Below are 113,732 nucleotides of genomic sequence, written 5' to 3'. Positions count from 1 at the left end.
CGCTGTGCTGCCACACCTGATCGCCCTTCGGCACCCGGGGCAGGCTCAGACCGTGCGGCAGGATCTGCGTGATGAATGGCTTGTGGGGCAGCCCGTAAGCGAAGCTGACCACGACGGTGGTGCCCTCCTCCGGAAAGCCAAACATGCCCGCTTCTTGCCCACCCATCGGCGCCGGCAATGGCAGCCCTTCGAGGATCGGCAGATCCGGATCAGGCTCGCCATCGGCCAGCAGCACTTCGACGTCGACGCCAAAGCGCGGCCGGAAATCGTCACATAGCCCGGGCGTCGCCGGCGCATCCGGAACCGCAACTACGCGGCCAAAGCGCGGCAAGTGATAACCGCCGCTCAATTCGGGAAATTGGCGCTCTACAGCGCGGCGGATTGCGTCTTCCATCGGATGGCCATCTGGTCATTGGCGAGCGCCACACTGGTGACGCGCTCGCCGGCGTTGATCGTTGCACCTGGTCGTAGCCCCGGAACGGCCGCGACCATTGCGCTCTGGTTGCCCTGGTAGCCGTCGAACAGCTCCGTGGGGATTTGCAGCGGCGCTCGGGCGCCATAAAAACTGTCGGCCCAACTGCCGGCGAACACTTCACCGTTAGCCAGTTGGTGCCAGGTAAAGTCGGGAATGCTGAATACCCGGGCGAGACTGTCCATCGCCTGGTAACCGGCGGCGAGGCTGTAGAAGTACGGCGTCTTCACGCCGGCGTAAGGCCGATCGGGAACGCGAAAGCGCAGGCCCGTCTGCTCGCTGATGGCAGCCAGCACAGCGCGCAGATCGACATGACGCAGGTTCAACGGCAACGGGTTGGCCAGGACAGCAGCCAGCTCACGGCAGAACAGCACCTGCTCTTTGGCATTGGCGGCGGTGCAACGCTCGACGTAGCCAATGAAGTGGCGCTGCAGCGTGCGGTCGTTGTAGCCGATGTCCAGTGTCACCAACCCTTTCAGCGGTTCAGCAGATTGAACGGTGAAGTTCGCCCGGCCTGGACTGGTGGCGTCCAGCCGAACGTCCTCCTTGACCAGGCGAACAGGTGCGCCATTGATGGTCAGCTTCTTGTGCAGCTTCACTTCTGCTCACTCCCACCCAGCCACTTATCCACACGTCCCAGCACTTTTTCAAAGCCGCTCAACTCGGGCTTGTCCCCTGCCCCGTCGCCACCCTCTCCCACTGCGCCACCCGGGGCGCCTTGCGCGTTAACCTTGTTGCCGGCGCGCCGCTCTTCGACTTTTTCCGGGTTCGATTCACGCTCGCTCAGCGTGAATTGCACCAGCCAGGCTTTCAGGCTGTCCGCTTCCCTAGCGCTGACGCCGTCGGAAAACTCGACCTGACGCACGCCGAAGGCCTCGGCCGTGTCGTTGACGATCCGGTACAGGTGCAGCTGCCCACCGCTGGCCGTGGTTTCGGCCATGCGTAGCAGATCCGTCAGCTGGGTTTTATCCACAAAGGGAATCATCAGCGACACGGTCAGCGTCTTGGGCTTGAATCCCTTATGTGCCTTGTCGGTGTTGCTAGTTTGGCCGGACATATCGCCGCTTTCGATCCGCAGGTTGGCGGTCACCTTAAGGTTCTTCCCCTGTACTTTTTGCCCATCAAGCAACAGCGTCATAGGCCCACCAGTTCCTGGACAAAGCTCAGCCCTTCTTTGCTGCCGACCAGCAGCAGGCCGGCACACTGAACCCACTCGTGGCCAGGGGCATCGCCGGCCAGTAGCTCGCGGCGCAATTCTCCGGCGTTACCTGGACCGATCAGCCGCGCCCGCATGCTGACGTCAGGGCTTCCCCCCGCCAGCAGCGCCTTCAGGGCGTCCAGCTGTTGGTCGCGGGCTTGCTTTTGTGCAATCTTGCGAGCGGCCAGCGCGCCCAGATCGCCCAACGGTGAACTGTCGGCGGCGTAGCCCTCCAACACGGCCAGTTGGCCGGCCATTGACTGCTTGGCAGCCTTGACCACCGTGCAGCGTTCCAGCGGTAGGCCTTGCCAGCGTGGCAGTGGCCCGGCGGCGGGGATCTCCCACTTTTCGCTGTCCAGTTTCATCAGGTGCTGTGCCCGGCGTTCGGTTCGGACCAGGTCGGGAATCGGCAGTAGCGCGTTGAACCGCGACAGAGCGCTGGCCAGCTGTTCCAAGCGCGTGCCCAGGAACAGAATCGACAGGGCGTATTGCGGACCGAAGGGGCGTCCCGAGTCGGTGGCGTCCTCCAGCTTGCTGGCCAGGTGCTCGAGCGCGTTGGGTGCGGACAGAAAGCGCTGATACCCCTTTCCCTGGCCAATGCCGCTTTGAAATGGCGTCACCACCAGGCACGCCGGCACTTGGCCCAGTTGTTCGGCCAAGGCATCCCGTCCCGCTGCGATCGCACCTTTTGCCGCATCACCGACCGGCCCCGGGTTGGTGCTAACCAAGCCATTCAACCCGGCCAGACGTTGGGCGGTGCTGGTCAGCTCGCCGCCGGCCAGATCCTTGGCGGCTGACAGTGCTCCCATCCATTGCGTGGCCTGCTCCGGCCAGCGCATCGTCACTGGTGCCCAGGTCATGCGGGCGGCGTCCAGTTGATTGCGTCCATCGCCTTGCTGTCTTGCTCGTTGAAAGCCTTGGCCAGCGCCTGGCGCAGGGTTTCAGCGTGCAATTGGGCCGTTTGCTTGAAATGGAACAAGTCTTGGCCGACGTCACGCAACTGGTCGGGGGTATGGGTCCTGAAAGCCTTGTGCTGCTCCATATCTGTGCAAGCGATATCAGCGGCCAGTCCCGACAGAATGGAACCGGTCAAATTGATTTGATCGACCAGCTCACTGTCATAACGAAACGGCCAGCCCAGCGCTTGGGAGATGAACCCGGATTCGGTGTACTGGGCGCACGCCTGGTTTATTTCCCGTCTTTTCTGCTCGTGCAGCGCTGCTAATATCGCGGCAGTGTCGTCGGTCCAGTGGTCTTCTTTCCAGACCTGGTGAGGCTGTGGCTGCTTGAGCGTGTAACCGCTGGGCATCGGCGCGAAGCCGTCCAGCGTCAGTGGTTCCCCGGTCTTGATGTTGTACGCGGTCACTCCCTGGAAAAAGTCCAGCAGTTGCCACTTTCCATCGATCCAGCATGCAGCCTTGTGTTCAGGTTCTTCCGGCGGCGGGATTTCAACGCAGCCTGCTGGGATCAGAAAAACGTCAGGTTCCAGCTGGCAGGCTTCGGCCACGGTCGTGCCGACGTAGCGGCCGAAGGAATTGGTTTGATAGACGACTTTTCGGTTCATACAGGCGCTCAGTATTTGATGCAGACGAGATATGCCACGTTGTCCGGACGGGACTCATTGCCCCCGTCTGCGGCGACCGTGACGCCGTGGATGTGGTTACCGGCGGGATAGATGTTCAGGCCGTGTGTGTGAACACCGTCACCGTTGATGCCAACGGCGTGGGTGTGTGCAGCGTGAGCGCTTCCGAACTCTCGCCAGAAGGCTCCGCCGGAGCTGGAACCCATTACCGACCCCGCGACGTTCCCGCCGACGTTGATGCCTTGGTTGCCCATCAGAATTTGAGTGTTTCCTTCGCCAGCGGCTGCTGTCCAGGCCGAGTGTCCGTGCCAGCCGGCAGCATCGATATGTCCGCCGTGTTGGTGTTCACCTGCTGCCGAGGTTGACGCCGCGTGAGCATGCGCGCGGTTTTGGTTAGCCTGGTCACTGCCCAGCACGCGGCCGGCATCGTAGGCGGCGCCGTCAGACCAGGCGCGAATGAATTTGCCTCGCAGGTCGCTCAAGTTGAAGGTGTTCACGCCATCGCCGGCGCCATAGCGGGTACCGATAATCGCGAAAAGCTTGGCGTAGGTGGTTCGCGAGATGGCGGCACCGTTGCACTTCAGCCAGCCCGGGGGGGCGCTGGTCATATCGAACGCGGCGACCATTCCGGTCATCGAGTTGTCGACCAACTGTTGCAGTTTGTTCAGCGCGGCCGTGGTGGCAAGAATGTCGCTGCTGTTGGTTTTCGGGTCATCGCTCTTGGCGTTGGGCAGATTGCCCAGTTCAACGTCCTCTTTGGTCGTACCCCGGGCGCGCAAGCTCGCGTAATCGCCATCACGCGCTGCAAAGTGCTCGATCAGTGGCCCGGCGATAGATTCGGGTTTACGTGCGTCCGAAAAGTCCGTGGGAGACATGTAAAGGGCGATCGGCACGCAGTAATGGCGAACGCCGGCCGCGTCCGTGTAATCGGACGTTTCTCCATAGACGACTTTCCAAGTCGCCACCTGATCGTTCAACTGACGTTCCAGGCAGACGTCGAGCGTGATTACTCCTTCGGGAATCGCACCGGTGAATGCCCACGGCTTTGACATGAACACTCGAATGCCTTCGATGTAGGCCGTACCGGCATTCAGTTGGAACCCGTTTTCGCTCTTTGCGAATGCCAGAGCTTTACCGAAAAAACAGGCGCGGCCGTACATCTCGCGATTGCTCAGGCGCTCGCGCTCATCAATGCCGGCAAGGCGTACCGTGAAGTCATGCTGCCAGGTGCTGGCGTCGATCTTCACGCCCGTCAGTTGCATGGCACCGTCAAAGGCCACCAGAAAGTTGCGGGTGACGTTGTTGCCGATCTGCTGCGGCGGAATGTTCTTGCGCTTCTGTTGCAGTGGCACATAGGACACGGCGAACAGCACGCCTTCAGCGTCCTCAAGACCGACCCAGTTAAAGTCCCAGTCGCCGATGTCCGACCCGAGTTGGCAGCTGTACACCACCTGGTTGGGGTTCACGAAGCCGGCGTTTTGCTCGGGGATGTCATAGACCTGAACGATCTGGCCTGCAGGTGGTTTGCCGGCGGCGCGGTCTACTGGCGTTTCCGGGTTTAGCCCGGGCACGTTGGCAAAAATGAACCGCGTGACGGTCAGCGGCTTTTTCTGGCTTTGCTTCAAGGCAATCTGGCTTTCGCCGGCCAAGGTAATACTGGCGCTCACGGTGCGCTCCTACAGGCTGGCAACCAGCGTTTGCTGGTCGTCGTTGAAGTCGATCAGGGCGATTTGCAGCCCCACGGGGGTGATGGTCACGAAGTCGTAGCGCCGGCAGGTGCGGCCGTATTGCTGGATCAGCACGCGCAGCAGCTCGGGGTTCAGCGACAGCTGGGCGTTGCTGAACTTGAGCAACACCACGTCCCAATCCCGATCGGGCTGGCGCTCCTCGATCTCGACGTAACCCACGCCGAGGCGTTCGAAAATGCGCTTCATACCGGCGGTGCTGCCGGCGTCCACGGAGTTGACGAAGGCGTGTTTCACTCGCAGCCGGAACAGCGACTCCGGCTCGCCCTGAAAGCGCGTGACGTCACGCTGCCAAGCCCACAGCTCAAGGACGCTCATGTGGCAGGTGTCGGGATCGATCTGCGAGTAAGGCCAGCGCAGCCAGCCGGTGACGGTTTCCCACCACGACTGGGCAGCGGCGACCAATTTCGAAAGCTCGGTACCGCCAAGCCAGAACAGCAGTTTGAGTTTGGTCATTGCAGATTCACCTTCACCGAGGACAGGCGCGGGATGTTCAGGCCGCTGATGATGTCCACCCCCGGGGCAAATCGAAGCGATGCGATATCGTCAAAGTGTTGGTGAAGCTCTTCCGCCAACCGGCTGAAGCTGAAACGCGACTGGGGATAAGTCAGCGTGGGCTGATAATCACGCGGGGTGCTTTCCCGAAATGCTGCCCGGATGAACAACTCGACCTCACTTTTCAGCGTATTGATCTGTTCCGTACTCAGGTTCGGTTGGAGCCAAAGGGACATAATCACACTCACCGGCACCTCCGGCATGACCATGGCCAGCAGGTCATCGCCGTGGCCGTGGTTGCCCTGGTCGCGGATGTGCGAATTGATTTGCTCCAGGTAAGTCGCCGCCGGCACGCCCGCGTCAAACAGCACATAGGCGTTGGCACTGCCCGGGCCACGTGGTGCGCCATGCTCAAAGTAAACGCCGTCCGGACGCACGCCGGGAAACGCGGAAATCATGGCGCGATATACCGCATCTGTGTGCCACTGGTTTACCGCCGAGAACTGGTTGCGCACGCGCAAACGCAGTTGCTCGTTAGGCTCAGGATCCGCACCGGGTGATTCCAGCCAGCCGTCTTTGTTCACCACCTGGACAATGCCGGGAATCGGTACCGGCAGGATCGCGTAGTAACCCGGGGCGAGGTTGAAGCCGCTGCCGGCCTCGATCGCTTCCACCGGAACGTCTCGCTGGAGCTGGCCTTGTTGAAACGTCGCCGGCGTCGTGGTGACCAGTTGATAGACATTGCCGTTGATTGCGGCCGACTGCACCACAATGCCCTTTTCCAGCTCCAGCACACCGTCCGGCACCGCTCGGGTGAATAGCAACTTACCGCGGGCTTTGGTGGCGCCCTTGCGCTCGACGTTGACCGCCCACGCGAGCATGTCCAGCCAAGCGTCTACCGCTGTTTTCACAAAGAAGTTCGGCAGCACGGTCAGACACAGAAAGTCCAACAGCCACAACACCGGTTTGGTCACCAGCGCGGTCATCACCCGCCAGAACGGCGAATAGCTGCTGGTGTTGGCCACCTTGGCGCCCTGGGCTTCCACTTCCTTTTCCCACGCGGCCTTCAGCCCCGCTTCGGTGGTCGGAATGCCGGCGTCAGCGATCACCTTTTTAAAATCGACCTGACTCACAGACTTACCTCAATCGATCCGAATTTGATGGTTTTGGCAGTCACCAGGTAAACGCCTGGTTCCTGTTGAGTGATGCGCGCAGTCCCCGGTACCAGGCGTTTGTCGTTCTCCACCAACAGTTCCAGCTGCTGGATGCAGTCTCGTTGCCGCAGGCGGTCGCGCTCGGCCACCAGCACGACCAGCAGCCCGCTGTCGCGGATCATGTGGGCGATGTCCTGGGCGATGCAGGCGCGGTCATCGATCAGCAGCGGCTGGTGCGACGGATCCAGCACCAGGTCGTTGTCGACGATCCACAGATCTACGTACTCGCTCACCCGCCCACCGCCATGGCGACCATGTTTTCCATCTCCAGCGGTGTCATCGTTTTACCGGTATGGATGTTCACGTTTTCCACGTGCGTGCCCTTGTTCTGGCTGCTGTTGTTGTTCTGGATGCTGGTCAGCAAGCCACCGGGCGGTACCGCTGAAGGGCGCGCCGGCGAAAGGCTGGGGATTGCCGCGTTGATGGTCTGCTGGGCTTTCTGCGCGGCGTTGGCGGTGTCGGCGGCGTTGGTCGCAGCATCGACGCCGGGCACTTCGGGCATACCGCCGAAACGCGCCTCGATGTTCACGCCCGGGATGCTGTTCAGCAGCTCGATCACGCCGTTAACGGCCTTGGTGAAAATGCCGACGATGCTGTCCCAAGCGGCCTTGGCCATGCTCGACCAGCCCCCCATGGAGTTGAACCAGTCGGACAGTTTCTGCAGCTTGTCGGCGACGAACTGGAACGCGGCGGTGTTCATCAGTGCCGCCGTCCATTCGTCCCAGTAGTAGACGGCCGCGACAATGATCGCGATCAGGGCGACGATCCCGACCACGATCCACACCACCGGGTTGGCCAACAGCGCCGTGTTGACCAGCCAGATCGCGCCCTGCCACAGCAACATGGCGCCGCGAATGAGCGCCAGGCCCGCGCTCAGCGTGTAGATCACAGCCACGTAAGCCAGGATTGCCAGTTTCTGCAGGATGAACATCGCGACAGTGCGCAGGCCCATCAATTGGAAGAGTTTCCAGACGGTCAGCATGCCCAGCCAGGTCATCCGCGCAATGCCCACCACCATGGTCAAGGCGGACATGGCGGCAACGATGCCCATGATCGACAGCGCAGTTATGCCGATCACGCGGGTGATGTTCGGGAACAGCTGCGACCAGCGCACGAGGGTTTTACCGATATCCACCATCTTGGCCATGAACGGCGACAACACCGGGATCAGCACCTGACCGAACACCGTGCGCATCACCTCGACCAGGGACGCCCACTGCTGCCAGGGATCGACCATCGCCCGGGCCATCTGCTCGGCGTTCTCCAGTCCGCGCACCTTTCCCAACTGCTCGATGCCATTGCGCAGCCGATCGGTGTCCTTGGCCAGCGCGCCGATCACCTGGGCGCCTTCGCCGCCGAAGGCCTCCATCAGCTTGGCCCCGGCCGACGCGCTGGTCAGGTCGCCGAACTTGCCCTGGAGCTTGTCCAGGATGGCCATCATCGGCAGCACCTTGCCCTGTTGGTCGGTGAACTTCATGCCAAGCTTTTCCGAGGCGGCGCCGATGTTCTCGAAAAACGCCTTGTAGCGTCCGCCGGCGTCGCCGCCTTCCATGGTGCTGCTCAGTGTGCCGATCACCGCCATCTGCTCAGCCAAATCGACGCCGGAGGTGGTAGCGATCGCACCGGCCTCCTTGAAAGCGTCTTTCATGGCCGCGCCGCTGGTACGGAACAACTGAACAGCCAGCGCCGTCTGACCGCCGAGCTTTTCCACCCATGCGCCTTTGCCCATGGCATCGGCTTGGGACTTCTGCAGGTTGTAGAGCGTGCCGACGTATTCGCCCATGGTTTCGGCGTCGGTCTTGGTGGCCTTGGCCAGCAGGTTGCTGGTGTTGGTGAAGACCGCGAGCTGGTTGCCGGCAAGTCCCTTGATGGCGCCCTCGATCAGATACGCTGAGGCTACAAAGTCCTTGGCGTTCTCACCGTAGTTCACCGCGAACTCCAGTGATTTACTGTTCAGCGCCGCCAGCGCGTCTTCGGCCACGCCCAGCGATCGGACATCGCCCAGGGCGCGGTTGACCTCCAGCGCCGGTTCCATGGATTCGCGAATCGCGACCACGCCCGCTGTCAGACCTCCAAAGCCTAAGCCGATCGTCTTGATGTGCTTTTCGCTTTGATCGGCAAGCTCGGAAAAGCCCATTTTCACCTTGCCCAAGGGCGCGGTGACCTTGTCCTGCAAGCTGAGAATGAAAGCCAGGCTGGCGCTACGGTCTGCCAATGTCGTTACCCGTTCAGCGCAAGGGCGATGCCGTTAGCCACGGCAAACTCCATGCGTCTCCAGTATTCGTCTTCAAGCCACCTGGCCGTCCCCATCACCTCGGGCGTTGGTTCGGCACCAGGTAGCCAGCGGTTCGTCAGGGCCATTAACTGGCTCAGGCCGTTTTCGCTCAGGCGCTCAGCGTGCTCGAGCGCTTTTTTACGATCACTTCAACGTTCGGCGCGTACTCCTCCAGCAGCGCGCCGGCGATCTGCATCACCATCACCGGGTTGACCAGCAGCGGTTTAAGGCCTGCTTTCTGTTCCTGCAGCACGGTGGTCATCAGCAGGTTGTTGCCCGGGGCGACCTTGTTGGTTTGGGTCAGGGCGTTGAAATACTTGGTGACGTCAGCCGGGGTCAGGTTGAAAGTGAATTCCGCTTCGCCGACTTCCAGGGTGATTTCAGCGTTCTGTTGGCTCATGGTTTTTTTCTCTCGTTGAGGTTGGGAAAAGTGGTGCCCTGGTGCGCCGACGATCGTTGGCACACGCCAAGGGCGTATTGCTGCAGTCCGAGAACCATTTGCCGGGTCAGGGCAAGTTCATCTCGGAGGCTGAAATAATCCGGTCGAGCGTCTGCTGCGAGTTCGGCGGTGCCTGCATCAGCCACGCGGGCGGTGCCGGGCGTGGCGGACACAGATCCGAAGGCGGGACAGGTGGCGCGGACGTGCAACCGGCCAGTGCCATCGCCAACAGCGCGGCGCAGGCGTTCGTTTTCAGTGCGTGCATCGGTCAATTCCTCGGTGTTCCGTTGGTCGATCGCGTCCCGCTCGGCAAGCATCTCGCCGCTGATGCGGGCCGCTTGGCGCAGGCCGACCACCTCAGCGTTCAGGCCTCGCACGTCTTCCAGCGCCTCGTCGCGTTGATCCACCACGCGGATAAACCAATACATGGGCACCAGTGCGGTAATCAGGATCGCGATCAGCGCGGCCTTGAAAGGTGAAATGGTCACTTCAGACAGGCTCCCATCTCGGCCAGCCGGCGGTTGTGCAGCCCTGGAACAAAGCGTTTCTGGCCCTTGGCGTCAGTCACAAAGGCCCACACTGGCGTCTTGCCATCCGGCGCCCATGCCAAGGCTTTACACCCATCGGCAATGCGATCGGCGTTGATCAGCGCGACCGCTCGACTGGCACAGGTGCTGGTCACGCCGAAGTTGTGGGCGTGACTGGTCAGTGCGTCGAAGGGGTTCTGGCCCACGTTCGGGTTGGTGATGCAATCGGCCAGCTCCAACTGCGTTTTGCGGATCACCAACTGCTCCACCTCGGCGCACTTGGCGGGCGGCCAGTAGTCGCCGACCACGACCGGGTACGGGCTGGTAAACCCGGTGATGCCTTTGCAAACCGTAGGCAGGCCACCGGCGAGCTTGTCCGCGTAAACGGTGTTCTGGCCGTTGCCTTCCCAGGTGCCCAAAAAGACCACCAGCGGAGCGCTGGCCAGCGCGATCAAGCCGGCCTGAATCCGATCGCGCAGGCTCATGGAAACCACACTCGCAGCAGCGCCGGCACCACCATCTGCAGCACGGCGCCAACCAGCGTCAGGATGGTCAGCAAGCGGCCGACTTTGGCGCCGATGTCGTTCACCGCGACCGTCAGGGTTTGCTGCCCGGCGTTGAGTTCCGACAGCTGGCCCGCCATGTGTTCGAAACCCTGCTCCAGCTTGGTGACGCGGGTCGGGACGGTTTCGTGGCGGTCTTCCAGCTCGCCCAGCCGGTGTTCGAAGACAGCGAACTTTTGCTCCAGCACTCCAAGGCGCACGGCGTCAGTGGTCATCAGCGTTTACTCTTCTCAAAGTCCGTCTGGCACGGGACGCACCGCGTCTTGCCGCCCAGCGCCTGGCGCGCCGGCGGGATCTCTTTGTCGCAGTCCAGGCAATGGGTCAGGCTTGGCCCCACCGGCACAGGCTTGAGCAACTGGGCCTCGATCGCCTGGTCACGTTGGCGCTGCTCCAGCTCCTGGGCGCGGTCGAACCAGTCCACCATCAGCGAATACCTTCAATCTCAGCGGCGGCGAGGTACGGCACACCGTTGATGTGGATGAAATCCGGACTGGTGACGTCGAACGGCACCTTGTGCTTGGTCTTTTCGCCGCCCTTCGGATCGATTGCCAGCAGGCTGGAGACCTTCACCTTGCAGCCGAAAGCTTCTACGCGCAGTTCCTCATCACCGCCTGCTTTGGCGAAGAACACCGCATCAAACGGCTTCAGTTCGCGAAAGCTACCGGCCGAGCGTGCCGCGTCGATCAGCAGTTGAAAGTTGGTGCTGTCCAGTTCCAGTTCGCCGGCGGCGGCGACGTCGCCTTCCACATAGCCGTCCGGCACGCCCCGGGTTTGGGCCACGGCCGAGTTGTCGGTGATGTCCAGGGTGCAGTTCTCGACGTGCAGCGCGATGTCGCCCAGGCTCACGTCGAAGTTCTTGCCGCCAATTTTTGCCATGGGGCGTTACTCCGTTTTGTCGGTGGAAAGATCCAGGGCGATGTTCGCCGTCAGGTCTTTCGGGCAGTTGAGGGGTTTGAGCTTGAAGTAGGCGACCACCTTGGTTTTGCTCAGCCAGGTCAGCACCAGGTCGCCGTCTTTCGGCGGCTCGATGTCGCCGGGGAATACCTGGCCAGCGAACGTGACGGACTTGGCCATGGCGCGCAGCGGCGCCATCAATTGGTTGGTGTTCACCGCCATGCTGTTGGGCGTGTTGTTCAAGCGGCGATCGGCCACGCGGCGGATCAGCAGCGCCCGGATCTGGCGAGCGGCCTTGTCGGTGATGCGCAGGTATTCCACGACCTGAAAGTCACTGCCGGGGGTGTCCAGCATGTTGCCGTCACCCCAGTACACGCCCTGATAATCGGGATAGGTCTGCGAAACCGAATAGCGCGCTCGATCCAGTTCGGAACGCACGGCCGAGGGCAGCGGGATCTTGTCGCCGTCCACCGGCACCGGGCCAAGGCCTTGCAAAGCACCGGTGGCCACACGCATGGGACTGTCGGCGATGCTGACGGAAGCGTTTGCCAAGCGACCAGCGAGAACGCCCAGGTCATTGCCGTGTAGTTGTGGAACGACCAGGACACGCGGCGCCGCCAAGTTGGCCAGCAGCGCTTTACGCTCACTCACGTACTGCGCCCAGGTCTGGTCGGCCGTGATGCCGGCAGCGCATGCCATCACGAAGACGCGACGGCCATAGGTGTTACTCAGCGAGATTGCGGCGTCATGCATCGCCGACAATTCGGCCGGTGCGGTGACAGGTTTGGTGATAACCACAGCCTCGACGGAAAATCCCTGTTGCTGGGCCTTTTCCAGTGCGCTGGACCAGTCGCCCTCGGCGGCGATCGGAGCCGCCACGCACGCCCAGCGCTGACCGCCGTTGAGGCGGGCGGCGGTGATTTGGGTTTTCAAGTCGCTGGCCGGCACGCCCAGGGTGGCGTCCAGATCGCTGTCAGTGTTCAAGGGGACGAACTGGCCGACGTTCTTGCCGGCCGGGCCGATGAAAAGAAAGTAACGCTCAATCTCAGTCACCGGCCCCTGGCCCAGATTGAGATTGTCGACGGTGACTTGACCGAGTGCCATGCAGTGCCTCGTTAGCGGGGTGAAGTTAGGATTTGTTGCATCACCTGGTTAATCAGGAGATTGGTTTCGCGTTCAGTTTCGGCGCCGATGAACTGGCGTTTCGGCAATGTGATTTCCCAGCTCTGCGCGCCGGAGGTCTCCTCGCGCTGGTCGTCCAGAATGCGAATCAGCAGGCCGGCCTGGGCGTAGTTCACATGGTCTTGAATCCACGCCACAGACGGCCGGGTCAGCGTCTTTTTCCCCGCCTGGCGCACACGGAAGCCCAACCGGCGCAGACGCTTTGCCTGTTTGTCGGTCGCAGCCAGGCCCGGCGGGGTTTTGTTCCAGCGGCGCATCTGCGCGGCCGTGCGGCGTTCGCTGGCACCGTTGTGTTGCTGGGCGGCGACCCATCGGGTCAGGGCGTTTTTCCAGCCCAGTTCCGCTTCGTCAGGGGTCACGCGGGTGACCACCATCAACTTGGCCAGGCCGGCTTCCATCTTCTTTTTGCCTTTGCCGTCGCCCTTGCGCGGGGCGAACGGCGAGCCGTCCAGGTTCCGCTGTTCGCGCACACGCTTGCGGCTCATCGTCCGCACGCGCTTGGTGACCTGGTTCAACAGCCGGCGGCGCAGTTGCGGAGGCAGGCTCAACAAGGCCAGTTGCTCGCGCACGCCCAAACGCCCGCGAACGTCGAGTTCGAAAGTGCTACGGCCGGCCATCGGTGGCCACCTCGCCGAGCTCGGCTATCCACAGATCAAAGGGAACAAACGCCCAGGTCTTGCCGAAGGCCTCGATCTCGCCTGCAGGGTCTTCGGACAGGTACTGCGGCTCGACGAATTCCAGCGTGACTTCCACGTCGAACAGGTCGTTGTCCAACGGCTCCACGGCGAATTCCGGTGCCGGGAGTTCGTGGCGGTCGCGATCGCCGTCGTGGTTTTCCAGCCAACTGCCGACCAGGGCCATGAGACGTGCCGGATGGTCGGCGAAGCGCTCCAGCACAATCGCGGCGCGATAGTGCATATCGGCGAAGTGCATGCCGCCGACGTCGGGCTTCCAGATCAGCGAAAGCTTTACCTGCTCGGTGAAGCTGTCGAGCTGCTCAGGCGCGACCAGGCGGCGCTGCATCAGGTAGGCGGTCAATGCCTGCAGCTTGGTCATAGCAACTTCGCCGTGATGCGGCCACGGCCCTGCAGGGCGCGCACAGCCTGCTGACTGAATGCCAGAAACGTGTCTTCACGCTCCGGCGCTTCCTTGCCGGTGTTCTCGGCACTCTCACGCCGGGTCACGGTGGCGAACTGCTGCAGGGCGCTGGCTTTGGCGCGGCAATACACGGCGCGTTTGTACAGCTTGGCTTTGAATGCACGTTCGGGCAGCAGCATCGGATCGGCTGTTTCCACGGCGTTGATACCCGCCGCCAGCCAACTGGTTTTGAGCTTGGCCAGGTCGTCGTTGACCTCGGCCATGGCGATGCTCAGCGCGTCGGTCAGCAGGTCGCCCAGGAACTCCGCCGGCAGGCGGTAGCCCTTCTGGAATTCGGACACGGAGAGGTCTGGCCAGAAACCGTCGTTCTCGATGATCTGTTCCACAAAGGTGGTGGGTTTCCCGGAAAAGCTCATTGCTGACCGCTCGAATTAGGGCGGGGAGACTGTTTTTCGTGGGGCTGGCCATAAATGGCAGACACACGTCCACAGTTCCCCGCTGGGGGGGTAGTCGGTTATTGGGCGCCGTCGTTGGCGGGTGTTTGTTTGGCGATCGCCTTGCGGCATTTCGCAATGCGCGTTTCGTTGCCGGCTTTGGCGTACAGCTCAGTGGAGCGCTCCAGGTGCGTAAGAGCGGTTTCCCACTGCTCGGCCTCCATGGCGCGCATGCCGATCAACTTGTGGTACTTGCTCGGGATCTGCTCGATCAGATCCCATTCACCGTCGACACGCGGTAGCAGGTTGGACAGGTACGGTTCCGGGCTGCGCTGGGCGTTGTACTCGGCGTAAGCCCAGTCGATCACTGCATCCGCGACAAAGGTCTGCACGTCGCGCCGCTTGAAGCGCTCCGGCATTTCCTGACCTTGCTCGATCGCGAAGTCCGCCAGCACCAGACCGTCTTCGAACTGCTCGGTGTCGAACAGCCAGACCATCACCTGCACCAGGACGGGGTTCGGCATGACAAGGCCCGAATCCATGTAGCGCTGAATGAAGTCCTGGTACTTGGGCAGCAGTTCCTCACGCTTGAGTGCCTGACGTCCGGCCAGCCCCTTGATCGCGCTCAGGCGTTCCAGGTCTTGAGCCAGCGCCGCTTCCTGCAGGAGCAGGTGTTTTTTGGCATTGGCCGGACTGCTCAGGGCTTCCGCCGGCGAATACGCCAGCGGTGCCGCTGCGGCAGCGATCACTGCAGCGCTTCCCAGGGCCAACGTGCGGCGCTTGTGTGCGAGAGCCAGGCTCACTTCACCAGCTCCACGTTTTCGGTCAGCGCGATCTTTTCCAACTGCTCGATCACGTAACCTTCGTTGCGGCTGTTGTAATCCTCGACGCGGGAGCGTTTTGGGTTGTCCACGGTTTGCTTGCGCCAGCTGGAGTCCTGGAAATAGATCGACAGGTTGTCCCAACTGGTGACCAGCACGCCGTTGACCGGAAAGAACGGAACGCTGAAGCTCGGCAGACCGCCGTAGGTGGCGATGACCTGAGCGTCCTCAATGCGCTCTTTTTCGGTAGGTGTATCACCCTGCTTGGCGTACAGCTTGGCCTTGTCGGCCGCCAACAGGTCCGTGCCGATAATGGCGATCAGGTCGCCGCCATCGCGCAGACGTTCGTCCACCATTTGTTTGGTGTCATGCACCAGGGCGTCCAGATTGGCGTAATCGCCGTCCGGCCCCAGAGTGACTTTGCCGGCGGCTTTGCCTTCCTTGAGTACCTGCTGCGGTGCTTGCTCGCGCAGTTGCTGCAACCAGCCTTTGTTCACGTCCTGCAGCATTGGGTAAGCGGCAATATCGGTCTGCGCAGCGGCTTTCAGGCCGTGGAAACCGACCATGATGCGGTCCAGAGCGATCTGTTTCTGCACAGCAGCCGAGTAACGTTGATGGAAGTCCGGGAACTTGGCCCAGGCATCGATCTTCGCGTAGGGCAGACCCACGTCCGATTCGGTCGACGACAGTTCGTAGGTGCTGTTTTCCAGCGCCGAAGCATCTTTCGCCACGCGATCGGTGGTCTTGGTGTTGGTGCGGCCAGTGACCGGGCCGGACACGCCAATGAACACCTTCTCGCCCTTGATCTCGGTCACCGGAATGACGTTGATGCGCTGCAGGAAGTCCGCTTTGGCGGTAATGGCGTCGTTCAGCTCCTGGGCGATCGACGGTTCAACGGAGAACATCTTGCTGGCCAGCTCGACACCGTAGGTCTCGGCGATCGCCAGCTGCATTTCGGCGTACATCTTGGCGCCGTAAGCACTCAGGGAACGGGCCATGGTCAGAGCACCCGCGCTTTGGATTTGTCAGTCGGGCCGGAATTGCGCGGCAACTGACGTCCGGTCGGTGTGTTCTGCAGCGCAGTGAATTGCTTCTGCAGGCCGGCCAACGCAGCCAACACAGACTTATTGCCGCCACCGTTACGCTTGAATTCGCGCTCCTCTTCGGCAGTGGTGACGATCTCGTCTACTGCGGCACTGACGTCATCGATCGGGGCTTGATCGGGTTCCGGTGCGTCTTCGGCGGCAGGCTCGATCACGGCCTGAATGCCGGCAGCGACGACCAGCAGCTGGGCCAGCAGGGCTTTCAAGGCCGTTGCGGTAGCTTCATCCATTGGGGGTTTGCTCTCGGTTGGGGTTTGCGGGGTGGTTTCGGTGGACGTGTCTTCAATACCGAAACGCTTAAACAGGCGGGTGAACATGGCGGCAAGGCGCCCGATCTCGCCCTGCGGCTCGGTTTCGCGTAGCGGGCCGAGTTCTTGCGAAGCGGCGTAGTAAGCGGCGCGGCTGGTTCGATTGGAGAAATACAGCTCTTGAGTGCCAAGACTCGCCGGCGAATCAGTCACCGCCAAGCCGGTCAGATAGGCCTTGCCGCTGCCGGCGAAATTCGGGGTGATCTCGATGCTGCTGAACAGCTTCTGGCCTTGGTCGTTGAGGTACAGAAGGCGGTCGTTCGGCTTCAGCTGCGCTTCCAGCGCGATTTGACCAGGCTCCAGATCCTCGCCCTCTTCCACCAAACGCACAGCGAATACGGTGCCGTGCGAGCCTGTCCAGCGTTCGTGGTCACACCAGATCACCGCCGTGTACTTGGCAGGTGTGTAGGTCTCGGCGATGTCGCGCAGTTCCTGGGGCAGGATCTCGCGGCCATCGACGGTCGGGCCGCTAGTGGCAACACGTTTCCAGTAGGAGACAAGGGAACGGGGCATGGTGGGTAACTGCGCTCAATCACTGAATGAGCCGCCACGATAGGGAGCCGATTTGCCCCAAACAAACGGTTGGTTTTCGGCGATCTCCTATTTTCCGGATATAGGCGAATGATGGGATTTAACCCCGCGTTTCCGGCGTTTTCGCCGCATAGACTGCGGCCCATGAACTACCCGACCGAAGTCAAAGAAGCCGCAAAACGCCTCTACCTGCGCCGCTGTTCGGTGAAGGAAATCCAGGCGCATTTGAAGCTGCCAAATATCCGTATCGTCTACTACTGGATCCGCCAAGGCGGGTGGGACGAGATGCTTACGGATGAAGAACCGTTGAGCGCCGTCAACCGACGAATCACCTTGATTCTGGAGAAGATCGAGCCGCTGACGAAAGCCGAACTGGACGAACTGGAGCGGCTGACAAGCCTGCTTGAGCGACTGAAAAAGCTAGCGGCCAAACCTGCGCCGGCGGCGGCAACAGATCGTCCGGACGAGCCTCGCGAACGTCAGCCTGGCCAACGCCGTGAGCGTGGCGAAGGCGGCGGCAAGAAGCGCGAAAAGAAGGCAAAGAACGACATCAGCGGCCTGACCGAAGTGGACTTCCTGGATAAGTTCATCTCGAAAATGTACGGCTACCAGAAAGAACTGTTCGAGGCGAAACAGAACCCGCTGACCCGCCGTGTCCGGAACATCCTCAAAAGCCGTCAGGTCGGCCTGACCTACTACTTCGCCGGCGAAGCGTTCATGGACGCCGTGTTGAGCGGTGATAACCAGGTGTTCCTGTCGGCCAGCCGATCGCAGTCCGAGATCTTCCGCAGCTACATCATCCAGTTCGCCAAGCAATGGTTTGATATTGAGCTGACCGGTAACCCGATCACCCTGAGCAACGGCGCCGAGCTGCGTTTTCTCAGCACCAACAGCAGCACCGCCCAGGGCTACCACGGCCACGTCTACGTGGACGAATATTTCTGGATTCGCGACTTCGAAAAACTCAGCACCGTGGCCAGCGCCATGGGCACCCACAAGAAGTGGCGCAAAACCTATTTCTCGACGCCCAGCGCCGTGTCGCACCAGGCGTATCCGTTCTGGTCGGGCGAAGAGTTCCGCAACAGCAAGCGCGGCAAGAAGGCCGGCGGTGTGTGGCCGAGCGAAACGGCCTACACACAGGGCGCGCTGTGTCCGGACGGCCAGTGGCGCAAAACGATTACTCTGGACGATGCGATCGCCGGCGGCTGCGATTTGTTCGACCTGGAACAACTGCAGTTGGAGTACGACGAGGACAAGTTTCAACAGCTGTTCTACTGCAAGTTCATCGACAGCACTCAAAGCGCTTTCAGCCTCAAGGATCTGGAGCGCTGCTACTCGGATCTGTCGCTGTGGGAGGACTACAACCCGGATCTGGATCGCCCGTTCGGCAACAGCCCGGTCTGGCTGGGGTACGACCCGAGTCGCACCCGCGACGACGCCACCTGTGTGGTCATCGCGCCGCCACTCGAACCCGGGGCGAAGTTCCGGATCCTGGAGAAGCACAGCTGGCGGGGCCATTCGTTCACCTACCAGGCCGCGCAGGTCAAGAAGCTGACCGAGCGCTTCAACGTGCAGCACATCGGCATCGATGTCACCGGCGTGGGTTACGGCGTTTTCGACCTGGTGCGCGACTTCTACGCCAAGGCGACACCGATTCACTACAGCCTGGAAGCGAAAAACGCCCTGGTACTGAAAGCCCAGGACACGATCCAAGGCAGTCGCATCGAGTGGGACGCGGGATGGACGGATATCGCCCAGGCATTCCTGACCATCAAGCGCGGCGCCACCAACAGCGGTCAGATCACCTACAGCGCATCCCGTACCGAAGCCACCGGTCACGCCGACATTGCCTGGGCGGTGATGCACGCCCTGTCAAACGAACCTTTGAACACCAACAAGCGGCGTCGTAGCCGCTACGTCACGAGTAACCAGAGCAGCCATGGCCAACCGCAAACGCAGAAAGCACCACGTAGTCCAACCACAGCAGCAGCCGATGCGTTCGTTTACATTCGGGGAACCGGAGCAGGTGCTGTCCGGCAACATCGGCGAATACGTGGGCGTGTTCCCCAGCGACGACGGCAAGATCTACAAGCCGCCGGTATCACGGGCCGGCCTGGCGAAGCTGTTGCGCGCCAACGCTCACCACGGCGCCATTCCGAAGTTCAAGCGCAACCTGTTGCTGCGTGAGTTCATCGCCTCGGCCGGCTGCAGCACAGAGACAATGGGCCGCGCCGGACTGGACTACATGGTGTTTGGCGAAGCGTACTTCTACAACGACACCAACGCATTCGGCCAGGTGCTGGAGCTTCAGCACCTGCCGGCGATCAACATGCGCGTAAAGGTCGACGGCGGTTTCGTGATGCTGCTGCCCGACAACAAGGAAATGGAGTTCGAGGCGCACGAGATCTCCCACGTCCTGGACTACGACGTGGAACAGAACATTTACGGGATTCCAGATTACTTGGGAGGTCTGCAGGCGTTGCTGCTGAATGAGGCCGCTACCCTCTTCCGCCGGCGCTACTACAGCAACGGTGCGCACGCCGGCTACATCTTCTACACCAACGACCCCGACCTGACCGAAGAGGACGAAGACGAGCTGCGCGCCCAAATCAGCGCGAGCAAGGGTGTGGGCAACTTCCGATCGATGTTCGTCAACATCCCCAACGGTAAGGAAAACGCCATCCAGATCATCCCGGTGGGCGACTTCCAGGCGAAAGACGAGCTGGAGAAAGTGAAGAACATCACTCGAAACGATGTCATCGCGGCCTGGCGGATGAACCCGGCGCTGGCAGGCATCATCCCGGAAAACACCGGTGGATTCGGCGACATCGAAAAGATCGATCGCGTGTACACCAGCAACGAGATCCGGCCGATCTGCCAGTTGTTCGACCAGCTTAATAACAAGTTACGAGAAGACAGGCGCTTTAGCTGGAAGCCTGCTCATGAAGCAGTGGATACCACTACATGAATAAGCAAGTGGAGAGAAAGCCACTGCATATTATGGCAATATGGTAGCGATCAGCTGCCCTTGGGGAGGGACACAATGAGAGTTGTATGCAAGTGCGGCCACAAGGGCCGAATTGCTTCACGGGAAGAGGTAACAACGGAGTTCGTGAAGCTGTATTGCCAATGCCTGGACGCCAGGTGCGGGCATACATGGGTGTCGAACCTGACGTTCTCACACACGCTCAGCCCGTGTTCGCAGACCTTCGAACGCATGTTGATCGATCGGTTTCGCGAGTTGCCCAGGGCGAAGCAGCGGGAGCTGTTCGAGCAGTTGGGGTCGCAGGCGGTGGCGTAGGTACAAACCGCCAACGCTACAGCGTCGGCGATCGGGATCATTCAAAGAATGACGTTCAGCCCCCTACTTTCTCCTTTGGGTTGATTGCCAGTATCTCAGCCACGCGACGAACCTGCTGCTGTTCAACGCGACTCAGCCGACGATACAGATCGATCAGTCGACGCTCGATGTCAGTGAGTACGGTAGTTTCCGACCCGACGTGCTCGAGGTTGATTTGATCGTTCTTCTTGCGATCCAACATGCTAACTACTCCATAAAGTGCATTGCTGAACGGACTTTATGGGGCGTGGCAAAAATCATTGGAATGGGAGCTTTCCCAATGATGTATGGCTTTTCGTGAATTAAGACCGACGCCTGGCGGCGTCGTCAGCCATGGCCTCAAGGAAACGACGGATCGCTTTTTGATCCTCATCCGAAATGGTTCTGAACTGGTTTATCAACTCTTCTTCTGCTGCGCTAAAAAGTTGCCCCAGAGGAGTGGATCGCCGGCCGGTCAGCACATAAGCAGCATCAACGCCACGTTCTTCAAGAGCCGTGACGTATCGGAGATCGAGAGAGTTCGCTCCCAATTCGTAGTTCTTTTGTGTGCCCCGGCTGACGCCTAGCAGCACACCAAAATCCGTTTGATTTAACCCCAAGCGCTCGCGCTCTTCCCTGAGGCGTTCACCCACTCGATCCGCTATGAGCATTTTTTTATTCACCACCATTGACTTGATCATTTTTTTGACCAAGAATCACCACAGACAAACGCAAACAAACAGAAACAAACAAGGGGAGCACTATGCCCGCCACCGTTACGCACGAGCAAGCCCGGGCGGCGCTTGATCGAAAAGGAGTCAGCATTGCGGAGTTCAGTCGCAAACACGGACTGAACAAAAATTTAGTCAGCGACCTATTGAACGGTCGGATCAAAGGTCGCCGGGGGGAGGCACATCGCGCCGCTGTGTTGCTAGGGATTAAAGACGGCGTGATCGAACAGTAATAGCGGCGCTCAACAGGGAAAAGTAGAAGATGAAAAGCCCGATCCTAGACACTCGCAAAGAAGTCATGAGCGAGATCATCCGCAGCTATACCGGAGGACGTGAGGCCGCTGCCGCACGCTTGGGACTGAAGCTTAAAAAGTTCGACAACCATGCCTACGAAAACGCTGGCTGTAGCCCGCTTAGTGACACGCAAGTTTTCATGCTGGAGCAAGATTGCGGCACACACCATTTACCCAACTACGTCGCGTCGATGTATGGCGGGCTGTTTGTGCCGGTTGCTGATCCTGAGACCTTGGACAACGTCGAGCTTTACGCTCGGTCGGTGCAGGTAGCAGCAAAGCGCGGTTGTGTTGACCAGGCGATCGCCAAGGCGCTTGAAGACGGTTCGATCAGCGAAGAAGAAGCCGAGCTGATCCTAGACGCCCACAACCTCCATGTTGCTGCACGACACTCCGAAGTGCTTGCAGCCATCGCTCTATACCGTGCGGGGAAAGCCCAATGAACAATCTGTCTGCAGCACAGGAATATCAGGACATGCTCAAAGCCGCGGCGTCGCTGTTCCTCGAACGGCATCGGTGCGAACACTTGAGCGACGATCAGCAATTGGTCAAACGCGCCGTTCAACATTTGGTGTCCGACTTCGACGTACGGACTCCGACAGCCGAAAAAATGGTTCACCTGGCATACAGCGATTTATCTGCCGCAAGCGATCGGCAGTGCCTGGACGTACTGACCAGCACGGCGACACATACAGTTATCGCTGACACAGGCACCGGTGAGGTTTGGGCCGTCCCCGTCAGCCTGATCTATGAACGCATTCTGAACGCGCCGGACAACGGGCGTTTCCGCGTTACCACTCCTTAACACCCAACCAACAAATTCCCGATCCCCCCATATCCGTGGGTTTGGGTGAGCTGCGCCCGAAATTGAGGTTTGACGATGGAAAACACCCTGAACATCAACGCAAAACTGCCGCCAGCGCAGGCCGAAGCGCTCTTGGCAAACCTGCGTGAACAGTACCGTCTCAGCCTCAATGACCTTTGGTATGCAGATCAATTCCGCTTTATCCCCGAAGGCCTGCGTCACGGATCGATCCTCGCTAACTGTCCTGTGATGGCCGCACAGAAACACCTGATCGGCGCCCTCTCCCTCTGCCTTAAGAAAGTGAAGTAACCATGAAAGAGCAACTGCGTAGCGACGTGATCGAACGCTTGAAATTCGATTACGGCCTCAAGCACAGGACAAACACCGACTACATGCGTGGGGGTACTTGCCCGAAGTGCAGGCAGAAGACGCTTTACACCCGCTTTGATGCTCCGTGGTTAGTGATCTGCGGCAGACCTGAAAAATGCGCCCACACGATGCATGTGAAGGAGCTATACGACGACCTGTTTGAAGACTGGAGCAAACGCGCGCCAGCGACCGATCAACACCCTAACGCGACCGCCCGCGCCTATCTGGAATTTGCCCGAGGTTTTCGCTTAGAGCTGATCCAGGGATGGTTCACCCAGGAAAGCTATTACTCGGCCGAACACAACGCCGGCAGCGCTACCGTTCGCTTTGCCCTGGAGAAAGGCGGCTGGTGGGAAAGGTTGATCGACCGCCCACACCGCTTTGGAAAGATGAAAGCGCGCTTCAAATCGAAGGACAGCTACCGCGGCGTCTGGTGGTGCCCGCCTTGCGTGGATCTGCTGGAAGCCAAAGAAATCTGGATTGTGGAAGGAATCTTCGATGCGATCGCCTTGGTGCACAACGACATCGCAGCAGTGTCGGCTATGTCTTCGAACGCGTTCCCGGAGGAATCACTGCGGGCGCTTGCTCGAAACCGCGAAGGAAAGCTACCGAAGCTGGTGTGGGCCTTGGACAACGAACCAGGTGCACACACCTACACCAAACGCTGGGCAAAGCAGGCGCGAGCGCTGGGATTCGTCTGTGAGGCTGCACAGATTCCGCTCCGCGACGGCCGAAAGACCGACTGGAACGACCTGCATCAACGATGGGGCTTCATCGATGACGAAAGCCAACGAGCTGATCAGATTGCCGCTGACCTGAAACAGGTTCGTCACCAGGGTTCCCTGCTGCTGGCCGAGAGCGCGGCCGAGAAAGCGTTGCTCATGTACGACTGGAACAAGCGCGGGGAATTCCACCTTGGATTCGGCAACCGCCTCTACTGGTTCAAGTTGGACATGGAGAAATTCAACCGGGCGATGCAGGACATCGAGGACAGCGAGAACCACGACGACCAGTTGCTCAATCAATCGCAGCAGCGTGAGAAGGCCCTGCAACAGTCAGGTAGCGTCGTCGAGATCGCGAACTGCTACCCGCAGGCGCTGTACTTTCAACGCAACGAAGTCACCGACGAATCCTGGTACTACGTGCGTGTGGACTTCCCTCACGACTCAGAAAGCGTGAAAAACACCTTCACCAGCGGTCAGCTATCAGCCGCCAGCGAATTCAAAAAACGTCTGCTCGGGATGGCTGCCGGTGCCATGTACACCGGCAGCGGGCAGCAGCTCGACAAGTTGATGAAGGATCAACTGTTCGGCATCAAAACCGTGTCCACGATCGACTACGTGGGCTACAGCAAGGAATACGGCTGCTACGTTTTTGGGGATCTCGCCATCAAGGATGGCACGATCTACAAAATCAACAGCGAGGACTATTTCGAGTTCGGAAAACTGCGGCTGAAATCACTGCAGAAAGGCGTCCCGATCAAGCTGCAGCGTGACGGGAAGGATTTTAACGAGCAGTGGCTGCAGCTGCTGTGGACATGCTTCGGCGCCCAAGGTTTGGTCGCACTGGTGTTCTTTTTCGGTTCGCTGTTCTGCGAGCAGATCCGGGCGCGCTATCAGTCCTTCCCTTTTCTGGAAGCCACCGGTGAGGCCGGCGCCGGCAAAACCACCCTGCTCAACCTGCTGTGGAAACTGCTCGGCCGCGAGGGGTACGAAGGCTTCGACCCTATGAAGTCGACGAAAGCCGGCCGTTCGCGGTTGATGGGTCAGGTATCCGGAATGCCTGTGGTGTTTCTTGAGGCGGATCGCCACGGTGACGATCGATCTCACGCCAAGACTTTCGAATGGGACGAGCTGAAAGACTTTTTTGGCGGCGGCACTTTGGCCACCAAAGGTGTGAAGACTGCCGGCAACGAAACCTACGAACCACCGTTTCGCGGCACGATCGCCATCAGCCAGAACGCGGCCGTGGTCGCCCATGAAGCGATCATGACCCGGATCGTGAAGCTGCACTTCATCCGGCCGACAGTAACGCCGCAAAGCCGCGCTGCAGCGGACAAGCTGAACGCCCTGGACGGCGGAACGCTCAGCCACTTCCTGATTCGGGCCGTCGGTAAAGAGTCGGCCGTCCTCAAGTTTTTCGCCCAGCGCATGCCCGAACACGAAGCCAAGCTGCGCCGGCTGCACACCCACTGCTTCGACTGCGGAACCGAGTTCCCAAGCGAACAAGGTAACTGCCGCAGCTGCGGATCCGACCTGCGCGGATACATCCGTGTGGAGCGGATCAGCAAGAACCACGCGCAGTTGCTTTCGCTACTCGATGCCCTGCGCCTGGTTCTGAAACTGGACGAGCCTCAGGTAGCCGCGACCCAGCGGCAGATCGTCCGAATGGCGATCGAGCGCCAAGCCTCAATCAGCTCCGACCACCCGGCCGTTGCCGAATTCTGGGAAGTCTACGACTACCTCGAATCGCTCAATGATGACCCCTTGGTCGATCACAGCAGCGACCCGAGCGTCATTGCGATCAACCTCAACGAATTCAGCGAACGAGCCGCCGAACACAAACAGAAGCTGGCCGACGTGGCCACCCTGCGCGACCTACTCAAAGAGTCACGCTCGCACAAGTTTCTGGAAGCAAATAAAGCCGTACACAGCGCAGTCCGCGCAGCGATGAACAGCAGAACACCCTTGGCGCCGGGCCGTCCCACAACGGTCAAGTGCTGGATCTTCAAAGCGTGAAAAGGAGGCTACACCGATGCAAATCCAAGTCTTTATGGGTAATGCCGGCGACGGCAACACGAACAAGCTGCAGGAGATCATCGATGGCCTGAATGCGCTGGGGAAGACCCAGCCGGTGATTCAAGCCGGGGCTTACGGCGAGGACGGGCTGCTGCAGATTCTTGAAGTTCGTGCTGCAGGTGGCCAGCGCGAAATCCTGGTGGAGTCGTGCAGCCCACAGCAGATTTTGAGCGTACTGGAATGGCAATCCTGTAGCGAGGAAGACCCGAATTACGCTGACCTGGTTATTCACCTGGCCCGTCGAGACTGACGGATGAGAAGCGATGTCGAGGAGTTGCAGCTCCCCGACATCAACCACCACTGAGGGCAACATCATGGAAGCAAGGCACCAAAGCAGCAGTGATTCAAAGACTAACACACTCAACAACAGTGACCCGCAGGCTCGGCATCTGATGGCTATCAGAATCGTAGGTACAGCGCTGTTTGATTATCGAGTACGGAAAACTGAAGCAGCACGGATCCGGCTTGAATGCCTTACCACTTTCGCTAAGGAGCTGGGCGACATTAATGCGGCAGAGTTCGCTGTTGTCGCTCAACTACTGGCAGGCAAATCAACAGCAGACCGCCCCCCAATTGATCGAACTTACTCACTCGAAGGTATCGCACTATGAAAACGCTGTTTGTACTTATGGCCCAATACAATGGCCAAGTGGTAATTCCCCTGGATCGAGTGTGCCAGGATTATTTCACGCACCTGACAACGGATATGTTTCAACGCAAAGTGGGTGCCGGGCAGATAAAGCTCCCGATTACTCGCATGGAGCCGAGCCAGAAAAGTGCGAAAGGTGTTCATATTGCAGACCTGTCGGCCTACCTGGATGAACAGCGCGCTGCAGCAGTCAAAGAAAGTAATCAACTGAATAGCGCGCCGCGCAGTAGCTAATTCACTTCAACGTTTTGGCGCCCAGTTTTACGGGCGCCTGCAGGATGCGCTCGAACCATTCCCAAGTTGCATAAACATCCCCTCGCCCGCGCAAGTGGGTATAACGGCGCATTGAGTTCCAGTCTCGATGGCCCGACACGCTCGCCACTCGCGGAATATCCCAATCCATTTCAAAAAGACGACTGACGCCTTCGTGGCGCAGATCGTGAAAGTGCAGATCTTCAATGCCGAGGATTTTGCAGGCCCTTGTCCAGGACGTGGACACTGATTCAGCGCTGTAAGGAAAAATCTCAGGCAACACTTTAGGCATGGTCTGAAGGATCTCCCATGCTTCTGGAGGCAAATGACACCAGACGTCGTTACCGATTTTTTGCCCAGGGTTCTTCATGTCACGAACCAGAACCCGTTGGCCAGCCTCGTCCAAATCATCCCAGCGGATCCGGGTAATCTCTTCCTGCCTACGCGTGGAGAACAACGCGAAGCCAGCCAACTTAAGCATGTTGATAGAAGTTGGACGACGGGTTTGGATACTCCGAAAGTGCGTCAGCAGTTTGTCGAGTTCTTCCAAGGTGGGCCGGCGATCGCGCTCGCGGCTTTTCATGTTGTAACCGAGCTTTTTCAACACTCGGCGGGCGTCCGCCATTGCGTGCGGATCCACCTCATATCCCCAAGCGGGCCGAGCGATCGAGAGAACCGCGCCAAGGTGTGCAAGATCGTTGCCGGCGGTTTGAGGCTGAACGCCCCCGCCCTCCTTGCCCATGCGCCATAACGCATATTCGACCAGGTGCTGGCTGCTTACATCCCTGTCGTTCAACTTCCCAAGGTAGGATTCGCTGATCGCCTTCAACGTGCCGAGCTTCGTCTTCCCGAGAGGGCGCGCCTTGGTCATCTCGACCAAGTACCGATCGATCATTTCCTTGATCGTCGCACCAGGTCGGTTTGCCCGCTCGATCGCACCTGGTTCGTCCAGTTCGGTTTCTCTTTTACGCACCCAAGCCTGTGCGGCCTGTTTTCGGGCGAAGGTCTGACTCTCTTGGTAAACTTGCGTCCCATCGCGAAACAGGCGTATCTGTGCCGTGTAACTGGTGCTGCCGTCGGTGCGTTTCCGTGCTCTGATCGTGGCCATAGTCAACTGGTACAATTTGAAAAGTGGTTGGTACATTGTACCAACCGACCTCAGAAAACGCCTATTTACCCCCTGAAACCGGCTTAGAACACGTAGAGCAAAATGGTACAGAATTCAGCTACATACCCAACAAACACCGGCTCTACGCTGTCTAGAAGGTTCTCCGTTGCGCCCATGATGGATTGGACCGACCGCCACTGCCGTTTCTTCCTACGCCTCCTGTCGAAGAACGCCCTGCTCTACACCGAAATGGTCACCACCGGCGCCCTCCTCAATGGCGATCACGAACGTTTCCTCCGTCACAACGAAGCCGAGCACCCGCTGGCGTTGCAACTGGGCGGCAGCGTCCCGCTGGATCTGGCCGCTTGCGCGCGCATGGCGCAGGCGCATGGTTACGACGAGGTGAACCTTAATGTTGGCTGCCCGAGTGATCGGGTGCAGAACAATATGATCGGTGCATGCCTGATGGGGCATCCGCAGTTGGTGGCGGATTGTGTGAAGGCGATGCGTGATGCGGTGTCGATTCCGGTGACGGTGAAGCATCGGATCGGGATCAATGGGCGGGACAGTTACGCCGAGTTGTGTGATTTCGTCGGTACGGTGCGGGATGCCGGGTGTACCAGTTTTACTGTGCATGCGCGGATTGCGATTCTGGAGGGGTTGTCGCCGAAGGAGAATCGCGACATTCCGCCGTTGCGGTATGACGTGGCGGCGCAGTTGAAGGCGGATTTTCCGGAGCTGGAGATTGTGCTGAACGGCGGGATCAAGACGATGGAGGCCTGCCATGAGCATTTGCAGACCTTTGACGGTGTGATGCTGGGGCGTGAGGCTTATCACAATCCGTATCTGCTGGCGGAGGTGGATCAGCAGTTGTTCGGCAGCACCGCGCCGGTAATCAGCCGTGCCGAGGCGCTGGCGCAGTTGCGGCCTTATATTGCCGAGCATTTGCAGGCCGGTGGTGCGATGCATCACATCACCCGGCATGTGCTGGGGTTGGGGACCGGGTTCCCGGGGGCACGTAAATTCCGTCAGTTGTTGTCGGTGGATATTCACAAGGCCAAGGATCCGCTGGCGTTGCTGGATCAGGCCGGCGAGTTGCTGCAAGGGCGTTGAGCCCTCCCCTTCGTAAAACGCGCCAGGCGGGTTGATCCGCCTGGCGTGCGCATCACCCCGCCGCCGCTTCCGTCCAGTTCACCCAGCCAAACACCCACGTCGCCAGAATCAACAAGCCAAACGCGATCCGATACCAGGCGAACGCCGCATAGCTGTGGTTGGCGATGAATTTGAGCAGGCCGCGCACGGCGATCATGGCAAAGATGAAGGCGATGACGAAACCGAGGGCGAACACTGGCAGGTCACTGGCCTGGAACAGGTCGCGGTATTTGTAGCCGGAGTACACCGCGGCGCCGACCATGGTCGGCATAGCGAGGAAGAACGAGAACTCTGTGGCGGCTTTCCGGGACAAGCCGAACAATAAACCGCCGATGATGGTCGAGCCGGAACGCGACGTGCCGGGGATCATCGCCAGGCATTGCACGAAGCCGATTTTCAACGCGTCTGACCAGCGCATGTCGTCGACGTGATCGACGTTCACCACATGGCTGCGCTGTTCGGCCCACAACATGATGATGCCGCCCACCACCAAGGCCATGGCCACGGTGATCGGGTTAAACAGGTATTGATGGATTTTGTCGGCAAATAGCACGCCGAGGACCACCGCCGGCAGGAAGGCGATCAGCAGGTTGAGAGTGAAACGTTGCGCATTGCTCTGGCTGGGCAAGCCTTTGATGATGTCGAAGATCTTCGGGCGAAACTCCCAGACCACGGCCAGAATCGCCCCCAGCTGGATAATGATGTTGAACGCCATGGCGCGTTCGCCACCGAAGTCCAGCAGGTCGGCGACGATGATCTGGTGGCCGGTACTGGAGATCGGCAAGAACTCGGTCAGGCCTTCTACTGCGCCTAAAATCAACACCTGGATAAAGGTCCAGAAATCCATTAATCCTCCGTCAGAGCGCTCTTGATGAGCGACCGGTCAACTGCATTCAGGAATTGAGTATCTGAAGTTAAACAATCGGTATAACGCGACACCCATTGCCTGATCAGGCGACGGAGAATATGTCTTATCAAAAGACACACTCAAGCCATGTTAATAAACGTCCGCCTACGAACTACTCGAAAAATATTTAGGCCTTTAGTAGCAAAAAGTTTGATCCATCAATAAAGTGTGATCCATCTCACATTATCTCTCGCCAGCAGACAGTGGCAATTGGACATGAATAAAGCCGTGGCCATAGATTCAAAATAGTGGCACAATTCCATATTGCCACCATGTAACGACTAGTTCACAGCCCCGAGAAAATCAACTAAAAGCTTGAAATGCTTAATTATTGTTAGAAAACTCGGGAGCCACGTCTAAAAATCGCGTGAATGTTACCAATTGTCAGTCACAGATGAGAACCGGTGCTTTAACATCCCGATGTCAGCACCTAATTCGAGTCAATGCATGATGCTCTCAGGGAACTTGGCGACTAGAAGTCCGCGCCCGACAAACGACGATCCCGGTGTACTCACTCTGGGCCGTACCCGTGGCGTGGCCGAACATTTTAGAGCGCTGATCGCAAAGCACGTAAGCACTGATATGGCACTTGATGTCAGCTCCTACACTAGTTCATCCAGGCACAATGAACTTTCTGGTTCGTATCGCGCCATCTTCATCGTTATCGACAGTCCGCAAGCGCTGGAAGACAATCTTGCGCTGATCGAGAACCTGCGCACCGACAACTTGAAGCCGATCATTTGCGCGGTCATCACCGGGCGCGGCGCCTTCAACAAGATCAAGTATTTTCTGGCGGGTGCCGACTTCTGTATCAAACTCAATACCCTTTCCGACGAAGGCGCGGAGTTGCTCGGTGAGTTCTTCAACAGCGAAGAATGGCAGCGAGATATCAATCTGACGCTGGACCCGACGCGTATCTGCCTGCTCGGCGGCACCAGCCAGAAACTCGACATCTCGTTTGCCGAGATGAAGATCCTGGAAGCCTTTGCGCAGACCAGCAACCACATTCTCAGCCATGATGAAATCGCCAGCATCATGGGGCTCAATACCCATTTCTACGATCCGAGAGCGCTGGAAAAATCGATCAGCCGCTTGCGTGGAAAAATCAAGGACATGTATGGTACCAACGCGATTCAGAGCATCCGCGGCTACGGCTATCGCCTGATGCGGGGTCTGATATCGACTGCCTGAGTCTCGGGCAGCCATTCTCTTTGCATAATCACGAAGGATCGTCATATGCAACCATACAGCTCAAGTTGTACTTCAAATCTACTAATAATCAAGCAATTGAATGAGCGCGGCTACACCGAACCATAACAATAAACTTCACAACATAGCAGCAGAACGAGTGGAACTTATCGAGGGCCATTTTGGGCCCAGACCCTGCCTGTCGATTACTTCCAAGGAAGTCATTGCTCGCCTGCCGATTTATCTTTTCGCCCATTTTGGTGCACATTTTAGGAGAGAGACATGGAAACTAGTACAACCCTCCCAAGAAAATATTTTGTCGTCGTGACTCACAGTACAACGTCGCAGCGTGAACTTGAGAGCATTCTGTCCAGCGAGCGCTTCAATTCGTTTGGCACGTCTCAGGCACAAATGTTTATTGAAGGTGCTACTTCGCCCTCTTCCGCCCCGATGCTGATGGAGTTTTCTTACCCAAGCGGCACTCGGAAAAACGTCGCCCGTACGATTGAACACGATACCCAGCGCATACTGGCCACCCTCGAATCGGAATGGCTCGCCGCACAATCGGCCAACCCGTTTCACCAATCCCCGACAATGAACGCGGACACCGCCCACTCGACTTCAGCCAATGAACACGGCGCTCCGTGCAGCGAGACCTGGCATCTGGACAACGATCAAGGCGCACTGGTCAAGGAAGGCGTCGAGATCAGCCTGACCGGGCTTGAAACCGCACTGGTCAGAAAGATGCTCAATCACGAAGAGCGCGTGGTCAGTCGCGACGACCTGATCCTCAGCATCGGCCGCGAGCCGGAGCAGTATCGTGGTCTCGAGATGTGCCTGAGTCGCCTGCAGGACAAGTTCAAAAGCGCGAGTAATGGTGAGCGCCTGTTTCGTGCCGTAAGAAACCGCGGTTATTGCCTCATCCAGGACATCGTGGCGTAAATACAGCCGATATCCGCGGACAAAACAAACAGAAAACAGTGCGATTACAAAAACAACAAGAGCACTCTGTTTGACTTCACCTCCCTGGTAAAATAAAGCTCCCTGCCTCCACCCCTCCTACAGTAACAAACACAACATCACTTATTCACCCCCTGCTCCACGACCTTTTCTAACAGCAGTGTATGTGCTTATTAAAAAGTTGGCACTGTGCCATCTTGTTAGAACTCGTCAGACACCCTCTTCAGCAATAACTTAGTCTATTGATTGACGACAGTTCGGCCTATCGACGTTGTTACCTCAGGACACTCGTCCAATAACAACAACAAGCCTATCTAGCAACTCGGACTTTAACTGTCGAAACCTGAATGGACGTATTTCTGGGGATATCTCATGGAACTTTCTCTACGGATCAATCGAAATAACGGCCTCAAGGGACTTACCTTCTGGGGCCAATGGGCGTTGGCGCAGGCATTCATTGTTGCGCTGTTGTTCATACTCGCTGAACGGCATACGGGCACCGTCGAGTTCTATTACCGCATGTGCGCGACACTCGCGGTATTGGCCTCGGTGCCGGCGTATACGTTCAGCGGCGTGTATCGCAAGCAGGACAATTACCTGACCGGGCTCGGACGGCTGTTCATGGGTTGGTCGATGACCATGGTCGCACTGGTCTGCATCGCGTTCGTGTGCAAGGCCGACGAGGTGTTTTCCCGTGAAGTGACGTTGAGCTGGGCGGTGTACGGCTTCCTCGGTCAGGCGCTGTTGTATGCGCCGCTGCATGCCTTCTCCAAGTACTACCAGCGTTCCCGCACCAGCGCGCAGAAGACGTTGATCGTCGGTACGGGTGAGTTGGCGTTGGGCCTGGCGAAGAAGATCAGCCTGGTGGAAAACCTGCCGCTGGTAGGTCTGGTCAGCAATGGCGCGACGGCGGAGCTGGATGCGGATGCACCGCGTGTGGTCGGCGATCAGGAAGATCTGCTGCAACTGATCAAAGACCATGACATCCGTCGTCTGTACATCACCCTGCCGCTGGCGGAGGCGGCGAAAATCGAAGCGATGTACGTCGATTTGCTCGGTGCCAACGTCGATGTGGTCTGGGTGCCGGACTTGAACAGTCTGACCCTGCTCAATCACTCGGTGAAGGTGGTGGACGGTCTGCCGGCAATCTGCCTAAACGAAAGCCCGCTGACCAGCCGCCCTACCGCTGCGTTGAGCAAAAGCCTGGTGGAAAAAGGCGTGGCGCTGCTGGCGATCATTCTGTTGAGCCCGGTGCTGCTGTTCATCGCGCTGGCGGTGAAGATCAACTCGCCGGGCCCGGTGTTCTTCAAGCAGGATCGTCACGGCTGGAACGGCAAGGTGATTCAAGTCTGGAAATTCCGCTCGATGCGCGTGCACGATGACCGCGAGGTGGTTCAGGCCAGCCGCAATGACTCGCGCATTACCGCCGTCGGACGCTTCATCCGCCGCACGTCGCTGGATGAGCTGCCGCAGTTGTTCAACGTGCTGCAGGGGCAAATGGCCCTGGTCGGCCCTCGCCCGCACGCGGTGGCGCACAACCACTACTACTCGGGGAAAATCCTCGCGTACATGGCCCGCCACCGAATCAAACCGGGCATCACCGGGCTGGCGCAAATCAGCGGCTGCCGTGGCGAGACCGACACCATCGACAAGATGCAGCGTCGCGTGGAGATGGACCTGCATTACATCAACAACTGGTCGTTGTGGCTGGACCTGAAGATCCTGGTGAAGACGCCGTTTACGCTGTTGTCGAAGGATATTTATTGATGGACTGGTGATCGACCAGGCAATACCGCAAGGGGACGAAAGTCCCCTTTTTTGTGGGTGGGATCTGGGGGTGGCGGGTCAGATACCTGAGATGTTGGCTGTGCCGACGCCTTCGCGAGCAGGCTCGCTCCCACGGGGGATTTTGGTATGGATCGGGATTTGTGGGTTGCCGCAGAGCCATTGTGGGAGCTTGCCTGCAAGCGAAAGCGGTGTACCAGGCGACAGAGATGTTGAATGTGTCGACGCCTTCGCGAGCAGGCTCGCTCCCACAGGGGATTTTGGTATGGATCGGGATTTGTGTGTTGCCGCAGGGCCATTGTGGGAGCTTGCCTGCAAGCGAAAGCGGTGTGTCAGGCGACAGAGAGGTTGAATGGGCCGACACCTTCGCGAGCAGGCTCGCTCCCACAGGGGATTTTGGTATGGATCGGAATTTGTGGGTTGCCGCTGGGCCATTGTGGGAGCTTGCCTGCAAGCGATGGCGGTATGTCAGGCGACAGAGATGTTGAATGTGTCGACGCCTTCGCGAGCAGGCTCACTCCTACAAGGGGGGGGGTGTGATTGAGATACCGGATTCACCGCCCCCAAAGATTTTCCGGCCTTCCAGTTTTACTCGGTAATCTTCGAGAAGTTGCGATAAAACATATCGCCCTCGCGGCTATCGGTCATCGAGTGCAGCTGGAAGCTGCGATTGAGCCTGGCGCCGCCGTCACGGGTCAGTGGCGCCCAGACGAGATTGGCGCGGCGCATGGTCGACATGCTCATCATTTCGTCGAACGGGATCGACAGGTAGAGGCCCTTGTCGAAACTACCCTCGCCGTACTCCGCACTGCCGGCGGTGGTGATTGTCGCCCAGGCGCCGAAGCGCACGCCGTTAAAGAACTCGCGAGAGATGTCGAGCGTGCCGCCCCAGTCGCCGGCCAGATAGCGACCGACACTGACCGCCGCCAACGTGTCATACGGCAAGTCGGTGTAGCCGGTGATGTGGCCAGTCCAGACCGAGTAGTCGCGCAGGCCGAAACCCTGGTCGAATTCCCGCTGGCGCACGTAGTTCAGATCCGCCCCCACCGACCAGCGCTCGCCGGTCGGCCGGAACAGCACCTCGCCGCCGACACCGGCAAACATCGACTCCAGATACCCGCCATAGACCATGCCATACAGGTCCTTGTCCAACTGCTCGGCATGGCTGACCTGGAACAACGGCATGGTCACTTCCGAGGTGGTCAGGTATTGACGCAAATCGGTGCGCACCCGCGGCAGGCCGCTGGGTGCATCGTAAGAGAACTTGTCGAAGTTGTTTACCAGGTTGGCACTGAGCAAGCCGCTCCACCAGGTGTTGCGGTTGAAACGATATTCAGCGTCTGCGTCGGCACTGAATTGATAGAGCAAGCCATCCGGGCCGCCGACGTTTTGCTTGAAGCCCAAACCCACGCCATAACTGAAATGCTGCGGCGCCTCGGTGTAGAGGGTTTTCTCGTTGTGCGGCATCGCCGGGTTGATCTCGGTGGTGCGGTGCAACGACTCCAGCGGCTCCTCGTTGTTGATCACTTCGCGGAAGGTCTGGCGTGGCACGCTGGTTTCCTCCAGCGGCAGGTCGTAGCGCTTGTTGACCACGGTGAACCAGTTGATGTCGTCGTTCACACTGTTGTCGAGAATCCGGCTCGCGCGGCCAACGGCCTTCGACGAATGGAAGTAACGCTGCTGCTCGCCGTACACGATCAACTCGGAATCACGCTGGCTGATGCGCTCGACCTTGTACCCGGCATTCTGCTGCAAACGCTGCGAGACGTTGGCCCAGTCGACCTGCTCCATCGACGTGGTCGGCATCTTCGCCGGCAACGGTTCAGGCGTTGGATCGTAGGTCTTGGCCGGTGCCTTGCGGCTGACGAAATTGGTGTGAAAGGTGATGCCGAACATCGCCGTGTTGCCACGCTCCCACGCCGCGCTGACGTCCACCGAATCAGCCACCTTGAACACTGCGCCGACGTTGATCGGCGAGTCTTGCTTGATCACGTTGTCCTTCGGTTCGTGCTTGTAGTCGTTGCCTTCGTATTCGAGTTTCAGGCTGAGCCGATCCCACGGCGTCTGATAACTCACGCCACCGAAGAACGACGGCTTGCCGCGAAAGTACGAGCCGGAGTTGACGTCACCGGTCCCCTCGAGGGCCGGCCGGGTGTCAAAGCGATCACTGACGTAGCCCAGCGGGTTGTCCATGTCGCCGCGATTGCCCAGATAACCCCAGGCAATGCCGGCACTGAAATCGAAATTGTCATAGCGCTTGTTGGCGACAAAAAACTCACTGGAGAACAAGCCCGTACCGCCGATGTCTCGGAAGCCCAGCGCCACTTCCGGCGCCCAGTGGGTTTCCTGCCACAGCCGGACTTTGGCATCGACCGCCTTGTCCTTGTAGCTCTGGCTGCCGCTCAGCGCCTCGGAGCCGTAGGGCCGGTTGGTGATGGCGGTGTAGCGGAACGATCCTTCGAGCCAGTCCAGCGGCTGCAACGACACGCTGTAGCGGCTGTAAGGCTCGGTGCGGTTGGCGTTGACGCTCAGTTCACCGGCCGGGGCCATGCGCGCCGTCGGGGTCTGCAACAGACCGGTGCCACCGAAATCATTTTGAGTAATGCGCGGCTCGGCATGCACCAGGCCGCACGGCAATAACAACACAGCTGCAACACGTAACTTCAACGAACCACCTCAGCCAGCTGCGTGGCAATCAATTCGGCCAACTGCTGATTCAGCTCAGGAACAGGCGGATCCAGATCATCGTTTTTCACCGGCACCAGAATCTTGCTGCCGGCCACGGGGAAGTGCCCGCTCTCGCGATTCCAGTGCGCAATGCCCACGCGCCGGACCGCACCGTTGGGCTGGATCAGCCACAGGTAATCGGCCTCGGCGTCGTCCAGCGGCGTGCAGATTTCCAGGTATTCGCGCGCCTCCAGCAGCGGCTGATAAGGCACGTGGCAGGTGTCGGCGACCGCGCCCAGCACTTGCACCTCGTCGACCCGTTTCGGGTAGCTCAGGCGATCGCCATCATCCAGACGAATGTTGCGCGCAAAACCGACTTCCACCGCGACCGGGTCCAGGTCCGCGACCTGGCGCCCGGTGACCGGCATCTGCCGCACCTGCTCGGCCAGCCGCAACGCCAGCGCGGCGCGGCTCGGGCGATCGAACAACGCGGCCATGCGTTGCAACACATCCAGATCGAACAACACCCCGGCCTTCAGTCGCGCCTGCTCTTCCAGCAACGACTGGCGCAACAACTCACCGGCCAGCCAGTAACCTTCGGCGTTCGGCACCGCCACGCTGATCACGTCGAGCAAGCGCCCGCCCGGCGGCAATTCGACCGGTCCCGGGTTGGCGACATCGCCGCTGACGATGACCGCTGCCTGACTCGCGCCGCTGATCAACAGCAGGCCCGCCGAGAACATCCGCCAGCGCTTCATGGCAGATGCCTGCGATCAGGGGTCAGTTGCACAATGCGCACGCGCAGTTGCTTGGTCAGCTGTTGCTCACTCTGCACAATGAACCCGTCCACCGGGTCGACCCAATAATGATTGGTCGCCCGCAGGCCGATGGCCGGGACGTCGATCTGTTCATCGACACGCAGCACGGTGTATTCCTTGTCGAGAATGTCCAGGGTTTGCGTGGACCGGCGCAAGAAACGACTGTTGACGATCAAGCCGACTTGCTGGCCCTTGTAGAGGTCGATCCAGCGCTGACTGGTGAAGCCATCGGCGACTTGATGCAGGCCGTGTTTGAACGGCGCGTTATCGGCCAGCCGCGTGCCGTCCAGATCGCCTTCCACGCCTAGGCCAATGGTGCGCACGGCGAGGCCGTCACGCAGCAGCAACACCTGCTTGCCGGAGGCGACCCAGAACTGCAGGTCTTGCCGCTCGCGCACCAGCGCCAGCACCCCGGAGCCGGACGGTGTAGTCAGTTTGATTTGCGGGTACTTGACCTCGGCCACTTGGGCCGCGCTCACATCCAGTTCGTCCGGGCCGAGCACCGCCGACTTGAGGTTGCGCACCGACGCGGTCATCAGCGGGTTACAGCCACACAACATCAAGGCCGCCATCAGGCAGACGCCAACTTTCAAGGTTTTCACAGGCGGCCTTATTTGCTGTTGTTACTGAATTCGCTCCAGTTCTTCGCAGCGGAAGCCCCGGTCCCGACAATCGATGCCGACGGCACCAGTTGGCTGATGAAGCGGTTCCAGCGCGTCACGTTGGCCGGGCCGACATACACCACATCCTGCGGGCGTACCTGAAAGTGCGAAGCAAGTGCCATGGCGGTCGGCGACTGGGCTTCCAGCTGGTAGATCTTCGCTGGCTCGACATCGAGGTTTTCCACCCCGCGAATCACGTACACCGCGTTGCCGTTGGAGGTGGTCTGGCTCAAGCCGCCGACCGAACCGAGCACATCCGACAGGTTCATGGTCGCGGTCTTGAAACTCAGCGCACGGGGCTGATTGACCTCACCCATGACGTAGATGCGCTTGTTGTCGTTGTAGGGCAGATACAGCTGGTCGCCACCCTTGAGGTAGACATGCTGCAGCTCGGAATCCTGCTGGTTGAGCGAATCGAGATTGAGCGGATACACCCGGCCATTGCGGGTCAGCAGCAGGCCGGACAAGTCGGCATTATTGGTGTCGATGCCGGCCGAGCCGAGGGCTTCGACCACGCTCAGCGGGTTGGTGGAAATCGGCTGCGGACCGGCCTTGGCCACGGCCCCCGAGACCACCACTTTCTGACTGGCAAAACGCAGCACCGCGACGTCCACCTGCGGCTCGGCGATGAACGCCGACAGGCGCGTTTCGATGTCCGAGCGCAGTTGCTGGATGGTTTTGCCGGCCGCCTGCACTTCCTTGATGAACGGGTAGTACAGCGTGCCATCGGAGCGCACCAGACGACCGTTGGCGTCGATCTGCTGTTGTGCCCCCGATGGCGCGGTCAGCTCCGGGTGATCCCAGACCGTGATGTACAAGACATCGTTGCTGCCGATGCGATATTCGGCAGGCGTGGCCAACAATTCCGCCGGCACCGTTTCACGCTTTTGCGTGGCGCGCGTCATCGAGATCAGCTTGGGCGTGATCGGGATCAGCTCGACCCGACTGCTTTCACTGGCGCCCTGGCGCGTGATGTCACCGGTGCTCAGGTACTGGCCGGGGGAAAACATGCAACCTTGCAAAGCGATACTTGCCAACAGCAAAAGAGAAAAACTACGAGTCATAATGGCACTACGCTATTCAAGGCAAATCTAAAAATAAAGTCACCCGACTTGCGTCGGGCGACCCTGTACTGCACTAACAAATGTTCCTGTTAGTTGTGCGTGCCGGTGGTGCCGGTAGTACCGGTGGTGCCCGTGGTACCGCCGTTGGCACTTCCGCCGCTGTTGGACGCCGCAACTGCACTGGCAACCATTGCCGTACTGGCAGCAGGCGCTGTAGAAGCCGCGACACTGCCAGATACATTGGTCACCGCAGTAAGCGGCGCTTCAGCGGCGGACGCCCAGTTGCTCAACATCGTCAACAGGGCAATCGCCATCACTTTTTTCATATCAACTCCTTTCTAACATTCGGCCTGTTAAAAACCGGCCTGTGTTAGCGGTGGTAGCGTTCAAGTCCGCAAAAACCGCGAACAAGATCCGTCGTTCTTTCACAGTCTTACCCAACTGATAAAAGTCGAACGGCAGGTTTATATCTACGGACTTGCAAAAGGCATTTCCAGCGTATTTTCCCGACGATATCTAACAGCTGACCGAAACTAACATTCAGTATTAGAACGACATCATTCGAGATAACCGCGCGGATGGTTCGATTGCCAGCGCCAAGTATCAGTGACCATGTCCTGCAAATTGCGCGTGGCTTTCCAACCCAGTTCTTTCGCCGCTTTCGAGGCGTCGGCCCAGCTCTCGGCAATGTCGCCGCTACGACGCGGCATGACCCGGTACGGCACCGCGCGCCCGCAGGCTTGTTCGAAGGCCTGCAACACTTGCATCACGCTGTAACCGTCGCCGGTGCCGAGGTTCCAGGTGTGGATGCCCGGGCGTCCAGCAATCGCCTGCAACGCCTTGAGGTGACCGTCCGCGAGGTCGACGACGTGGATGTAATCGCGCACGCCGGTGCCGTCGATCGTCGGGTAGTCATCACCGAAGATCGACAGCTCCTGCAAGCTGCCGACCGCCACCTGGCTGATATAAGGCAGCAGGTTGTTGGGAATGCCGTTGGGGTCTTCGCCCATGTGCCCGCTGTGATGCGCGCCGATCGGGTTGAAGTAGCGCAGCAAGGCAATGCTCCAGCGCGGCTCGGCCTGGCTCAGGTCGCGCAGCACGTTCTCGACGATCAGCTTGGATTGGCCATAAGGGTTGGTCGGAATGCCCGTGGGGAAATCCTCGCGGATCGGCATCTGCTCAGGCTCGCCATACACCGTGGCCGACGAGCTGAACACCAGGCGGAACACCCCGGCCGCAGCCATCGCCTGGCACAGCGTGATGCTGCCGCCGACGTTATTCTCGTAATAATCCAGCGGTTTGCGCACGCTCTCGCCGACGGCTTTAAGCCCGGCAAAATGCAGCACGGCGTCGATGGCGTGCTCGCGGAAAATCCGGTCCAGCAAGGCGCGGTCGCAGACATCGCCGCGAATCATCAGCGCGCTTTTGCCGCAAATACCTTCTATCGCGTGCAGGGCCGCATCGCTGCTGTTGCAAAGATTATCCAGTACAACAACTTCATAACCTGCTTCAAGCAGCGCAAGTGTGGTGTGCGAGCCGATATAGCCGGCGCCACCCGTTACCAGAATCTTCATAGCGCGGTCCGTCATTGGATAAGTAACCAGTAGCGTGTCAAGTCCCTTTTATTGATTCTGTGGCGCACCACACAAACAAGGACGACAACAGCCTCAAACAAAATTAGTTCAACCACTGGCAATAAATATTTATGCAGGTCAAACTGTATTGCCTGGTACTTATTAGCACTCCAAGTACACACATCACTATCAACAGATACCGACTAAAAATAACTAATAACGCTGTTACCGACATCTCATAACATTGTCATGTTTTACCGCGCTTGCTAATTGCCATTAACTACTCGACTCAGGTATTAAAGCAGTCCTTCAATATTCATTGAAACTTGCACACCTGCGTGAGTGCGCGCACCCGTTGGCTGTGTTCCATGACTGTTCAGGATACTTTTATGATTCGTAAATGTTTGTTCCCCGCCGCCGGTTACGGCACGCGTTTCTTGCCGGCCACCAAAGCCATGCCGAAAGAAATGCTGCCGATCGTCAACAAGCCGTTGATCGAATACGCCGTCGAAGAAGCACGGGACGCCGGCCTGCAACACATGGCCATCGTCACCGGTCGGGGCAAGCGTGCGCTGGAAGACCACTTCGACATCAGCTACGAACTCGAACACCAGATCCGCGGCACCGAGAAAGAGAAATTCCTCGCCGGCACCCGCGAATTGATCGACACCTGCACCTTCTCCTACACCCGCCAGGTGGAAATGAAAGGCCTGGGTCACGCGATTCTCAGCGGCCGTCCGCTGATCGGCGACGAACCCTTCGCCGTGGTGCTGGCCGATGACCTGTGCCTGAACCTGGAAGGTGACGGCGTGCTCTCGCAGATGATTCAGCTGTACAAGAAATTCCGCTGCTCGATCGTTGCCATCCAGGAAGTCCCGGCCGACCAGACCCACAAGTACGGGGTGATTGCCGGCGAGTTGATCTCCGACGGCATCTACCGGGTCAATCACATGGTGGAAAAACCGGCGCCGCAAGACGCGCCATCGAACCTGGCGATCATCGGCCGCTACATCCTCACCCCGGACATTTTCGACCTGATCGCCGACACCCAGCCGGGCAAGGGCGGCGAGATCCAGATCACCGACGCGCTGATGAAACAGGCGCAGAACGGCTGCGTGCTGGCCTACAAGTTCAAGGGCCTGCGCTTCGACTGCGGCGATGCCGAGGGTTACTTGCAGGCGACCAATTTCTGCTACGACAACGTGTACCTCAAGGGCCGCTGAGACGGTCCCTCGCCCACTTCTCTATTCAGGAGACCAGCATGAACATGGCACAACATTCAGCGGACATTGAACGGGAGGTGGGCAACCTCGGAGCGGTGAGTCGGCTGTCACGCCATCAGCCGTTGCCCAGCGCCAACGAGGCGTGGCTGGGCAGCATTCTGCTGGTGGAGCGCATCGGCATGTTTCCTTCGTCCGGCGACATTCGCCGGACGCTGGCGGATCCCTATCCCCTGCTCGCCCACCTGAAACAACGCTATGCCGAGCAGGCGCTGGAAATGGACGACCGTGATGGCCTGAAAGTGATCTTCAGCGACTGGCGCTTCCGCGTGCGCCTGTGCTGCAACGAGCCGGCGATCATCATCAACGTCGAGACGCGGTGTGCGACGCAGTTGATGCCACAAAAGCTCAAAGAGCTACTGAGCCAGATCGAACAATTCGAATAGCACACTGGCCCCTGTAGGAGCTGCGGCACGCTGCGATCTTTTGATTTTAAGAGCAAGATCAAAAGATCGCAGCCTTCGGCAGCTCCTACAGGGGGTTGGTGGTGTCGCAACTGTCCGCGTTGATGCCACTGACAATCCAGCGATAAAAATAATCAGCAATCACCTTGCCGCCCGTGGCCGGCTTTGGATGAATCTGGTCCGGGCCGATCATCGCCGCCGCATAGCGTTTGACGTCCGGGCCAAAGGCGCATTGCAGGTTGGCGTAACCCAGATGCTGTTCATGCGCCCACGGCTGCAGCACCTGCGCATACGCCGACATCGGATAGGCACTGGAGCGCGTGGTGTCCTGACGCATGATCAGGTTGATACTCGCCGCCGGTTGAATCTCGCGGATCATCGCCACCAGGCCCTGAACGTTGTGCAGATACTGTTCGGGTTTGACGCCGAAGCCCTGGTCATTGCCGCCGAGCATGATCAGATAAACGTCGGCGGGGATCTTCGACACCGCCGCTTTCCACTGCACCCGCCATGGCCGATCCTGGTGATAGAAGTCCGCCGATGCCGCGCCCGATGCCGCCAGTTTCGATACGCGCACGCCGTTCTGATCGTTGCTCATCCACAGGCCAAACAGCGTCGGCGCGCCCTTCAGCACTTCCAGTTTGAACGACCAGTCTGCTACTGAAGAGAGACCTGCCAGCGGCACTTCCTGAACGCCCGAACCTTCGAGTTTCAACGGTTTCCAGTCTTGCGAGGGCGTCCAGCGGTAGCGCAGTTCACTGGCTTCGCCGTTGCCCAGATAGAGCAATTTCGCCTGGGTCACGGCAGTGTTGATCGCCGGCGTCGGATGGGCGTCGATCTGCAGCCACGCACCGGGTTTGCCGGTCACCGTGCGACTATCGGGGCTGGCCTGACCGAGGCCGGACACCTGCCAGCCGCCGCCGAAATATTGGTCGCTGCTGCGGGTGTATTTGAAATGCGTACCGCCCAGCGCTGCGCCATGGTTGAAGCCGACATAACCGGGACCGGCAAAACCCACCTCCCCGGCCACACGCTGCACCAGTTTGTTCAGGTAGAAATCCTGCCCGGCACTGTAGCTGTCGCCGATCACCGAGACCGACAGCACCTTCCCGGCCTTGCCTTCACGCCACTGCGCAAAACGCTCGCGGGCATCGCCCACCTCAACCACCGACGCTGCCACGGGTTGCGCGTCATCCACTGCCAACATGCGTTGTTTCCTTCATTCTGGATTGAGGGGACTGGAGTACGAACCAAATCCATTGTAGGAGTGAGCCTGCTCGCGATGTCGTTGGTTCAGACGGTGCAACTTTGACTGACATACCGCTATCGCGAGCAGGCTCACTCCTACAGAAATTGCGGTCATCTGCTGAATCTGTGTTCAGCACCGAACCCTGTGGGAGCGAGCCTGCTCGCGAAGCTTTTCAGCTACTGGCCGGTACCACCGGAACAATGTTCGCCGCCGGTTTCTTCTTCGCCGCACGCTCGCCCAAAAACAGCACCGAAGTGACATTGAAGCGACTGAAAATCATCGACAGCACCACCGGCCCCAACAGGCCGAACATCACCCCGCTGAGCACCAGAATGCTTTCGTCTTTGACCCCCAGTCGTCCCATGACAAAGCGCGACGTCGCGGCGAACAGCACATGGAACAGAAAGATCGCGTAAGAGTAGCCGCCCAGCCAGGTCAGCCACTTCGAGCGCATGTCACTCGACAGCAACGCGATGCAGGACACACACCCCACGGTCAACCCGATCAGGCTGCGGCGATCGACAATCAACTCGCGATCAATCGCCGCCACGTACAGCAGCGTCAGCGAAATCAACACAAACAGCAGCGGCCCGATCACCTTGAAGCGTTGCTTCAACACCTCGACATTTTCCTGGCCGATCATCCCCACCACGAAAAACGGCAGCAGGTAAATCGCGCCATTGATGCCGAACGCATCGAGCTTGAACGGTGGCAGCAGAAACACCGCCGCCGCGAACGCGAACAGCAAGTACAAGCGCGTCATCGAGCGCAGCATCCCGCGCCATTCCAGCAGGCCGACGAACATGAAAATGATGAACACCGCCTGCAAGAACCAGAAGTGATTGACCGGCACCCAGAACGCCAACAGCGCATCGATCACGCCGACGTCCTTGTTCACCCCCGGCCCTACCGCCTGCAACACCGAAAACGGCACGCCGACGCAAAACAGCGGCACAATCAGCCGCCGCACCTTGCCGCTGAAGAACGCGGGAAAGTCATTGCCACGGATTTTGTAGATCGAATAGATGTAGCCGGAAATGAAGGTGAACAGCGGCATGCGCACGTACACCATGGAGTCGGCGATGACCCGGAACGGCGAGCCGAGATCGATTTTCAGCCCCCCGCCCAGCGGGCCGATAACGTGATAGAGCACCAGCAGCAGGCACGCCAGGCCGCGCAGGGTTTCGATCTCCAGGGACTTTTTCTTGCTCGACATACAGCACCCGCCTCAATTCAGAACTCTTGATTCAACCCGCACCGGTTTGTTCGCGCGCAACATCAGGCCCAGGCCGACAAACAGCACCGGCACCACCATGGAAAAGTGCCGGGCGAAGGAGCCGAAGTCCGGTTCGAACAAGCCCTGAACCAGCAGAAACGCCAGCGGAATCGCGATCAGTTCCTTGGGTTTGGTTTCGATCGGCGCGCCTTTGTAATCGGTGGAGGTGATGACTTTGAACAACAGCAGCGCGGTCATGATCATCAGCGCAACGAAGATCACCTGCCCCGGCCCCGACAACAGAATCAGCTCCACCGGGAACGACAGCCGGAAGAAGATGATCATCGAGTCCAGCGCCTGCGAGACAAAGTCACTGCCACTGAGCCACGAGACGATCAGCGACTTGGAGCCCTCCTCGCCCGCCGTGCGCAACTCGTTATTGCTCGCGCGGATCGACGACACCGGGAAGCCCAGCGCCACCTGGATCGCCATGGCCACTGCCAGGTAAAACAGGAACAGCATCAGGAAGAAGGTGAAGCGCGAGACGTACTTTTTCATCATGCAGACGCCGACCCAGGACAGCGAAAACAGAATCCAGTAAGGCCGGATCAGCACGCCATAGATCACCGCCGACAGGAAAAACCCGCCACGGTATTTGCGTGTCAGCGAGCTGAGCAAAATGCTCAACACCGCCACCGACACGATGATTTCCTTGGTCAGGTTTTCCAGAAAGAACGAACGCACCACACCCCACAGGCACAGGGTGCCGAAGATCGCCAGCGGCATGCGCCGGAACACCACCACCGGAATCGCCGTGAGGAAGAAATTGCAGAACATTCCGTAGGCCCAGGCGTTGGTCAGGTTGATCCCGGTGGGCCGCAGCAGGAACGCCGAACACTCGTAGGAGGAACGGTCCGGCGAGAACGGGTTCCAGAAATTGCAGTTGTCGGCGCGCGCATAGGACGACCACAACGTCATCGCATCCGGGCCTGGCGCGCGCGGGATCAACAGCGGCATCGCCACCGACAGAAACAGCCCGGTGAACAGAATCAGGAACGACAGCGACGAATCGAGTTTGCGCCCGCGAAACTCGATGCACGGCAACTTCAACCCCATGCCAGCGCCCCTTTGACACGGGTCGCCCGGGTCAACAGCGCAATCACAGCGAGCTGCACGACGATCGCAAAGACATTGCCCCACGCCGCGCCATAAATCGAATAGTGCTTGATCAGCACATAGCTGACCGGCACCGACACCGCCAGGCAGATCGCCGCGCTGGCGAATGACACTCGACTGTTTTTCGAGGCAATCAGACCGCCCCAGACGATGTCGCCGATGGCCCGCAGGGCAAAGGAAAAAATCAGCACGCCGAGGATCGCGTTATCCGGACGCGGCACGCTGCTGGCGACGTAATCGAGCACCACGTTGAAGAACAGGAAAATCAGCACCGCCACCGCCGCCGACACCAGCAGCGAACGCATCACCCATTTGTTGACGAACAAGTGCCGGACGGTGAACGCCTGCTGATCCGCCTGAAACCGCTTGGCCAGCACCGGAATGCCGACCACCGCCACCACCGCGTAGGACAGCGCCTGCAGAGTGTTCGCCGCCGACCACGCGTACACGTATTTACCGAGGCTGGCGTAGGGTTCGAGGTCGGCAATCAGGAAGCGCTCGGCGTACTGACTCAGCGCGATCAACCCCGTGCCGAAATAGAACGGCAACCCGGCTTTCCACACGGTCGCGGTGGTCAGTGCTTCGCTGATCCGGCCCTTGTGCACGTTCACCACGATCAGGTAACCGGCGATGATCACCAACACGTTGGCGGCCACCCACAGCCACAGCACGCTGGCGATGCCGGACACCCAGTCGAGCATCATCCCGCCCACTGCCAGCAGCGCCCACAAACCGGTCTTGATGAAAAACAGCAACGCGCCCGCCGTGGCTTTCTGCGCGGAAAACACGAAGGAGTTGATCTCGAACGACAAGTGTTCGGTGAGCAGCACCAGCGTCACGCAGAGAATCAGCGCGGTGCTCGCCTCGACCTGCTGGAACAGCGAGTAAACCCCCACCGTCACCAGCGACAGCAGCAGCCCCACCGCCAGGTACAGCAGCAGGACTTTGTCGACCACCCGCCGCGAGCTGCCGCCAACACTGATCAGCCGGTTGATCTCGGAACTGAAACCGACGCTGTAAAACTTCGAAGCGATCAGCGAAGCCGCGACCACCACCCCGTAAAACCCCAACGCTTCGTAGCCCAGGTAATGGGTGATGGCCAACACCAGGAGAAACTTCGCGCCTAACGCTCCGCCGCGCAGCAGCAGGCGAAATATCATCGAACGATCCCTTTGATGATCTCGTCCATCGCCACGGTTTTTGCCTCGATTTCGCGGCAGGTGTCGGTCAGGCGCTTGCCGAAATTCGACAGTGCGTTCGGCGCGTAAACGGTGTCGATGATGGTGTCGACATTGATGTCGCCACCGTTGATCACCCAGTCTTCCACGCCCATGTCCTGATAGGCGCCAAAGCCCTTGCGCTCATAGCTGATGTGGTACGCCGGGACACCGGACAGCAGCGATTCGATGGCGCCGTGCAGGCGCACCGAGATCACCAGGTCCGGCTGATAATGGGCAATCGTCGCCTTCAACGACAGCAGCTCTTCGGTGATGCCCAGTTCGCGATAGAACGCCCCGTCATCGTTGCCACGCACGGCACTCTGCACCGCGCACACCACTTTGCTTTTGTTCTTCAGGCGCTGCAGCAGCAGCTTCAGGTTGGCGACGTAGGCGACTTTCTTGTCCTTGCTCCACTCCGGCGGCTTGCGCAGCACCACGCACACGGTGGCCGGCGATGCCGCGCAGCGGGTGAACTTGGGTTGTTGAAGGATCTTGCTGGCCAGCGACTGCACCGCCAGGTCCGGCGCGCGGTAGACGTTTGCGCAGGCATCGAACATCGCCGAAGAACGGTTATCGCGCACAAACACCGCGTCGGCACTGGCGTAGTGCTCGACGATCTTGCGGCTCTCGCCATGAAACGGCCCGATGCTTTGCGGCAGATACACCGACGGCACCTTGCTGAGAATCGCCGTCTCCAGTTGCTTGGCGTGACCGAGTTTCAGCTTGATGTGTTCGAAGGCACTTTTCGAGCGCATGTAGCCGCCACCGACGCCGACGATCAGATCGGTTTTTTTCAACAGATCGGCCAGCCCCGCATACGACTGGTTGAGGAACACCGCCTGCTTGAACCGCCCCAGGCCCTTGGCCGCCATCACCGGCGCGTCGAAACGCGGGTGCGGCAAGTAGGCGAAAGACTGCGGGTCGGACGCCACGACGTTGATCGAGGTGTCTTCGCCAAAGTTGCGCTGCACCAGCGCAATGGCCAGATCGACGAGCAGACCGTCACCGGAGTTGGACGCACTGTAGCCATGCAAAATCGTTACGTTCATAAGCTGAGTTCTACTTAATAGGTGGGGGCGCAATACACGTCGTAGGTCTGGCGAATCATCCGTGCGGCGCTGAAGCGTTCGCGCACGATGTTCCGGCCTTCGCTGCCGAGGTCGAGCAACCGTGGCTTCTGGATTCGCGCCAGCACATCGGCCAGCGCCTGGTGGTCACCGGTGGGGAACACGTAGCCGGACACTTCATGGGTGACCAGTTCGGGCAGCGACGTGCAATTGCTGGCAATCACTGGCAAGCCCATGGCCATGCCTTCGAGCGGCACCATGGCGAAGCCCTCCCAGCGACTGGGGACGATCAAGGCGTCGGCCTGTTGATACAGCGCGTGCACTTCGGCCGGCGTAACCCACGGCAGATACTCGACGGCGTCCATCTCCGGGCACTCGACCGTGTCCTCATTGACCGCGCTGCCGACCACCGTCAGCTTCAGGTCGCTGCGCTGCACTTTGGCGAAGGCCTTGAGCAATACGTCGAAGCCTTTCTGGTAATCGAGACGGCCGACGAACAGCAGATGAATCGGCTCGGGCCCCTTGGCCTTCGGCACTTCGTCACGCTGATGGATGCCGTTGTAGATCAGCTTCATGCGCTTGCGCTGAATGCCGAACCGCGCGGCCCTATCCATCTCGTAACGGCTGACGCAGATGATCACGTCGGTGACCCGCTGCAGGACCCGCTCGATCCACGCATAGAGCTTTTGCTTGGTCGGCGAGCTTTCCATCAGGAACGAAAACGCATGCGGGCAGTAGACGATTTTCGGCTTGCGCCACGGCCGCAGCAGCACGCAGACCACCCGGCCGATGACCCCGGAAAAAGTGCTGTGCAAATGCACCACATCGGGTTTTTCCTTGAGCATCACCCGGGTCAACTGCCAGGCAAACCGCAGCAGTGAGCGCACATCGCGGCCGCTGCGTTCGAACGTGCGAATCTGTCGTTCATCGATACCGTGCAGCTCTTTTTTCTGGTCGAGCGGCACCAGATAGACCAACTCATAATTCGAGTCGTGGTCGTCGGGAGAAGCCGAGATGGTGCGGATCACGGTGGCGACCCCACCTTTTATCGTTTCAGCCACGTGCAGTATTTTTTTCACAACCCACCCACTTTCATGCCTGTTGGAACGCCCCTGAACCTCAGGATTTGTCCGACGCGTATTCGTAGTTGTAATAGCCGTAGCTGCCATTGCCGTAATAGCTGGCGGCGCGCTTCTCGACGCCGTTGAACACCGCGCCCTTGAGCTCGATGCCGTTCTGGGCGAAGCGGCGAATGGTCATTTCAATCTCTTTGGCCGGGTTCACCGCAAAACGGGTGACAATCAGGCTGATGCCGGCTTCACGCCCGACAATCGCCGCATCGGTCACCGCCAGCAGCGGCGGCGTATCGATGATCACCACGTCGTAGCGCTGACTGAGTTCGGCGAGCAGATCGCGGAAGTTGGCGTGCATCAACAGCTCGGAAGGATTAGGCGGCACCTGCCCTCGGCTGATGAAGTGCAGGTTGTCGATTTCCACCGTGTTGACCGCCTGCTCGATGCTGCAGCGCTTGACCAGCAGGTCCGACAGACCATTGGCGATCGGCACGTTGAGCGTCTTGTGCAGGTGGCCCTTGCGCATGTCGGCATCGATCAGCAACACGCGCTGGCCGCTTTGCGCCATGACCGCCGCGAGGTTGGAGGAGACGAACGTCTTGCCGACCTGCGGGCTGGGGCCGGAGATCATGATCCGGTTGTTGGTCGAGTCCAGCGCGGCGAAATGCAGGCAGGTGCGAAGGCTGCGAATCGACTCGATGGACAGGTCGGTCGGATTGCGCAGGGCCAGCAGATAGGCCGGCGTCTCTGCGCTGATTTTGGCCCTCCCCTTTTTGGTGTCCTCTTCGCGCTGCAAGGCGCTGTAGGGAATCGAGGCGTACACCGGCAGGCCGAGCTGTTCAATGGCTTCCGGCCCTTCCAGGCCTCGGCTCAGGGACTTGCGCAGCAGCACCAGCGCCACGCCGAGAAAGGCGCCGAGGAAGGTGGCGATCAGCACGATCAGGGCTTTTTTCGGTTTGACCGGGCTGGTCAGGTCGACATCCGCCGGGTCGATCAAGCGCACGTTGCCCACCGCACCGGCGCGGACAATGTCCAGCTCCTGGGACTTGTTCAGCAACTGCGTGTAGATCTGCGAAGCCACTTCCACATCGCGGGTCAGGTTGAGCAGCTCTTGTTGGGTGGCCGGCAGATCGCCGACCTTGCCTTCCAGCGCCTTCTGTTGCTGGGTCAATTCGCCAATCTGCGACATCAGCGCGCGATACGCCGGATGCTGCTTGGTGAATTTGCGATCGAGTTCCGCCTGCTGCATTTTCAGCTCGGAAATCCGTGTTTCGAGGGCGACGGACTGGCCGAGCACCGACTGGGTTTCCAGGGAGATATTCACGGTCTTGCCGTGGGTTTGGTAGGCGTTGAGCGCGTCGCTGGCCTTGGCCAGATCACGCTTGACCTGCGGCAACTGGCTCTGCAGGAACGCCAGGCTTTGCGCCGCTTCCGCCGAGGTGCGGCGTACGTTCTGATCCACATACAAAGCAGCGATCTTGTTGAGGATCTTCACCGCTTCGGCAGCGTCGGCGCTGGCCAGCGCCAGACGGATAATCCCTGATTCCTTGCCTTGCTCGGAAATATCCAGCGCATCCTGGTAACCCTGGATGGTCACGATCCGCGGATTGCGCACCACTTCAAATCGGGTGCCGGGGTTGGCTTGCAGGCGCTCGATCAAACCCTCGACGCCGTCCTGCGAAAAGGCTTCGCCGGCGACGCCCTCGACCAGCAGATTGTCGTTGTCATCGAGCAACTGGAAGCGCTGTTGCTCGCCTGCCACCAGGGTGAGTTTCTTGCCCAACAATTCCTTGGGCAGGTTGAGCCGGGTGAACTCCAGACGCTCGCCGCCCCAGGCGTAGCTGTTGAAACCAAAACGCGGCGGCGCCACGCTGAAATCACTTTCGCCGCGATAACGCCGGGCGAGAAAACCGCCAATCACCGGGAACGTGTTGGGGGTGACGTCGATGTCCAGGCGCAGGTCGTCAACGGTTTTGCCGATCACCGCGCGGGACTTGATGATGCCGATCTCGGTCACCGACGGCGATTGGCCGCCGAGCATGCTGCTGAGGTCGGAAAAGCCGAGCATGTCGTTCTTTTTCGGTTCGACCTGCACCAGCGCGTTCGCCAGGTACACCGGCGTCGCCAATACCGCATAGGCCACGCCGGCGGCCATGAAGGCACCGGTGAATGCACCGATCAGCCACTTCTGGTCGATCAAACTGCCAAATATGCCGAGAAGATCAATACTGTCTTGATCGTTATCGCGCTTGGCGATTACTGACGGTAACTGCATAAGTCTGTTCTTACCATTCACTGATCTGAAGAATATTCATCAATGTCCGAGGCGCTGCGCCCACGAGCTAACAGCATCTTCAATCAATGCATGGGCATGAATAAAAGCGGCCTTACCTTGACGATACGGATCCTGTATTTCGCGTTCGCTCTGCCACTTGCCCAGAAGAAACACTTTGCCTCTGGCGTGCGCGGCAATCTTCAGCACCTGATTCACGTGTTGTTTTTCCATGACCAGAATCAGGTCCGACTCATTGACGAGATCGGCGGTCAATTGCCGCGCGGCGAAACCCTCGGCGCTGTGACCGCGATCTTCAAGCACCTGGCGCGCCGACGCTTCTATGCCTTCGCCCACCCGCGCCGCGAGGCCTGCGGAGGTCACCGAGATGGTTGAGGGGGTCAGCGCGTTGCGCAGCAGAAGTTCTGCTGTCGGACTTCGGCAAATATTGCCAACGCACACGACAAGGATCTTTCTGAACAAGGTTTACTTTCCTGTGTAATATCAAACTGCCAACATCTAGAGCGGATCTTAATGAACCCACTAGATCATCCTGCACTCAGAAATAGATTCGCCCTGTTAACACCAGCGTATTAAGTACCACAGCACTAAAAGTCGCCCAAACAGAATTACCGGACCAAAAATAACTGTGATTTTCAGGCTTTGTTTTCCTGACAAAAAATAACATTGGCGCACTTAGTGCCATTGTTAGTTTCGAATCAGTTATCTCGAGATACTTTTTCGCCGTTGTCACTTCTCACCCGGAGAACCGACATGAAATCAGCCCATCTCAAAAGCCTGAGCGCCCTGACCCTGTTCCTGCTCGCGGCAACCAGCCAGAGTCAGGCCAATGAACTGTTTCCGGCATTGCCGGCCAATAAAACCATCGGTGTTCAGGTCAAAGTCCAGACCTTCTCCGCTGCCGACGCCGAGCATGTCAAAGCCACCGGCTTCAGTTTCGTGCGCTTTGGCGTTTGGACGGACAGCCTGGCCAGCGCCGCCTACCAGAAGCAGATCAGCGACGCCTTCGCCGTGGCCCGTGCCGCCGGCCTGCCGGTGCTGATGACCCTGCGCGCGACCAAGCCGCTACCGGCCAATGACCTGCCGAACGCGGGCGTCGCGTATGCCAATGCGCTGACCAGCCTGGCAGCGACCTACGGCTCGCGACTGGTGGCGATCGAGTTGTGGAATGAGCCGGACCTGGAAACCTACTGGCCGACCGGGAATTTCGACACGACGTTCGTGCCGTTCATGAGCGCCGCGTGCAAGACGTTGCAGGACAAGCCCCAAACCATCCCGGTGATCGGCTTTGGCTTCGCCCGGCCACCCACCGCCGGCTCGGCGTCCACGGTGGCGCTCAACCGAATCGTCAGCGAATACCCCAAATGCCTCAGCGCGATCTCCTACCATCCCTATGGCATGACCGGCACGCAGATCAGCAATGCCCAGGCGTTCATCCAGCAGAATTTCCATCTGCCGGGGGTGATCAGCGAATGGGGCATCTCGGCACTCGCCTCCAACGGCGGGACCGAGGGCCAGGCCAGTAAAATCAGCGCGTTCGTCGCCGATATCAAAACCCGCAACATTGCGCTGACCTCGATCTACGAATGGAAAAACAGCGACACAGGCAGCAATGACCGCGAGAAGAATTTCGGCCTGCTGACCTCCGACGGCCAGCCGAAACCGGCGCAAACGGCGGTGAGGACTCAGTTGAGCCAGCAATAACTCCAATAATCAGCTTAAGGGGCGTTGGCCGTCAGTTGCTTTGAACCTGCGGCCGATTTTGGCATCGTATTCATCGATACCGCGCCCCGCCCATCAAGCAACCATTCTCAGGTTGTTGCCAGCGGGGCCTCCGATACGCCCGGATACCCTTGAGTGACTGTCAGCGCTCGGGTAATGTCGTCAAACCCACAGGACAGAGCACATACATGACTTCCAAACTGGAACAACTCAAACAGATGACCACCGTGGTTGCCGACACCGGCGACTTCGAAGCGATCGCCCGGGTCAAGCCGGTCGACGCCACTACCAACCCTTCCCTGCTGCTTAAAGCCGCAGCCATTCCGGCCTACGCCGAACTGCTGAACGCCTGCGTCAGCGACTGCAAGGGCGACGTGGGCCTGGCCAGCGACCGCTTCGGCGTCGCGGTCGGCCAGGAAATCCTCAAAGTGATCCCGGGCCGTATCTCCACCGAAGTGGATGCGCGCCTGTCGTTCGACCAGGACGCCGTGCTCAAGCGTGCACACCGCCTGATCGAGCTGTACGACAAGGCCGGCGTCGGCCGTGACCGCGTGCTGATCAAGATCGCTTCGACCTGGGAAGGCATCCGCGCTGCCGAGACTCTCGAGAAAGAAGGCATCCAGACCAACCTGACCCTGCTGTTCTCCTTCGCTCAGGCCGCCGCTTGCGCTGACGCCGGGGTGTTCCTGATCTCGCCTTTCGTGGGCCGCATCTACGACTGGTACAAGAAGGCCAACGGCAACGACTACATTGGCGCCGATGATCCGGGTGTACAGTCGGTCACCCGCATCTACAACTACTACAAGGCCAATGACTACAAGACCGTGGTCATGGGCGCCAGCTTCCGCAACCTGAGCCAGATCGAGCAACTGGCCGGCTGCGACCGCCTGACCATCAGCCCGGACCTGATCGACAAGCTGGCAGCAGACACTGGCAAACTGGAGCGCAAACTCGCCCCGGGCCACGCCGGCGAAGCGCGCCTGAGCCTGAACGAAGCGCAGTTCCGCTGGTTGTCCAACGAAGATGCGATGGCCACCGAGAAACTGGCCGAGGGCATCCGTCAGTTTGCCCGTGACCAGGAAAAGCTCGAGGCGCTGCTGCAGGCCAAGCTGTGATCTGAGTCGCAGGAATGCAAAAAGGGCGAACCCGGTTGGGTTCGCCCTTTTTTGTGCTGCTCGGTAACAGCCAAGTGTGGCAGGTGATGAATTGAATCAGATGATCAGCTGTGGCAAGGGAGCTTGCTCCCTTGCCACAGGGCCATCAATGCCTTTCGAGGGCATTCACCAGGTCGTGGAAGGCTTCACGATTCGAGTCATTCAGCCCCATGAGGATCTTGTGCGCTTCCAGCACCTTGATCCGCACCACTTCTTCGGACTGGTCCTGATCCGGCAGGTCGTCCAGGCACTCCGGGCACGGCACCGGGTGGTTGACGATATTGAACACCTGCTCAAAGCCCATCGACTGCAGCAGACGCGTGATGTCTTCGTGGGTGGTGACGACGGTCGGCAGCAGGCCGACCTTTTGCCGCGACAGGATCGACAGCTTGGCCAGTAGGCCCAACGTGGTGCTGTCGATGCTACGGGTTTCGGTCAAATCGATCACGATCGCGTTGAAATTCAACGCGGTGAAGATTTTCTCAATAGTCGCATCCAACGCCGAACACAGGGTCAGGCGAACTTCACCGACGAACTTCAGGACGAAGGTGCCGTCCTGCTCGGCGAACTGGATTCTACCGGTACTCATTGAAGGTTCCTGCTCAACACCAACAGGGCGATATCATCCGGCATCTCCCCTAGCGTGGCCAATCCAAACACTTGCCGCAGACCATCCAGGCTGCCGCCCGCCGACTTCACCCGTTGGGGCAAAGCGGCTTCTTTTTCCTTGAGCGTAGGTTCTGGCAACAGATCCAGAATGCCGTCGGACATCAGCGTCAGGCTGAATGTCGGAGGCAGCTCAAGCACGTGATCTTCGTAGGTGGCCTCGTTGAAAAGGCCCACCGGCAAACCGCGGCCTTCGAGGTAACGAACACTGTCAGGCGTGTACAACACAGGCAACGGCAGATGGCCGCCGATGCTATAGGTCAACAAACCGGTCTCCTCGTCGATGACTCCACCGACCATTGTGACGTGTTTGCCCAGCTTACAACTGATCAGCCCCCGGTTGATATGACCAAGAACTTCCGAAGGCTTGAATTCCGGCAAGGTGCCGTTGCGCTTGGACTCGAACAGCAAGCGCGTGGTCATGAACTTCAGCAACACGGTGACGAACGCGGAAGACGCGCCATGGCCCGATACGTCGGCCAGGTAGAACGCCACACGGCGCTCGTCGACCCGGAAATAGTCGACAAAATCACCCGACAGGTACAGCGACGGGATGATCTGGTGAGCAAACTGGAACTCGTCCACGCGCCACGGGCTTTCCGGCAGCATGTTCATCTGCACCTGGCGACCGGCGTTCTGGTCTTCCTGGAGCAGGTTCAGGCTGGCTTCGAGCTCGCGGTTGGCCTTCTCCAGCTTCTCGCGGTAGCGCTGGTTCTCCAGCAGCAGACGCGCACGATCCAGCGCACGGCGCACGGAGTGCTCGAGCACGGCCAGGTCTTCGAGAGGCTTGATCAGGTAGTCCGCCGCACCCAGGCGCAGCGCCTCGACCGCGTCGTTCATCACGCCGGCACCCGAAACGACGATCATCGGCGTTTGCGGTGAGCGTTCGGTGACCTGACGGATGAGTTCGAGACCGCCCATCTGCGGCATGCGCAGATCGCAGATGACCAAGTCGGGCTTGTCTTGCTCGAATACCTGAAGACCCTGTTGGCCGTTGCTGGCCTGCAGGACGCTGAAACCACTGTCTTCCAAATAGGCCGCGAGGCTCGCGCGCACTACTTCGTCATCATCGATTATCAGCAGCGTGGCACTGGTTTTTGGCATGTGGGCAAACGGCGCCAGAATTAGGTTGGCGTAGCAGGCGGGGCATTGGCCCGGCTCAGACTACTGGATTCGCTTTCTAGCCTCTCTGCTGCACCGCTTTCGAGCATTGGCCCGGAACGCGACTGCACCAGAGGTGCCCTTCTAAGGCGCAGACGGTACTCCCATCCGCGGGGCGTTTCAAGCATGCGCCGATGGTCGCTTGACGACTTTACTTGTCAAATCACCGAGAGTTATAAGAACAGCTCAAACCGTAACCCAATGGAAGGTCGAAGCCATGAGTCAAACCGGTCGGGACTACAGCGAAAAGCGCGATTTCATCCGTATGCGAGTCGATGCCGATGTCGTGTTGATTCATGAAGGGGACGAGGTGTCGGGCGTGTGCATCGACCTCTCCAGCAGTGGCATGCAGGTCGAAGCGCCACGTCAGTTCGCGGTGGGTGACCGGTTGAGCGTGCGCATCGATTCCGAGCATGCAGCGCTGAGCGGACTGGAAGCCGAGACTGAAGTGGTCTGGGTCAAGGCCCAGGACAACGAAAGCCAGAAACTCGGCCTGACCATTCTGAAGATGAAATAAGCGCACACAAAAAAGGCGGCCTCAAGGGCCGCCTTCTTCATTGCGGGTCGACATTAAAAATCGTCTACGACCTTACCGTCCTTGACCTTGAACTCGCGGTTCTGCAGGTAGGCGTTGCGGATGAAGGTGTACTTGTCGCCGCTGATCAGCTTCTCGCTCGACAACAGGCTGGCGCGGGTGTCGACGATGTTCAGGCCGAACGTCGAGTTACGCACCGGGATATCGTTGATGTAGCGGTACGGGCCCGTGTAGCTGTCGACATACTTCGACGGCGCATCACGCAGGGTGCTTGGGCCGAGCAACGGCAGCATCACGTACGGGCCGCTGCCGACGCCCCAGTAGCCGAGGGTCTGACCGAAGTCTTCGTCGCTGCGATTAAGGCCCATTTTGGTGCCGACGTCGAAGAAACCCAGCAGACCGAAGGTGGTGTTGAAGATGATCCGCGCGGTGTCGACACCGGCTGCCGCAGGTTTGGCCTGCAGAATGTTGTTCGCCAGGTTGGTAACGTCACCAACGTTGCGGAACATATTGTGGATGCCGTCTTCGAGGAACTGCGGCGTCACGTATTCATAGCCCTGGGCCAGCGGCTTGAGCGCGTAGGTGTCGACGAAGTCGTTGAACTGGAAGATCGGGCGGTTGACGCTTTCCCAAGGGTCTTCTTCCGTCGCGGCGTTAGCGGCGAACGAAACCAGCAAAACGCCGGCACATACACATAGCTGAGCGAGAGGATTGCTCCAGCGCATAGAAAAGCTCCTTGGATTTTTACTGGCGCGGGCACCGTCGGCCCAGGCGTTAAGAGCGCTAGTATAAGCGCAAAAGCCATTTTGGGCAGTCTACCCGTGAAGAGTCGTGCAGGACGTTTCCCGGCGCCCCTTTTCACACGCCTGTCATCCAACTGTCACCGGCGTCCCCTAGCCTCATGACTATTTCAGGGACGTTGCCATGACCCACGCTGAAGCCTTGCCTGTCACCGCACCCGGGCTGACCGCCGTGCTGTTCGGACTCAGTGGTTGTCTGGTGGATTTCGGCGCCCGTGCCCCTCAACACGCCAACGTGCTGCCCGAGCACACCGACGCCACCCCCGGCGCCCTCGACAGCTTGCACAGGCTGCAGCGCCAGCAGATTCCGTGCGCCTGGATCGACGAGCTGCCCCCTGCCCTTGCGCAACCGCTGGCGGCCGTGCTGCCGGCGTGGATCAAACCGACGCAATATTCAGCAACAATCAATCCATGGCCCGCACCCAATGCCTGCTGGCAAGCGCTGATGGCCTTGAACGTCAGCCGTCTGGACGGCTGCGTGCTGGTCAGCGGTGAGCCGCGCCTGCTGCAATCGGGCCTCAATGCCGGGCTGTGGACCATTGGTCTGGCGTCCTGCGGCTCGCTGTGCGGGCTGTCGCCGAGCGAGTGGCAAGCCCTGAGTCAGAAGGAACGCGAACAACGACGCGGCAAGGCCACCATGCAGTTGTTCGGGCTGGGCGTGCACTCGGTGATCGATCATCTGGGCGAACTCGACACCTGCCTGGCCGACATCAGCCTGCGCCGTCTCAAAGGCGAAAAGCCCTGACCGGGATCATGCAGGTTGCAGCAGAGTGGATTAATCTAAAGGTCAGCCATAGACCTTTGGCGCGCGGCTGCGGTCAATGCCAGTGCCTCTTGATAAAAGGAACCACACCATGCCCGCCCAAGAACTGCAAAAACAACTCGACACCCTGCGCGAGCAACTGGAGCAGAATCCGCCGCTGTCCGAAGCCGAGCGTGAAGATCTGCATGCGCTGATGGCGCAGATCGAATCGGAAATCAAACTGGAGAGCGCCACGCAGGACGCCAGCATCGCCGATGGCGTGAACCTGGCGGTTGATCGCTTCGAACTCGAACACCCGGCCATTGCCGGTACCCTGCGCAATATCGTCAATGCGCTGGGCAGCATGGGCATCTGACCGCCCTGCGCTGAAATGCAAAAAGCCCTGCCATCACTGGCAGGGCTTTTTCATGGCCGCGATTTGAAACGCAGTCCCTTTGTAGGAGTGAGCCTGCTCGCGAAAGCGTCGTGTCAGTCGACATCACTCTTGAATGACACAGTGCATTCGCGAGCAGGCTCGCTCCCACATTGGATATCGCACATTGTGGATTTTTATTGGCGCACCAGCCGGTGGTTAGGCAGTTGTACGCTTTCGGTGCTGCGATACGGATTGATATCCAGCCCGCCACGACGCACGTAACGTGCAAATACGGTCAGCTTTTCTGGCTTCAGCAGACGCTGCAGATCAAGGAAAATCCGCTCCACACACTGCTCATGGAAGTCCGAATGCTGGCGGAAGCTGACGATGTATTCCAGCAGGCTGGCGTGATCCAGTGCCGCGCCGCGATATTCCACCACCACGCTGCCCCAGTCCGGCTGACTGGTCACCGGGCAGTTGGATTTGAGCAGATGACTGTGCACGCTTTCTTCGACAATCTTCGAGTCATCGCAGCGCAGCAGTTCCGGACGCGGATGCTCATAGTTGCTGACGCTGATGTCCAGGTCGTCAATGCACACGCCCGGCAAAGCCACGACGCCTTCGGCTTCGACGTCCTTCAGGCTGCGCACCCGCACGCCGACCGGTTTGCCGGCAGCGGCAGACAAATCCTTGACCAGCGTCGCTTCCAGGCTGGCGACGTCGGCAAACGGCGTCTGGTTCAGCGAGTTCAGGTACAGCTTGAACGACTTGGATTCGATGATGTTCGGCGAATCGGCCGGAATGCTGAATTCACCGATCGCCACCACCGGCTTGCCCGACGGCAGCAGCCACGACAACTCGAAGCAGTTCCAGAAATCCACACCTTTATACGGCAGGGAATCGGCGGTCAGTCCCAGTTCAGCCCACTTCGCGGTGCGCGGGATCGGGAACAACAGGGACGGCGTGTACGTGGCGATGTATTCGCTGGACTTGCCCAGCGGCGAATGTTCGGCTGCGGGATGCATGGCGGAAACCTGACTGAAGAATCAGCGGATTCTATCAGCCTTTGCTCGCGCCTTTGAGTGCTTACTGACTGACAGTCAATTTGCCGACCATGCCCGCCTGGTAATGCCCGGGAATATTGCAGGCAAATTCGAGGCTGGTGGCCTTGCTGAAGGTCCAGGTCAGCTCGGCGGTTTTGCCCGGCTCGACCAGCACGCTGTTCGGATCGTCGTGCTTCATGCCGTGGCCCATGGCCGTGTGATCCATACCCGCCATGTCGTGGGACATTTCTTTCATGCCGGTAGGCGTGAGCATGCCGCTTTGCTGCATCTGCAACATTTCCTGCTGGTGTCTGGCATGCATCGCCGCGTCACCGAGGTTGAATTCGTGCAGCAACTGACCTTTATTCACCAATACAAAGCGCACGGTCTCACCGGCCTTGACCTGAATCGCCTTAGGGTCGAACGACATGTCGTTCAGCACCACCTCGATGCTGCGGGTGGCCTTGGCCGCCGGCGCCGGCTGGCCGAAATCATACGTGTGCGCGGGCGCGGCCCAGGCAGGTGAACTCAGTGCCAGCAAACAGGCGGCGACGGCCAGAGGGTTGCGCAAAAACATAGTCATACTCCAACAAGACAGGGTTCAGCCTGTGGGAAACTCTAGCCCGCCCGCGCTGGCAGCGACCTGACAGACAGATTACAACTTTGTCAGGTTGGCGCCTGTCGCCAGCGCTCACGGTATAACGCTTTCGTTTCCCCAACCTGGATCAACCCGAGCCGCCCATGAAACTGCTGATCGTCGAAGACCAACCGAAAACCGGCCACTACCTGCGCCAGGGCCTGACCGAGGCCGGTTTCAACACCGAGCTGGTGGCCGACGGTAACAGCGGTCAGCAACTGGCCCTGAGCGGTGATTATGCGCTGCTGATCCTCGATGTGATGTTGCCAGGGCGCAGTGGCTGGCAGATCCTGCACGCGGTGCGCAGCGCCGGCCTCGACACGCCCGTGCTGTTTCTGACCGCCAAGGATGCCGTGGAAGACCGGGTGCACGGCCTCGAACTCGGCGCCGACGACTATCTGGTCAAACCGTTCGCCTTCTCCGAACTGCTGGCCCGGGTGCGCAGCCTGCTGCGCCGGGGCAGCGCGATGCCACAGGAAACCAGCCTGCAACTGGCCGACCTGCGCCTGGACCTGATTCGCCGCCGGGTCGAACGCAGCGGCCAGCGCATCGACCTGACCGCCAAGGAATTCGCCCTGCTGGAGATGCTTCTGCGCCGTCAGGGTGAAGTGTTGCCGAAATCGCTGATTGCCTCGCAGGTCTGGGACATGAACTTCGACAGCGACACCAACGTGATCGAAGTGGCGATCCGCCGTTTGCGCCTGAAGATCGACGATGACTTCCCCAACAAACTGATCCACACCGTGCGCGGCATGGGTTACGTGCTTGAAGAGCGTCCGGCCTGATGCGTCGTCTGTCCCTGAGTTCTCGTCTGGCCTTGCTGTTTGCCGCTTGCACCGCCGTGGTCTCGCTGTTTGCCGGGGTGTTGTTCAATCGCGCCAGCGAGGCGCACTTCATCGAACTCGACCAGCAACAACTGGACGGCCAACTGATCGGCCTGCGTCGCGCCCTGCAGGATGTTCAACCCGGTCAACGTGAGGCGCGGCTGGCCGATGAACTGAGCCGCCAGGCCGATCTGGCACTGCGCATCACGGGCAGTGACGGCCAACGCGAGTACGACAGTTCGACGCAGATCCCCGAGGTTTTGCCGACCCAATCCGGCCTGACGACCGTGAGCCACGAAGGCATTGAATATCGCGTGCTCAACGCCCCGCTCTACCCGGACAAACCCGATTCGCCGCAACTGACGCTGTTGCTGGACATCACTCACCACCAGCACTTCCTGCAGCGTATGCAGCATCTGATCTGGCTGACTGTAGGGCTGTCGGCGCTGGCCACTGCGCTGCTCGGTGCCTGGGCCGCGCGCAGCGGTTTGCGTCCGTTGCGACGCATGAGTGCGGTCGCCCGTGGGATTTCTGCGCATTCGCTGAATGCCCGACTGCCGGAAGCGCAAATGCCGCCAGAGCTTGCGGAAATGGCCCACAGCTTCAACGCCATGCTCGGACGCCTCGACGACTCGTTTCAGCGGCTATCCGCGTTCTCCGCCGACATTGCCCATGAACTGCGCACGCCGCTGTCGAACCTGCTGACCCACACCCAGGTCACCCTCACCCGCCCGCGCCCGATCGAGGACTATCGCGAGGCCCTGCACAGCAACCTCGAAGAGCTGCAATGGATGGCGCAACTGGTCAACGACATGCTGTACCTGGCCAAGGCGGACCATGGTTTGCTGATGCCCAGGCGTGAAGCGCTGGAACTGGCGGATGAAAGCGATGTGCTGCTGGAGTTTTTCGCACCGCTGGCCGAGGACGCCGGGGTGACGCTGAGTCGCGAAGGCCATTCGCGCATTGAGGGCGACCGCAGCATGTTGCGTCGGGCCTTGTCGAATCTTCTGGATAACGCGCTGCGCTTTACCCCGGCGGCGGGCAGCGTGCGGCTGTCCATCGTCGATCAACCGCAGGCTGTGCAGGTGTCGATCGAAAACACTGGGGATGGGATTTCAGCGGAGCTGTTGCCGAGGTTGTTCGACCGGTTTTATCGGGCCGATCCGGCGCGCCAGGAAGGCAGCAGTGAGCATGCGGGGCTGGGGTTGGCGATTACTCAGTCGATCGTCCGGGCCCATGGTGGGGAGATTCGTTGCGAATCAAAGGCCGGATGGACGCGGTTTGTGATTGAGTTGCCCAAGGGGGAATGAGACCGTTCGTTGCGGGCCCATCGCGAGCAGGCTCACTCCTACAGGGAAATGCATTCCAACTGTAGGAGTGAGCCTGCTCGCGATGGCGGTAATGGAGCTTACGAATATCTCAAGGCGTGAGCCGGCTCGATCTTCGCCGCCCGCAACGCCGGGTACACCGTCGCCAGGAAGCTCAGGATAAAGCCCGCCGAGCAGATCAACAGCACGTCCCCGCCCTGCAACTCCGAGGGCAGGTTGCTGACGAAATACACGTCGGAACTGAAGATGTGCTGCCCGGTAACGCGCTCGACCCAGCCGACCATTTCACTGACGTTCAGCGCGGCGATCACGCCGAGCACGCCGCCGATAACGGTGCCGACAATCCCGATCACCGTGCCCTGCACCATGAAGATCGCCATGATCTGCCGTGGCGTCGCGCCGATGGTGCGCAGGATCGCGATGTCCGCGCCCTTGTCGTTCACCACCATGATCAACGTGGCGATGATGTTGAACGCCGCCACCGCGACGATCATCAGCAACAGCAGGCCGATCATGGTTTTTTCCATTTTCATCGCGCTGAACAGGCTGCCCTGGGTGTGGGTCCAGTCGTCAGCCTTGAACTCGGCGCCCAGGCCTGCGGCGATGTCCGAGGAGACTTTCGGTGCGGCGTACAGGTCCTTGACCGCCAGGCGCACGCTCTGCACCTGATTCGGCTGCCAGTGCTGCATGGTTGCCGCGTCAGCCACGTGGATCAGGCCCATGGAACCGTCCAGTTCGGCACCGACCTTGAACACACCGACCACGTTCAGACGCTGCATGCGCGGAGTGATGCCGCCCGGTGCGGTGCTGACTTCCGGCACGATCAGGGTGATCTTGTCGCCGACGTTGAGGCGGAAGCGGCGCGCGGTGATTTCACCGATCACCACGCCGAACTCTCCCGGTTTCAGGTCATCGAGACGGCCCTGCACGATGTGCTGGGCGACGATCGACGCCTTGCCTTCCTGGGCCGGGTCGACCCCACTGATCTGGATCGGCTGCATCAAGCCCTTGTAGGAGAGCATGCCTTCCATCTCGGTGAACGGCACGGCGGCGGTCACTTCAGGATTTTTCAGCGCGGCGGCGGCCACTGGCTGCCAGTCATCAATCGGCTTTACGCCAACGATGGTCGCGTGCGGCACCATGCCGAGGATGCGCGAGCTCATCTCGCGCTGGAAGCCGTTCATCACCGACAGCACCACGATCATCGCCAGCACGCCGAGGGCGAGCCCGATCATCGAGGTCATCGAGATGAACGAAACAAAGCGATTGCGGCGCTTGGCGCGGGTATAGCGCGTGCCGATAAAGATCGATAACGGTCTGAACATTCGCTGGGGCACCGTATAAAAATAAAAGACCCGATGCTTTTTCAGGCATCGGGTTTCAAGCCGTCAGATAGGCGTCAGGCAACCTTCCTGCAGGTGCAGAACGCGGTCCATCTGGCGAGCCAGGTTCATGTCGTGAGTCACCACCAGGAACGCCGTGCGCATCGAAGTGCTGAGTTCCAGCATCAAGTCCTGAATGCCTTGGGCGGTGTGGGAGTCGAGGTTGCCGGTCGGCTCGTCGAGCATCACCAGGCCAGGCTTGTTGACCAGTGCACGGGCGATGGCCACACGCTGACGCTCACCACCGGACAGTTCGGCCGGTTTGTGTTCCAGACGATGGCCCAGGCCGACTCGCTCCAGCAACGCGGTGGCGCGCTGACGCGCTTCCGGGATCGGCGTCTTGCCGATCAACAGCGGCATGCAGACGTTCTCCAGCGCAGTGAATTCCGGCAGCAAGTGGTGGAACTGGTAAACGAAGCCCAGTGAGCGGTTACGCAGCAGGCCGCGCTTCTTCTCGCTGAGGGCGGAGAGTTCTTCGCCGTCGAGCCAGACGCTGCCCTTGGTCGGCGTATCAAGGCCGCCCAACAGGTTGAGCAAAGTACTTTTGCCCGAACCCGAGGTGCCGACAATCGCCACACGCTCGCCTGGATGCAGTTCCAGCTGCAGGCCGGCCAGTACTTCTACCGATTCCGGGCCTTCCTCGTAGGATTTGCCCAGGTTGCGGCAGCTCAAGATTGCTTTTTCACTCATGCCCGACTCACTCATAACGTAGCGCCTCCGCCGGCTGGGTGCGCGCGGCACGCCAGGCGGGATACAGGGTGGCGAGAAAACTCAGGACCAACGCAGCGGCGCAGACCATGATCACATCCTGGCTCTGCACCTGCGACGGAAGATAATCAATGAAATACACGTCAGCATTAAGGAATTTGTGGCCGATCAGGCCTTCCAGTGCCGAAATCGCGGCGCTGACGTTAAGCGCAGCGAATATCCCCACCACGGCACCAATCGCCGTGCCGACCACGCCGATCACCGTGCCCTGGACCATGAACGTGCGCATGATCGTTCCCGGCGTAGCGCCGAGGGTGCGCAGAATGGCGATGTCGCTCTTCTTGTCGTTCACCACCATCACCAGCGTGGAAATGATGTTGAACGCAGCCACCGCGACGATCAGCAGCAACAGCAGACCGATCATGGCTTTTTCCATACGGATCGCCTGATACAGGTTGCCGTGGGTGCGTGTCCAGTCGCGGGCGTAGTAATGGTCTTCGCCAAGCTGCTGGGCGATGGTCCAGGCCACGCGCGGCGCCTGGAACAGATCATCGAACTTCAACCGGATGCCCTGCACCTGATCAGGCTTCCAGCGGTGCATCTTCGCCAGATCCTGCAGGTTGGTGACGCCCAGATAGCCGTCCAGCTCACCGGCGCCGACATGGAAGATTCCGACCACGGTAAAGCGTTTCATGCGCGGGAACATCCCGGCCGGGGTCACGCTGACTTCCGGCGCGACGAAGGTGACCTTGTCACCGAGGCCGACGCCAAGCTTGGTCGCGGCCTTGTCGCCGATGACGATGCCAAAACTGCCCGGCGTCAGGTCGTCGAGTTTGCCCTGCTTCATGAAGTTGTCGATGATCGACACATTGCGTTCGAGCGCAGGGTTGATGGCGTTGAGCAACACCTTGGACACCTGGCCATTATTGGTCAGCAAACCCTGCATCTGGGTGAACGGCGCAACGGCCGTCACCTCCGGGTTGCGTTTGACCTTGGCGGCCAGGCTTTGCCAATCGTTGATCGGTTCGCCGGACTCAAGGGTCGCGTGGGGCACCATGCCCAGCACGCGGGTGCGCATCTCATGATCGAAGCCGTTCATCACCGATAGCACCACGATCATCACGATCACGCCGAGGGCGAGCCCGATCATCGAAGTCAGGGAAATGAATGACACAAAATGATTGCGACGTTTTGCACGGGTATAACGCGTGCCGATAAATACGAAGAGAGGTCTGAACATGTCGGGGCTTGTTCGGAGGGAAAAGGAACGTCCTTGTGGCGGGGGTCGATAACCAGCTTTACACTCAGACCACCGCCGCTACCATGGGTTCGCCATGTCGACATTAGATGAAGAAGATCGCCGCGAATACTACCGTATCGAGGACACGATCGCACTGGAAATTCGGCCCCTGTCCGCTCCCGAAGCCGCAGGCCAGGAAGTGTTGCAGGATGCTTCCCCGCTGTTCAACCTGCTCAGCGAACTGCACCTGAGCGAATTCGAATCGCAGCACCTGCTGCGCCAGATCAGTGAGCGCGACCGGGCCATCGCCGCGTTCCTCAAATCCCAGAACAAGCGCATCGATCTGCTCAGCCAAGTGGTCGCCCTGACCGTGCTCGGCCACATCGGCGAGCCGCAACCGGTGATCATCTCCGAAGGCGGGATCGATTTTCAGCACCCGACCGCGCTCGCCCCCGGCGCGCACCTGTCGGTCAAACTGGTGCTGATGCCTCAGGCACTGGGCCTGCTGCTGCGCGCCCGCGTGACCCATTGCGACCGCAAGGGCGACGGCTACGACGTCGGCACCGAGTTCGAACACTTGACCGACGCCCAGCGCCAGTTGCTCGCCCGTTATATCTTGCAAAAGCAGGCCCAGGAACGACGCCTGGCCCGCGAACAGAACGAATCCGGCATTTAAATTAAGGAAGCACCGTGACCCTCATCTACGGCCACCGCGGCGCCAAGGGCGAAGCACCGGAAAACACCCTGACCAGCTTTCAGGAATGTCTCAAACACGGCGTACGCCGTTGTGAACTGGATCTGCACCTGTCCAAGGACGGCGAGCTGATGGTGATCCACGACCCGACCCTCAAGCGCACCACCGACCGGCGTGGCAAGGTAGTCGAGCACACCGCCGCCGAACTGGTGACCTACGACGCGCGCAAGGGCGGCCCGGGCTGGATCAAGCCGTGCCCGATTCCAACGCTGGAAGAACTGTTCGAGAAGTGTGATTTCGAGCACTGGCAGCTGGAAGTCAAAAGTGCCTCGCGCACCCGCGCGGCAACCACCGTGCTGGCAATTCGCGAAATGGCCCAGCGTCATGGCCTGCTGGACAAGATCACCATCACCTCGAGTTCACGGGAAGTGCTGAAAGCGGCGCTGGACCTGGTGCCGGACGTGTCGCGGGGACTGGTGGCCGAATACGCCTGGCTCGACCCGTTGAAGGTCGCGGCCAGCTATGGCTGTGAGATTCTGGCGTTGAACTGGACGCTGTGTACGCCGGAACGCCTGCAGAAGGCGCAGCGTCAGGGGCTGCATGTGTCGGTGTGGACCGTCAACGAGCCTGCGCTGATGCGCAGACTCGCCGACTTCGGCGTTGACAGCCTGATTACAGACTTTCCCGGTTTGGCCACTGCCACGCTCGAGAATTGCTGAAATCGGTCTCCCCGGCCGGCTCAGGCCACCGGCCGGAGCCCGTCAAAAAAGCCGGTTGAGGCCGTCGTACGCCGCTACCCGATAGGCTTCGGCCATGGTCGGGTAGTTGAACGTGGTGTTGACGAAATACTTCAGGGTGTTCAGCTCACCCGGCTGGCTCATGATCGCCTGACCGATGTGCACGATCTCCGACGCCTGATAACCGAAGCAGTGAACGCCCAACACTTCCAGGGTTTCACGGTGGAACAGGATCTTCAGCATGCCTTGGGGCTCACCGGCGATCTGTGCACGCGCCATACTCTTGAAGAACGCCTTGCCCACTTCGTACGGCACTTTGGCCTGGGTCAGTTCCTGCTCGTTCTTGCCGATCGAGCTGATCTCCGGAATGGTGTAGATGCCGGTCGGCACGTCATTCACAAAGCGCCAGCTACCGTTATCGACAATGCTGCCGGCGGCCGAACGACCCTGGTCGTGGGCGGCACTGGCCAGGCTCGGCCAGCCGATCACGTCGCCGGCACCGTAGATGTTCGGCACGCAGGTACGGTAAGCCTCGTCGACTTCAATCTGACCACGGCTGTTGACCTTGACCCCGATGTTTTCCAGACCGAGCTGGTCGGTGTTGCCGGTACGGCCGTTGCACCAGAGCAAGGCGTCGGCCTTGATCTTCTTGCCGGATTTGAGGTGCAGGATCACGCCGTTGTCCACGCCTTCGACACGATCGTAATCTTCGTTGTGGCGCACGGTGATGTTGTTGTTGCTGAAGTGGTAGCTCAACGCCTGGGAGATTTCCGAGTCGAGGAAGCTCAGCAACTGACCGCGGTTGTCCACCAGCTCGACCAGTACACCCAGACCGCTGAAGATCGAGGCGTATTCGCAGCCGATCACGCCAGCGCCGTAGACGATCAGTTTGCGTGGGGTGTGGCCGAGGCTGAGGATGGTGTCGCTATCGTAGATACGCGGGTGGTGGAAATCGATGTCCGCCGGGCGATACGGGCGCGAACCGGTGGCGATGATGATGTGCTTGGCCACCAGCTTCTCGACCACACCGTTGGCGCAGACCACTTCGATGGTTTGCTCGTCAGCGAAGCTGCCCGTGCCGAAGAACACGTCGACGCGGTTACGGGCGTAGTAGCCGGTACGCGAAGCGACTTGTTTGGAAATGACTTTCTCGGCGCTTTTCAACACGTCCGGGAAGGAGAACCAGCGCGGCTCGCCGATCGCCCGGAACATCGGGTTGGTGTTGAACTGCATGATCTGCCGGACCGAGTGACGCAGGGCCTTGGACGGGATGGTTCCCAGGTGGGTGCAGTTACCGCCGACCTGACGACGGCTGTCGACCATGGCGACCTTGCGCCCTGCTTTGGCGGCGTTCATTGCCGCGCCTTCTCCCGCCGGGCCGGAACCCAACACCACCACGTCGTAGTTGTAGACAGCCATGCGTACTCCTCAGAACAGGCCGCGGTGCCAGCAGCACCGGCGGCTAAATCACGCCGAATCGCGGCGCGAAGGAACAATTGGGGGCCAGTAAAGAACCCGGACACAGTCTATAGAAGCGTCAACGCCGCGCACATTAACCCTTGGTCGCGTCGTAGGCTACTTTTGCCTGCACTACAACGCCAGCTTTCGTACTGTTCTCAGTCAACTTTTGCGCCACTGAGGCGCTCGAAAGCCGCACTGGTGCGGACAACGAAACCTGTATCGGCACGAATCACAAAGAATGCACCAATCTCATGTTTTTCCGCATAGTCCCAGGCCCTTTCAGGCCCGAGAATCAGCAACAGCGTCGATAGTCCATCGGCCATCAACGCTGAAGGATGAATCACCGTGACCGACGCCAGGTTGTGTAGGACCGGCGCCCCGCTGTGTGCATCGAAGGTGTGGGAATAGCGCCGACCGTCCTGCAGGAAATAGTTACGGTAATCACCGGAGGTGGAAACACCGTAGCCGTCGACACTGATGACACGCTCGGCCACCTGCTGATCTTCACGTGGCTCCTCCAGCGCAATGCGCCATGCCGAGCCGTCGAGTTTTTTGCCCTTGGCCTTGAGCTCGCCCGTGGCTTCGGCGAGGTAATCGTGGATGCCCATGGCTTCGAGTCGGACGGCAATGGTGTCGACGGCGTAACCGGCGGCGATGCTGTTGAAGTCGACTTCGACAGCGGCGTCCTTGCACAAGCGATCACCGTCGACATGCAAATGGCGGTAGCCAACCCGTTGCAGGGTTTCAGCCAGTGCCGCGGGGCTGGGGACTTTTTCTTCGCGGCCTTGCGGGCCGAAGCCCCACAGGTTCATCAGTGGTTCGACGGTCAGGTCGTAGGAGCCTGAGCTTTGCTCTGACAGTTGTTCGCCAACCCGAACCAGTTCGAGCACGGCAGCAGGCATCGTCTGACAGCTGTTCGCCGGCAAGGCATTGAAGCGTTCGATGTCGGAATCACTGCGATAGGTCGACAGCTGGCGGTCGACATCGGTGAGGATTTTTTCCACTTCCAGCTGGACCTGCGCAGCCTCGGGAAGACCGGCGTGGCGCACGTACTTGATCGAATAGGTGCTGCCCATGGTCGGGCCGCCGAAGCTTTCCATGGCGTCGCCGTTGCCGCAGCCGAACAAGACACCCATCAGCATCAAAAGGCCAATCAGCCTCCTTTCAGACAAATCACCTACTCCCCACACAAAGTTGAAGATTATGCGCCAGAACCTGTAGGAGCTGCCGAGCGAAACGAGGCTGCGATCTTTTGATCCTGATCTTTTAAATCAAGATCAGGATCAAGAGTTCGCAGCGTGCCGCAGCTCAGGTTTTTCATTCGCTTCGTAGCCACGTGCTGGCCTTTGTAATGGCTATATCGTTTAAGCAGTGCCCTAACCAGTTGTTGCCTAACGATCTTTATACACATATGGTTACAAAACTGTTCACGGGTACTGCCTGAGTTTGCCGCGTGACGGCGAGGACGTGTCTAGATCAGGGATTTCCAATAAGACAGCCAACAGAGAGTACGACCAATGTCCTCCACCACGGGCAAAGGCAAAGCGATTTTTCGCGTTGTCAGCGGCAATTTTCTCGAGATGTTCGACTTTATGGTCTATGGCTTCTACGCCACGGCCATCGCCAAAACCTTCTTCCCGGCCGACAGCGCCTTCGCTTCTCTGATGCTCTCCCTGGCAACGTTCGGTGCCGGCTTCCTGATGCGTCCGCTGGGGGCAATCTTCCTCGGCGCCTACATTGACCGGCATGGTCGCCGTAAAGGTCTGATCATTACCCTGGCGCTGATGGCGGCCGGTACGATCCTCATCGCCTGTGTGCCGGGCTATGCCACGCTGGGTGTCGCTGCACCGCTGATCGTGCTGTTCGGCCGCTTGCTCCAAGGCTTCTCGGCCGGCGTCGAGCTGGGCGGGGTTTCGGTGTATCTGGCGGAAATCGCCACGCCGGGCCGCAAGGGCTTTTTCGTCAGTTGGCAGTCTGCCAGTCAACAAGCGGCGGTGGTGTTTGCCGGCCTGCTCGGCGTTGGCCTCAATCACTGGCTGAGCCCGGAGCAAATGGGTGACTGGGGCTGGCGCGTGCCGTTCCTGATCGGCTGCATGATCGTTCCGGTGATCTTCATCATTCGGCGTTCGCTGGAGGAAACCCCGGAATTCCAGGCGCGCAAGCATCGCCCTACCCTGCGGGAAATCGTCCGTTCGATCGGTCAGAATTTTGGCATCGTCATCGCCGGCATGGCGCTGGTGGTGATGACCACGGTTTCGTTCTACCTGATCACCGCCTACACCCCGACCTTCGGCAAGGCTGAACTGCATCTGTCGGATTTCGACGCGCTGCTGGTGACCGTGTGCATCGGCCTGTCGAACTTCTTCTGGCTGCCGGTGATGGGCGCTGTATCCGACAAGATCGGGCGTAAACCCCTACTGCTGGCAGCGACCATTCTGGCAATCCTCACCGCTTACCCGGCGCTGTCGTGGCTGGTGGCGAATCCGAGCTTCAGTCATCTGCTGATCGTCGAGCTGTGGCTGTCGTTCCTGTATGGCTCGTACAACGGGGCGATGGTGGTGGCCCTGACCGAAATCATGCCGGTGGAAGTGCGCACCACCGGGTTCTCGCTGGCCTACAGCCTGGCAACCGCGACCTTCGGTGGGTTTACGCCGGCGGCGTGCACGTATCTGATCCACGTGCTGGACAACAAGGCTGCGCCGGGGATCTGGCTCAGCGGTGCGGCGGTGCTGGGGTTGATTGCGACGCTGGTGCTGTTCCGTGGCAACAAGCATGAGCTGCGTACTGCGCAGGCTTCGATAGTTGGCGGCGCCCGCTGAATAGCCATCGCGAGCAGGCTCACTCCTACAGGGGACTTGTGGCGTTCACGCGCCTTCGGTAGGAGTGAGCCTGCTCGCGATGAGGCCGGTACAGGCAATAGAGATTGACCAGCCACACAAACAAAAACGCCCCGACCAAAGTCGGGGCGTTTTCATTTGCAGCGAGTGCTTAGCGCGGGAATGCTGGCGGGTTTACACCGGCCATGTCTTCCATCACGCGAACAACCTGGCAGCTGTAGCCAAACTCGTTGTCGTACCAGACGTACAGAACAACGCGGTTATCCTGAACGATGGTCGCTTCAGCGTCGACCACACCGGCGTGACGCGAACCCACGAAGTCAGTGGACACCACTTCCTGCGAGTTGACGAAGTCGATTTGCTTGTGCAGATCGGAGTGCAGCGCCATGTAGCGCAGGTACTCGTTCATCTCTTCACGGGTGGCGGCTTTCTCGAGGTTCAGGTTGAGAATGGCCATCGACACGTTTGGCGTCGGAACGCGGATCGCGTTACCGGTCAGCTTGCCGGCCAGCTCAGGCAGGGCCTTGGCAGCAGCGGTGGCAGCACCGGTCTCGGTAATGACCATGTTCAGCGCGGCCGAACGGCCACGGCGATCGCCCTTGTGGAAGTTGTCGATCAGGTTCTGGTCGTTGGTGTACGAGTGAACGGTTTCGACGTGACCGTTGATGATGCCGAACTTGTCATTCACAGCCTTCAGCACCGGCACGATGGCGTTGGTGGTGCAGGAAGCGGCGGACACGATCTTGTCGTCAGCGGTGATTTCGTTGTGGTTGATACCGTGAACGATGTTCTTCAGCTTGCCTTTGCCAGGCGCGGTCAGAACAACGCGGGCGACACCCGGGCATTGCAGGTGCTGACCCAGGCCATCGGCGTCACGCCATACACCGGTGTTGTCCACCAGCAGCGCGTCTTTGATGCCGTACTGGGTGTAATCCACCTCGGTCGGGTTCTTCGCGTAGATCACCTGGATCAGGTTACCGTTGGCGGTGATGGTGTTGTTTTCTTCGTCGATGGTAATGGTGCCGTTGAACGAACCGTGTACCGAATCGCGACGCAGCAGGCTGGCGCGTTTAGTCAGGTCGTTTTCGGCGCCTTTGCGCACGACGATGGCACGCAGACGCAGACCGTCGCCACCACCGGTTTTCTCGATCAGGATGCGCGCCAGCAGACGGCCGATACGACCGAAGCCGTACAGCACAACGTCAGTGCCTTTGCGGGCCGATGCGTTTTGCTGGCCAACCACGTCAGCCATTTCTTCACGCACGAACTGCTCGGCGCTGCGGCCGTTGCCTTCATTGCGGAATTTGAACGCCAACTTGCCCAGGTCTACCGAAGCCGCGCCGAGCTTGAGCTCGCTCATGGCTTTCAGCAGAGGGAATGTTTCGTGGACGGAGAGTTCGCTGTCGTCGGAGGAACGATGGCGAGCAAAGCGGTGCGCTTTGAGAATCGCGATGACAGACTGGTTGATCAGGCTGCGGCCATAGATCGAGCTCACCACGTTATTGTTGCGGTAGAGCTGACCGATAAGCGGAATCATCGCTTCTGCGAGTGCTTCACGGTCGATCCATTCACCAAGACACTGGTCGGGCTTCTGAGTCACGGGAACCTTCCACATGTAGGGGCAGAAAAAAGGGGCTACATTATGCCGCCGAGAACCTCTTGTAGCAATGCGCGCTTGTCGCGCAATCGGTAACAAAATTCCGTTCAAAAAAATTACGCCTCGCGCCAGCCCAGTAAAACCGGGGCTTTCAGCGCAGTCAATTTTTCGACGACTGTTAGACGATGTCTGTAACCCTCCGTAACACCAGTCGATTTCGGCACTACATAACCGTAAAAAAAGTGCTCGTTTTTATGGTTACCACTACATTTCGCGCAAACCGCGAAGATAGACGCAGTCTGCAACTGACAGGCGGCACCGGACGCCGCTACAATTACCGACTTTGTCGCAAAGCCTGGAGCTCAACCTTCCGTGCCCGTTCTGCGTCTACCGCTTCTCCCTGCTGCGGCAGGTAAACAGCATTGGGGCAACCTGCCCGGTGCTGCCCTGAGTCTCGCGATTGCCGAGGCTGCCAGCGCTGCCAAGCGCTTCACCCTGCTACTGACCGCCGACAGCCAGAGTGCCGAACGGCTGGAACAGGAGCTGAGTTTCTTCGCCCCGGATTTGCCCGTTCTGCATTTTCCCGACTGGGAAACCCTGCCCTACGATCTGTTCTCGCCGCATCAGGACATCATTTCCCAGCGCATCGCCAGCTTATACAGGCTGCCCGAGCTGGTGCATGGCGTGCTGGTGGTGCCGATCACCACCGCCCTGCACCGCCTGGCGCCGACCAAATTCCTGCTCGGCAGCAGTCTGGTACTGGATGTCGGGCAGAAGCTCGACGTCGAGCAGATGCGCTCGCGGCTTGAGGCCAGCGGCTATCGCTACGTCGATACGGTCTACGAGCATGGCGAGTTCACCGTGCGCGGTGCACTGATCGACCTGTTCCCGATGGGCAGCAAACTGCCGTATCGGATTGACCTGTTCGACGACGAAATCGAAACCCTGCGCACCTTCGACCCGGAAAACCAGCGCTCCATCGACAAGGTCGATTCGGTCAAGCTGCTGCCGGCCCGTGAGTTCCCGCTGCAGAAAGATGCGGTGACCCGCTTCAAGGCGCGTTTCCGCGAACGTTTCGATGTCGACTTCCGGCGCTGCCCGATCTTCCAGGACCTGAGCAGCGGGATTACCCCGGCCGGTATCGAGTACTACCTGCCGCTGTTCTTCGACGAAACCTCGACCCTGTTCGATTACCTGCCACAGGACACTCAGGTGTTCTCGTTGCCGGGCATCGAGCAAGCGGCGGAAAACTTCTGGAACGACGTGCGCAATCGCTACGAAGAACGCCGCGTCGATCCATCGCGTCCTTTATTGCCGCCCGCTGAATTGTTCCTGCCGGTGGAAGACTGTTTTGCCCGCCTCAAGAGCTGGCCGCGCGTGGTCGCCAGCCAGCAGGACGTAGAAAGCGGCGCCGGCCGTGAGCGCTTCCCGGCGCAGACGCTGCCGAATCTGGCGATCGAAGCCAAGGCCACACAACCGCTGGCAGCACTTTCGGCATTCCTCGACGAATTCCCCGGGCGCGTGCTGTTCACCGCCGAATCGGCGGGCCGTCGCGAAGTCCTGCTGGAGCTGCTGGAACGCCTGAAGCTGCGCCCGAAAACCGTCGACAGTTGGCCGGACTTCGTCAGCAGCAAGGATCGCCTGGCGATCACCATTGCCCCGCTCGACGAAGGCTTGATGCTCGACGACCCGGCGCTGGCGCTGGTGGCCGAGAGCCCGCTGTTCGGTCAGCGGGTCATGCAACGTCGCCGCCGGGAAAAACGCGCCGACGCCAACAACGATGCGGTGATCAAGAACCTCACCGAGCTGCGCGAAGGTGCACCGGTAGTGCACATCGACCACGGGGTCGGACGCTATCTGGGCCTGACGATTCTGGAAATCGACAATCAGGCGGCCGAATTCCTTACCCTGGAATATGCCGAGAACGCCAAGCTCTATGTGCCGGTGGCCAACCTGCACCTGATTGCGCGTTACACCGGCAGCGATGACTCACTGGCGCCACTGCATCGCCTCGGCTCCGAGACCTGGCAGAAAGCCAAGCGCAAAGCCGCCGAACAGGTGCGTGACGTGGCTGCCGAACTGCTCGACATCTATGCCCGTCGCGCGGCTCGCGAAGGCTACGCATTTGCCGACCCGAAAGCCGACTATGCGACGTTCAGTGCCGGCTTCCCGTTCGAAGAAACCCCGGACCAGCAATCGACCATCGAAGCGGTTCGCGAAGACATGCTCGCACCGAAACCGATGGACCGCCTGGTATGCGGCGACGTGGGTTTCGGCAAGACCGAAGTGGCGATGCGCGCCGCCTTCATCGCCGTGCACGGTGGTCGTCAGGTGGCGATTCTGGTGCCGACCACCCTGCTCGCCCAGCAGCACTACAACAGCTTCCGCGACCGCTTCGCCGATTGGCCGGTGACCGTGGAAGTGATGAGCCGCTTCAAGTCGGCCAAGGAAGTCAACGCCGCGATCGCCGACCTGGCGGAAGGCAAGATCGACATCGTCATCGGCACGCACAAACTGCTGTCCGACGATGTGAAGATCAAAAAACTCGGGCTGGTGATCATCGACGAGGAACACCGTTTCGGTGTCCGTCAGAAAGAACAGCTCAAGGCCCTGCGCAGCGAAGTCGACATTCTCACGCTGACCGCCACGCCGATTCCGCGCACGCTGAACATGGCAGTGTCGGGCATGCGTGACCTGTCGATCATCGCCACGCCGCCGGCGCGGCGTCTGTCGGTGCGCACTTTCGTCATGGAGCAGAACAAGAGCACGGTCAAAGAGGCCTTGCTGCGTGAGCTGCTGCGCGGTGGTCAGGTTTACTACCTGCACAACGACGTGAAGACCATCGAGAAATGCGCGGCAGATCTCGCCGAACTGGTGCCGGAAGCGCGGATCGGCATCGGCCACGGGCAGATGCGCGAACGCGAACTCGAACAGGTGATGAGCGACTTTTATCACAAGCGCTTCAACGTGCTGATCGCCTCGACCATCATCGAGACCGGCATCGACGTGCCGAGCGCCAACACCATCATCATCGAGCGCGCCGACAAGTTCGGCCTGGCGCAGCTCCACCAATTGCGCGGGCGGGTCGGTCGCAGCCACCACCAGGCCTACGCCTACCTGCTGACGCCGCCGCGCCAGCAAATCACTTCGGATGCGGAAAAGCGTCTGGAGGCGATCGCCAACACCCAGGACCTCGGTGCCGGTTTCGTCCTGGCGACCAACGATCTGGAAATCCGTGGTGCCGGCGAACTGCTCGGTGACGGTCAGAGCGGTCAGATCCAGGCCGTGGGTTTCACGCTGTATATGGAAATGCTCGAGCGCGCGGTGAAATCGATCCGCAAGGGCGAGCAGCCGAATCTCGATCAACCGCTCGGCGGTGGTCCGGAAGTCAACCTGCGGGTGCCGGCGCTGATTCCGGAAGACTACCTGCCGGATGTGCACGCGCGGCTGATCCTGTACAAGCGCATCGCGTCGGCCACCGACGAGGAAGGCCTGAAGGATCTGCAAGTGGAGATGATCGACCGTTTCGGCCTGTTGCCGGAGCCGACCAAGAACCTGGTGCGCATCACCGCGCTCAAGTTGCAGGCCGAGCAGTTGGGCATCAAGAAGGTCGACGGCGGCCCGCAAGGTGGCCGCATCGAGTTTGCCGCGCAGACGCCGGTTGACCCGATGACCCTGATCAAACTGATCCAGACCCAGCCAAAACGCTACAAATTCGAAGGCGCCACGATGTTCAAGTTCCAGGTGCCGATGGAGCGCCCGGAAGAGCGCTTTAATACTGTAGAGGCGCTGTTCGAGCGCCTCCTCCCGAAAACTGTTTGAAGGACGCCGCATGCGCCTGTTTCGTTCACTGACTTTGCTACTGACCTTGGTAGCACCGATGGCGTTTGCCGATGACACCTACATGGTCGAAATGATTCTGGTGCGGCAGAACGCCGTACCTGCGATCGTCAGCCGCGCCGCGCCGGAAGACTGGGCTGCTGGTGCCCAGCGCCTCGACGCTGCCAGCCAGCGCACGCCGGCCCTGGGTCAAGTCGTCAGCAACCTCAGCACCAGCGGCGAGTACAGCGTGCTGCTGCACAAGGCCTGGCAGCAGACCCTCGGCGAAGCGCCGACCAAGGTCGCCGTCAGCGACGGCCAGGAACAGTTCGGCCAGTTCCCGATCGAGGGCACCCTGGAAATGAAACTGGGACGCTTCACCGATGTGAACGCCGACTTCTGGGTCAATCAGATCGACAGCAATGGCATGGTCACCGCCAGCGAGCGCCTGAAGCAGGACAGCCACACCAAGAACGGCCAACTCAACTATCTCGACAACGGCCACCTGGCGCTGCTGATCAAGATTACCTCCCTGACGGCGCCCGCCCCACGGCAAGCCCCTGAAGCGATTCCGGACTGATCGAAGTCCTTATGTCCCCGCCCCTGAGTAAACCGTTGGCACCCTCCTGGGTCAGCCGATTCAAGGAACAGAGCCTGGAGCGTGGCCGCCGCTACGCCCTGGAGAATCGAGTACGCATTGCCCAGGTCGGCGACGCCACCATCACCGCCAGTTGCGAAGGCTCTGGCGGTAACGTCTACCGTCAGACCATTCATCTGCGCGAGTCAGCCAAAGGCACCCTGCTGCTGGTGGACGCGGCTTGCACCTGCCCGGTGCGCAACAACTGCAAACACTGCGCAGCGGTGCTGCTGCAAGTGCAGGAAACCCTCGAATACCCTGCCGCCGCCAAAGACGCCGAACTGCTGGAAAAGCTCCAGGCCGTCCTCGAGAACCGCAGCCCCAAGGCCCCGCCGCAAGTGCTGGTGGACAACGTGCAACCGCTGCCGCGCCTGTGGCTGGCGAGCGTCGAGTTCAGTGCGTTCGAACCGCGCAACGGCAAGATGCAGCGCTACATCCAGCATCGGGCGGCGCTGTCGTTCAGCTATCTGGATGAATACGTCAGCGGGCAGAAAAACAGCGACATCCTGATCCGCCAGGAAACCCAGACCCTGCGGATAAAACGCCACCCCGATGTGGAACAGTCCTACCGCGAACAGTTACGCATCCTCGGCTTCCGCATCGCCACCCGTCAGAGCAAAGCCCTGCCGGAAAGCGCCGGCGAGCTGTATGAGATGGTCAACGACAGCGCCTGGCTGACGTTCACCCTCAACGAACTGCCGAAGCTGCGCACCCAAGGCTGGGAATTGCAGATCGACGAGGAATTCGGCTTCGATCTGACCGCCGTCGACGACTGGTACGCCACCGTCGAACAGGCGCCGGAGCGCGACTGGTTCGATCTGGAACTGGGGATCATCGTCAACGGCGAACGCCTCAGCCTGCTGCCGATCCTGCTCAACCTGATGCGTTCGCACACGGAAATCCTCAACCCGGAACGCCTGGCGCGCCGACGCGATGACGAGCTGATTCTGGTCAACATCCCGCAACGCAACAGCGAGCACGGACCTCTGCAAGTGGCCCTGCCTCTGGGCCGATTGAAACCGGTCCTGGCGACGCTGGGCGAGTTCTACTTGCAGGAGCCGGGCGAAACCACCCTGCGCCTGAGCAAGGCCGACGCCACACGGCTCAACTCGCTGGAAGGCATTCCACTGCTGTGGGAAGGCGGCGAACAGATCCGCAGCTTCGCCCAACGCCTGCGCGACATCCGTGATTTCACGGCCAAGGCACCGAAGGGCTTGAACGCGACGCTGCGGCCTTATCAGCTCGAGGGGCTGAGCTGGATGCAGTCCTTGCGTCAGCTTGAAGTCGGCGGGATTCTCGCGGACGACATGGGCCTGGGTAAAACCCTACAGACCCTGGCGCATATTCTCAGTGAGAAAGACGCCGGACGCCTGGATCGACCGTGCATGGTGGTGATGCCCACCAGCCTGATCCCGAACTGGCTCGACGAAGCCGCGCACTTCACGCCGCAACTGAAAGTGGTCGCACTGTACGGGGCTGGCCGTAAAAAGCATTTCGACCATCTTGCCGACTTCGACCTGATCCTGACCACCTACGCGCTGCTGCCCAAGGACGTCGAACGTCTGGCACAGCAGCCCCTGCATGTACTGGTGCTGGACGAAGCCCAGTACATCAAGAACCCCAACAGCAAAGCGGCGCAGGCCGCCCGCGAACTCAACGCGCGCCAACGCCTGTGCCTGAGCGGTACGCCGCTGGAAAACCACCTCGGTGAGCTGTGGTCGCTGTTCCACTTCCTGCTGCCCGGCTGGCTCGGCGATGTCAAAAGCTTCAATGCCGACTACCGCGTGCCCATCGAAAAACGCGCCAGCGAAGTCAGACTGCAGCACCTCAATGGGCGGATAAAACCGTTTCTGCTGCGCCGCACCAAGGAACAGGTGGCCACCGAACTGCCGCCGAAGACCGAGATCATTCACTGGGTCGAACTCAACGAAGCCCAGCGCGACGTGTACGAGACCATGCGTCTGGCGATGGACAAGAAAGTCCGCGACGAGATTACCCGTAAGGGTGTGGCGCGCAGTCAGATCATCATTCTTGAAGCCTTGCTCAAGTTGCGGCAGGTCTGCTGCGACCTGCGTCTGGTCAACGACGCCGCCCTGCCCGCTCGCGGCAGCACCTCGGGCAAGCTCGACAGCCTGATGGAAATGCTCGAGGAGCTGTTCGAGGAAGGTCGGCGGATTCTACTGTTCTCGCAGTTCACCTCGATGCTGTCGCTGATCGAAGATGAACTGAAAAAACGCAACGTGGCCTACGCACTGCTGACCGGCCAGACCCGCGATCGACGCACGCCAGTGAAGGAATTCCAGAGCGGCAAGCGTCAGATCTTTCTCATCAGCCTGAAGGCCGGCGGTGTCGGCTTGAACCTGACCGAAGCAGATACGGTGATTCATTACGACCCGTGGTGGAACCCGGCGACCGAGAATCAGGCAACCGACCGTGCTTATCGGATCGGCCAGGAGAAACCGGTGTTCGTCTACAAGATGATTGCCCGGGGCACGGTGGAAGAGAAGATTCAGCACCTGCAGAAAGAAAAGTCCGACTTGGCAGCCGGCGTGCTGGATGGGCGCAAGGCCGGGGACTGGAAACTGCAGAACGATGACATTGAAGCGCTGTTTGCGCCGTTGCCGGACAAGCTCGAGAAGCGTTGAGATCTTGGGTGTCTATTAGATCGTCTTCGCAAGCAGGCTCGCTCCCACAGGGGATTTGTGATTGCCACAGATCCAGTGTGGGAGCGAGCCTGCTCGCGAATGGGTCAACTCGGTCTGAAGCCAGCCTCAGCCCTTGAGCACCCGCGCCAACGTCGATTTCACCTTACCCATCCCGTCATGCAGCGCCTGCTCGATCTCGGCCATGGTGATCACCGCCGTGGTCTTGCCCGCTGCCGGGTTCACCACCAGCGACAGACACGCATAATCCAGATCCAGCTCGCGAGCCAGTGCTGCTTCCGGCATGCCGGTCATGCCAACGATGTCGCAGCCGTCACGTTCCAGACGCACGATCTCCGCCACGGTTTCCAGACGCGGGCCCTGAGTACAGGCGTAAACGCCTTGATCGCTGTATTCGCAGCCTTCGGCAGCCAGCGCGGCGATCAACTGCTGACGCAGCGGCTCGCTGTAGGGAAAGCTGAAATCGATGTGGGTGACATGCTCCAGATCATCGGCGAAAAACGTGTGTTCGCGACCGCTGGTGTAGTCGACGATCTGATGCGGCACACAGAAATGTCCGGTGCCCATGGCCGGGTGAATCCCACCCACTGCGTTGACCGCGATGATCGCCTCGGCGCCGGCCTGCTTCAGCGCCCACAGGTTGGCGCGGTAGTTGACCTTGTGCGGCGGGAAGCGGTGCGGATGGCCGTGACGGGCGAGGAACAGCACTTCCTTGCCGGCGTACTCGCCAATCTGCACTTCGGCCGACGGCGCACCATAAGGCGTATCCACCGCCAGGGACTGGCGAATGCTCAAGCCTTCAAGCTGGGTCAGGCCGGTGCCACCGATGATTGCGTAAACCGTCATAACGAATGAGTCCTTAATCGATCAATTGAGCGTCTTTGAGCGCGCCGATGGCGGTGAGCCAACGCGGATCCTGACGGTAGTCGGTGCTGGCGAAGGCCTGTCCGCGCATCCGCGCAATACGCGCGGACGGCTTGACCTTCATCCGCTGCGCAGCGCTCAGGGCCAGTTCCGCCGCTGCACGGTCGTTGCACACCAGGCCCATGTCGCAACCGGCACTGAGCGCGGCCTCGATACGGCTGGCGGCATCGCCGACCACGTGGGCGCCGGCCATCGACAGGTCGTCGCTGAAGATCACGCCGTCAAACTGCAACTCGCCGCGCAGGATGTCCTGCAACCAGCGACGGGAGAATCCGGCCGGCTGCGAATCGACTTGCGGGTAGATAACGTGCGCCGGCATGACGGCAGCGAGCTGTTTGCTGAGTCTGGCGAAGGGCACGAGATCGTTGGCGCGGATCTCGTCCAGGCTGCGTTCATCGTTCGGGATCGCGACGTGAGAGTCGGCTTCGGCCCAACCGTGACCGGGAAAATGCTTGCCGGTGGCAGCCATGCCGGCGCTGTTCATGCCGCGAATGAACGCCCCGGCGAGCAATGCGGCGCGCTCGGGGTCCCCTTCGAACGAACGGGTGCCGACTACGGCGCTGCGCTGGTAATCCAGGTCCAGCACCGGGGCGAAACTCAGGTCGAGGCCAACCGCCAGCACTTCGGTGGCCATGATCCAGCCGCACTGCTCGGCGAGGTATTCGGCATTCGGATTGTCAGCGATGGCACGCATTGCCGGCAGGCGCACGAAGCCCTGGCGCAAGCGCTGCACACGACCGCCCTCCTGATCCACCGCGAGCAACAGATCCGGGCGAATCGCGCGGATCGCGGCGCTCAGTTCCCGCACCTGGCGCGGATGCTCGATGTTGCGGGCAAAAATGATCAGGCCACCCACTTCGGGCTGGCGCAACAATTGGCGATCCTCGGCCGTCAGCCATGTACCGGCGACGTCCACCATCAACGAGCCTTGCAGGCCAGCAGTCATAGAGATTCCTTGAAAACGAAAAACCCGCTCCGCACGGCATCACCACCGAGGGCGATGCCCGGCAGGTTGGCGATGGTCATGGGGAACGGGTTCAAAACGAGAGTCGGCATGGGCGGCTAGCTTAGCGGATGTAAACTGCCGCGCCCACCCGTGTGCGGTTAAACCTTGGCGGCCACCGGGGTCGACTTGCTGCGCGGACGCAGTTGCGCAGTCGCCATGGCTGAGTCGGTAACACCGGTCTCGGCACGCATGCCGGCTGCAAGGAACGGCACCATCAGGCGCATCACCTGCTCGATCGAGGTGTTGACGCCGAAATCGGTCTCGGCAATTGCGCGCAAGGCTTTGATCCCCGACATGCTGAACGCCGCAGCACCGAGCATGAAGTGCACGCGCCAGAACAGCTCGATCGGTGGAATCCGCGGTGCGGCCTCATTGACCAGCAGCATGTAGCGGCGGAACACCTTGCCGTACATGTCTTCCAGGTAGCGACGCAGGTGACCCTGACTCTGGCTGAACGCCAGGCCGAGCAAGCGCATGAAGATTGACAGGTCGTTGCCGCTGCGCGGCTGGACCACCAGCGCCTGCTCAACGAGGATTTCCAGCAGCTCTTCGAGCGTCGGCTTGTTTTCCGGCTTGGCCTGACGCCGCTCCAGCTCTTTGTCGAGGCTGATGCAGAACGGCCCGAGGAAGCGCGAGAAAACCGCCTGGATCAGGGCTTTCTTGGAGCCGAAATGATAGTTCACCGCCGCCAGGTTGACGCCGGCCTTGCTGGTGATCAAACGCAACGAGGTTTCGGCGAAACCTTTCTCCGCGAACAACTGCTCGGCAGCATCAAGAATGCGTTCAACGGTTTCCGACTGGGCCATGGCTACTCCGCCTGACAAACACTTGTTTGAAACATACGTTTCAGCCTGTGCCTTGTCAAGCCTGCCAGTTCGTTTTGGGAATGGTCGGTCAGCTATTTAACCACACTCGCCCGACGCATTAATAAGCACCGCTGCCGACCGTCCGGCGGCCTGCAAAAAAACGGGCATTGCCAAGACCGCTTCACTGTATATAATCCCAGTCACTGTATAAAAAGACAGAGCGATCAATATGCTAAAGCTGACGCCACGCCAAGCCGAGATTCTGGCCTTTATCAAACGCTGCCTCGAAGACAACGGCTACCCGCCAACCCGCGCGGAAATCGCTCAGGAACTGGGTTTCAAGTCGCCCAACGCGGCTGAAGAACACCTCAAGGCCCTCGCCCGCAAAGGTGCCATCGAGATGACCCCGGGCGCCTCTCGCGGCATCCGCATCCCCGGCTTCGAAGCCAAGCCCGACGACTCCACCCTGCCGATCATTGGCCGGGTTGCTGCCGGCGCGCCGATCCTCGCCCAGCAGCACATCGAAGAGTCCTGCAACATCAACCCGACCTTCTTCCATCCGCGCGCCGATTACCTGCTGCGCGTGCACGGCATGAGCATGAAGGACATCGGCATTTTCGACGGCGACCTGCTGGCGGTGCATACCACCCGCGAGGCCCGCAATGGCCAGGTCGTGGTTGCACGCATCGGCGACGAAGTGACCGTCAAGCGCTTCAAGCGCGAAGGCAGCAAAGTCTGGCTGATTGCCGAAAACCCTGAGTTCGCCCCTATCGAAGTCGACCTGAAAGATCAGGAACTGGTGATCGAAGGCTTGAGTGTCGGCGTAATTCGCCGCTAAAGGAGGCTTTATGCAGTTCCCACACGCACCTCAGCAAACACAACTGCCTTTATTCGAAGCGTTTCTGGCACAACCGATGGCGCCGATCCTGAAGGAAGTGGTCGAGCGCCCCTGGAATGCCGAACCGGAAGTATTCAGTGAGCTGTCTCTGCGCGGTGCGGCGGGGAACTGCCTGAACCTGCTTGCCCCGATCCTTCGCGAACTGAGCGAGGATCAGGATGCGCGATGGCTCACACTGATTGCCCCTCCTGCCAGCCTGACCCAGACTTGGCTGCGCGAGGCCGGCCTGAACCGTGAGCGCATCCTGCTGCTGCAGCCACGGGGCACGCAAAGCGCTCAGCAACTGGCCTGCGAAGCACTGCGCCTGGGTCGCAGCCACACAGTCGTGACCTGGCTTAACCCGCTGAACAGCGGCTCACGGCAACAGCTGATCAGCGCTGCCCGCACGGGCGACGCTCAGAGCCTGAACATTCGATTGGGTTGATTCACTTGTAACGCGCGCTGTGTGAAGCGCAGGGCTTCTCCAGGGACAGAGAAGCCGACTTGATGCGGTATCGGCAAACGCAGAAAGCAGCGGGAATCAGTGAAGAACCCGCGGCCCCTCTTCCTTATCAAATTCGCCTTCAACCATACGACCGGCCATCTGCACGCCGACGCTCAACATCGCCTTGGCGATTTCCACGTGCTGGCCTTGCAGGAACGCTTTGGCATCCTCGGAGAAATCCAGCGTCACCAGAGAACCCTCGTCCTCAGCCCTGCGCAGTTCGATTCGGCCGTCTGGTAACTCGACAATTTCTAGAAAGGACGTTGGCATATAGGTCTGTTCTCCACGAAAGGCAGGGATTATATAGACATCATTCGGGCTTCGCTCGGGATCTTGACCAGCAGCATGTTTCAGATTGCCACCGTATCAATTGTCCTCAGCATTCGTTCAAGCCTTCGCGAAAACGGATGGCCAGACCTTTGAGGTTCTGCCGCCAGGTCTCCAGCTCTTCGCGAGTCAGCTCCTGCGGCGCCTGCTCTTCATCCAGATTAACGGCCTGAATCAACGGCTGCGTCACATCGCCCTTAGGCTTGTGTGGCACCCGTGGCGGCTGGAACATCGCCGAATGCGCCGCCAGCAGTTTGGCCAGCCAGGTTTCAGGATTGCCGGCCAGTTCGATCATCTCGGCCAACTCGGGGATCGCAATCGATTCCAGAACTTCGCGAGTCAGCAGCGCTTCTGCCCGCGACGCATTGGCCTGAGGCAGACGGTAGAAACCGGCGATCTCATGGCACAGCCCCAGAAGCGCGCCGTAGAGGTGGAATAACGCCGATTCACGTCCAGCCTGAATCAACGCCAACGCGTTCATCGCCCGCCCTTCTTCGGCTCGAGCCAGAGCTTCCAGCGACAGGCCGGCGAAATAGATCTTCTGATTGGTGCGGGTATAGAGTTCGTGCGCCATGCCGGCAGTCTCCACAGCGAAATAATTGCGTCACACAGGCCGGACAGTGTCATGGATCAGCCGATCCCACCGCAAGCACAAAACCAAAAGGCCGCATGAAAACCCGAGGGTCATCATGCGGCCTTTTGTGTATCGGACTAGCGCTTACTCAGCCTTGGCCTTCGTGCGTTTGTCTTCAACGGTCCACTTGCCACCGTCGTAGAACGCTTTCCAGCCGGTAGGCTTACCGTCGACCTCGGTCTGCACGTATTGCTCCTTGGTCTTGCGGCTGTAGCGAATCACCGCTGGCAGACCATCAGGATCCTTCTGCGGCGCTTCGCACAGGAAGTGGTACTTCGGATCGATCTCGTCCTTGTGCGGCAAAATCTCGATCACCAGCGGCGCACGGGTCTCGCGGTTTTTCGGGAATTGGCTGGCCGCCAGGAACAGACCAGAAGCACCGTCGCGCAGGATGTAGGTGTCGTTGACCTTCTCGCACTTGAGCTCAGGCATCTTCACCGGGTCCATCTTCGGCGGCGCCGCATCACCGCTCTTCAGCAGCTTGCGGGTGTTCTTGCAGGTCGGATTGGTGCAACCGAAGAACTTGCCGAAACGGCCAGTCTTGAGCTGCATTTCGCTGCCGCACTTGTCGCATTCCAGGCTCGGGCCTTCGTAGCCCTTGATGCGATAGTTGCCCTCTTCGATTTCGTAGCCGGCGCAATCCGGGTTGTTACCGCAGATGTGCAGCTTGCGCTTCTCGTCGAGCAGGTAGGCATCCATCGCCGTGCTGCAGATCGGGCAGCGATGCTTGCCGCGCAGGACCAGCGATTCCGACTCACCTTCGTCGTCCGCAGCGATCTCGTCGCCCGGCACCAGGTTGACGGTGGCCTTGCAACGTTCTTTCGGTGGCAGGCTGTAGCCCGAGCAGCCAAGGAATACGCCGGTCGACGCAGTACGAATCTGCATCGGACGGCCGCACGTGGTGCACGGAATGTCGGTCATGACCGGCTGGTTGGCACGCATGCCGTTGTCCGGATTCTCCGCCACTTCGAGTTTCTTCTTGAAGTCGCCGTAGAACTCGTCCAGCACGTTTTTCCAGTCGCGCTCGCCCTGGGCCACGTCATCGAGGTTCTCTTCCATGCCGGCGGTGAAGCCGTAGTCCATGAGGTTCGAGAAACTCTCCGACAGACGCTCCGTGACGATGTCACCCATCTTTTCCGAGTAGAAACGACGGTTGTGCAGGGTCACGTAGCCGCGATCCTGGATGGTCGAAATGATCGCGGCGTAGGTCGAGGGACGACCGATGCCACGTTTTTCCATTTCCTTGACCAGGCTAGCTTCGGAGTAACGCGCCGGCGGCTTGGTGAAGTGCTGGGACGGATCAAGCTTGATCAGCTTCATCACGTCGCCCTGTGCCATGTCCGGCAGAACATCGTCGTCGCCAGGCTTGGCGATCTGCGGCATAACGCGGGTGTAGCCGTCGAACTTGAGGATACGGCCCTTGGCACGCAGCTCGAAGTCACCAGCGGCGACACTGACGGTGGTCGACAGGTATTGCGCCGGCAGCATCTGGCAAGCGAGGAACTGGCGCCAGATCAGCTCGTAGAGGCGCTCAGCGTCACGCTCCATGCCAGCCAGCTTGCTCGGCGTGGTGTTGGCGTCGGAAGGACGAATCGCTTCGTGAGCCTCTTGTGCGCCTTCTTTGCTGCTGTAGACGTTTGGCGTTTCCGGCAGGTACTTCTTGCCGAACTCGTCTTCGATGTAAGTGCGCGCCATCGTCACGGCGTCAGCCGAGAGGTTGGTCGAGTCGGTACGCATATAAGTGATGTAGCCGGCTTCGTACAGACGCTGGGCCATCATCATGGTTTTCTTCACGCCGAAGCCCAGGCGGTTGCTCGCGGCCTGTTGCAGGGTGGACGTGATGAACGGTGCCGACGGCTTGCTGCTGGTCGGCTTGTCTTCGCGCTTGACGATGCTGTAGCTGGAAGACTTGAGCTTCTCCAGCGCTGCCGTTGCCTGGGCTTCGTTCAGCGGCTTGAAGGCTTCGCCCTTCTCCCGTGCCACTTCGAAACGCACGGTCGAGCCTTTGGCAGTGCCGAGGTCGGCGTGCACTTCCCAGTATTCTTCCGGGTTGAACGCACGAATCTCGCGCTCACGCTCGACCACCAGTTTCACGGCAACCGATTGCACCCGGCCGGCCGACAGCCCACGGGCGATCTTGGCCCACAGCAGCGGCGAGACCATGTAGCCCACAACGCGGTCGAGGAAACGACGCGCCTGCTGGGCATTCACACGATCAATGTCCAGCTCGCCCGGCTCGGAGAAGGCTTCCTGAATCGCCTTCTTGGTGATTTCGTTGAACACCACGCGCTTGTACCGGCTGTCGTCACCACCGATGGCTTCGCGCAGGTGCCAGGCAATGGCTTCCCCCTCGCGATCCAAGTCGGTTGCGAGATAGATGGTGTCAGCATCCTTGGCGAGCCGGCGCAGCTCTTCGATGACCTTCTCTTTGCCCGGGAGGATCTCGTACTGGGCTTTCCAGCCATGATCGGGATCGACACCCATACGCGAGACCAGCTGCTTGCGCGCTTTCTCTTTCGGCGTGAGCACCGGCCCTTCGCCCGCGGCAGCCTTGCCGCGCTTGGCGGCTGGCTCTTTGCTGGCGCTAGCCGAACCGCTGGTGGGCAGGTCTCGGATATGGCCGATACTCGACTTCACCACGTATTGGTTGCCCAGATACTTGTTGATGGTCTTGGCCTTAGCCGGGGATTCCACAATGACCAGCGATTTGCCCATGGATCAGAAAATTCCTGAATTCTAGAAGTGAAAGGCGGTTGGCGCCTGACGCGGCACCGCTATATATAGTTGATACAAGGTGAGGTCAAGCACAGGGTTCTGTGCGCACTCGCCTCATGCCTTGGAAAAAAGGCTCGGTTCGGCTTGCACCAAAGCAAAGCGTGGCACCTGATCGCCGTCAACCTCGACCGACTCGACGAACATGCTCAAAGGGCGTACCCAGAAGCCGTAATCGCCATACAGGGCTTGGTAAAAGACCACTTCTTCTTCGGTCTCGGAATGCCGCGCAACACTGAATACGCGGTACTGCGGACCTTTGTAATGTTGGTAGAGCCCAGGTTGTATCGGCATGCTTCGGCCCTCACTCAAATTTTTTCAAAATAAATACAAAAATAAATCCACAAAAACAAAAACCGGGGCACTTGGCCCCGGCTTCCATCGACGAGACGCTTAAACGCGTTCGAAGACGGTGGAGATGCCTTGGCCGAGACCAATGCACATAGTGGCCACCCCGAAGGTGCCGCTATTCTGCTTCATCACGTTCAGCAAAGTGCCGGAGATACGGGCACCGGAACAACCGAACGGGTGACCCAGGGCGATCGCGCCGCCGTGCAGGTTAACCTTCTCGTTCATCTTGTCGAGTACTTTCAGATCTTTCAGCACTGGCAGGGCCTGTGCAGCGAAAGCTTCGTTGAGCTCGAAGAAGTCGATATCGTTGATGCCAAGGCCCGCACGCTTCAGGGCTTTTTGTGTCGCCGGCACTGGACCATAGCCCATGATCGCCGGATCCACACCCGCCACTGCCATCGAACGGATCACGGCCATCGGCTGGATCCCCAGGTCCTGCGCACGCTGCGCCGACATCACGATCATGCACGAAGCACCATCGGTGATCTGCGACGAAGTACCGGCAGTCACGGTGCCGCCCTTTGGATTGAAGGCAGGCTTGAGGGCCGCCAGACTTTCCAGGGTGGTTTCCGGACGAATGGTTTCGTCGTAGTCGAACAGCTTCAGGAAGCCGTTTTCGTCGTAGCCCTGCATCGGGATGATTTCGTCTTTGAACTTGCCTTCCACGGTTGCCTTGTGGGCCAACTGGTGGGAGCGAACGCCGAAAGCGTCCTGCTGCTCGCGAGTGATGCCGTGCATTTTGCCCAGCATTTCCGCGGTCAGGCCCATCATGCCCGAGGCTTTCGCCGCGTACAGCGACATGTGCGGGTTCGGATCGACACCGTGCATCATGCTCACGTGACCCATATGCTCGACGCCGCCAACCACGAACACGTCACCGTTACCGGTCATGATCGCTTGCGCGGCAGTGTGCAGGGCACTCATCGACGAGCCACACAGACGGCTGACGGTCTGGCCAGCCGAGGTGTGCGGGATCTGAGTCATCAGCGACGCCATCCGCGCGATGTTCCAGCCCTGCTCCAGGGTCTGGTTCACACAGCCCCAGATCACGTCCTCGACTTCAGCAGGATCGACCTTGGCGTTGCGTTCCAGCAGTTTGCTGATCAGGTACGCCGACATGTCTTCGGCGCGGGTGTTGCGGTGCATGCCGCCCTTGGAGCGGCCCATCGGAGTACGACCGAAGTCGACAATCACGACGTCTCTAGGATTCAAGCTCATAAGTTCACTCTCACTCTAGTTGGGGGCGCTTAACCGAAGAAGCTCTGGCCGTTCTTGGCCATTTCGCGCAGCTTCGCGGTCGGGTGGTACAGCGCGCCCAAATCAGCGTACTGGTCAGCCAGGGCAACGAACTCGGCAACACCGATCGAATCGATGTAGCGCAGTGCACCGCCACGGAATGGAGGGAAACCGATACCGTAGACCAGACCCATGTCGGCTTCGGCGGCGGTTTCAACGATGCCGTCTTCCAGGCAACGCACGGTTTCCAGGCACAGCGGGATCATCATCCAGTTGATGATGTCTTCGTCAGTGACTTCGCGCTGCTCGTAAACGATCGGCTTGAGCACTTCCAGCACCGACGGATCGGCAACCTTCTTCTGCTTGCCTTTCTTGTCGGCTTCGTAGGCGTAGAAGCCCTTGCCGTTCTTCTGCCCCAGACGCTTGGCTTCGTACAGCACGTCGATGGCCGAGCGACGGTCATCTTTCATGCGATCCGGGAAACCTTCAGCCATCACGTCACGACCGTGGTGACCGGTGTCGATGCCGACCACGTCCATCAGGTATGCCGGGCCCATCGGCCAGCCGAATTTTTCCATGACCTTGTCGATACGGACGAAGTCCACACCGGCGCTGACCAGTTTGGCGAAACCGCCGAAGTACGGGAACAGAACGCGGTTGACCAGGAAGCCCGGGCAGTCGTTGACGACAATCGGGTTCTTGCCCATTTTCTTGGCGTAGGCAACGGTGGTGGCAATCGCCAGCTCGCTGGACTTCTCGCCACGGATCACTTCCACCAGCGGCATCATGTGCACCGGGTTGAAGAAGTGCATGCCGACGAAGTTTTCCGGACGCTTGAGGGCCTTGGCCAGCAGGCTGATGGAAATGGTCGACGTGTTGGACGCGAGGATGGTGTCCTCTTTGACCTTGTCTTCGACTTCAGCCAGCACCGCTTGCTTGACCTTCGGGTTCTCGACCACGGCTTCAACGACCAGATCGACGTGACCGAAGTCGCCGTAGGACAGGGTCGGACGAATGCCGTTGAGCACTTCAGCCATTTTCGCGGCAGTCATGCGGCCTTTGTCAACGCGGCCAACCAGCAGCTTGGCGGCTTCGGCCAGGCCCTGCTCGATACCGTGCTCGTTGATGTCCTTCATCAGGATCGGCGTACCTTTGGAGGCCGACTGATAGGCGATACCGCCACCCATGATGCCGGCGCCCAGTACGGCAGCCTGCTTCACGTCTTTGGCGATTTCGTCGTAGGCCTTGGCCTTTTTCTTCAGTTCCTGATCGTTCAGGAACAGACCGATCAAGCTCTGCGCAGCAGAAGTCTTGGCCAGTTTGACGAAACCGGCGGCTTCGACTTCCAGTGCCTTGTCACGACCGAAGTTCGCGGCTTTCTGGATGGTCTTGATCGCTTCAACCGGCGCCGGGTAGTTCGGGCCAGCCTGACCGGCCACGAAACCTTTGGCGGTTTCGAAAGCCATCATTTGTTCAATGGCGTTGAGCTTGAGTTTTTCCAGCTTCGGCTGACGCTTGGCCTTGTAGTCGAACTCGCCGGAGATGGCGCGCTTGATCAGTTCAAGCGCGGCTTCCTGCAGCTTCTCCGGAGCAACCACGGCGTCGACGGCGCTGACTTTCAGTGCGTCTTCAGGACGGTTTTCCTTGCCGGAGGCAATCCACTCGATGGCGTTATCGACGCCGATCAGGCGCGGCAGACGCACGGTACCGCCGAAGCCTGGGTAGATGCCCAGTTTGACTTCCGGCAGGCCGATCTTGGCCTTGGTCGACATGACGCGGTAGTCCGCTGCCAGGCACATTTCCAGGCCGCCGCCCAGGGCGATGCCATTGATCGCGACCACGGTCGGAACGTTGAGGTCTTCGAAATCGCTGAAGATCTTGTTGGCTTCGAGATTGCCAGCAACCAGCTCGGCATCCGGCAGCTTGAAGTTATCGACAAATTCGGTGATGTCGGCGCCGACGATGAATACGTCCTTGCCACTGCTGACGATCACGCCCTTGATCGAAGCATCTGCCTTGATGGTGTCCACGGCCTGACGCAGTTCGTTCAGGGTAAGACGGTTGAACTTGTTGACGGACTCACCCTTGAGGTCGAATTTCAATTCGACGATGCCACTTTCAAGAGCTTTAACCGTGATGGCTTTACCTTCGTAAATCATCAACTGATCTCCACGATATGGAAGCTGAACAGTACACGTCGGACGCAGGTAAATGGCTCGGCAGGACGCTTTTTCGTCGATGCTGACGCCAATCCACCCGGCACACCCGCCAACGCGATAGTCGGGATTCTGTAGGAGCAGTCTGTAAGACAAACGCTCAATTCATACGCCCGTTTGATTTGGGTACGTCACCTTCACGGAATTTCCAACAATTGTCAATCGCCCAAAATACGGGTTGAAATGCGACCTTGCGGTCACTTCCGTCGCACGCAGAGCCGCAACACGGCGCAGCATGCAAAGCCATTCATAGAATCAATAGTTAGAAAAGTCGCCCTAATTCACTGCGAGCCTTGTTTAACAGGCTACGCTGGCTGGACTATAGGGAGATTCGCTGACTGCATGATGTCGAGTCAGCGATAAAAACAGTTACCGGCCTGCCTGGCCACCCCGCCCGATGAATCATGTCGGGCTTTTTATTGCTCGTCTGCCGGACCCTCCCCACCATTGCAGTGGGAAAAGTCCGCGAGTCACGCCAGCGCTTTCAGCGTCGCGTCGATATCCTGCAACACCGTGGCTTCGCCCTTCTCGCCCCAGTACAAGGCGATCATCTGCTTGTCGGCCTCGACCTTGAATACGTTGCCTGGCAATTTTTCGAAATGATTGAGCAGCGCCCGATCTTCGCAGACCTCCTGCCATTGATTGACCCACACCCCCGGCGACTTCTGCCAGTAAGTCCAGCACGCCGGTTGACTGCCACGACGCGGCCGATGGTATTGCGCACAGGGGCTGGGAGGCTCCTGAGACAGCCAGTGCGGCCACTCCTGAGGCGCCAGCTGCATGGCCAGCCCGATACGCCGTGCTTCCATGCGCAGGGCCATTCGGCCGCTCTGCACGCGCGATGGGCGCAACCATGCCAGTGGACTCAGGACCACCAGCAGGATTGACACCACCAACCAGACCGTCATATCTCTACTCCCGACTTAAGGTAAGCGCATTGTGCCACTTTGGAACCAATGCGCTTGAAACCAGCCATACTTAACAATATTGAACCGTCACGAGGAGCACCTCATGCCCTACAACCATATCCTGGTCGCCGTAGATCTGACCGAAGAGTGCGACCCTGTGATTCACCGCGCCCGAGAGCTGTCGGCGAGCAATGGCGCCAAGCTGTCGCTGGTGCATATCGTCGAGCCGATGGCGATGGCATTCGGCGGCGATGTACCGATGGATCTGTCACAACTGCAACAACAGCAGTTCGATCAGTCCAAGGAGCGCCTTGAGCGCCTGAAAGCCAAATACACCGAGCTCGAAGGCGCCAACTGCCATCTGACCTATGGCCAGCCACGCCAGGAAATCCATCATTTCGCCAAGGAAAACCATTGCGATCTGATCGTGGTCGGCAGCCATGGCCGCCATGGCCTGGCGCTGTTGCTCGGCTCGACCGCCAATGACGTCCTGCACGGCGCACCTTGCGATGTGCTGGCGGTGCACCTGATCAAGCGTTAACCCTTCGGGAGCTGCTACAAAAAGCCCGGCCTCACGCAAATGAGGCCGGGCTTTTTTGTCACCGGATCAATCAGGCATCCAGCTCGGCCCAACGCTCCACCAGTGCATCCAGCTCAGCCTGCAACTGCTCCAGCGAAGCGATCACCTTGGCTGTTTCGGCCGCTGGACGCTGATAGAAACCGGCTTCGGCCATTTCAGCCTCGACGGCCGCAATCTGCTGTTCCTTGGCGTCGATGTCGCCCGGCAATGCTTCCAGCTCGCGCTGCAGCTTGTAGCTCAGCTTCTTCTTGGCAGCTGGCGCAGCAGCTGCAGGGGGAGCAACCACAGCAGGCTCGGCGGTGACTACCGCCGAATTCAGGTCAGCCTTGCCCGATTTGCTCTCGGTCACGCCCAGCAGGCGCGGCGAGCCGCCCTGACGGATCCAGTCCTGGTAGCCACCGACGTATTCACGCACCTTGCCTTCACCTTCGAAGACCAGGGTGCTGGTGACCACGTTGTCGAGGAATGCCCGGTCGTGGCTGACCATCAGCACGGTACCGTTGAAGGTCAGCAACACTTCTTCGAGGAGCTCGAGGGTTTCCACGTCGAGGTCGTTGGTCGGTTCGTCGAGTACCAGCAGGTTCGCCGGCTTGCTGAACAGTTTCGCCAACAGCAAGCGCGCACGCTCGCCCCCGGACAGCGCCTTGACCGGCGTGCGCGCACGCTGCGGGCTGAACAGGAAGTCGCCGAGGTAGCTCAGCACGTGGCGGCTCTGACCGTCGATGTCGATGAAATCGCGACCTTCGGCGACGTTGTCGATCACGGTCTTTTCCAGATCCAGCTGATGGCGCAACTGGTCGAAGTAAGCCACGTCGATCCGGGTGCCCTCTTCCACTTTGCCGCTGGTCGGTTGCAGACCGTTAAGCATCAGCTTGAGCAAGGTGGTCTTGCCGGTACCGTTGGCGCCCAGCAGACCGATACGGTCGCCGCGCTGCAGGACCATCGAGAAGTCCTTGATCAGGAACGGACCGTCCGGGTGATGGAAGCTGACATTTTCCAGCACCATCACTTGCTTGCCGGACTTGTCGGCGGTTTCCAGCTGGATGTTGGCCTTGCCGGTGCGTTCGCGACGCTCGCTGCGTTCAACACGCAGGGCTTTAAGGGCGCGCACGCGGCCTTCGTTACGGGTACGACGGGCCTTGATGCCCTGACGGATCCACACTTCTTCCTGGGCCAGACGCTTGTCGAACAGCGCGTTGGCGGTTTCTTCAGCGGCCAACGCCGCTTCTTTATGCACCAGGAAGCTGGCGTAGTCGCCGTTCCAGTCGATCAGGCCGCCGCGATCCAGTTCGAGGATGCGCGTGGCGAGGTTTTGCAGGAAGGAACGGTCGTGCGTGATGAACAGCACGGCGCCCTGGAAATCCTTCAGCGCTTCTTCGAGCCAGGCAATTGCACCGATGTCCAGGTGGTTGGTCGGTTCGTCGAGCAGCAGCAGATCCGGCTCGGACACCAGCGCCTGCGCCAGCAGTACGCGACGACGCCAGCCGCCGGACAACTCGGCGAGGGTCTTGTCGGCCGGCAGTTGCAGGCGGCTCAGGGTGCTGTCGACCAGGGTCTGCAAGCGCCAGCCATCACGGGCTTCGAGGTCGTGCTGGACGTGCATCAGTTTGTCCAGATCGGCGTCGGTGACGATGTTCTGGCTCAGGTGATGGTATTCGGCGAGCAACGCGCCCACACCGTCCAGGCCTTCGGCAACCACGTCGAACACGGTCCGCCCGTCGGCCACCGGCAATTCTTGCGGCAATTCGCCGATTTTCAGACCGGGGGCACGCCACACCGAGCCGTCATCGGGCTTCTGGTCGCCCTTGACCAGTTTCATCATGCTGGACTTGCCAGTGCCGTTGCGGCCGATGATGCACACCCGCTCACCACGGGCGATCTGCCAGGACACCTTGTCCAACAACGGCATAGCGCCGAACGCAAGGGACACATCGCTGAATTTGAGCAGGGTCATGAGCTTCTCCAAAAACCGGGCGCGCATTCTACCTGAGTTAGGCCCTCAACAGGCCGGCAATTTGTCTGCCGAAGCACTCTGCACAACATTTGTTGCGAACTTGTGCTGCAACACCGGCAAAGCTTTCGCCCGTTGCTGGCAAAAGGCTAAGCTACAGACAATTCAGTGCTGGCCGCGGCCGGTGCTTGTCATGATTTCTCTGCCCGGATGTCTCATGCGCAGTCGCCTTTTCAGTGTCTTGTCCTGTTTGCTACTTACCGCCGCTGCCGCTCAATCCGCCCAGGCGGTGGACCTGTCCACCCAACGCCAGTATTACGATGAAGCCAAGCGCGCCCTGGCCAAGGGCGATACCGGCCCGTACTTCCGTTACAGCCAGGCCCTGGCCGATTATCCGCTGGAACCGTACCTGGCCTACGACGAACTGACCGCGCGTCTGAAGACCGCGAGCAACGCCGAGATCGAGAAGTTTCTCGCCGAGCACGGTGACCTGCCCCAGGCCAACTGGATGAAGCTGCGCTGGTTGCGCTGGCTCGCCGACCGTGGCGACTGGGCCACCTTCACCAAGTATTACGACCCGAAACTCAACTTCACCGAACTGGACTGCCTGAATGCGCAGTATCAGATCAGCAGCGGTCACAAGGCCGAGGGTTACGCCAACGCCGACAAACTGTGGCTGACCGGCAAATCGCAACCGGCGGCCTGTGACGGGCTGTTCGGAATCTGGGCCGCCGACGGTCAATTGACTGAACAGAAACGCTGGGAGCGGACCAAACTCGCTGCCCAAGCGCGTAACTATCCGCTGGCCAACAGCCTGGTCAATGGCCTGACCACCCTCGCCCCGCGCGGTCGCCTGCTGGTGGATGTGGCGCAGAAACCCGAGCTGCTCAACCAGCCATCGCGCTTCACTCCGGCCGACGAACCAATGTCCGACGTGGTCAGCCTCGGCCTGCGCCGCCTCGCCCGTCAGGATCCGGACAAGGCCATGGCCCTGCTCGACGGTTACGCCAGCAGCATGCATTTCTCCCGGGACGAGAAAGTCGCGATTGCCCGGGAAATCGGCCTGACCCTGGCCCGGCGTTTCGACAGCCGCGCGCTGGACGTGATGACTAAATACGACCCGGAACTGCGTGATAACACTGTTTCCGAATGGCGTTTGCGCCTGCTGTTGCGTCTGGCCCGCTGGGACGATGCCTACCAGTTGACCCGCCGTCTGCCGCAGGATCTGGCGACCACCAACCGCTGGCGTTACTGGCAGGCCCGCAGCCTGGAACTGGCGCAGCCACAGAACCCGGAAGCGCAGACGCTGTACAAGAATCTGGCGAAGGAACGCGACTTCTACGGTTTCCTCGCCGCCGACCGTTCGCAATCGCCGTATTCGCTGGTGAACAAGCCGCTTGTGCTCAGCCAGGCCACCATAAACAAGGTGCGCAATACACCGGGCATACGCCGTGCTCTGGAATTCCATGCCCGCGGGCAGATCGTCGACGGTCGGCGCGAGTGGTATCACGTCAGCCGTCATTTCAATCGTGACGAAATGGTCGCCCAGGCCAAACTGGCCTACGACCTGAAGTGGTATTTCCCGGCGATCCGCACCATCAGTCAGGCGCAATACTGGGACGACCTGGACATCCGCTTCCCGATGGCCCACCGCGACACGCTCGTGCGTGAAGCCAAGACGCGTGGCCTGCATTCGAGCTGGGTGTTCGCCATCACCCGCCAGGAAAGTGCGTTCATGGACGACGCCCGCTCCGGCGTCGGCGCCAGCGGCCTGATGCAACTGATGCCGGGCACCGCCAAGGAAACCGCGCGCAAGTTCAGCATCCCGCTGGCCTCGCCACAGCAGGTGCTCGATCCGGACAAGAACATCCAGCTCGGCGCCGCTTACCTGAGCCAGGTGCACAGCCAGTTCAACGGCAACCGCGTCCTCGCCTCCGCCGCCTACAACGCCGGCCCCGGCCGCGTGCGCCAGTGGCTGCGCGGTGCCGATCACCTGAGCTTCGACGTGTGGGTGGAAAGCATCCCGTTCGACGAAACCCGCCAGTACGTGCAGAACGTGCTGTCGTACTCGGTGATTTACGGCCAGAAGCTCAACTCGCCACAACCGCTGGTGGATTGGCATGAGCGGTATTTTGATGATCAGTAACCGGTAACGCCGGTTACACAGGCGCCGTGACCTTTTGATCTCGCTTGAAAAAAATGCCCGCATCTCAATGCGGGCATTTTTTTACCTCAAAAGATCACAGCCTGCGGCAGCGCCTACACGGCAACTGCGTGACCATCATTGAACTGCAACGACGCCAGCCGCGCGTACAGCGGGTTGCTCACGATCAGCTCTTGATGGGTGCCGATCGCTACCAGTTTGCCCTGATCCATGACCGCAATCCGGTCGGCGTTTTTCACCGTGGCCAGGCGGTGCGCGATCACCAGCGTGGTGCGGTTTTGCATCAGGCTGGGCAAGGCTTCCTGGATCAAGTGCTCGCTCTGCGCATCGAGGGCACTGGTGGCTTCGTCCAGTAGCAAGATCGGTGCGTCCACCAGCAACGCGCGGGCAATCGCCAGACGCTGACGCTGACCACCAGAAAGACCGAGGCCGCCATCGCCCAGATGCGTCTGGTAACCGTTGGGCATTTTCTCGATGAAGTCATGGGCGTGGGCGATTCGCGCCGCTTCCTTGACCTGCTCCAGTGTCGCGCCGGCATTACCGTAACGAATATTTTCTTCGACGCTGCCAAAAAACAGCGCGGGCGATTGCGAGACCAGGGCGAAATTGCGGCGCAGGTCCAGGGGATCGAGGCGGGTCAGCGGCACACCGTCGATCAGGATCTGCCCTTCGAGCGGATCGTAGAAGCGCAACAGCAAATCGTACACCGTGGACTTGCCGGCACCGGATGGCCCAACCAGCGCCAAGGTTTCACCGGCGCGGATGGTCAGACTCAAGCCATTGACGGCGTAGCTTTCAGGACGCGACGGGTAGGAAAAGCGCACATCCTGCAATTGCAGTTCGCCCCTGATCCGCTCCGGCAAGGTCACCAGCCCGGTGGCCGGGGGCTGGATGATGTTCTGCGAACTCAGGAGTTCGGCGATCCGCTCGGCGGCGCCCGCCGCACGCTGCAGTTCACCGATCACCTCGCTCAACGTGCCAATCGCACTGCCAACGATCAGGCTGTAGAACACGAACGCCGCCAGTTCGCCACCGGTGATGCGCCCGGCAATCACGTCCATGCCGCCCACCCACAACATCACCGCCACCGCGCCCAGCACCAGCACGATCACCATGGTGATCATCCAGGAACGCTGGAAGATGCGCTTGCGTGCGGTGTCGAAGGCGTCTTCGACCGTTGTCGCGAAACGCCGCTCATCCTGCACCTGATGGTTGTAGGCCTGCACGGTCTTGATCTGGCCGAGGGTTTCGGACACGTAACTACCGATATCGGCCACCCGGTCCTGACTCAACCGCGACAGATTGCGTACCCGCCGACCAAATATCAGGATCGGAGCGACCACGAACGGAAGGGCAATCACCACGATGCTGGTGAGTTTTGCATTGGTCACAAACAGCAGCACAACGCCACCGATGACCATCAACAGGTTGCGCAGAAACATCGACAGCGACGAACCGATCACCGATTGCAGCAATGTCGTGTCAGCGGTCAGCCGTGACTGAATTTCCGAACTGCGGTTGTTCTCGTAGAACCCGGGGTGCAGATAGACCAGATGATTGAACACCTCGCGCCGGATATCCGCCACGCAGCGCTCGCCGATCCAGGATACCCAGTAAAACCGCGCGAATGTACCGACCGCCAGGCCCAGCACCATCAGCATGAAGATGCCGATGCTCTGGTTCAGTTGGTGCGGCGACTGGGTCATGAAGCCCCGATCGACCAGCAACTTGATCCCCTGCCCCATCGACAACGTGACGGCGGCGGTGACGATCAACGCCAGCAGCGCACCGATGACTTGCCAGCGGTAAGGGGCCAGAAATCGACGGGTCAGACGCAAAGCGCGACGGTGTCGTGAAGTAAGCTTCGGGGTCATTCAGGTACACATCCGTGTTGATGAAAGGGCTAGCCTAAACCTTCTATGGGGCGGAACTCTGCAAATCACAATGAGTCAGGTTAAATATGCCCCCAAAGACTAGGCCATAGTTGCTATTGGTCTAATGTCCCGGTTGAGACGAGCGGTCATTTCTGTTGGAGTGGAGATGCCGCTTTTGACAGTCCCCAGGGAGATGTCACAGCCTGGTCACGTGGCGGTTTTAATCTACGTGCACAACCTGATGAGGAGACAGGCCATGTCCTTGCAACACAGCAGCGATGACAAGATTCAAGTGATCCGCACCAAGCCCGGCCAACCTCTGGGTTGCTCGATTATTGACAAGGACGGGCGTGAAGTACCGATCACTGAAGACATGATCCAGGACGCATGCCGCGAACTGGAGAAGCGATTGGTCAAGCCTGCCGAACAAAAGTGATATAGCCACCGTCTTCCTGACCCGGCCCCTTTTTGGCCGGGTTTTTTCTGCCCGAAAATTGGCAATCGTGATGCGGCCATCGCGGGCAAGCCCGCTGCCACAGGGGCTGTGACGAATTCAAATGGTGAGAACCTGTGGGAGCTGGCTTGCCAGCGATAAAGCCGACTCGGTTCCTAGACAGCCACCGCCCCCAACGCCGCCACAATCTGCTGCAACACCGGCGAATCCCCTTCGATCCGCACCTTCAACCCTTCGATCTCGCGCCGCACCGGATACTGCTTGCGCAACACATCAAATGCCGCACGTTGCTCGGCGACAGTGCCTACAAGACTGCGGCGAAAATCCGCATCGTCGCGGCGTGGGTCGTACACGCCACGGCACAACATTGCCAGCGCCCAGGCCGGATCGCTGTCAGCGTGCAGGGTCACTTGGGACAGCCACGGTGCCGGCAACAGCTGACTGAGCTGGATGCTCGCCGGTTGGCCAATGAATTCGCAGTACGCCTGATAGATCTGCGCGGTTCCGCGTTGTTTGCCATCGAGGCTGTAGCCGGCAATGTGCGGGGTCGCCAGCACGCAGAGTTCGGCCAGTGCCACGTCGACCTCGGGTTCTGCCTCCCAGACATCGAGCACCGCTTGCAGGTCTTCACGCTGCAGCAGCACCTTGCGCAGCGCGGCGTTATCCACCACCGGGCCACGCGCGGCGTTGATCAGCCACGTGCCGTGCTTGAGTTGCTGCAAACGCGATTGATCGAACAGATGCCAGGTCGCATCTTCACCGCTGCGGGTCAGCGGGGTGTGCAGGCTGATCACGTCGCACTGCTCGATGATCTGCTCGAGGCTGACATAGTCGCCGCCTTCGGCCGCCTGACGCGGCGGGTCGCAGACTTTGACGTTCCAGCCCAGTCCCTTGAGCACCTTGATCAGCCGACCACCGACTTCACCGGCACCGACCACGCCATAGGTACGTTGCGTCAGATCGACGCCTTCGATTTCGGCGAGGGTCATCAGGCTGCCGAGCACGTAATCGACCACGCCCCGCGCATTGCAACCGGGCGCGCTGGACCAGGTGATCCCTGCTTCGGCGAAATAATCCAGATCCAGGTGATCGGTGCCGATGGTGCACGTGCCCACGAAACGCACCTGGCTGCCTTCCAGCAACGCCCGGCTGACGTTGGTCACCGAGCGCACCAGCAACACATCGGCCTGTTCGACCGTCGCGCGGTCGATGGAACGGCCCGGCACCCGGCGGATCTCGCCGAAACCGGCAAAAAAGGCATCGAGCAGCGGGATATTTTCGTCGGCAACAATCAGCATGGCGGGCTCCTTGAAGGGATCGGCAGTTTAGGTGCAGATCCACCGTTGAGCCAGCGCAGACTGCACTGTGGCGTGGGAGCTTGCTCCCGCTCGACTGCACAGCAGGCGCAAAGTCTGCAATCGGGATTTTCCTTGTCCACCACGCCGGATGGTTTTGGGGCCGCTTCGCACCCCAGCGCAAGCAAGCACCCGCACCACAGTGGATGGCATTGATGATTACAAATCCGCAACAGAGGATTTTTCCTGACTGTCACGTCAGCGGCGTAGAATGCGGCGCCTTGCGCATCAACACCTGTGGACGCTTTGCCTGTGAATTCTGTAACTGAACAACCTGTCGCTGTCACCCTCACCCGCCCCGCGCGGATTCGCCTGGAGTTCAAGAACCTGCTCGCCCTGGCGTTGCCGATCATCATCGCGCAACTGGCGACCACGGCCATGGGCTTCGTCGATGCGGTGATGGCCGGCCGCGTCGGCCCCAAGGATCTGGCGGCGGTGGCTCTGGGCAACTCGATCTGGGTCCCGGTGTTTCTGCTGATGACCGGCACTCTGCTGGCCACCACGCCGAAAGTCGCGCAGCGGTTTGGCGCCGGCACACACAGCGAGATCGGCCCGCTCGTGCGGCAGGCGTTGTGGCTGGCGCTGGTGGTCGGACTGATCGCGACGGCGATGCTGGTGGCCGCCGAGCCGGTGCTGCACCTGATGAAAGTCGATCCGGAGCTGATCGGCCCGTGCATGCAGTACCTGCACGGCATTGCCAGTGGCCTGCCGGCAGTGGCGTTCTATCATGTGCTGCGCTGCACCAGTGACGGCATCGGCCGCACCCGCCCGGCGATGGTGCTGGGCCTGTGCGGTCTGGCGCTGAACATTCCGCTGAACTACATCTTCATTTATGGCCACTTCGGCGTGCCGGCCATGGGCGGCGTCGGTTGTGGCTGGGCCACCGCCATCGTGATGTGGGTGATGGCATTGGGGCTGGCCGGTTATGAACGCTGGGCGCCGGCCTATCGTTCGAGTGAAATCTTCAGCCGCTTCGACTGGCCGCAATGGGCGGTGATCAAGCGTCTGCTGGCGATTGGTTTGCCGATTGGCATCGCGGTGTTTGCCGAGTCGAGCATCTTCGCCGTGATCGCCCTGCTGATCGGCAGCCTCGGCGCCACCGTGGTGGCCGGGCATCAGATCGCGCTGAACGTCAGTTCGCTGGTGTTCATGATTCCGTATTCGCTGGGCATGGCGGTGACCGTGCGTGTCGGCCAGGCCCTGGGCCGTGAAGAGCCGCGTGAAGCGCGTTTCGCCGCGGGTGTCGGCATGGGCACCGCGCTGGCCTACGCCTGCCTGTCGGCGAGCATGATGCTGTTGCTGCGTGAGCCGATTGCCTCGATCTACACCGCCGACCCGACGGTGATCCACATCGCGGCGATGCTGATTGTGTACTCGGCGCTGTTCCAGTTTTCCGACGCGATCCAGGTCACTGCCGCAGGCGCTTTGCGCGGTTATCAGGACACTCGGGTGACGATGATCCTGACTCTGTTCGCTTACTGGGGCATCGGCCTGCCGGTGGGCTACGCCCTCGGCCTGACCGACTGGCTCGGTGAGCCCCGTGGCCCGAGCGGCTTGTGGCAGGGTCTGATCGTCGGCCTGAGCTGTGCGGCGCTGATGCTGTCGATCCGCCTGACCCGCAGTGCGCGCAAGCGCATTCGGATCAGCCGTTCGGCGGGCTGACCAGCCATAAAAAAAGACCTGCACATGCAGGTCTTTTTTTTGCCCGGATTCAATTGGGCTTCTTGCGGATCCAGTACAGATAAGTACCGGCGTCTTCATGTTGCCCCACCAATTCGTGGTCGAGAAACACGCAGAACTTGGGAATGTCGCGACGGGTCGACGGATCGGTAGCGATCACCTTGAGCAGGCCGCCGGGGACCAGATCACGGATGTGCTGGTGCAGCATCATCACTGGCTCCGGGCAATTGAGGCCGGTGGCGTCGAGGGTGCCGTCGACCGGGATATCGATCATTTCACTCATGATTCACTCCTGAAACTGGCCGGCATTGTCGCGCATTGCCGGGTTTGTGGCGAGGGAGCTTGCTCCCGCTCGGCAGCGCAGCTGTCGTAAAACCGCTGGACGCAATACGTCTGAAAGTACGAGATCGCATATCTCGGGGCCGCTTCGCTGCCCAGCGGGAGCAAGCTCCCTCGCCACAACTGCCAATGACATAATTCAGCGGGACTTGGGTTTCTTTGTGTCATGCCGACGCAGGTGGCACGTCACTTCCTCGCGGTCGTGATACAGCTGCTTGCAGCCAATATCGACCTTGATCCCGCGAGCCTTGAAGCCATCGGCGATGCGTTCGAGCAAGCGCTTCACCTCGGCATAGCGCTGCTTCATCGGCAACTTGAGGTTGACCACCGCTTCGCGGCAATGGCCCTCGCCGATCCACTCTTCGAGCATCGCCGCGTTGCGCGCCGGCTTCTCGACGATGTCGCAGACCATCCAGTCCACCGGCTGCTTGGGCTTGAAGGTGAAGCCGTCGGCCATCAAGTGCTGCACCAGGCCAGTGTCCATCAGGCTTTCAGCCATCGGACCGTTGTCGATGGCGGTCACCAGCATGCCGCGGTTGACCAGTTGCCAGGTCCAGCCGCCCGGTGCCGCGCCGAGGTCGACCCCGGTCATGTCACTGTGCAGGCGCTCGTCCCATTGATCACGCGGGATGAAGTGGTGCCAGGCCTCTTCCAGTTTCAAGGTCGAACGGCTGGGCGCCTCGCGCGGAAACTTCAGGCGCGGAATGCCCATCGGCCACATCGCCGAGTTACCGGCATCGGCCATGCCGAGGAACACTTCGCGACCGCTTTTGAACGTCAGCAGCAGACGCGGCTTGCTGGCGTCCTCCACCAGTTTGCCGGCAGCGGTCAGCGCCTTGCGCAGCGGGCCTTCGAATTTCTTGCAGAAGTTCGACAGTTCCTTGCCGTCGTTGGTGTCGACCACTTCCAGCCACAGGCTGCCGAATACCGGGAAATCGACCATGTGCGCGAGGATCACGCTGATGCGGTCATTTTCCGGCAGATCGATGAAGATCCCACGCGCCCATTGCCGCGGAAAAATCAGTTCGGCGAAGCGCTGGCCACGCATCAGGCGCTCGGCGCCATCGGCTTCGGTGCAGACAAACTCGGCGTACGCCGTGGCCGCTTTGGCCTTGGCGTAACCGGCGACGTTCAACTGGGCCGCAAGGTCGGAAATCTCCGAACAGACTTCGCCTTCGAAGCCTGGCCGGCAATGCATGAATAGGGTGTTCATTCTTACTCCTGGGCAGAGGGCGGACATTCGGCCCCTGCACGCTGCTCAAGCCTTGCGGTGAAGCAAAGCCTGTCACGAAAACCGGCGCATGATAGCCGATGTCGGAACCTTGGTTCTCTTCATAGAGTCCAGTTATTAGCCAGCTACTGAAAACAGGGCTACGTTGATAGCTCTGCCCGTCCCCTCAGTCCGTAGCCGTGCGGACTCAAAGGAGTGATCGTAATGCCGTCCCTCGATAGTCTGAAGACGCTGAAAACCTTACAAATCGACGCCAAGACCTACCACTATTTCAGCCTGCCCGATGCTGCCAGGAGCCTTGGCAATATCGACCAGTTGCCGATGTCGCTGAAAGTCCTGCTGGAAAACCTGTTGCGCTGGGAAGATGAAAAAACAGTCACCGGTGCCGACCTCAGGGCGATCGCCGCCTGGCTCAAGGAGCGTCGCTCCGACCGGGAAATCCAGTACCGCCCGGCCCGCGTATTGATGCAAGACTTTACCGGCGTACCCGCCGTGGTCGACCTCGCCGCCATGCGCGCGGCGATGGCCAAGGCCGGCGGTGATCCGCAGCGAATCAACCCGTTGTCGCCGGTGGATCTGGTGATCGACCACTCGGTGATGGTCGACAAATTTGCCACCCCGAGCGCTTTCGAACAGAACGTCGACATCGAGATGCAGCGCAACGGCGAACGTTATGCGTTCCTGCGCTGGGGCCAGAGTGCCTTCGACAACTTCAGCGTGGTGCCACCGGGCACCGGGATCTGCCACCAGGTCAACCTCGAATACCTCGGGCGCACGGTATGGACCAAAGATGAGGACGGCCGCACTTACGCGTTCCCCGACACTCTGGTCGGTACCGACTCCCACACCACCATGATCAACGGCCTCGGCGTACTCGGCTGGGGCGTCGGCGGGATCGAGGCGGAAGCGGCGATGCTCGGCCAGCCGGTGTCGATGCTGATTCCGGAGGTGATCGGTTTCAAACTCACCGGCAAGCTCAAGGAAGGCATCACCGCCACCGACCTGGTGCTGACCGTCACGCAGATGCTGCGCAAGAAAGGCGTGGTCGGCAAATTTGTCGAGTTCTACGGTGACGGCCTCGCCGACCTGCCGCTGGCCGACCGCGCGACCATCGCCAACATGGCCCCGGAATATGGCGCGACTTGCGGTTTCTTTCCGGTCGATGACGTGACCCTGGAATACCTGCGCTTGTCCGGTCGCCCGCCGGAAGTGGTGAAACTGGTCGAGGCCTACACCAAGGCCCAGGGCCTGTGGCGCCTGCCGGGTCAGGAACCGGTGTTCACCGACAGTCTGGCGCTGGACATGGGCAGCGTCGAAGCCAGCCTCGCCGGGCCGAAACGCCCACAAGACCGCGTCTCGCTGCCGAATGTCGCGCAGGCCTTCAGTGATTTCATGGACCTGCAATTCAAACCCACCAGCAAAGAAGAAGGTCGCCTGGAAAGCGAAGGCGGTGGTGGCGTGGCGGTGGGCAACGCCGACCTGATCGGCGAAACCGAGTACGAATACGAAGGCCACACCTATCGCCTGAAAAACGGCGCGGTGGTGATCGCCGCGATCACTTCCTGCACCAACACCTCGAACCCGAGCGTGATGATGGCCGCCGGTCTGCTGGCGAAAAAAGCCGTGGAAAAAGGCCTGACACGCAAGCCGTGGGTCAAGAGTTCGCTGGCACCCGGCTCGAAAGTGGTCACCGACTACTACAAGGCTGCGGGGCTGACGCAGTACCTCGATCAACTCGGCTTCTCACTGGTGGGTTACGGCTGCACGACGTGCATCGGTAACTCCGGGCCATTGCCGGAGCCGATCGAGAAAGCCATTCAGAAAGCCGACCTCACCGTGGCGTCGGTGCTGTCCGGCAACCGCAACTTCGAAGGTCGGGTGCATCCATTGGTGAAAACCAACTGGCTGGCCTCGCCGCCGCTGGTAGTCGCTTATGCCCTGGCCGGCAGCGTGCGCACCGACATCAGTACGGAACCCCTGGGCAACGACCAGCAAGGCAATCCGGTGTACCTGCGCGATATCTGGCCGAGCAGCAAGGAAATCGCCGACGCGGTCAGTCAGGTCAATACCGCGATGTTCCACAAGGAATACGCCGAGGTGTTTGCCGGCGATGAGCAATGGCAAGCGATCCAGGTGCCGCAAGCCGCCACCTATGTGTGGCAGGACGACTCGACCTACATCCAGCACCCACCGTTCTTCGACGACATTTCCGGACCATTGCCGGTGATCACCGACGTCAAAGGCGCACGTGTGCTGGCGCTGCTCGGCGATTCGGTGACCACCGACCACATCTCCCCTGCCGGCAACATCAAGGTCGATAGCCCGGCCGGGCGCTATCTGCGGGAAAAAGGCGTGGAACCGCGAGACTTCAACTCCTATGGCTCACGCCGGGGCAATCATGAAGTGATGATGCGTGGCACATTCGCCAACATCCGTATCCGCAACGAAATGCTCGGTGGCGAAGAAGGTGGCAACACGATCTACATCCCGAGCGGCGAGAAGATGGCAATCTATGACGCCGCCATGCGTTACCAGGCCGACGGCACGCCACTGGTGGTGATCGCCGGTCAGGAATACGGCACCGGCTCCAGCCGTGACTGGGCGGCCAAAGGCACCAACCTGCTGGGAGTCAAAGCGGTGATCGCTGAAAGCTTCGAGCGCATCCACCGTTCCAACCTGGTGGGCATGGGCGTGTTGCCGCTGCAATTCAAGCTCGATCAGAACCGCAAGAGCCTCAACCTTACCGGCAAGGAAACCCTGGAGATTCAGGGCCTGACCGGCGTGGAGCTGACGCCGCGAATGAACCTGAGCCTGGTGATTACCCGTGAAGACGGCCGCCAGGAGAAAATCGAAGTGTTGTGCCGCATCGATACGTTGAATGAAGTGGAGTACTTCAAGTCGGGCGGGATTCTGCATTACGTGTTGCGGCAGTTGATTGCTTCATAAGCCGGGACTTCAACCCACTGTGGTGAGGGAGCAAGCGCCCTCGCCACACGTTCACCCGCCACAACAATCCCTGCACTTTTCTGGGGGCGAAAAAAAACCCGCCGAAGCGGGTTTTTCCCAAGACCATTATCGACTCCCTGTCGGCAGCGATCCTTGCTAATGGTCGATCATCCGTGATCCTGAAACACTCCCTGTGTCTCAGTTGATGGGTGTAGATTACGCCGTGGATCCAATCGGCAATAGTCGAAAAAGCTACCAGCGCGTGTAAGACATTCGCTATAAACCGCCTTCCGAAAACCCTTACGCCACTCAGGCACCCAGCATGCAAGCCGTCTTCATGATGAGCCAGCACCTGCGCGGCGCCGTCACCGTCCCACCAGGTCATCAGCCGATTGCCGTACTGTTCGTCGGCATCCAGCGAGATCTTGAGCATGGCCGGCGCAACGCCAAAACGCACCGGTAACAGGCGGCTGCCGGGGGTATGACCGGGCCTCCGTCCGGCACCAGCGCCCAGCGTTGCAGCCACGGTCCAAACGTTGCGGTGTCAGTCACTCTCACGCACGCGGGTCTTGGCACTTTCGGCGAGAAACTGTTCCAGTCGACTCAGTTGTTCTTCCCAGCCACGGCTGTCCATGTAATACGCTTCTTTCTGCCGTACATCGGGAATATGCGCAAAACCGGATTCGGACACCTTGAGTAACGTGCCGTCTTCGTAATCCTGCAGCTCGAACCTCACCAGTGTCGTTGGCTCCTGGGAGTAATCGATATTCGGGTTGACGGCGTAGGGATGCCAGCGAAACGAGAACAGCTGCTGCGGCTCGACCCGCTCGACCAGCACATTCCACAACACGTGTTCATAACCTGGATACGTGACCTGCCCTTGCGTCCATTCGCCGGCAATGAACCGCCTGCCCTCCAGTGCCACACCAAACCACTGACCAAACGCCTCGGCATCGACCAACGCGCGCCAGACATAAGAACGCGGCGCCTTGAGCGTGATTTTGCGTTCGAAACTATTGGGTACGGGTTTCATAAGTCACCTCCTGTTCTGAACACTAGGCTTGTATGACCACATGTCCAACCTGAAGTTGTATCAAAGCCATGCACCTGTGCAGCACAAGGGAAACATTCGGCGGCATTTCCGTTCGTTGAATCGAGCCCTCCATCCGATGAACCTGTTACCTTTTCCTGAGAAATGCAAACAGACAAGGACGAAGCATGCAGCCATCTCTCTCCGAACGTTATCGCGGCGCCCTGCTTGGCCTTGCCTGTGGCGATGCCGTAGGCACCACGGTGGAGTTCAAGCCACGGGGTTCATTCCAGCCGCTGACGGACATGGTCGGTGGCGGCCCCTTTGACTTGAAGCCAGGGCAATGGACAGACGACACCTCGATGGCGCTGTGTCTGGCAGAAAGTCTGCTGAGCAAAAATACATTCGATGCGGCAGACCAGATGGGGCGCTATCTCAACTGGTGGAAATGGGGCTATCTCAGCTCGACCGGTGAGTGTTTCGATATCGGCATGACGGTCAGCCAGGCGCTGTCGCAGTACCAGCAAACCGGTCAGCCCTTTGCGGGATCTACCGACCCGTTTACCGCTGGCAACGGTTCGCTGATGCGCCTGGTGCCGGTGGTGCTGTTTTACTTTCCTGACGTCCAGCAGATCCGCCAGTTCGCCATCGACAGTTCGCGAACGACCCACGCAGCCCCAGAGGCCATCGAATGCTGTCAATTGCTTGCCGAACTGATCACCAAGGCGCTGCTTGGCGCCTCAAAAACCGAATTGCACAGACTGCCACTCTCAACCTTCACTCAATCTAAAGTCACCGCGCTTGCTCGCGGGGATTACCTGGTCAAGTCGGTCAGCGACATTCGTGGCAGCGGCTACAGTGTCGAGTCATTGGAAGCAGCGCTGTGGTGTTTTCATCACACCGACAGTTTCGCCGCGGCGATTCTGCAAGCCGCCAACCTGGGCGATGATGCCGACACCACTGCCGCAATCGTCGGCCAATTGGCCGGGGCCTATTACGGCATTCGAGCGATTCCCGCCCCTTGGCTGGAAATGCTCCATGACGGCGAGGAGATTGCGGCCACCGCAGATCGCCTGCTCGACGCCTCCCGGCTACGCGTTCCTGAATAGAAGCACCAGAGCCGCTAAACTGCTCTGCACCTTCATCCGACACAGTGAGATTCCACATGTCCCCACGCCTGCTCCTGGCCCTGACACCCTTCCTGTTCACGCCGCTCGCCGACGCTGCCGTCGACTGCGCCAATGCCAACGATCAGGCCACCATGAACCAATGTGCCGGGCAGGAATTCAAGGCGGCGGACAAGGAGTTGAACGCGGTGTATCAGCAGATCACCGGTCGTTTGAAGGACAATGCTGACGCCAAAAAGCTGCTGGTGAGTGCGCAGCGAGCGTGGATCGGCTTTCGTGACGCCGAGTGCAAGTTTTCGGCGTCCGGGGTAGATGGTGGGAGTGTATATCCGTTGGTTTACAGCAACTGCCTGACCGGGGTGACCAAGGTCCGGGTGGAGGCGTTGAAGCAGTATCTGAAGTGTCAGGAAGGTGATTTGAGTTGTCCGGTGCCGGGGGCCTGATTTGTAGCGGTTTCGAGGGCCTCTTCGCGAGCAAGCTCGCTCCCACGGCTGGAATGCATTTCAAATGTGGGAGCGGGCTTGGTCGCGAAGGCGTCAGAACAGACACCACCATTTACCGAACAAAACCTGTGCCGTGCTAATCACCATATCCCCAAGGCAAACGTGATTCTGCCTGCCTGCTTCATCTTCTCGGCATCAAAAATCGCCACGTCATTCAACGTCCCGGCCCGATAGATCTTGCCGCCATCCTTGTCGCACGAAATGCAGTAGCAGGAATGTTCCAGGGTGGGCAGCTTGCCGAACGACTCGCTGCATCGCTGCACGCCATTGTTCGGCGCAACCATGATCGACCTGCAACGATTCAAAAATTAATTATTGTTATTCGATAATTTTTCATCGAGAATTCGCTACCCAATTGAAACAACCAGGAATTTTCATGAGTACTCACATCAACGGATTGGCGCTGCAGCGCATGCATTGGATCGGGCTGCTGGCCGCGATTCTTGTCTGGGTTCTGGGTGTGACGGAGGTCGGCGGCAATGCGACGATCTGGTTCTTCAAAAAGGATGAGATGCTGGCGGGCCTGCTCTATGCCTTTGCCGAAGGCTCACCGCAATTGCTTGATCCGTTTGTCGAAGGCGCGCTGCTCGATCCCGATACCTGGCTGTCGCCAGTGGTCACAGCGCTGATCGTTTTTCTGGATTTTCTGCCCGTGGTCCTGTCGGCCTACGCGTTATGGCTGACCGGGTTGTTTTTCCTGCGCTTGTCGCGCGGCGAAACCTGGACTGATCGCAATATCAGAGTCCTGTGGCGCGTGGGCGTACTGTGCATCGTTTCTCCGGCAACCTACCCGCTGGTAGAAACCTTGCAGGGTCTGGCGTTGTCGATAGATCTGCCGCCGGGAGATCGGATTTTTCAGTTCTCGATCGGCCTGTCTTCCGCTTCTGCCTACGAGATAATCAAAGGCGTATTGCTGTGCATATTTTCAATTATCATGCGTGACGCAAAAGTACTCAGCGATGAGCAAAGTCAATACATATAGAACAACATAATGACCATTATCGTCCGCCTTGACGTTGTCATGGCCACGCAAAAAATTCGCTCGAAAGAACTGGCCGCCCTGCTGGGTATCACCGAGGCCAACCTGTCATTGCTGAAGAATGGCAAGGTCAAGGGCGTGAAGATGGCCACCCTCGATAAGCTCTGCGCGGCGCTCGATTGCCAGCCTGGCGATCTTCTGGAATACCAGAAAGACTGATCTCTTCTGACGGCGAGTTATTTATCGCGCGCCTCATCCGTATAACTTTTATTCAATCCTTAGTTGTAAGGCGACTTTGTCATGTCCCGTTATTTGTTCTGCGTCCTGTTAATGCTGACCGCGTTGCTTGGCGGCTGCGCCACGCAAATAGACGTAGCACTCAACGCAATACCAGATCCCGACTATCCGTTCGACCGAAAGGCAACTGTGCTGGTGACCTCGGCCAAGAGTGCCGATGAGAACGCACTGAATGCCCGCTACTATCTTCGCGACATGGTCAATGCGCTGAAAGACAGGGGATTCCAGGAGGTTTACACCGACGCCAGCCTGCCCAGGAATCACGCGCCGATCAAAATGACCATCAGTCTCGATATCGGCAGCCGCCAAGTGTCATACCGCTATACCGCCACCGACTATGGGCAAGTGCCCACCAGCACTACGACCGTGTGCAAGAACAGCAAAAAGAAAGATGACCGACTGACCTGCACCAGCAAGCCTAATACGACCTATGGCCCGGTGGGCACTTCCGAGCGAATCGGCTACACCACCCTCAGCACCTTCGTTGCCACTGCCCGGGACGAAGTCAGCAAGCGCACGGTGTATCTGCTGCGGGCATCGTCTTATAACGAGGACTGTCAGGCTGCCAAGGTCGAAGCCTTTCTGGTGGAGCAAGGCCTGCAGCAACTGAACTTCGAAGACCGTGTGCAACGCAACTACAGCGTCACGATGCCCGAGGGCTACAGCTGCAAATAGTTTACTTCCAGCACAGGCTCCGCCTGCTTGAGCCTGTGCTGTGACGCTGATCCCGGTTACACGTGCGGATCACCCGGCGGCTTGGCAGGCGCGGCGTATTGCGGTTTGAGGTGACCGTCCTGGTCCAGAAGCCAGGCGTCCATGATCTGCCGCACCACAGGGCCGGCTACACGACCACCGGCCTCACCGTTTTCAATCATTACCGAGATGGCAATCTTCGGGTGCTCCGCCGGGGCAAAGCCGACAAACAGCGCGTTGTCGCGGTGGCGTTCGAGGGTTTTCTCGCGGTTGTAGCGCTCGCCCTGCTTGATCGCCACCACTTGCGCGGTACCACTCTTGCCGGCAATGCGGTACTGCGCACCGGCTGCAGCGGCACGAGCAATCCCTCGCGCATCGTGCATCACCATCTGCATGCCGTGGTTGACCTGATCCCAGTCACGCGGGTTCTTCAGCAGAATATTCGGCATTGGATGTTCGTCGACCGGTGCCACGCCATCGACCGTCTTGGCCAGGTGCGGACGGTTCCATACGCCCTTGTTGGCAATCAACGCAGTGGCCTGAGCCAACTGCAGCGGCGTGACCTGCATGTAACCCTGACCGATGCCGAGGATGACTGTTTCCCCAGGAAACCACGCCTGACGGCGCGTGGCGCGCTTCCAGGCCTGCGATGGCATCAAACCGGGCGACTCTTCGAACATGTCCAGCGAGACTTTCTCGCCGAGCCCGAACATCGCCATGTAGTCATGCAGGCGATCAATGCCGAGCTTGTGCGCCAGGTCATAGAAGTAGGTGTCGTTGGAACGCATGATCGCTGCGTCCATGTCCACCCAGCCGTCGCCGCTGTGGTTCCAGTTGCGGTACTTGTGGTCGAAATCCGGGAGTTGGTAGTAGCCCGGATCGAAGACCCGGGTCTGCGGGGTAACGACGCCGGCATCCAGACCGGCAATCGCCACCTCTGGCTTGATGGTCGAACCTGGCGCGTACAAGCCGCGCAACACACGGTTGAACAGCGGTCGGTCTATGGAGTCGCGCAGCGCCGAATATTCCTTGGAGCTGATACCGGTGACGAACAGGTTCGGGTCGAAACTCGGATTACTGACCATGGCCAGCACCTCGCCCGTGGACGGATCCAGTGCCACCACCGAACCACGACGATCCCCCAATGCAGCTTCGGCAGCCTCCTGCAGTTTGACGTCGAGGCTCAGTACGATGTTTTTGCCTGGCACCGGATCGGTGTGCTTGAGCACCCGCAGGACGCGGCCCTGGGCGTTGGTTTCGACTTCTTCATAGCCAACATGGCCGTGCAGCTGCGCTTCGTAAAAGCGCTCGATGCCGGTTTTGCCAATAGATTGCGTGCCGCGGTATTCAACCGAGTCCAGCGTCTTGGACTCTTTCTCGTTGATCCGGCCAACGTAGCCGATCGAATGCGCGAAGTGTGGCCCTAATGGGTAATGCCGAACGAACTGCGGTTCGACATCCAGGCCCGGCAAACGGAATTCATTGACTGCCAACACGGCAATCTGCTCTTCCGTCAGTTCGTAGAACAGCGTCACCGGGGTAAATGGATGCCGGGACTGCTTCATGGCCTTATCGAAAACCGTGCGGTCTTCGGCAGGCAGGTGCAGGAGATTGATGACCTCGTCCAGCTCCTGATTGACGTCAGTGGCACGTTCGCGGGTGATGACCAGGTTGTAACTGGGGCGGTTATCGGCGAGCAGCACACCGTTGCGATCATAGATCAGGCCGCGAGTCGGCGGGATCGGCAAAACGTGGACGCGGTTGTTTTCCGAGATGGTCGAGTGGTAGTCGTATTCCACCACTTGCAGGATATAAAGGCGAACCACCAACGCGCAGCTGATGGCGAAAACGAACAAGGCACAGGCGATCAATCGTTTATTGACCAGCCGTGTCTCTTTTTCGTGATCCTTGATCGGGATAGGTTCAGGCATTTCTACAGCAACTCATTGACAAAAATTGAGTGCCGATCCGTGGGCATGACATCAGTCCGTTAAAAAACGAGCTGCACCATACCAAAAACCGAGTGGTCACTTCAGAAGGTTTTTCCCCAACGGCAGTCCTGGCGATGGTTGGAACGGCCTTACCTCGCTCGAAACGCCCTGTTTGGCGGGTAATCCACTTTCCTGCGGGCAAAACAAAACCCCAACTGCTTTCGCAATTGGGGTTTCGGAATTTAATCTTGACGATGACCTACTCTCACATGGGGAAACCCCACACTACCATCGGCGATGCATCGTTTCACTT

At 59.7% G+C, this 113,732-nt stretch carries 112 protein-coding genes and 1 pseudogene (1 of these 113 running past the window's edge); 41 read left to right on the top strand and 72 right to left on the bottom strand.

All coding sequences use genetic code 11. From position 1 onward, the window contains the following. The 24 genes from HBN98_RS23815 to HBN98_RS23705 all read right to left on the bottom strand — a co-directional run. Positions 1-394 carry the 5' portion of a hypothetical protein gene (locus tag HBN98_RS23815; RefSeq protein ID WP_083368442.1) on the bottom strand. The gene continues 578 nt to the left of window position 1, outside the view, so 394 of the gene's 972 nt are visible here — the first part of the coding sequence; the start codon lies at positions 392-394; its stop codon lies beyond the left edge, outside the window. Next, entirely contained in the window at positions 367-1,071 is a 705-nt protein-coding gene (locus HBN98_RS23810) for a hypothetical protein (protein WP_083368441.1), read from the bottom strand. The genes HBN98_RS23815 and HBN98_RS23810 overlap by 28 nt, the downstream gene beginning before the upstream one ends. Continuing rightward, positions 1,068-1,610, bottom strand: coding sequence for a baseplate complex protein (locus HBN98_RS23805; protein ID WP_083368440.1), 543 nt, complete (start codon positions 1,608-1,610; stop codon positions 1,068-1,070). Before HBN98_RS23805 ends, HBN98_RS23810 begins: the two co-directional genes overlap by 4 nt. Continuing rightward, positions 1,607-2,530, bottom strand: coding sequence for a hypothetical protein (locus HBN98_RS23800; RefSeq protein WP_083368439.1), 924 nt, complete (start codon positions 2,528-2,530; stop codon positions 1,607-1,609). The genes HBN98_RS23805 and HBN98_RS23800 overlap by 4 nt, the downstream gene beginning before the upstream one ends. Continuing rightward, positions 2,527-3,234: a DUF4376 domain-containing protein gene (locus HBN98_RS23795; protein ID WP_083368438.1), complete on the bottom strand. Its 708-nt coding sequence runs from the start codon at positions 3,232-3,234 to the stop codon at positions 2,527-2,529. The genes HBN98_RS23800 and HBN98_RS23795 overlap by 4 nt, the downstream gene beginning before the upstream one ends. Before the next feature lie 8 nt (positions 3,235-3,242). Continuing rightward, positions 3,243-4,919 carry a phage tail-collar fiber domain-containing protein gene (locus HBN98_RS23790; RefSeq protein ID WP_083368437.1) on the bottom strand — a complete coding sequence of 559 codons (1,677 nt, stop codon included), beginning with the start codon at positions 4,917-4,919 and terminating at the stop codon, positions 3,243-3,245. Positions 4,920-4,928: 9 nt separating this feature from the next. Next, on the bottom strand, positions 4,929-5,453 hold the full coding sequence (locus HBN98_RS23785) for a phage tail protein (RefSeq protein ID WP_083368436.1): 525 nt from the start codon (positions 5,451-5,453) through the stop codon (positions 4,929-4,931). Beyond that, entirely contained in the window at positions 5,450-6,625 is a 1,176-nt protein-coding gene (locus HBN98_RS23780) for a baseplate J/gp47 family protein (RefSeq protein ID WP_083368435.1), read from the bottom strand. Before HBN98_RS23780 ends, HBN98_RS23785 begins: the two co-directional genes overlap by 4 nt. After that, positions 6,622-6,939 carry a DUF2590 family protein gene (locus HBN98_RS23775; RefSeq protein ID WP_083368434.1) on the bottom strand — a complete coding sequence of 106 codons (318 nt, stop codon included), beginning with the start codon at positions 6,937-6,939 and terminating at the stop codon, positions 6,622-6,624. The genes HBN98_RS23780 and HBN98_RS23775 overlap by 4 nt, the downstream gene beginning before the upstream one ends. Further along, positions 6,936-8,921, bottom strand: a complete 1,986-nt coding sequence (locus HBN98_RS23770; protein ID WP_083368433.1) for a phage tail tape measure protein — start codon at positions 8,919-8,921, stop codon at positions 6,936-6,938. Before HBN98_RS23770 ends, HBN98_RS23775 begins: the two co-directional genes overlap by 4 nt. Before the next feature lie 5 nt (positions 8,922-8,926). Further along, on the bottom strand, positions 8,927-9,067 hold the full coding sequence (locus tag HBN98_RS28330) for a DUF6890 family protein (protein WP_151101683.1): 141 nt from the start codon (positions 9,065-9,067) through the stop codon (positions 8,927-8,929). Positions 9,068-9,090: 23 nt separating this feature from the next. After that, positions 9,091-9,381: a putative phage tail assembly chaperone gene (locus HBN98_RS23765; protein ID WP_083368432.1), complete on the bottom strand. Its 291-nt coding sequence runs from the start codon at positions 9,379-9,381 to the stop codon at positions 9,091-9,093. Next, positions 9,378-9,908, bottom strand: a complete 531-nt coding sequence (locus HBN98_RS23760) for a lysis protein (RefSeq protein ID WP_083368431.1) — start codon at positions 9,906-9,908, stop codon at positions 9,378-9,380. Before HBN98_RS23760 ends, HBN98_RS23765 begins: the two co-directional genes overlap by 4 nt. Beyond that, entirely contained in the window at positions 9,905-10,432 is a 528-nt protein-coding gene (locus HBN98_RS23755) for a lysozyme (protein ID WP_083368430.1), read from the bottom strand. The genes HBN98_RS23760 and HBN98_RS23755 overlap by 4 nt, the downstream gene beginning before the upstream one ends. Beyond that, complete coding sequence (locus HBN98_RS23750) at positions 10,429-10,725, bottom strand: hypothetical protein (protein ID WP_083368429.1); 297 nt, start codon at positions 10,723-10,725, stop codon at positions 10,429-10,431. Before HBN98_RS23750 ends, HBN98_RS23755 begins: the two co-directional genes overlap by 4 nt. Continuing rightward, entirely contained in the window at positions 10,725-10,934 is a 210-nt protein-coding gene (locus tag HBN98_RS23745) for a TraR/DksA family transcriptional regulator (protein ID WP_083368428.1), read from the bottom strand. Before HBN98_RS23745 ends, HBN98_RS23750 begins: the two co-directional genes overlap by 1 nt. Beyond that, entirely contained in the window at positions 10,934-11,386 is a 453-nt protein-coding gene (locus HBN98_RS23740; protein WP_083368427.1) for a phage protein, read from the bottom strand. Before HBN98_RS23740 ends, HBN98_RS23745 begins: the two co-directional genes overlap by 1 nt. A gap of 6 nt (positions 11,387-11,392) precedes the next feature. Beyond that, positions 11,393-12,508: a DUF2586 domain-containing protein gene (locus HBN98_RS23735; RefSeq protein WP_083368426.1), complete on the bottom strand. Its 1,116-nt coding sequence runs from the start codon at positions 12,506-12,508 to the stop codon at positions 11,393-11,395. An 11-nt stretch (positions 12,509-12,519) separates the two neighbouring features. Beyond that, positions 12,520-13,203, bottom strand: a complete 684-nt coding sequence (locus HBN98_RS23730) for a phage virion morphogenesis family protein (protein WP_083368425.1) — start codon at positions 13,201-13,203, stop codon at positions 12,520-12,522. Continuing rightward, complete coding sequence (locus HBN98_RS23725; RefSeq protein WP_083368424.1) at positions 13,190-13,642, bottom strand: phage tail protein; 453 nt, start codon at positions 13,640-13,642, stop codon at positions 13,190-13,192. Before HBN98_RS23725 ends, HBN98_RS23730 begins: the two co-directional genes overlap by 14 nt. Next, the gene (locus HBN98_RS23720; protein ID WP_083368423.1) at positions 13,639-14,100 is read right to left on the bottom strand and encodes a head completion/stabilization protein; all 462 of its coding nucleotides are present in this window, start codon (positions 14,098-14,100) and stop codon (positions 13,639-13,641) included. The genes HBN98_RS23725 and HBN98_RS23720 overlap by 4 nt, the downstream gene beginning before the upstream one ends. Before the next feature lie 98 nt (positions 14,101-14,198). Further along, a complete protein-coding gene (gene gpM / locus HBN98_RS23715; protein WP_083368422.1) occupies positions 14,199-14,921 on the bottom strand; it encodes a phage terminase small subunit in 723 nt (240 codons plus the stop codon). Further along, positions 14,918-15,937, bottom strand: a complete 1,020-nt coding sequence (locus HBN98_RS23710) for a phage major capsid protein, P2 family (protein ID WP_083368421.1) — start codon at positions 15,935-15,937, stop codon at positions 14,918-14,920. The genes gpM and HBN98_RS23710 overlap by 4 nt, the downstream gene beginning before the upstream one ends. A gap of 2 nt (positions 15,938-15,939) precedes the next feature. Continuing rightward, positions 15,940-16,863 carry a GPO family capsid scaffolding protein gene (locus tag HBN98_RS23705; protein WP_083368420.1) on the bottom strand — a complete coding sequence of 308 codons (924 nt, stop codon included), beginning with the start codon at positions 16,861-16,863 and terminating at the stop codon, positions 15,940-15,942. 162 nt (positions 16,864-17,025) lie between these two features. On the opposite strand from HBN98_RS23705, the gene HBN98_RS23700 reads away from it, so the two are divergent. From HBN98_RS23700 to HBN98_RS23690, 3 genes are all read left to right on the top strand, one after another. Further along, complete coding sequence (locus HBN98_RS23700) at positions 17,026-19,068, top strand: terminase large subunit domain-containing protein (protein WP_083368419.1); 2,043 nt, start codon at positions 17,026-17,028, stop codon at positions 19,066-19,068. After that, positions 19,007-19,849, top strand: coding sequence for a phage portal protein (locus HBN98_RS23695; RefSeq protein ID WP_229755029.1), 843 nt, complete (start codon positions 19,007-19,009; stop codon positions 19,847-19,849). Before HBN98_RS23700 ends, HBN98_RS23695 begins: the two co-directional genes overlap by 62 nt. Before the next feature lie 75 nt (positions 19,850-19,924). After that, positions 19,925-20,182 carry an ogr/Delta-like zinc finger family protein gene (locus HBN98_RS23690; RefSeq protein ID WP_083368418.1) on the top strand — a complete coding sequence of 86 codons (258 nt, stop codon included), beginning with the start codon at positions 19,925-19,927 and terminating at the stop codon, positions 20,180-20,182. Positions 20,183-20,237: 55 nt separating this feature from the next. On the opposite strand, the gene HBN98_RS23685 is transcribed toward HBN98_RS23690, so the two are convergent. Beyond that, positions 20,238-20,423 (bottom strand): hypothetical protein, encoded by a 186-nt coding sequence (locus tag HBN98_RS23685; protein WP_041074617.1) that lies wholly within the window; start codon positions 20,421-20,423, stop codon positions 20,238-20,240. 100 nt (positions 20,424-20,523) lie between these two features. Further along, on the bottom strand, positions 20,524-20,871 hold the full coding sequence (locus HBN98_RS23680) for a helix-turn-helix domain-containing protein (RefSeq protein WP_041074636.1): 348 nt from the start codon (positions 20,869-20,871) through the stop codon (positions 20,524-20,526). A 92-nt stretch (positions 20,872-20,963) separates the two neighbouring features. Between HBN98_RS23680 and HBN98_RS23675 the strand changes: the two genes are divergently transcribed. From HBN98_RS23675 to HBN98_RS23645, 7 genes are all read left to right on the top strand, one after another. Further along, on the top strand, positions 20,964-21,164 hold the full coding sequence (locus tag HBN98_RS23675) for a DNA-binding protein (RefSeq protein ID WP_041074619.1): 201 nt from the start codon (positions 20,964-20,966) through the stop codon (positions 21,162-21,164). Between the two features lie 29 nt (positions 21,165-21,193). Further along, positions 21,194-21,667, top strand: a complete 474-nt coding sequence (locus tag HBN98_RS23670) for a YmfL family putative regulatory protein (protein WP_083368416.1) — start codon at positions 21,194-21,196, stop codon at positions 21,665-21,667. Next, positions 21,664-22,029 carry a hypothetical protein gene (locus tag HBN98_RS23665; RefSeq protein ID WP_083368415.1) on the top strand — a complete coding sequence of 122 codons (366 nt, stop codon included), beginning with the start codon at positions 21,664-21,666 and terminating at the stop codon, positions 22,027-22,029. Before HBN98_RS23670 ends, HBN98_RS23665 begins: the two co-directional genes overlap by 4 nt. A 75-nt stretch (positions 22,030-22,104) precedes the next feature. Then, positions 22,105-22,338 carry a hypothetical protein gene (locus HBN98_RS23660; protein WP_083368414.1) on the top strand — a complete coding sequence of 78 codons (234 nt, stop codon included), beginning with the start codon at positions 22,105-22,107 and terminating at the stop codon, positions 22,336-22,338. Between the two features lie 2 nt (positions 22,339-22,340). Then, entirely contained in the window at positions 22,341-25,136 is a 2,796-nt protein-coding gene (locus HBN98_RS23655; protein WP_083368413.1) for a toprim domain-containing protein, read from the top strand. 16 nt (positions 25,137-25,152) lie between these two features. After that, positions 25,153-25,446 (top strand): hypothetical protein, encoded by a 294-nt coding sequence (locus HBN98_RS23650; protein WP_083368412.1) that lies wholly within the window; start codon positions 25,153-25,155, stop codon positions 25,444-25,446. A 357-nt stretch (positions 25,447-25,803) separates the two neighbouring features. Beyond that, entirely contained in the window at positions 25,804-26,079 is a 276-nt protein-coding gene (locus HBN98_RS23645) for a pyocin activator PrtN family protein (RefSeq protein WP_025111104.1), read from the top strand. A 1-nt stretch (position 26,080) separates the two neighbouring features. Here HBN98_RS23645 and HBN98_RS23640 read toward each other — a convergent pair whose 3' ends face one another. Beyond that, positions 26,081-27,205, bottom strand: coding sequence for a site-specific integrase (locus HBN98_RS23640; protein WP_083369413.1), 1,125 nt, complete (start codon positions 27,203-27,205; stop codon positions 26,081-26,083). A 102-nt stretch (positions 27,206-27,307) separates the two neighbouring features. Here HBN98_RS23640 and dusA point away from each other — a divergent pair, with 102 nt between their 5' ends. Further along, positions 27,308-28,318, top strand: a complete 1,011-nt coding sequence (gene dusA, locus HBN98_RS23635) for a tRNA dihydrouridine(20/20a) synthase DusA (RefSeq protein ID WP_083368410.1) — start codon at positions 27,308-27,310, stop codon at positions 28,316-28,318. Between the two features lie 52 nt (positions 28,319-28,370). Here the strand turns inward: dusA and HBN98_RS23630 are convergent, their stop codons facing one another. After that, positions 28,371-29,204, bottom strand: coding sequence for an undecaprenyl-diphosphate phosphatase (locus HBN98_RS23630; protein WP_083368409.1), 834 nt, complete (start codon positions 29,202-29,204; stop codon positions 28,371-28,373). Between the two features lie 507 nt (positions 29,205-29,711). Here HBN98_RS23630 and HBN98_RS23625 point away from each other — a divergent pair. The 3 genes from HBN98_RS23625 to HBN98_RS23615 all read left to right on the top strand — a co-directional run bounded on the left by HBN98_RS23625 (position 29,712) and on the right by HBN98_RS23615 (position 33,179). Further along, on the top strand, positions 29,712-30,455 hold the full coding sequence (locus tag HBN98_RS23625; RefSeq protein ID WP_083368408.1) for a winged helix-turn-helix domain-containing protein: 744 nt from the start codon (positions 29,712-29,714) through the stop codon (positions 30,453-30,455). Positions 30,456-30,734: 279 nt separating this feature from the next. Then, the gene (locus HBN98_RS23620) at positions 30,735-31,394 is read left to right on the top strand and encodes a winged helix-turn-helix domain-containing protein (RefSeq protein ID WP_083368407.1); all 660 of its coding nucleotides are present in this window, start codon (positions 30,735-30,737) and stop codon (positions 31,392-31,394) included. Between the two features lie 390 nt (positions 31,395-31,784). Further along, a complete protein-coding gene (locus HBN98_RS23615; RefSeq protein ID WP_083368406.1) occupies positions 31,785-33,179 on the top strand; it encodes an undecaprenyl-phosphate glucose phosphotransferase in 1,395 nt (464 codons plus the stop codon). 606 nt (positions 33,180-33,785) lie between these two features. Here HBN98_RS23615 and HBN98_RS23610 read toward each other — a convergent pair. The 6 genes from HBN98_RS23610 to galE form a co-directional block, all read right to left on the bottom strand. Then, a complete protein-coding gene (locus tag HBN98_RS23610) occupies positions 33,786-35,864 on the bottom strand; it encodes a YjbH domain-containing protein (protein ID WP_064588392.1) in 2,079 nt (692 codons plus the stop codon). Beyond that, positions 35,861-36,622, bottom strand: a complete 762-nt coding sequence (locus HBN98_RS23605) for a capsule biosynthesis GfcC family protein (RefSeq protein ID WP_083368405.1) — start codon at positions 36,620-36,622, stop codon at positions 35,861-35,863. Before HBN98_RS23605 ends, HBN98_RS23610 begins: the two co-directional genes overlap by 4 nt. Continuing rightward, complete coding sequence (locus HBN98_RS23600) at positions 36,619-37,284, bottom strand: YjbF family lipoprotein (protein WP_083368404.1); 666 nt, start codon at positions 37,282-37,284, stop codon at positions 36,619-36,621. Before HBN98_RS23600 ends, HBN98_RS23605 begins: the two co-directional genes overlap by 4 nt. 8 nt (positions 37,285-37,292) lie before the next feature. Next, entirely contained in the window at positions 37,293-38,408 is a 1,116-nt protein-coding gene (locus HBN98_RS23595) for a polysaccharide biosynthesis/export family protein (protein WP_173667101.1), read from the bottom strand. An 89-nt stretch (positions 38,409-38,497) separates the two neighbouring features. Further along, on the bottom strand, positions 38,498-38,734 hold the full coding sequence (locus HBN98_RS23590; RefSeq protein WP_003226528.1) for a hypothetical protein: 237 nt from the start codon (positions 38,732-38,734) through the stop codon (positions 38,498-38,500). A 231-nt stretch (positions 38,735-38,965) separates the two neighbouring features. Beyond that, positions 38,966-39,982: a UDP-glucose 4-epimerase GalE gene (galE, locus tag HBN98_RS23585; protein ID WP_083368403.1), complete on the bottom strand. Its 1,017-nt coding sequence runs from the start codon at positions 39,980-39,982 to the stop codon at positions 38,966-38,968. A 389-nt stretch (positions 39,983-40,371) separates the two neighbouring features. On the opposite strand from galE, the gene galU reads away from it, so the two are divergent. After that, the gene (galU, locus tag HBN98_RS23580; protein WP_064588397.1) at positions 40,372-41,205 is read left to right on the top strand and encodes a UTP--glucose-1-phosphate uridylyltransferase GalU; all 834 of its coding nucleotides are present in this window, start codon (positions 40,372-40,374) and stop codon (positions 41,203-41,205) included. A 38-nt stretch (positions 41,206-41,243) separates the two neighbouring features. Continuing rightward, the gene (locus tag HBN98_RS23575; RefSeq protein ID WP_083368402.1) at positions 41,244-41,648 is read left to right on the top strand and encodes a phosphohexomutase domain-containing protein; all 405 of its coding nucleotides are present in this window, start codon (positions 41,244-41,246) and stop codon (positions 41,646-41,648) included. Between the two features lie 85 nt (positions 41,649-41,733). Here HBN98_RS23575 and HBN98_RS23570 read toward each other — a convergent pair whose 3' ends face one another. The 8 genes from HBN98_RS23570 to HBN98_RS23535 all read right to left on the bottom strand — a co-directional run bounded on the left by HBN98_RS23570 (position 41,734) and on the right by HBN98_RS23535 (position 51,422). After that, entirely contained in the window at positions 41,734-42,873 is a 1,140-nt protein-coding gene (locus HBN98_RS23570; protein WP_083368401.1) for an SGNH/GDSL hydrolase family protein, read from the bottom strand. Positions 42,874-43,087: 214 nt separating this feature from the next. Further along, the gene (locus tag HBN98_RS23565; RefSeq protein ID WP_083368400.1) at positions 43,088-44,131 is read right to left on the bottom strand and encodes an acyltransferase family protein; all 1,044 of its coding nucleotides are present in this window, start codon (positions 44,129-44,131) and stop codon (positions 43,088-43,090) included. 12 nt (positions 44,132-44,143) lie between these two features. Next, complete coding sequence (locus tag HBN98_RS23560; RefSeq protein WP_064588401.1) at positions 44,144-45,247, bottom strand: hypothetical protein; 1,104 nt, start codon at positions 45,245-45,247, stop codon at positions 44,144-44,146. Further along, positions 45,238-46,467, bottom strand: a complete 1,230-nt coding sequence (locus tag HBN98_RS23555) for an MATE family efflux transporter (protein ID WP_083368399.1) — start codon at positions 46,465-46,467, stop codon at positions 45,238-45,240. Before HBN98_RS23555 ends, HBN98_RS23560 begins: the two co-directional genes overlap by 10 nt. Then, positions 46,464-47,576 (bottom strand): polysaccharide pyruvyl transferase family protein, encoded by a 1,113-nt coding sequence (locus HBN98_RS23550; protein WP_083368398.1) that lies wholly within the window; start codon positions 47,574-47,576, stop codon positions 46,464-46,466. The genes HBN98_RS23555 and HBN98_RS23550 overlap by 4 nt, the downstream gene beginning before the upstream one ends. Before the next feature lie 14 nt (positions 47,577-47,590). Next, the gene (locus HBN98_RS23545) at positions 47,591-48,673 is read right to left on the bottom strand and encodes a glycosyltransferase (RefSeq protein WP_083368397.1); all 1,083 of its coding nucleotides are present in this window, start codon (positions 48,671-48,673) and stop codon (positions 47,591-47,593) included. A 40-nt stretch (positions 48,674-48,713) separates the two neighbouring features. Further along, positions 48,714-50,942 (bottom strand): polysaccharide biosynthesis tyrosine autokinase, encoded by a 2,229-nt coding sequence (locus HBN98_RS23540; protein WP_083368396.1) that lies wholly within the window; start codon positions 50,940-50,942, stop codon positions 48,714-48,716. Positions 50,943-50,981: 39 nt separating this feature from the next. Then, positions 50,982-51,422 carry a low molecular weight protein-tyrosine-phosphatase gene (locus HBN98_RS23535; RefSeq protein WP_083368395.1) on the bottom strand — a complete coding sequence of 147 codons (441 nt, stop codon included), beginning with the start codon at positions 51,420-51,422 and terminating at the stop codon, positions 50,982-50,984. Positions 51,423-51,713: 291 nt separating this feature from the next. On the opposite strand from HBN98_RS23535, the gene HBN98_RS23530 reads away from it, so the two are divergent. Both HBN98_RS23530 and tal read left to right on the top strand, forming a co-directional pair. Next, positions 51,714-52,664 (top strand): glycosyl hydrolase family 5, encoded by a 951-nt coding sequence (locus tag HBN98_RS23530; RefSeq protein ID WP_083368394.1) that lies wholly within the window; start codon positions 51,714-51,716, stop codon positions 52,662-52,664. A 206-nt stretch (positions 52,665-52,870) separates the two neighbouring features. Next, positions 52,871-53,797, top strand: coding sequence for a transaldolase (tal, locus tag HBN98_RS23525; protein ID WP_083368393.1), 927 nt, complete (start codon positions 52,871-52,873; stop codon positions 53,795-53,797). Between the two features lie 145 nt (positions 53,798-53,942). Here the strand turns inward: tal and rssC are convergent, their stop codons facing one another. Further along, positions 53,943-54,425 carry an anti-sigma factor antagonist RssC gene (gene rssC, locus HBN98_RS23520; RefSeq protein ID WP_003226553.1) on the bottom strand — a complete coding sequence of 161 codons (483 nt, stop codon included), beginning with the start codon at positions 54,423-54,425 and terminating at the stop codon, positions 53,943-53,945. Beyond that, entirely contained in the window at positions 54,422-55,606 is a 1,185-nt protein-coding gene (gene rssB / locus HBN98_RS23515; protein ID WP_083368392.1) for a two-component system response regulator RssB, read from the bottom strand. Before rssB ends, rssC begins: the two co-directional genes overlap by 4 nt. A 274-nt stretch (positions 55,607-55,880) precedes the next feature. Here rssB and HBN98_RS23510 point away from each other — a divergent pair, with 274 nt between their 5' ends. Next, entirely contained in the window at positions 55,881-56,180 is a 300-nt protein-coding gene (locus HBN98_RS23510) for a PilZ domain-containing protein (RefSeq protein WP_064588412.1), read from the top strand. 53 nt (positions 56,181-56,233) lie between these two features. Here the strand turns inward: HBN98_RS23510 and HBN98_RS23505 are convergent, their stop codons facing one another. Then, the gene (locus HBN98_RS23505) at positions 56,234-56,923 is read right to left on the bottom strand and encodes an MlaA family lipoprotein (RefSeq protein ID WP_064588413.1); all 690 of its coding nucleotides are present in this window, start codon (positions 56,921-56,923) and stop codon (positions 56,234-56,236) included. A gap of 199 nt (positions 56,924-57,122) precedes the next feature. On the opposite strand from HBN98_RS23505, the gene HBN98_RS23500 reads away from it, so the two are divergent. Both HBN98_RS23500 and HBN98_RS23495 read left to right on the top strand, forming a co-directional pair. Then, the gene (locus tag HBN98_RS23500) at positions 57,123-57,743 is read left to right on the top strand and encodes an HAD superfamily inactivated hydrolase PcrP (protein ID WP_064588414.1); all 621 of its coding nucleotides are present in this window, start codon (positions 57,123-57,125) and stop codon (positions 57,741-57,743) included. 109 nt (positions 57,744-57,852) lie between these two features. After that, the gene (locus HBN98_RS23495; RefSeq protein ID WP_083368391.1) at positions 57,853-58,116 is read left to right on the top strand and encodes a DUF4404 family protein; all 264 of its coding nucleotides are present in this window, start codon (positions 57,853-57,855) and stop codon (positions 58,114-58,116) included. Between the two features lie 194 nt (positions 58,117-58,310). Here the strand turns inward: HBN98_RS23495 and queF are convergent, their stop codons facing one another. Together queF and copI are read right to left on the bottom strand one after the other, a co-directional pair. After that, positions 58,311-59,141, bottom strand: a complete 831-nt coding sequence (gene queF / locus HBN98_RS23490) for an NADPH-dependent 7-cyano-7-deazaguanine reductase QueF (protein WP_083368390.1) — start codon at positions 59,139-59,141, stop codon at positions 58,311-58,313. 61 nt (positions 59,142-59,202) lie between these two features. Then, on the bottom strand, positions 59,203-59,736 hold the full coding sequence (gene copI, locus HBN98_RS23485; RefSeq protein WP_083368389.1) for a copper-resistant cuproprotein CopI: 534 nt from the start codon (positions 59,734-59,736) through the stop codon (positions 59,203-59,205). A 164-nt stretch (positions 59,737-59,900) separates the two neighbouring features. Between copI and HBN98_RS23480 the strand changes: the two genes are divergently transcribed. Both HBN98_RS23480 and HBN98_RS23475 read left to right on the top strand, forming a co-directional pair. Further along, on the top strand, positions 59,901-60,581 hold the full coding sequence (locus HBN98_RS23480) for a heavy metal response regulator transcription factor (protein WP_064588418.1): 681 nt from the start codon (positions 59,901-59,903) through the stop codon (positions 60,579-60,581). After that, a complete protein-coding gene (locus tag HBN98_RS23475; RefSeq protein ID WP_083368388.1) occupies positions 60,581-61,930 on the top strand; it encodes a heavy metal sensor histidine kinase in 1,350 nt (449 codons plus the stop codon). Before HBN98_RS23480 ends, HBN98_RS23475 begins: the two co-directional genes overlap by 1 nt. Before the next feature lie 98 nt (positions 61,931-62,028). Here the strand turns inward: HBN98_RS23475 and HBN98_RS23470 are convergent, their stop codons facing one another. From HBN98_RS23470 to HBN98_RS23460, 3 genes are all read right to left on the bottom strand, one after another. Then, positions 62,029-63,273: a lipoprotein-releasing ABC transporter permease subunit gene (locus tag HBN98_RS23470; protein WP_083368387.1), complete on the bottom strand. Its 1,245-nt coding sequence runs from the start codon at positions 63,271-63,273 to the stop codon at positions 62,029-62,031. Between the two features lie 63 nt (positions 63,274-63,336). Beyond that, positions 63,337-64,020 carry a lipoprotein-releasing ABC transporter ATP-binding protein LolD gene (lolD, locus tag HBN98_RS23465; protein ID WP_169844077.1) on the bottom strand — a complete coding sequence of 228 codons (684 nt, stop codon included), beginning with the start codon at positions 64,018-64,020 and terminating at the stop codon, positions 63,337-63,339. Positions 64,021-64,027: 7 nt separating this feature from the next. Then, a complete protein-coding gene (locus HBN98_RS23460; RefSeq protein ID WP_083368386.1) occupies positions 64,028-65,278 on the bottom strand; it encodes a lipoprotein-releasing ABC transporter permease subunit in 1,251 nt (416 codons plus the stop codon). Between the two features lie 94 nt (positions 65,279-65,372). Here HBN98_RS23460 and HBN98_RS23455 point away from each other — a divergent pair, with 94 nt between their 5' ends. Together HBN98_RS23455 and HBN98_RS23450 are read left to right on the top strand one after the other, a co-directional pair. Further along, complete coding sequence (locus HBN98_RS23455; protein WP_064588423.1) at positions 65,373-65,954, top strand: PilZ domain-containing protein; 582 nt, start codon at positions 65,373-65,375, stop codon at positions 65,952-65,954. A 14-nt stretch (positions 65,955-65,968) separates the two neighbouring features. Continuing rightward, the gene (locus HBN98_RS23450; RefSeq protein ID WP_064588424.1) at positions 65,969-66,691 is read left to right on the top strand and encodes a glycerophosphodiester phosphodiesterase; all 723 of its coding nucleotides are present in this window, start codon (positions 65,969-65,971) and stop codon (positions 66,689-66,691) included. 42 nt (positions 66,692-66,733) lie between these two features. On the opposite strand, the gene sthA is transcribed toward HBN98_RS23450, so the two are convergent. Beyond that, positions 66,734-68,128 carry a Si-specific NAD(P)(+) transhydrogenase gene (sthA, locus tag HBN98_RS23445; protein ID WP_064117858.1) on the bottom strand — a complete coding sequence of 465 codons (1,395 nt, stop codon included), beginning with the start codon at positions 68,126-68,128 and terminating at the stop codon, positions 66,734-66,736. 197 nt (positions 68,129-68,325) lie between these two features. Next, positions 68,326-69,312: an FAD:protein FMN transferase gene (locus HBN98_RS23440; protein WP_083368385.1), complete on the bottom strand. Its 987-nt coding sequence runs from the start codon at positions 69,310-69,312 to the stop codon at positions 68,326-68,328. Between the two features lie 375 nt (positions 69,313-69,687). Here HBN98_RS23440 and tcuC point away from each other — a divergent pair, with 375 nt between their 5' ends. Further along, on the top strand, positions 69,688-70,989 hold the full coding sequence (gene tcuC / locus HBN98_RS23435; RefSeq protein WP_064588426.1) for an MFS transporter: 1,302 nt from the start codon (positions 69,688-69,690) through the stop codon (positions 70,987-70,989). A gap of 169 nt (positions 70,990-71,158) precedes the next feature. On the opposite strand, the gene HBN98_RS23430 is transcribed toward tcuC, so the two are convergent. Then, positions 71,159-72,622: a glyceraldehyde-3-phosphate dehydrogenase gene (locus HBN98_RS23430; protein WP_064588427.1), complete on the bottom strand. Its 1,464-nt coding sequence runs from the start codon at positions 72,620-72,622 to the stop codon at positions 71,159-71,161. Positions 72,623-72,976: 354 nt separating this feature from the next. Here HBN98_RS23430 and mfd point away from each other — a divergent pair, with 354 nt between their 5' ends. The 3 genes from mfd to HBN98_RS23415 are packed head-to-tail and all read left to right on the top strand — an operon-like array spanning position 72,977 to position 79,705. Then, entirely contained in the window at positions 72,977-76,426 is a 3,450-nt protein-coding gene (gene mfd, locus HBN98_RS23425; RefSeq protein ID WP_083368384.1) for a transcription-repair coupling factor, read from the top strand. A gap of 10 nt (positions 76,427-76,436) precedes the next feature. Next, entirely contained in the window at positions 76,437-77,003 is a 567-nt protein-coding gene (locus HBN98_RS23420) for a CsiV family protein (protein WP_083368383.1), read from the top strand. Between the two features lie 11 nt (positions 77,004-77,014). After that, complete coding sequence (locus HBN98_RS23415) at positions 77,015-79,705, top strand: DEAD/DEAH box helicase (protein WP_083368382.1); 2,691 nt, start codon at positions 77,015-77,017, stop codon at positions 79,703-79,705. A gap of 126 nt (positions 79,706-79,831) precedes the next feature. On the opposite strand, the gene HBN98_RS23410 is transcribed toward HBN98_RS23415, so the two are convergent. The 3 genes from HBN98_RS23410 to HBN98_RS23400 all read right to left on the bottom strand — a co-directional run bounded on the left by HBN98_RS23410 (position 79,832) and on the right by HBN98_RS23400 (position 82,459). Continuing rightward, the gene (locus HBN98_RS23410) at positions 79,832-80,569 is read right to left on the bottom strand and encodes an S-methyl-5'-thioinosine phosphorylase (protein ID WP_047600129.1); all 738 of its coding nucleotides are present in this window, start codon (positions 80,567-80,569) and stop codon (positions 79,832-79,834) included. 13 nt (positions 80,570-80,582) lie between these two features. After that, positions 80,583-81,593 (bottom strand): beta-N-acetylhexosaminidase, encoded by a 1,011-nt coding sequence (nagZ, locus tag HBN98_RS23405; RefSeq protein WP_025111059.1) that lies wholly within the window; start codon positions 81,591-81,593, stop codon positions 80,583-80,585. A gap of 158 nt (positions 81,594-81,751) precedes the next feature. After that, positions 81,752-82,459 (bottom strand): TetR/AcrR family transcriptional regulator, encoded by a 708-nt coding sequence (locus HBN98_RS23400; protein WP_064588432.1) that lies wholly within the window; start codon positions 82,457-82,459, stop codon positions 81,752-81,754. A 229-nt stretch (positions 82,460-82,688) separates the two neighbouring features. On the opposite strand from HBN98_RS23400, the gene lexA reads away from it, so the two are divergent. Together lexA and sulA are read left to right on the top strand one after the other, a co-directional pair. Next, a complete protein-coding gene (gene lexA / locus HBN98_RS23395; RefSeq protein WP_064588433.1) occupies positions 82,689-83,297 on the top strand; it encodes a transcriptional repressor LexA in 609 nt (202 codons plus the stop codon). A gap of 10 nt (positions 83,298-83,307) precedes the next feature. After that, positions 83,308-83,781, top strand: coding sequence for an SOS-induced cell division inhibitor SulA (sulA, locus tag HBN98_RS23390; RefSeq protein WP_064588434.1), 474 nt, complete (start codon positions 83,308-83,310; stop codon positions 83,779-83,781). Between the two features lie 96 nt (positions 83,782-83,877). Here sulA and HBN98_RS23385 read toward each other — a convergent pair whose 3' ends face one another. From HBN98_RS23385 to HBN98_RS23355, 7 genes are all read right to left on the bottom strand, one after another. Then, on the bottom strand, positions 83,878-84,111 hold the full coding sequence (locus HBN98_RS23385) for a hypothetical protein (protein ID WP_003226592.1): 234 nt from the start codon (positions 84,109-84,111) through the stop codon (positions 83,878-83,880). 106 nt (positions 84,112-84,217) lie between these two features. After that, positions 84,218-84,742 (bottom strand): DUF6586 family protein, encoded by a 525-nt coding sequence (locus HBN98_RS23380; RefSeq protein ID WP_064588435.1) that lies wholly within the window; start codon positions 84,740-84,742, stop codon positions 84,218-84,220. 144 nt (positions 84,743-84,886) lie between these two features. Further along, positions 84,887-87,517: a type I DNA topoisomerase gene (gene topA / locus HBN98_RS23375; protein WP_064588436.1), complete on the bottom strand. Its 2,631-nt coding sequence runs from the start codon at positions 87,515-87,517 to the stop codon at positions 84,887-84,889. Positions 87,518-87,631: 114 nt separating this feature from the next. Further along, positions 87,632-87,868, bottom strand: coding sequence for a DUF1653 domain-containing protein (locus HBN98_RS23370; RefSeq protein ID WP_083368381.1), 237 nt, complete (start codon positions 87,866-87,868; stop codon positions 87,632-87,634). A gap of 99 nt (positions 87,869-87,967) precedes the next feature. After that, positions 87,968-89,143 (bottom strand): acetyl-CoA C-acyltransferase FadA, encoded by a 1,176-nt coding sequence (fadA, locus tag HBN98_RS23365; RefSeq protein WP_064588437.1) that lies wholly within the window; start codon positions 89,141-89,143, stop codon positions 87,968-87,970. A gap of 29 nt (positions 89,144-89,172) precedes the next feature. Further along, on the bottom strand, positions 89,173-91,320 hold the full coding sequence (gene fadB, locus HBN98_RS23360; RefSeq protein ID WP_064588438.1) for a fatty acid oxidation complex subunit alpha FadB: 2,148 nt from the start codon (positions 91,318-91,320) through the stop codon (positions 89,173-89,175). Positions 91,321-91,847: 527 nt separating this feature from the next. Beyond that, positions 91,848-92,285 (bottom strand): hypothetical protein, encoded by a 438-nt coding sequence (locus HBN98_RS23355; RefSeq protein WP_025111052.1) that lies wholly within the window; start codon positions 92,283-92,285, stop codon positions 91,848-91,850. A 103-nt stretch (positions 92,286-92,388) separates the two neighbouring features. On the opposite strand from HBN98_RS23355, the gene HBN98_RS23350 reads away from it, so the two are divergent. Further along, the gene (locus tag HBN98_RS23350; protein WP_064588439.1) at positions 92,389-92,826 is read left to right on the top strand and encodes a universal stress protein; all 438 of its coding nucleotides are present in this window, start codon (positions 92,389-92,391) and stop codon (positions 92,824-92,826) included. A gap of 70 nt (positions 92,827-92,896) precedes the next feature. Here HBN98_RS23350 and HBN98_RS23345 read toward each other — a convergent pair whose 3' ends face one another. Next, complete coding sequence (locus HBN98_RS23345) at positions 92,897-94,819, bottom strand: ATP-binding cassette domain-containing protein (RefSeq protein ID WP_083368380.1); 1,923 nt, start codon at positions 94,817-94,819, stop codon at positions 92,897-92,899. A gap of 214 nt (positions 94,820-95,033) precedes the next feature. Here HBN98_RS23345 and HBN98_RS23340 point away from each other — a divergent pair, with 214 nt between their 5' ends. Then, a complete protein-coding gene (locus HBN98_RS23340; RefSeq protein ID WP_083368379.1) occupies positions 95,034-96,962 on the top strand; it encodes a transglycosylase SLT domain-containing protein in 1,929 nt (642 codons plus the stop codon). A gap of 113 nt (positions 96,963-97,075) precedes the next feature. Here HBN98_RS23340 and HBN98_RS23335 read toward each other — a convergent pair whose 3' ends face one another. Next, on the bottom strand, positions 97,076-98,854 hold the full coding sequence (locus HBN98_RS23335; protein WP_064588442.1) for an ABC transporter transmembrane domain-containing protein: 1,779 nt from the start codon (positions 98,852-98,854) through the stop codon (positions 97,076-97,078). Between the two features lie 256 nt (positions 98,855-99,110). On the opposite strand from HBN98_RS23335, the gene HBN98_RS23330 reads away from it, so the two are divergent. Next, positions 99,111-99,290 carry a PA1571 family protein gene (locus HBN98_RS23330; protein WP_027611439.1) on the top strand — a complete coding sequence of 60 codons (180 nt, stop codon included), beginning with the start codon at positions 99,111-99,113 and terminating at the stop codon, positions 99,288-99,290. A gap of 173 nt (positions 99,291-99,463) precedes the next feature. Here the strand turns inward: HBN98_RS23330 and pdxB are convergent, their stop codons facing one another. Then, entirely contained in the window at positions 99,464-100,606 is a 1,143-nt protein-coding gene (pdxB, locus tag HBN98_RS23325; RefSeq protein WP_083368378.1) for a 4-phosphoerythronate dehydrogenase PdxB, read from the bottom strand. A 309-nt stretch (positions 100,607-100,915) separates the two neighbouring features. Between pdxB and HBN98_RS23320 the strand changes: the two genes are divergently transcribed. Further along, positions 100,916-102,325, top strand: a complete 1,410-nt coding sequence (locus tag HBN98_RS23320) for an MATE family efflux transporter (RefSeq protein ID WP_083368377.1) — start codon at positions 100,916-100,918, stop codon at positions 102,323-102,325. 49 nt (positions 102,326-102,374) lie between these two features. On the opposite strand, the gene tusA is transcribed toward HBN98_RS23320, so the two are convergent. Together tusA and rlmM are read right to left on the bottom strand one after the other, a co-directional pair. Then, positions 102,375-102,626 carry a sulfurtransferase TusA gene (gene tusA / locus HBN98_RS23315; protein WP_083368376.1) on the bottom strand — a complete coding sequence of 84 codons (252 nt, stop codon included), beginning with the start codon at positions 102,624-102,626 and terminating at the stop codon, positions 102,375-102,377. A gap of 195 nt (positions 102,627-102,821) precedes the next feature. Continuing rightward, a complete protein-coding gene (rlmM, locus tag HBN98_RS23310) occupies positions 102,822-103,895 on the bottom strand; it encodes a 23S rRNA (cytidine(2498)-2'-O)-methyltransferase RlmM (RefSeq protein ID WP_083368375.1) in 1,074 nt (357 codons plus the stop codon). A 222-nt stretch (positions 103,896-104,117) separates the two neighbouring features. Here rlmM and acnA point away from each other — a divergent pair, with 222 nt between their 5' ends. Further along, the gene (gene acnA, locus HBN98_RS23305) at positions 104,118-106,859 is read left to right on the top strand and encodes an aconitate hydratase AcnA (protein ID WP_083368374.1); all 2,742 of its coding nucleotides are present in this window, start codon (positions 104,118-104,120) and stop codon (positions 106,857-106,859) included. A gap of 325 nt (positions 106,860-107,184) precedes the next feature. Here the strand turns inward: acnA and HBN98_RS23300 are convergent. Together HBN98_RS23300 and HBN98_RS23295 are read right to left on the bottom strand one after the other, a co-directional pair. After that, positions 107,185-107,411 (bottom strand): annotated as a pseudogene (locus HBN98_RS23300) (aminoglycoside phosphotransferase family protein); the annotation flags it as partial. Continuing rightward, positions 107,404-107,892, bottom strand: a complete 489-nt coding sequence (locus HBN98_RS23295; RefSeq protein ID WP_083368373.1) for an SRPBCC family protein — start codon at positions 107,890-107,892, stop codon at positions 107,404-107,406. The gene HBN98_RS23295 and the pseudogene HBN98_RS23300, both read right to left, overlap by 8 nt. A gap of 185 nt (positions 107,893-108,077) precedes the next feature. Here HBN98_RS23295 and HBN98_RS23290 point away from each other — a divergent pair, with 185 nt between their 5' ends. Together HBN98_RS23290 and HBN98_RS23285 are read left to right on the top strand one after the other, a co-directional pair. Continuing rightward, positions 108,078-108,998, top strand: a complete 921-nt coding sequence (locus HBN98_RS23290) for an ADP-ribosylglycohydrolase family protein (protein WP_083368372.1) — start codon at positions 108,078-108,080, stop codon at positions 108,996-108,998. Between the two features lie 56 nt (positions 108,999-109,054). After that, a complete protein-coding gene (locus HBN98_RS23285) occupies positions 109,055-109,459 on the top strand; it encodes a lysozyme inhibitor LprI family protein (RefSeq protein ID WP_083368371.1) in 405 nt (134 codons plus the stop codon). 140 nt (positions 109,460-109,599) lie between these two features. On the opposite strand, the gene HBN98_RS23280 is transcribed toward HBN98_RS23285, so the two are convergent. Then, positions 109,600-109,803, bottom strand: coding sequence for a hypothetical protein (locus tag HBN98_RS23280; protein ID WP_083368370.1), 204 nt, complete (start codon positions 109,801-109,803; stop codon positions 109,600-109,602). A gap of 92 nt (positions 109,804-109,895) precedes the next feature. On the opposite strand from HBN98_RS23280, the gene HBN98_RS23275 reads away from it, so the two are divergent. From HBN98_RS23275 to HBN98_RS23265, 3 genes are all read left to right on the top strand, one after another. After that, on the top strand, positions 109,896-110,501 hold the full coding sequence (locus HBN98_RS23275) for a DUF2975 domain-containing protein (RefSeq protein ID WP_064588453.1): 606 nt from the start codon (positions 109,896-109,898) through the stop codon (positions 110,499-110,501). Positions 110,502-110,510: 9 nt separating this feature from the next. After that, positions 110,511-110,717, top strand: a complete 207-nt coding sequence (locus HBN98_RS23270) for a helix-turn-helix domain-containing protein (RefSeq protein WP_003226632.1) — start codon at positions 110,511-110,513, stop codon at positions 110,715-110,717. An 81-nt stretch (positions 110,718-110,798) separates the two neighbouring features. Beyond that, a complete protein-coding gene (locus HBN98_RS23265; protein ID WP_083368369.1) occupies positions 110,799-111,470 on the top strand; it encodes a hypothetical protein in 672 nt (223 codons plus the stop codon). 56 nt (positions 111,471-111,526) lie between these two features. Here the strand turns inward: HBN98_RS23265 and mrdA are convergent, their stop codons facing one another. Further along, positions 111,527-113,419: a penicillin-binding protein 2 gene (mrdA, locus tag HBN98_RS23260; protein ID WP_064588455.1), complete on the bottom strand. Its 1,893-nt coding sequence runs from the start codon at positions 113,417-113,419 to the stop codon at positions 111,527-111,529. Positions 113,420-113,732: the final 313 nt, after the last annotated feature.

The sequence above is a fragment of the Pseudomonas koreensis genome (assembly GCF_012986595.1).
Taxonomy (GTDB): Bacteria; Pseudomonadota; Gammaproteobacteria; order Pseudomonadales; family Pseudomonadaceae; genus Aquipseudomonas; species Aquipseudomonas koreensis.
The sequence above is the reverse complement of the archived record's forward strand: the minus strand, read 5'-3'. Positions and strand labels throughout refer to the sequence as shown.

Bases quoted from the DNA above. Each gene is read 5' to 3' on its own strand.
- HBN98_RS23460 (WP_083368386.1), bottom strand. From the start codon at position 65,278: ATGTTCAGACCTCTCTTCGTATTTATCGGCACGCGTTATACCCGTGCA.
- HBN98_RS23415 (WP_083368382.1), top strand. From the start codon at position 77,015: ATGTCCCCGCCCCTGAGTAAACCGTTGGCACCCTCCTGGGTCAGCCGA.
- queF (WP_083368390.1), bottom strand. From the start codon at position 59,141: ATGCATCCCGCAGCCGAACATTCGCCGCTGGGCAAGTCCAGCGAATAC.
- fadA (WP_064588437.1), bottom strand. From the start codon at position 89,143: ATGAGCTTGAATCCTAGAGACGTCGTGATTGTCGACTTCGGTCGTACT.
- pdxB (WP_083368378.1), bottom strand. From the start codon at position 100,606: ATGCTGATTGTTGCCGACGAAAATATCCCGCTGCTCGATGCCTTTTTT.
- HBN98_RS23645 (WP_025111104.1), top strand. From the start codon at position 25,804: ATGAAAACGCTGTTTGTACTTATGGCCCAATACAATGGCCAAGTGGTA.
- HBN98_RS23615 (WP_083368406.1), top strand. From the start codon at position 31,785: ATGGAACTTTCTCTACGGATCAATCGAAATAACGGCCTCAAGGGACTT.
- HBN98_RS23685 (WP_041074617.1), bottom strand. From the start codon at position 20,423: ATGTTGGATCGCAAGAAGAACGATCAAATCAACCTCGAGCACGTCGGG.
- HBN98_RS23345 (WP_083368380.1), bottom strand. From the start codon at position 94,819: ATGACCCTGCTCAAATTCAGCGATGTGTCCCTTGCGTTCGGCGCTATG.
- HBN98_RS23550 (WP_083368398.1), bottom strand. From the start codon at position 47,576: ATGAACGTAACGATTTTGCATGGCTACAGTGCGTCCAACTCCGGTGAC.
- HBN98_RS23440 (WP_083368385.1), bottom strand. From the start codon at position 69,312: ATGCTGATGGGTGTCTTGTTCGGCTGCGGCAACGGCGACGCCATGGAA.
- HBN98_RS23705 (WP_083368420.1), bottom strand. From the start codon at position 16,863: ATGCCCCGTTCCCTTGTCTCCTACTGGAAACGTGTTGCCACTAGCGGC.
- HBN98_RS23500 (WP_064588414.1), top strand. From the start codon at position 57,123: ATGACCCACGCTGAAGCCTTGCCTGTCACCGCACCCGGGCTGACCGCC.
- HBN98_RS23290 (WP_083368372.1), top strand. From the start codon at position 108,078: ATGCAGCCATCTCTCTCCGAACGTTATCGCGGCGCCCTGCTTGGCCTT.
- HBN98_RS23680 (WP_041074636.1), bottom strand. From the start codon at position 20,871: ATGCTCATAGCGGATCGAGTGGGTGAACGCCTCAGGGAAGAGCGCGAG.
- acnA (WP_083368374.1), top strand. From the start codon at position 104,118: ATGCCGTCCCTCGATAGTCTGAAGACGCTGAAAACCTTACAAATCGAC.
- mrdA (WP_064588455.1), bottom strand. From the start codon at position 113,419: ATGCCTGAACCTATCCCGATCAAGGATCACGAAAAAGAGACACGGCTG.
- HBN98_RS23755 (WP_083368430.1), bottom strand. From the start codon at position 10,432: ATGAGCCTGCGCGATCGGATTCAGGCCGGCTTGATCGCGCTGGCCAGC.
- HBN98_RS23730 (WP_083368425.1), bottom strand. From the start codon at position 13,203: ATGGCCGGCCGTAGCACTTTCGAACTCGACGTTCGCGGGCGTTTGGGC.
- HBN98_RS23765 (WP_083368432.1), bottom strand. From the start codon at position 9,381: ATGAGCCAACAGAACGCTGAAATCACCCTGGAAGTCGGCGAAGCGGAA.
- HBN98_RS23340 (WP_083368379.1), top strand. From the start codon at position 95,034: ATGCGCAGTCGCCTTTTCAGTGTCTTGTCCTGTTTGCTACTTACCGCC.
- HBN98_RS23350 (WP_064588439.1), top strand. From the start codon at position 92,389: ATGCCCTACAACCATATCCTGGTCGCCGTAGATCTGACCGAAGAGTGC.
- HBN98_RS23495 (WP_083368391.1), top strand. From the start codon at position 57,853: ATGCCCGCCCAAGAACTGCAAAAACAACTCGACACCCTGCGCGAGCAA.
- HBN98_RS23370 (WP_083368381.1), bottom strand. From the start codon at position 87,868: ATGCCGATACAACCTGGGCTCTACCAACATTACAAAGGTCCGCAGTAC.
- galE (WP_083368403.1), bottom strand. From the start codon at position 39,982: ATGAAGATTCTGGTAACGGGTGGCGCCGGCTATATCGGCTCGCACACC.
- HBN98_RS23665 (WP_083368415.1), top strand. From the start codon at position 21,664: ATGAACAATCTGTCTGCAGCACAGGAATATCAGGACATGCTCAAAGCC.
- nagZ (WP_025111059.1), bottom strand. From the start codon at position 81,593: ATGACTGCTGGCCTGCAAGGCTCGTTGATGGTGGACGTCGCCGGTACA.
- HBN98_RS23430 (WP_064588427.1), bottom strand. From the start codon at position 72,622: ATGTGGAAGGTTCCCGTGACTCAGAAGCCCGACCAGTGTCTTGGTGAA.
- topA (WP_064588436.1), bottom strand. From the start codon at position 87,517: ATGGGCAAATCGCTGGTCATTGTGGAATCCCCGGCTAAGGCCAAGACC.
- HBN98_RS23265 (WP_083368369.1), top strand. From the start codon at position 110,799: ATGTCCCGTTATTTGTTCTGCGTCCTGTTAATGCTGACCGCGTTGCTT.
- HBN98_RS23420 (WP_083368383.1), top strand. From the start codon at position 76,437: ATGCGCCTGTTTCGTTCACTGACTTTGCTACTGACCTTGGTAGCACCG.
- HBN98_RS23560 (WP_064588401.1), bottom strand. From the start codon at position 45,247: ATGGGGTTGAAGTTGCCGTGCATCGAGTTTCGCGGGCGCAAACTCGAT.
- HBN98_RS23630 (WP_083368409.1), bottom strand. From the start codon at position 29,204: ATGGATTTCTGGACCTTTATCCAGGTGTTGATTTTAGGCGCAGTAGAA.
- HBN98_RS23785 (WP_083368436.1), bottom strand. From the start codon at position 5,453: ATGACCAAACTCAAACTGCTGTTCTGGCTTGGCGGTACCGAGCTTTCG.
- HBN98_RS23510 (WP_064588412.1), top strand. From the start codon at position 55,881: ATGAGTCAAACCGGTCGGGACTACAGCGAAAAGCGCGATTTCATCCGT.
- lolD (WP_169844077.1), bottom strand. From the start codon at position 64,020: ATGAGTGAAAAAGCAATCTTGAGCTGCCGCAACCTGGGCAAATCCTAC.
- HBN98_RS23800 (WP_083368439.1), bottom strand. From the start codon at position 2,530: ATGACCTGGGCACCAGTGACGATGCGCTGGCCGGAGCAGGCCACGCAA.
- HBN98_RS28330 (WP_151101683.1), bottom strand. From the start codon at position 9,067: ATGGCCCTGACGAACCGCTGGCTACCTGGTGCCGAACCAACGCCCGAG.
- HBN98_RS23735 (WP_083368426.1), bottom strand. From the start codon at position 12,508: ATGGCACTCGGTCAAGTCACCGTCGACAATCTCAATCTGGGCCAGGGG.
- HBN98_RS23455 (WP_064588423.1), top strand. From the start codon at position 65,373: ATGTCGACATTAGATGAAGAAGATCGCCGCGAATACTACCGTATCGAG.
- HBN98_RS23595 (WP_173667101.1), bottom strand. From the start codon at position 38,408: ATGACTCGTAGTTTTTCTCTTTTGCTGTTGGCAAGTATCGCTTTGCAA.
- HBN98_RS23470 (WP_083368387.1), bottom strand. From the start codon at position 63,273: ATGTTCAGACCGTTATCGATCTTTATCGGCACGCGCTATACCCGCGCC.
- HBN98_RS23400 (WP_064588432.1), bottom strand. From the start codon at position 82,459: ATGGCCCAGTCGGAAACCGTTGAACGCATTCTTGATGCTGCCGAGCAG.
- HBN98_RS23660 (WP_083368414.1), top strand. From the start codon at position 22,105: ATGGAAAACACCCTGAACATCAACGCAAAACTGCCGCCAGCGCAGGCC.
- HBN98_RS23700 (WP_083368419.1), top strand. From the start codon at position 17,026: ATGAACTACCCGACCGAAGTCAAAGAAGCCGCAAAACGCCTCTACCTG.
- HBN98_RS23675 (WP_041074619.1), top strand. From the start codon at position 20,964: ATGCCCGCCACCGTTACGCACGAGCAAGCCCGGGCGGCGCTTGATCGA.
- HBN98_RS23620 (WP_083368407.1), top strand. From the start codon at position 30,735: ATGGAAACTAGTACAACCCTCCCAAGAAAATATTTTGTCGTCGTGACT.
- HBN98_RS23670 (WP_083368416.1), top strand. From the start codon at position 21,194: ATGAAAAGCCCGATCCTAGACACTCGCAAAGAAGTCATGAGCGAGATC.
- HBN98_RS23480 (WP_064588418.1), top strand. From the start codon at position 59,901: ATGAAACTGCTGATCGTCGAAGACCAACCGAAAACCGGCCACTACCTG.
- HBN98_RS23410 (WP_047600129.1), bottom strand. From the start codon at position 80,569: ATGACGGTTTACGCAATCATCGGTGGCACCGGCCTGACCCAGCTTGAA.
- HBN98_RS23275 (WP_064588453.1), top strand. From the start codon at position 109,896: ATGAGTACTCACATCAACGGATTGGCGCTGCAGCGCATGCATTGGATC.
- tusA (WP_083368376.1), bottom strand. From the start codon at position 102,626: ATGAGTGAAATGATCGATATCCCGGTCGACGGCACCCTCGACGCCACC.
- rlmM (WP_083368375.1), bottom strand. From the start codon at position 103,895: ATGAACACCCTATTCATGCATTGCCGGCCAGGCTTCGAAGGCGAAGTC.
- HBN98_RS23720 (WP_083368423.1), bottom strand. From the start codon at position 14,100: ATGAGCTTTTCCGGGAAACCCACCACCTTTGTGGAACAGATCATCGAG.
- HBN98_RS23335 (WP_064588442.1), bottom strand. From the start codon at position 98,854: ATGACCCCGAAGCTTACTTCACGACACCGTCGCGCTTTGCGTCTGACC.
- galU (WP_064588397.1), top strand. From the start codon at position 40,372: ATGATTCGTAAATGTTTGTTCCCCGCCGCCGGTTACGGCACGCGTTTC.
- HBN98_RS23355 (WP_025111052.1), bottom strand. From the start codon at position 92,285: ATGACGGTCTGGTTGGTGGTGTCAATCCTGCTGGTGGTCCTGAGTCCA.
- HBN98_RS23725 (WP_083368424.1), bottom strand. From the start codon at position 13,642: ATGACCAAGCTGCAGGCATTGACCGCCTACCTGATGCAGCGCCGCCTG.
- HBN98_RS23590 (WP_003226528.1), bottom strand. From the start codon at position 38,734: ATGAAAAAAGTGATGGCGATTGCCCTGTTGACGATGTTGAGCAACTGG.
- HBN98_RS23570 (WP_083368401.1), bottom strand. From the start codon at position 42,873: ATGTTGGCAGTGGATGACGCGCAACCCGTGGCAGCGTCGGTGGTTGAG.
- HBN98_RS23505 (WP_064588413.1), bottom strand. From the start codon at position 56,923: ATGCGCTGGAGCAATCCTCTCGCTCAGCTATGTGTATGTGCCGGCGTT.
- HBN98_RS23805 (WP_083368440.1), bottom strand. From the start codon at position 1,610: ATGACGCTGTTGCTTGATGGGCAAAAAGTACAGGGGAAGAACCTTAAG.
- copI (WP_083368389.1), bottom strand. From the start codon at position 59,736: ATGTTTTTGCGCAACCCTCTGGCCGTCGCCGCCTGTTTGCTGGCACTG.
- HBN98_RS23385 (WP_003226592.1), bottom strand. From the start codon at position 84,111: ATGCCAACGTCCTTTCTAGAAATTGTCGAGTTACCAGACGGCCGAATC.
- HBN98_RS23625 (WP_083368408.1), top strand. From the start codon at position 29,712: ATGATGCTCTCAGGGAACTTGGCGACTAGAAGTCCGCGCCCGACAAAC.
- sulA (WP_064588434.1), top strand. From the start codon at position 83,308: ATGCAGTTCCCACACGCACCTCAGCAAACACAACTGCCTTTATTCGAA.
- HBN98_RS23330 (WP_027611439.1), top strand. From the start codon at position 99,111: ATGTCCTTGCAACACAGCAGCGATGACAAGATTCAAGTGATCCGCACC.
- rssB (WP_083368392.1), bottom strand. From the start codon at position 55,606: ATGCCAAAAACCAGTGCCACGCTGCTGATAATCGATGATGACGAAGTA.
- fadB (WP_064588438.1), bottom strand. From the start codon at position 91,320: ATGATTTACGAAGGTAAAGCCATCACGGTTAAAGCTCTTGAAAGTGGC.
- HBN98_RS23750 (WP_083368429.1), bottom strand. From the start codon at position 10,725: ATGACCACTGACGCCGTGCGCCTTGGAGTGCTGGAGCAAAAGTTCGCT.
- HBN98_RS23740 (WP_083368427.1), bottom strand. From the start codon at position 11,386: ATGGCAAAAATTGGCGGCAAGAACTTCGACGTGAGCCTGGGCGACATC.
- tcuC (WP_064588426.1), top strand. From the start codon at position 69,688: ATGTCCTCCACCACGGGCAAAGGCAAAGCGATTTTTCGCGTTGTCAGC.
- lexA (WP_064588433.1), top strand. From the start codon at position 82,689: ATGCTAAAGCTGACGCCACGCCAAGCCGAGATTCTGGCCTTTATCAAA.
- dusA (WP_083368410.1), top strand. From the start codon at position 27,308: ATGGTACAGAATTCAGCTACATACCCAACAAACACCGGCTCTACGCTG.
- HBN98_RS23710 (WP_083368421.1), bottom strand. From the start codon at position 15,937: ATGGCCCGTTCCCTGAGTGCTTACGGCGCCAAGATGTACGCCGAAATG.
- HBN98_RS23555 (WP_083368399.1), bottom strand. From the start codon at position 46,467: ATGATATTTCGCCTGCTGCTGCGCGGCGGAGCGTTAGGCGCGAAGTTT.
- HBN98_RS23650 (WP_083368412.1), top strand. From the start codon at position 25,153: ATGCAAATCCAAGTCTTTATGGGTAATGCCGGCGACGGCAACACGAAC.
- HBN98_RS23575 (WP_083368402.1), top strand. From the start codon at position 41,244: ATGAACATGGCACAACATTCAGCGGACATTGAACGGGAGGTGGGCAAC.
- HBN98_RS23605 (WP_083368405.1), bottom strand. From the start codon at position 36,622: ATGAAGCGCTGGCGGATGTTCTCGGCGGGCCTGCTGTTGATCAGCGGC.
- HBN98_RS23565 (WP_083368400.1), bottom strand. From the start codon at position 44,131: ATGTCGAGCAAGAAAAAGTCCCTGGAGATCGAAACCCTGCGCGGCCTG.
- HBN98_RS23640 (WP_083369413.1), bottom strand. From the start codon at position 27,205: ATGGCCACGATCAGAGCACGGAAACGCACCGACGGCAGCACCAGTTAC.
- HBN98_RS23475 (WP_083368388.1), top strand. From the start codon at position 60,581: ATGCGTCGTCTGTCCCTGAGTTCTCGTCTGGCCTTGCTGTTTGCCGCT.
- tal (WP_083368393.1), top strand. From the start codon at position 52,871: ATGACTTCCAAACTGGAACAACTCAAACAGATGACCACCGTGGTTGCC.
- HBN98_RS23530 (WP_083368394.1), top strand. From the start codon at position 51,714: ATGAAATCAGCCCATCTCAAAAGCCTGAGCGCCCTGACCCTGTTCCTG.
- sthA (WP_064117858.1), bottom strand. From the start codon at position 68,128: ATGGCTGTCTACAACTACGACGTGGTGGTGTTGGGTTCCGGCCCGGCG.
- HBN98_RS23795 (WP_083368438.1), bottom strand. From the start codon at position 3,234: ATGAACCGAAAAGTCGTCTATCAAACCAATTCCTTCGGCCGCTACGTC.
- HBN98_RS23655 (WP_083368413.1), top strand. From the start codon at position 22,341: ATGAAAGAGCAACTGCGTAGCGACGTGATCGAACGCTTGAAATTCGAT.
- HBN98_RS23380 (WP_064588435.1), bottom strand. From the start codon at position 84,742: ATGGCGCACGAACTCTATACCCGCACCAATCAGAAGATCTATTTCGCC.
- HBN98_RS23745 (WP_083368428.1), bottom strand. From the start codon at position 10,934: ATGGTGGACTGGTTCGACCGCGCCCAGGAGCTGGAGCAGCGCCAACGT.
- HBN98_RS23285 (WP_083368371.1), top strand. From the start codon at position 109,055: ATGTCCCCACGCCTGCTCCTGGCCCTGACACCCTTCCTGTTCACGCCG.
- HBN98_RS23690 (WP_083368418.1), top strand. From the start codon at position 19,925: ATGAGAGTTGTATGCAAGTGCGGCCACAAGGGCCGAATTGCTTCACGG.
- HBN98_RS23295 (WP_083368373.1), bottom strand. From the start codon at position 107,892: ATGAAACCCGTACCCAATAGTTTCGAACGCAAAATCACGCTCAAGGCG.
- HBN98_RS23280 (WP_083368370.1), bottom strand. From the start codon at position 109,803: ATGGTTGCGCCGAACAATGGCGTGCAGCGATGCAGCGAGTCGTTCGGC.
- HBN98_RS23270 (WP_003226632.1), top strand. From the start codon at position 110,511: ATGACCATTATCGTCCGCCTTGACGTTGTCATGGCCACGCAAAAAATT.
- HBN98_RS23540 (WP_083368396.1), bottom strand. From the start codon at position 50,942: ATGCAGTTACCGTCAGTAATCGCCAAGCGCGATAACGATCAAGACAGT.
- rssC (WP_003226553.1), bottom strand. From the start codon at position 54,425: ATGAGTACCGGTAGAATCCAGTTCGCCGAGCAGGACGGCACCTTCGTC.